This is a genomic window from Bradyrhizobium sp. GCM10028915 (genome assembly GCF_042666195.1).
Taxonomy (GTDB): domain Bacteria; phylum Pseudomonadota; class Alphaproteobacteria; order Rhizobiales; family Xanthobacteraceae; genus Bradyrhizobium; species Bradyrhizobium canariense_D.
The window spans coordinates 114,235-225,836 of the sequence record NZ_JBHTFN010000021.1 but is presented as its reverse complement, the minus strand read 5'-3'; the positions used below and the strand labels follow the sequence as shown (position 1 = coordinate 225,836).

The 111,602-nt window shown below is 64.5% G+C and carries 108 protein-coding genes and 1 other RNA gene (2 of these 109 only partly in view); 60 read left to right on the top strand and 49 right to left on the bottom strand.

From position 1 onward, the window contains the following. Positions 1–856 carry the end of an NAD-dependent DNA ligase LigA gene (gene ligA / locus ACFQX9_RS12915; protein ID WP_377788789.1) on the top strand. The gene continues 1,298 nt to the left of window position 1, outside the view, so only the last 856 of its 2,154 coding nucleotides appear in the window; its start codon lies off the left edge, out of view; it ends in the stop codon at positions 854–856. 174 nt (positions 857–1,030) lie between these two features. Here the strand turns inward: ligA and ACFQX9_RS12910 are convergent, their stop codons facing one another. Together ACFQX9_RS12910 and ACFQX9_RS12905 are read right to left on the bottom strand one after the other, a co-directional pair. Beyond that, positions 1,031–2,305, bottom strand: a complete 1,275-nt coding sequence (locus ACFQX9_RS12910; protein WP_377788787.1) for a multidrug effflux MFS transporter — start codon at positions 2,303–2,305, stop codon at positions 1,031–1,033. Positions 2,306–2,687: 382 nt separating this feature from the next. Beyond that, on the bottom strand, positions 2,688–4,517 hold the full coding sequence (locus tag ACFQX9_RS12905; RefSeq protein WP_377788785.1) for an aminopeptidase P family protein: 1,830 nt from the start codon (positions 4,515–4,517) through the stop codon (positions 2,688–2,690). A 188-nt stretch (positions 4,518–4,705) separates the two neighbouring features. Between ACFQX9_RS12905 and ACFQX9_RS12900 the strand changes: the two genes are divergently transcribed. Continuing rightward, a complete protein-coding gene (locus ACFQX9_RS12900; RefSeq protein ID WP_018454252.1) occupies positions 4,706–4,885 on the top strand; it encodes a hypothetical protein in 180 nt (59 codons plus the stop codon). Between the two features lie 24 nt (positions 4,886–4,909). Here ACFQX9_RS12900 and ACFQX9_RS12895 read toward each other — a convergent pair whose 3' ends face one another. Then, positions 4,910–5,797: a 50S ribosomal protein L11 methyltransferase gene (locus tag ACFQX9_RS12895; protein ID WP_377788783.1), complete on the bottom strand. Its 888-nt coding sequence runs from the start codon at positions 5,795–5,797 to the stop codon at positions 4,910–4,912. 162 nt (positions 5,798–5,959) lie between these two features. Between ACFQX9_RS12895 and ACFQX9_RS12890 the strand changes: the two genes are divergently transcribed. Further along, positions 5,960–6,115, top strand: coding sequence for a Flp family type IVb pilin (locus ACFQX9_RS12890; protein ID WP_085395715.1), 156 nt, complete (start codon positions 5,960–5,962; stop codon positions 6,113–6,115). Positions 6,116–6,391: 276 nt separating this feature from the next. Here ACFQX9_RS12890 and ACFQX9_RS12885 read toward each other — a convergent pair whose 3' ends face one another. Next, a complete protein-coding gene (locus tag ACFQX9_RS12885; RefSeq protein ID WP_377788781.1) occupies positions 6,392–8,029 on the bottom strand; it encodes a phytoene desaturase family protein in 1,638 nt (545 codons plus the stop codon). Positions 8,030–8,175: 146 nt separating this feature from the next. Here ACFQX9_RS12885 and ACFQX9_RS12880 point away from each other — a divergent pair, with 146 nt between their 5' ends. After that, on the top strand, positions 8,176–10,455 hold the full coding sequence (locus ACFQX9_RS12880) for a spermidine synthase (protein WP_085349075.1): 2,280 nt from the start codon (positions 8,176–8,178) through the stop codon (positions 10,453–10,455). 9 nt (positions 10,456–10,464) lie between these two features. Here ACFQX9_RS12880 and ACFQX9_RS12875 read toward each other — a convergent pair whose 3' ends face one another. Next, the gene (locus ACFQX9_RS12875) at positions 10,465–11,460 is read right to left on the bottom strand and encodes a glycerophosphodiester phosphodiesterase (protein ID WP_377788779.1); all 996 of its coding nucleotides are present in this window, start codon (positions 11,458–11,460) and stop codon (positions 10,465–10,467) included. Between the two features lie 159 nt (positions 11,461–11,619). Between ACFQX9_RS12875 and ACFQX9_RS12870 the strand changes: the two genes are divergently transcribed. Genes ACFQX9_RS12870 through ACFQX9_RS12860 form a run of 3 tightly spaced genes read left to right on the top strand, consistent with a single transcriptional unit; the run spans position 11,620 to position 14,994 of the window. Beyond that, entirely contained in the window at positions 11,620–12,579 is a 960-nt protein-coding gene (locus tag ACFQX9_RS12870; RefSeq protein WP_377788777.1) for an acyl-CoA desaturase, read from the top strand. 44 nt (positions 12,580–12,623) lie between these two features. Further along, the gene (locus ACFQX9_RS12865) at positions 12,624–14,006 is read left to right on the top strand and encodes an MBOAT family O-acyltransferase (RefSeq protein ID WP_377788776.1); all 1,383 of its coding nucleotides are present in this window, start codon (positions 12,624–12,626) and stop codon (positions 14,004–14,006) included. Between the two features lie 25 nt (positions 14,007–14,031). After that, a complete protein-coding gene (locus tag ACFQX9_RS12860) occupies positions 14,032–14,994 on the top strand; it encodes a hypothetical protein (RefSeq protein WP_377788774.1) in 963 nt (320 codons plus the stop codon). Between the two features lie 6 nt (positions 14,995–15,000). On the opposite strand, the gene ACFQX9_RS12855 is transcribed toward ACFQX9_RS12860, so the two are convergent. Genes ACFQX9_RS12855 through ACFQX9_RS12845 form a run of 3 tightly spaced genes read right to left on the bottom strand, consistent with a single transcriptional unit; the run spans position 15,001 to position 18,011 of the window. Then, positions 15,001–16,701: a fatty acyl-AMP ligase gene (locus ACFQX9_RS12855; protein WP_377788772.1), complete on the bottom strand. Its 1,701-nt coding sequence runs from the start codon at positions 16,699–16,701 to the stop codon at positions 15,001–15,003. 24 nt (positions 16,702–16,725) lie between these two features. Beyond that, positions 16,726–17,199: an acyl carrier protein gene (locus tag ACFQX9_RS12850; protein ID WP_377788770.1), complete on the bottom strand. Its 474-nt coding sequence runs from the start codon at positions 17,197–17,199 to the stop codon at positions 16,726–16,728. Between the two features lie 5 nt (positions 17,200–17,204). Then, positions 17,205–18,011, bottom strand: coding sequence for a L,D-transpeptidase (locus ACFQX9_RS12845; protein ID WP_377788768.1), 807 nt, complete (start codon positions 18,009–18,011; stop codon positions 17,205–17,207). 305 nt (positions 18,012–18,316) lie between these two features. Between ACFQX9_RS12845 and ACFQX9_RS12840 the strand changes: the two genes are divergently transcribed. Continuing rightward, a complete protein-coding gene (locus ACFQX9_RS12840) occupies positions 18,317–18,640 on the top strand; it encodes a hypothetical protein (protein WP_085349135.1) in 324 nt (107 codons plus the stop codon). Between the two features lie 48 nt (positions 18,641–18,688). Here the strand turns inward: ACFQX9_RS12840 and ACFQX9_RS12835 are convergent, their stop codons facing one another. Next, complete coding sequence (locus tag ACFQX9_RS12835) at positions 18,689–19,450, bottom strand: ABC transporter permease (protein WP_018454266.1); 762 nt, start codon at positions 19,448–19,450, stop codon at positions 18,689–18,691. Beyond that, on the bottom strand, positions 19,447–20,370 hold the full coding sequence (locus ACFQX9_RS12830; protein WP_018454267.1) for an ABC transporter ATP-binding protein: 924 nt from the start codon (positions 20,368–20,370) through the stop codon (positions 19,447–19,449). Before ACFQX9_RS12830 ends, ACFQX9_RS12835 begins: the two co-directional genes overlap by 4 nt. Positions 20,371–20,650: 280 nt before the next feature. Here ACFQX9_RS12830 and ACFQX9_RS12825 point away from each other — a divergent pair, with 280 nt between their 5' ends. Together ACFQX9_RS12825 and ACFQX9_RS12820 are read left to right on the top strand one after the other, a co-directional pair. Beyond that, entirely contained in the window at positions 20,651–21,364 is a 714-nt protein-coding gene (locus ACFQX9_RS12825) for a hypothetical protein (protein WP_018454268.1), read from the top strand. 302 nt (positions 21,365–21,666) lie between these two features. Beyond that, positions 21,667–22,767, top strand: a complete 1,101-nt coding sequence (locus ACFQX9_RS12820) for a putative zinc-binding metallopeptidase (protein WP_377788765.1) — start codon at positions 21,667–21,669, stop codon at positions 22,765–22,767. A 22-nt stretch (positions 22,768–22,789) separates the two neighbouring features. Here the strand turns inward: ACFQX9_RS12820 and ACFQX9_RS12815 are convergent, their stop codons facing one another. Then, positions 22,790–23,641, bottom strand: a complete 852-nt coding sequence (locus tag ACFQX9_RS12815) for an alpha/beta fold hydrolase (protein ID WP_026232703.1) — start codon at positions 23,639–23,641, stop codon at positions 22,790–22,792. 124 nt (positions 23,642–23,765) lie between these two features. Between ACFQX9_RS12815 and ACFQX9_RS12810 the strand changes: the two genes are divergently transcribed. After that, positions 23,766–24,383 (top strand): ABATE domain-containing protein, encoded by a 618-nt coding sequence (locus ACFQX9_RS12810; protein WP_247295147.1) that lies wholly within the window; start codon positions 23,766–23,768, stop codon positions 24,381–24,383. 128 nt (positions 24,384–24,511) lie between these two features. After that, positions 24,512–25,444 carry a LysM peptidoglycan-binding domain-containing protein gene (locus ACFQX9_RS12805; RefSeq protein WP_247294832.1) on the top strand — a complete coding sequence of 311 codons (933 nt, stop codon included), beginning with the start codon at positions 24,512–24,514 and terminating at the stop codon, positions 25,442–25,444. Positions 25,445–25,780: 336 nt separating this feature from the next. Here ACFQX9_RS12805 and ACFQX9_RS12800 read toward each other — a convergent pair whose 3' ends face one another. The 4 genes from ACFQX9_RS12800 to ACFQX9_RS12785 form a co-directional block, all read right to left on the bottom strand. Beyond that, entirely contained in the window at positions 25,781–26,020 is a 240-nt protein-coding gene (locus ACFQX9_RS12800) for a hypothetical protein (protein WP_018454273.1), read from the bottom strand. A gap of 26 nt (positions 26,021–26,046) precedes the next feature. Next, positions 26,047–26,364, bottom strand: a complete 318-nt coding sequence (locus ACFQX9_RS12795) for a hypothetical protein (RefSeq protein WP_018454274.1) — start codon at positions 26,362–26,364, stop codon at positions 26,047–26,049. Between the two features lie 117 nt (positions 26,365–26,481). Then, positions 26,482–26,937 carry an Hsp20 family protein gene (locus tag ACFQX9_RS12790; protein ID WP_247295145.1) on the bottom strand — a complete coding sequence of 152 codons (456 nt, stop codon included), beginning with the start codon at positions 26,935–26,937 and terminating at the stop codon, positions 26,482–26,484. A 199-nt stretch (positions 26,938–27,136) separates the two neighbouring features. Beyond that, positions 27,137–28,210, bottom strand: a complete 1,074-nt coding sequence (locus tag ACFQX9_RS12785; RefSeq protein ID WP_377788761.1) for a tartrate dehydrogenase — start codon at positions 28,208–28,210, stop codon at positions 27,137–27,139. Positions 28,211–28,335: 125 nt separating this feature from the next. Between ACFQX9_RS12785 and ACFQX9_RS12780 the strand changes: the two genes are divergently transcribed. Beyond that, entirely contained in the window at positions 28,336–29,253 is a 918-nt protein-coding gene (locus tag ACFQX9_RS12780) for a LysR substrate-binding domain-containing protein (protein WP_377788759.1), read from the top strand. A 37-nt stretch (positions 29,254–29,290) separates the two neighbouring features. Continuing rightward, entirely contained in the window at positions 29,291–30,115 is an 825-nt protein-coding gene (locus tag ACFQX9_RS12775; RefSeq protein ID WP_085360620.1) for an aspartate dehydrogenase, read from the top strand. A gap of 3 nt (positions 30,116–30,118) precedes the next feature. Here the strand turns inward: ACFQX9_RS12775 and ACFQX9_RS12770 are convergent, their stop codons facing one another. The 9 genes from ACFQX9_RS12770 to ACFQX9_RS12730 form a co-directional block, all read right to left on the bottom strand. Further along, positions 30,119–31,423: a sorbosone dehydrogenase family protein gene (locus ACFQX9_RS12770; protein WP_085360621.1), complete on the bottom strand. Its 1,305-nt coding sequence runs from the start codon at positions 31,421–31,423 to the stop codon at positions 30,119–30,121. A gap of 142 nt (positions 31,424–31,565) precedes the next feature. Then, entirely contained in the window at positions 31,566–31,775 is a 210-nt protein-coding gene (locus ACFQX9_RS12765; RefSeq protein ID WP_018454280.1) for a hypothetical protein, read from the bottom strand. Between the two features lie 124 nt (positions 31,776–31,899). Further along, on the bottom strand, positions 31,900–32,526 hold the full coding sequence (locus tag ACFQX9_RS12760) for an isoprenylcysteine carboxylmethyltransferase family protein (protein WP_007600907.1): 627 nt from the start codon (positions 32,524–32,526) through the stop codon (positions 31,900–31,902). Positions 32,527–32,556: 30 nt separating this feature from the next. Next, positions 32,557–33,588: an NAD-dependent epimerase/dehydratase family protein gene (locus ACFQX9_RS12755; RefSeq protein ID WP_018454281.1), complete on the bottom strand. Its 1,032-nt coding sequence runs from the start codon at positions 33,586–33,588 to the stop codon at positions 32,557–32,559. Between the two features lie 29 nt (positions 33,589–33,617). Further along, entirely contained in the window at positions 33,618–34,136 is a 519-nt protein-coding gene (locus ACFQX9_RS12750; protein WP_026232705.1) for a DUF962 domain-containing protein, read from the bottom strand. A gap of 171 nt (positions 34,137–34,307) precedes the next feature. Continuing rightward, positions 34,308–34,979 carry an OmpA family protein gene (locus ACFQX9_RS12745; protein ID WP_018454283.1) on the bottom strand — a complete coding sequence of 224 codons (672 nt, stop codon included), beginning with the start codon at positions 34,977–34,979 and terminating at the stop codon, positions 34,308–34,310. Next, a complete protein-coding gene (locus ACFQX9_RS12740) occupies positions 34,979–35,395 on the bottom strand; it encodes a hypothetical protein (protein ID WP_018454284.1) in 417 nt (138 codons plus the stop codon). Before ACFQX9_RS12740 ends, ACFQX9_RS12745 begins: the two co-directional genes overlap by 1 nt. An 88-nt stretch (positions 35,396–35,483) precedes the next feature. Further along, entirely contained in the window at positions 35,484–35,774 is a 291-nt protein-coding gene (locus ACFQX9_RS12735) for a type II toxin-antitoxin system HicB family antitoxin (RefSeq protein ID WP_018454285.1), read from the bottom strand. Between the two features lie 7 nt (positions 35,775–35,781). Beyond that, positions 35,782–38,421: an ATP-dependent helicase gene (locus tag ACFQX9_RS12730; protein ID WP_085385100.1), complete on the bottom strand. Its 2,640-nt coding sequence runs from the start codon at positions 38,419–38,421 to the stop codon at positions 35,782–35,784. Positions 38,422–38,662: 241 nt separating this feature from the next. Here ACFQX9_RS12730 and ACFQX9_RS12725 point away from each other — a divergent pair, with 241 nt between their 5' ends. Then, positions 38,663–38,836, top strand: a complete 174-nt coding sequence (locus tag ACFQX9_RS12725) for a DUF1328 domain-containing protein (protein WP_007600914.1) — start codon at positions 38,663–38,665, stop codon at positions 38,834–38,836. Positions 38,837–38,841: 5 nt separating this feature from the next. Here the strand turns inward: ACFQX9_RS12725 and ACFQX9_RS12720 are convergent, their stop codons facing one another. After that, positions 38,842–39,348 (bottom strand): thioesterase family protein, encoded by a 507-nt coding sequence (locus tag ACFQX9_RS12720; protein ID WP_085385101.1) that lies wholly within the window; start codon positions 39,346–39,348, stop codon positions 38,842–38,844. Between the two features lie 87 nt (positions 39,349–39,435). Here ACFQX9_RS12720 and ACFQX9_RS12715 point away from each other — a divergent pair, with 87 nt between their 5' ends. Together ACFQX9_RS12715 and ACFQX9_RS12710 are read left to right on the top strand one after the other, a co-directional pair. Then, positions 39,436–40,860: an FAD-binding oxidoreductase gene (locus tag ACFQX9_RS12715; RefSeq protein WP_085350292.1), complete on the top strand. Its 1,425-nt coding sequence runs from the start codon at positions 39,436–39,438 to the stop codon at positions 40,858–40,860. A 50-nt stretch (positions 40,861–40,910) separates the two neighbouring features. Beyond that, positions 40,911–41,273 carry a hypothetical protein gene (locus tag ACFQX9_RS12710; RefSeq protein WP_377788753.1) on the top strand — a complete coding sequence of 121 codons (363 nt, stop codon included), beginning with the start codon at positions 40,911–40,913 and terminating at the stop codon, positions 41,271–41,273. A gap of 6 nt (positions 41,274–41,279) precedes the next feature. On the opposite strand, the gene ACFQX9_RS12705 is transcribed toward ACFQX9_RS12710, so the two are convergent. The 4 genes from ACFQX9_RS12705 to ACFQX9_RS12690 all read right to left on the bottom strand — a co-directional run bounded on the left by ACFQX9_RS12705 (position 41,280) and on the right by ACFQX9_RS12690 (position 44,071). Next, complete coding sequence (locus tag ACFQX9_RS12705) at positions 41,280–42,947, bottom strand: SulP family inorganic anion transporter (RefSeq protein WP_018454290.1); 1,668 nt, start codon at positions 42,945–42,947, stop codon at positions 41,280–41,282. A 162-nt stretch (positions 42,948–43,109) separates the two neighbouring features. Beyond that, positions 43,110–43,376 carry a hypothetical protein gene (locus tag ACFQX9_RS12700; protein ID WP_018454291.1) on the bottom strand — a complete coding sequence of 89 codons (267 nt, stop codon included), beginning with the start codon at positions 43,374–43,376 and terminating at the stop codon, positions 43,110–43,112. Then, positions 43,370–43,651, bottom strand: coding sequence for a GCG_CRPN prefix-to-repeats domain-containing protein (locus tag ACFQX9_RS12695; protein ID WP_143273231.1), 282 nt, complete (start codon positions 43,649–43,651; stop codon positions 43,370–43,372). The genes ACFQX9_RS12700 and ACFQX9_RS12695 overlap by 7 nt, the downstream gene beginning before the upstream one ends. 90 nt (positions 43,652–43,741) lie before the next feature. Then, on the bottom strand, positions 43,742–44,071 hold the full coding sequence (locus ACFQX9_RS12690) for a hypothetical protein (protein ID WP_018454292.1): 330 nt from the start codon (positions 44,069–44,071) through the stop codon (positions 43,742–43,744). A 171-nt stretch (positions 44,072–44,242) separates the two neighbouring features. Between ACFQX9_RS12690 and ACFQX9_RS12685 the strand changes: the two genes are divergently transcribed. Both ACFQX9_RS12685 and ACFQX9_RS12680 read left to right on the top strand, forming a co-directional pair. Continuing rightward, the gene (locus tag ACFQX9_RS12685) at positions 44,243–44,953 is read left to right on the top strand and encodes a response regulator (RefSeq protein ID WP_018454293.1); all 711 of its coding nucleotides are present in this window, start codon (positions 44,243–44,245) and stop codon (positions 44,951–44,953) included. Between the two features lie 18 nt (positions 44,954–44,971). Continuing rightward, positions 44,972–46,318 (top strand): sensor histidine kinase, encoded by a 1,347-nt coding sequence (locus tag ACFQX9_RS12680; protein ID WP_377788750.1) that lies wholly within the window; start codon positions 44,972–44,974, stop codon positions 46,316–46,318. Here ACFQX9_RS12680 and ACFQX9_RS12675 read toward each other — a convergent pair. Both ACFQX9_RS12675 and ACFQX9_RS12670 read right to left on the bottom strand, forming a co-directional pair. After that, positions 46,312–47,808 carry a caspase family protein gene (locus ACFQX9_RS12675; protein ID WP_018454295.1) on the bottom strand — a complete coding sequence of 499 codons (1,497 nt, stop codon included), beginning with the start codon at positions 47,806–47,808 and terminating at the stop codon, positions 46,312–46,314. The genes ACFQX9_RS12680 and ACFQX9_RS12675 overlap by 7 nt on opposite strands. Before the next feature lie 43 nt (positions 47,809–47,851). Further along, on the bottom strand, positions 47,852–48,166 hold the full coding sequence (locus tag ACFQX9_RS12670) for a hypothetical protein (protein ID WP_026232707.1): 315 nt from the start codon (positions 48,164–48,166) through the stop codon (positions 47,852–47,854). Between the two features lie 68 nt (positions 48,167–48,234). Between ACFQX9_RS12670 and ACFQX9_RS12665 the strand changes: the two genes are divergently transcribed. From ACFQX9_RS12665 to ACFQX9_RS12655, 3 genes are read left to right on the top strand one after another with little or no spacing between them, the layout of a single operon-like run. Further along, entirely contained in the window at positions 48,235–49,266 is a 1,032-nt protein-coding gene (locus ACFQX9_RS12665) for a TRAP transporter substrate-binding protein (RefSeq protein WP_085350285.1), read from the top strand. Positions 49,267–49,273: 7 nt separating this feature from the next. Beyond that, positions 49,274–51,151 carry a TRAP transporter large permease subunit gene (locus tag ACFQX9_RS12660; protein ID WP_166520838.1) on the top strand — a complete coding sequence of 626 codons (1,878 nt, stop codon included), beginning with the start codon at positions 49,274–49,276 and terminating at the stop codon, positions 51,149–51,151. 12 nt (positions 51,152–51,163) lie between these two features. Further along, on the top strand, positions 51,164–52,141 hold the full coding sequence (locus ACFQX9_RS12655; RefSeq protein WP_377788746.1) for a hydroxyacid dehydrogenase: 978 nt from the start codon (positions 51,164–51,166) through the stop codon (positions 52,139–52,141). Positions 52,142–52,147: 6 nt separating this feature from the next. Here the strand turns inward: ACFQX9_RS12655 and ACFQX9_RS12650 are convergent, their stop codons facing one another. Continuing rightward, positions 52,148–53,314: an ABC transporter substrate-binding protein gene (locus ACFQX9_RS12650; RefSeq protein ID WP_377789031.1), complete on the bottom strand. Its 1,167-nt coding sequence runs from the start codon at positions 53,312–53,314 to the stop codon at positions 52,148–52,150. A gap of 316 nt (positions 53,315–53,630) precedes the next feature. On the opposite strand from ACFQX9_RS12650, the gene ACFQX9_RS12645 reads away from it, so the two are divergent. The 3 genes from ACFQX9_RS12645 (at position 53,631) to ACFQX9_RS12635 (ending at position 60,150) form a co-directional block, all read left to right on the top strand. After that, the gene (locus tag ACFQX9_RS12645; RefSeq protein WP_377788745.1) at positions 53,631–56,021 is read left to right on the top strand and encodes an EAL domain-containing protein; all 2,391 of its coding nucleotides are present in this window, start codon (positions 53,631–53,633) and stop codon (positions 56,019–56,021) included. Positions 56,022–56,121: 100 nt separating this feature from the next. Next, positions 56,122–57,414: an MFS transporter gene (locus ACFQX9_RS12640; RefSeq protein ID WP_204513988.1), complete on the top strand. Its 1,293-nt coding sequence runs from the start codon at positions 56,122–56,124 to the stop codon at positions 57,412–57,414. A 150-nt stretch (positions 57,415–57,564) separates the two neighbouring features. Continuing rightward, positions 57,565–60,150, top strand: a complete 2,586-nt coding sequence (locus tag ACFQX9_RS12635) for an EAL domain-containing protein (protein ID WP_377788743.1) — start codon at positions 57,565–57,567, stop codon at positions 60,148–60,150. Between the two features lie 65 nt (positions 60,151–60,215). Here the strand turns inward: ACFQX9_RS12635 and ACFQX9_RS12630 are convergent, their stop codons facing one another. Next, positions 60,216–60,500, bottom strand: coding sequence for a hypothetical protein (locus ACFQX9_RS12630; protein WP_143273233.1), 285 nt, complete (start codon positions 60,498–60,500; stop codon positions 60,216–60,218). Between the two features lie 417 nt (positions 60,501–60,917). On the opposite strand from ACFQX9_RS12630, the gene ACFQX9_RS12625 reads away from it, so the two are divergent. From ACFQX9_RS12625 to ACFQX9_RS12610, 4 genes are read left to right on the top strand one after another with little or no spacing between them, the layout of a single operon-like run. Beyond that, positions 60,918–61,109, top strand: coding sequence for a hypothetical protein (locus tag ACFQX9_RS12625; RefSeq protein ID WP_018454304.1), 192 nt, complete (start codon positions 60,918–60,920; stop codon positions 61,107–61,109). 24 nt (positions 61,110–61,133) lie between these two features. Beyond that, the gene (locus tag ACFQX9_RS12620) at positions 61,134–62,099 is read left to right on the top strand and encodes a class I mannose-6-phosphate isomerase (protein ID WP_377788741.1); all 966 of its coding nucleotides are present in this window, start codon (positions 61,134–61,136) and stop codon (positions 62,097–62,099) included. Further along, positions 62,087–64,363 (top strand): glycosyltransferase family 4 protein, encoded by a 2,277-nt coding sequence (locus tag ACFQX9_RS12615; RefSeq protein WP_377789028.1) that lies wholly within the window; start codon positions 62,087–62,089, stop codon positions 64,361–64,363. Before ACFQX9_RS12620 ends, ACFQX9_RS12615 begins: the two co-directional genes overlap by 13 nt. Positions 64,364–64,407: 44 nt before the next feature. After that, positions 64,408–65,712: a glycoside hydrolase family 130 protein gene (locus ACFQX9_RS12610; RefSeq protein ID WP_085350311.1), complete on the top strand. Its 1,305-nt coding sequence runs from the start codon at positions 64,408–64,410 to the stop codon at positions 65,710–65,712. A gap of 95 nt (positions 65,713–65,807) precedes the next feature. On the opposite strand, the gene ACFQX9_RS12605 is transcribed toward ACFQX9_RS12610, so the two are convergent. Both ACFQX9_RS12605 and ACFQX9_RS12600 read right to left on the bottom strand, forming a co-directional pair. Next, complete coding sequence (locus ACFQX9_RS12605) at positions 65,808–66,611, bottom strand: isocitrate lyase/phosphoenolpyruvate mutase family protein (RefSeq protein WP_018454308.1); 804 nt, start codon at positions 66,609–66,611, stop codon at positions 65,808–65,810. A 56-nt stretch (positions 66,612–66,667) separates the two neighbouring features. Continuing rightward, entirely contained in the window at positions 66,668–67,576 is a 909-nt protein-coding gene (locus tag ACFQX9_RS12600) for an alpha/beta fold hydrolase (protein WP_247820432.1), read from the bottom strand. Positions 67,577–67,695: 119 nt separating this feature from the next. Between ACFQX9_RS12600 and ACFQX9_RS12595 the strand changes: the two genes are divergently transcribed. Beyond that, on the top strand, positions 67,696–68,184 hold the full coding sequence (locus ACFQX9_RS12595) for a MarR family winged helix-turn-helix transcriptional regulator (RefSeq protein WP_240543379.1): 489 nt from the start codon (positions 67,696–67,698) through the stop codon (positions 68,182–68,184). Between the two features lie 114 nt (positions 68,185–68,298). Further along, positions 68,299–68,754, top strand: a complete 456-nt coding sequence (locus ACFQX9_RS12590; RefSeq protein ID WP_026232713.1) for a hypothetical protein — start codon at positions 68,299–68,301, stop codon at positions 68,752–68,754. Between the two features lie 76 nt (positions 68,755–68,830). Here ACFQX9_RS12590 and ACFQX9_RS12585 read toward each other — a convergent pair whose 3' ends face one another. From ACFQX9_RS12585 to ACFQX9_RS12570, 4 genes are all read right to left on the bottom strand, one after another. Further along, positions 68,831–69,253 carry a hypothetical protein gene (locus ACFQX9_RS12585; RefSeq protein ID WP_018454312.1) on the bottom strand — a complete coding sequence of 141 codons (423 nt, stop codon included), beginning with the start codon at positions 69,251–69,253 and terminating at the stop codon, positions 68,831–68,833. Positions 69,254–69,275: 22 nt separating this feature from the next. Continuing rightward, positions 69,276–69,629: a hypothetical protein gene (locus ACFQX9_RS12580; protein WP_026232714.1), complete on the bottom strand. Its 354-nt coding sequence runs from the start codon at positions 69,627–69,629 to the stop codon at positions 69,276–69,278. 59 nt (positions 69,630–69,688) lie between these two features. Beyond that, positions 69,689–70,225, bottom strand: a complete 537-nt coding sequence (locus ACFQX9_RS12575) for a hypothetical protein (RefSeq protein WP_018454314.1) — start codon at positions 70,223–70,225, stop codon at positions 69,689–69,691. Positions 70,226–70,412: 187 nt separating this feature from the next. Beyond that, the gene (locus ACFQX9_RS12570) at positions 70,413–71,024 is read right to left on the bottom strand and encodes a TetR/AcrR family transcriptional regulator (RefSeq protein ID WP_085385110.1); all 612 of its coding nucleotides are present in this window, start codon (positions 71,022–71,024) and stop codon (positions 70,413–70,415) included. Between the two features lie 127 nt (positions 71,025–71,151). Here ACFQX9_RS12570 and ACFQX9_RS12565 point away from each other — a divergent pair, with 127 nt between their 5' ends. The 5 genes from ACFQX9_RS12565 to ACFQX9_RS12545 all read left to right on the top strand — a co-directional run bounded on the left by ACFQX9_RS12565 (position 71,152) and on the right by ACFQX9_RS12545 (position 78,646). Next, positions 71,152–72,381: a cytochrome P450 gene (locus ACFQX9_RS12565; RefSeq protein ID WP_377788738.1), complete on the top strand. Its 1,230-nt coding sequence runs from the start codon at positions 71,152–71,154 to the stop codon at positions 72,379–72,381. Positions 72,382–72,520: 139 nt separating this feature from the next. Beyond that, positions 72,521–76,144 (top strand): AsmA-like C-terminal region-containing protein, encoded by a 3,624-nt coding sequence (locus tag ACFQX9_RS12560; protein ID WP_377788736.1) that lies wholly within the window; start codon positions 72,521–72,523, stop codon positions 76,142–76,144. A gap of 326 nt (positions 76,145–76,470) precedes the next feature. Next, positions 76,471–77,589, top strand: a complete 1,119-nt coding sequence (locus ACFQX9_RS12555; protein WP_377788735.1) for a DUF2336 domain-containing protein — start codon at positions 76,471–76,473, stop codon at positions 77,587–77,589. Positions 77,590–77,647: 58 nt separating this feature from the next. After that, positions 77,648–77,890, top strand: a complete 243-nt coding sequence (locus ACFQX9_RS12550; protein WP_018454319.1) for a hypothetical protein — start codon at positions 77,648–77,650, stop codon at positions 77,888–77,890. A 270-nt stretch (positions 77,891–78,160) separates the two neighbouring features. Beyond that, a complete protein-coding gene (locus tag ACFQX9_RS12545; RefSeq protein ID WP_377788733.1) occupies positions 78,161–78,646 on the top strand; it encodes a YkgB family protein in 486 nt (161 codons plus the stop codon). Positions 78,647–78,661: 15 nt separating this feature from the next. Here the strand turns inward: ACFQX9_RS12545 and ACFQX9_RS12540 are convergent, their stop codons facing one another. Next, the gene (locus ACFQX9_RS12540; RefSeq protein ID WP_018454321.1) at positions 78,662–79,159 is read right to left on the bottom strand and encodes a GNAT family N-acetyltransferase; all 498 of its coding nucleotides are present in this window, start codon (positions 79,157–79,159) and stop codon (positions 78,662–78,664) included. 143 nt (positions 79,160–79,302) lie between these two features. Between ACFQX9_RS12540 and ACFQX9_RS12535 the strand changes: the two genes are divergently transcribed. Further along, entirely contained in the window at positions 79,303–80,478 is a 1,176-nt protein-coding gene (locus ACFQX9_RS12535) for an ATP-binding protein (protein WP_377788731.1), read from the top strand. Between the two features lie 319 nt (positions 80,479–80,797). Further along, a complete protein-coding gene (locus tag ACFQX9_RS12530; RefSeq protein WP_018454323.1) occupies positions 80,798–82,459 on the top strand; it encodes a hypothetical protein in 1,662 nt (553 codons plus the stop codon). 169 nt (positions 82,460–82,628) lie between these two features. Here ACFQX9_RS12530 and ACFQX9_RS12525 read toward each other — a convergent pair whose 3' ends face one another. The 7 genes from ACFQX9_RS12525 to ssrA all read right to left on the bottom strand — a co-directional run bounded on the left by ACFQX9_RS12525 (position 82,629) and on the right by ssrA (position 88,202). Then, positions 82,629–84,500 carry a ferrous iron transporter B gene (locus ACFQX9_RS12525; RefSeq protein WP_018454324.1) on the bottom strand — a complete coding sequence of 624 codons (1,872 nt, stop codon included), beginning with the start codon at positions 84,498–84,500 and terminating at the stop codon, positions 82,629–82,631. Positions 84,501–84,520: 20 nt separating this feature from the next. After that, positions 84,521–84,796: a FeoA family protein gene (locus tag ACFQX9_RS12520; RefSeq protein WP_018454325.1), complete on the bottom strand. Its 276-nt coding sequence runs from the start codon at positions 84,794–84,796 to the stop codon at positions 84,521–84,523. 140 nt (positions 84,797–84,936) lie between these two features. Then, positions 84,937–85,191 carry a ribbon-helix-helix domain-containing protein gene (locus tag ACFQX9_RS12515; RefSeq protein ID WP_018454326.1) on the bottom strand — a complete coding sequence of 85 codons (255 nt, stop codon included), beginning with the start codon at positions 85,189–85,191 and terminating at the stop codon, positions 84,937–84,939. Continuing rightward, entirely contained in the window at positions 85,188–85,376 is a 189-nt protein-coding gene (locus ACFQX9_RS12510) for a DUF4169 family protein (protein ID WP_085350267.1), read from the bottom strand. The genes ACFQX9_RS12515 and ACFQX9_RS12510 overlap by 4 nt, the downstream gene beginning before the upstream one ends. Positions 85,377–85,652: 276 nt before the next feature. Further along, a complete protein-coding gene (gene fumC / locus ACFQX9_RS12505; RefSeq protein ID WP_240543990.1) occupies positions 85,653–87,098 on the bottom strand; it encodes a class II fumarate hydratase in 1,446 nt (481 codons plus the stop codon). Positions 87,099–87,206: 108 nt separating this feature from the next. Next, on the bottom strand, positions 87,207–87,722 hold the full coding sequence (locus tag ACFQX9_RS12500; RefSeq protein ID WP_018454329.1) for an SspB family protein: 516 nt from the start codon (positions 87,720–87,722) through the stop codon (positions 87,207–87,209). 113 nt (positions 87,723–87,835) lie between these two features. Further along, positions 87,836–88,202, bottom strand: a transfer-messenger RNA (tmRNA) gene (gene ssrA / locus ACFQX9_RS12495). Positions 88,203–88,285: 83 nt separating this feature from the next. Between ssrA and ACFQX9_RS12490 the strand changes: the two genes are divergently transcribed. The 11 genes from ACFQX9_RS12490 (at position 88,286) to ACFQX9_RS12440 (ending at position 97,984) form a co-directional block, all read left to right on the top strand. Continuing rightward, positions 88,286–88,903 carry a chromate transporter gene (locus ACFQX9_RS12490; protein ID WP_018454330.1) on the top strand — a complete coding sequence of 206 codons (618 nt, stop codon included), beginning with the start codon at positions 88,286–88,288 and terminating at the stop codon, positions 88,901–88,903. After that, positions 88,900–89,430 carry a chromate transporter gene (locus tag ACFQX9_RS12485; RefSeq protein WP_018454331.1) on the top strand — a complete coding sequence of 177 codons (531 nt, stop codon included), beginning with the start codon at positions 88,900–88,902 and terminating at the stop codon, positions 89,428–89,430. The genes ACFQX9_RS12490 and ACFQX9_RS12485 overlap by 4 nt, the downstream gene beginning before the upstream one ends. A 95-nt stretch (positions 89,431–89,525) precedes the next feature. After that, on the top strand, positions 89,526–90,287 hold the full coding sequence (locus ACFQX9_RS12480; RefSeq protein WP_018454332.1) for a tripartite tricarboxylate transporter TctB family protein: 762 nt from the start codon (positions 89,526–89,528) through the stop codon (positions 90,285–90,287). A gap of 7 nt (positions 90,288–90,294) precedes the next feature. After that, positions 90,295–91,860, top strand: coding sequence for a tripartite tricarboxylate transporter permease (locus ACFQX9_RS12475; protein ID WP_018454333.1), 1,566 nt, complete (start codon positions 90,295–90,297; stop codon positions 91,858–91,860). Positions 91,861–92,081: 221 nt separating this feature from the next. Then, a complete protein-coding gene (locus ACFQX9_RS12470) occupies positions 92,082–92,876 on the top strand; it encodes a thymidylate synthase (protein ID WP_007613362.1) in 795 nt (264 codons plus the stop codon). 5 nt (positions 92,877–92,881) lie between these two features. Further along, the gene (locus ACFQX9_RS12465; protein WP_018454334.1) at positions 92,882–93,367 is read left to right on the top strand and encodes a GNAT family N-acetyltransferase; all 486 of its coding nucleotides are present in this window, start codon (positions 92,882–92,884) and stop codon (positions 93,365–93,367) included. Continuing rightward, the gene (locus ACFQX9_RS12460) at positions 93,367–93,876 is read left to right on the top strand and encodes a dihydrofolate reductase (protein WP_018454335.1); all 510 of its coding nucleotides are present in this window, start codon (positions 93,367–93,369) and stop codon (positions 93,874–93,876) included. Before ACFQX9_RS12465 ends, ACFQX9_RS12460 begins: the two co-directional genes overlap by 1 nt. A 153-nt stretch (positions 93,877–94,029) precedes the next feature. After that, on the top strand, positions 94,030–95,166 hold the full coding sequence (hflK, locus tag ACFQX9_RS12455; RefSeq protein WP_007600977.1) for an FtsH protease activity modulator HflK: 1,137 nt from the start codon (positions 94,030–94,032) through the stop codon (positions 95,164–95,166). Further along, positions 95,163–96,059 (top strand): protease modulator HflC, encoded by an 897-nt coding sequence (gene hflC / locus ACFQX9_RS12450; protein ID WP_018454336.1) that lies wholly within the window; start codon positions 95,163–95,165, stop codon positions 96,057–96,059. The genes hflK and hflC overlap by 4 nt, the downstream gene beginning before the upstream one ends. A 71-nt stretch (positions 96,060–96,130) precedes the next feature. Next, positions 96,131–96,337 (top strand): DUF2065 domain-containing protein, encoded by a 207-nt coding sequence (locus ACFQX9_RS12445; protein WP_018454337.1) that lies wholly within the window; start codon positions 96,131–96,133, stop codon positions 96,335–96,337. 144 nt (positions 96,338–96,481) lie between these two features. Continuing rightward, a complete protein-coding gene (locus tag ACFQX9_RS12440; protein ID WP_018454338.1) occupies positions 96,482–97,984 on the top strand; it encodes a Do family serine endopeptidase in 1,503 nt (500 codons plus the stop codon). A gap of 122 nt (positions 97,985–98,106) precedes the next feature. Here the strand turns inward: ACFQX9_RS12440 and serB are convergent, their stop codons facing one another. Next, entirely contained in the window at positions 98,107–99,012 is a 906-nt protein-coding gene (gene serB, locus ACFQX9_RS12435; protein ID WP_377788723.1) for a phosphoserine phosphatase SerB, read from the bottom strand. 11 nt (positions 99,013–99,023) lie between these two features. On the opposite strand from serB, the gene miaA reads away from it, so the two are divergent. The 11 genes from miaA (at position 99,024) to ACFQX9_RS12380 (ending at position 110,678) form a co-directional block, all read left to right on the top strand. Continuing rightward, positions 99,024–99,980 (top strand): tRNA (adenosine(37)-N6)-dimethylallyltransferase MiaA, encoded by a 957-nt coding sequence (gene miaA, locus ACFQX9_RS12430; protein ID WP_018454340.1) that lies wholly within the window; start codon positions 99,024–99,026, stop codon positions 99,978–99,980. Positions 99,981–100,310: 330 nt separating this feature from the next. Continuing rightward, positions 100,311–102,086: an acetolactate synthase 3 large subunit gene (locus ACFQX9_RS12425; protein ID WP_018454341.1), complete on the top strand. Its 1,776-nt coding sequence runs from the start codon at positions 100,311–100,313 to the stop codon at positions 102,084–102,086. Between the two features lie 5 nt (positions 102,087–102,091). Further along, positions 102,092–103,075, top strand: a complete 984-nt coding sequence (locus ACFQX9_RS12420) for a threonine dehydratase (protein ID WP_377788721.1) — start codon at positions 102,092–102,094, stop codon at positions 103,073–103,075. Between the two features lie 23 nt (positions 103,076–103,098). Further along, the gene (gene ilvN, locus ACFQX9_RS12415) at positions 103,099–103,641 is read left to right on the top strand and encodes an acetolactate synthase small subunit (protein WP_007613340.1); all 543 of its coding nucleotides are present in this window, start codon (positions 103,099–103,101) and stop codon (positions 103,639–103,641) included. A 3-nt stretch (positions 103,642–103,644) separates the two neighbouring features. Further along, a complete protein-coding gene (locus ACFQX9_RS12410; protein WP_007613338.1) occupies positions 103,645–104,334 on the top strand; it encodes a class I SAM-dependent methyltransferase in 690 nt (229 codons plus the stop codon). Positions 104,335–104,403: 69 nt separating this feature from the next. Beyond that, complete coding sequence (locus ACFQX9_RS12405) at positions 104,404–105,279, top strand: EamA family transporter (protein WP_018454343.1); 876 nt, start codon at positions 104,404–104,406, stop codon at positions 105,277–105,279. Between the two features lie 7 nt (positions 105,280–105,286). Then, complete coding sequence (locus ACFQX9_RS12400) at positions 105,287–105,889, top strand: LysE family translocator (protein ID WP_377788718.1); 603 nt, start codon at positions 105,287–105,289, stop codon at positions 105,887–105,889. Positions 105,890–106,037: 148 nt separating this feature from the next. After that, on the top strand, positions 106,038–107,057 hold the full coding sequence (gene ilvC / locus ACFQX9_RS12395) for a ketol-acid reductoisomerase (protein WP_377788716.1): 1,020 nt from the start codon (positions 106,038–106,040) through the stop codon (positions 107,055–107,057). A gap of 471 nt (positions 107,058–107,528) precedes the next feature. Beyond that, positions 107,529–108,380 (top strand): SDR family oxidoreductase, encoded by an 852-nt coding sequence (locus tag ACFQX9_RS12390; RefSeq protein ID WP_018454345.1) that lies wholly within the window; start codon positions 107,529–107,531, stop codon positions 108,378–108,380. A gap of 62 nt (positions 108,381–108,442) precedes the next feature. Continuing rightward, on the top strand, positions 108,443–108,733 hold the full coding sequence (locus ACFQX9_RS12385) for a DUF1330 domain-containing protein (RefSeq protein WP_377788714.1): 291 nt from the start codon (positions 108,443–108,445) through the stop codon (positions 108,731–108,733). Between the two features lie 232 nt (positions 108,734–108,965). Continuing rightward, positions 108,966–110,678, top strand: a complete 1,713-nt coding sequence (locus ACFQX9_RS12380; RefSeq protein ID WP_377788712.1) for a sulfatase-like hydrolase/transferase — start codon at positions 108,966–108,968, stop codon at positions 110,676–110,678. Positions 110,679–110,734: 56 nt separating this feature from the next. Here the strand turns inward: ACFQX9_RS12380 and ACFQX9_RS12375 are convergent, their stop codons facing one another. Further along, a protein-coding gene (locus ACFQX9_RS12375; RefSeq protein ID WP_377788710.1) for a glycine betaine ABC transporter substrate-binding protein crosses the window boundary here: on the bottom strand, positions 110,735–111,602 show its 3' portion. The gene runs 692 nt beyond the window's last position; the window shows 868 of its 1,560 coding nt (coding positions 693–1,560); its start codon lies off the right edge, out of view; its stop codon occupies positions 110,735–110,737.

Below are 111,602 nucleotides of genomic sequence, written 5' to 3'. Positions count from 1 at the left end.
GTTTCCGAAGAAGTGCCCGTGCCCGTTGCACACCGACGTCACGCGCGAGGAGACGGCGGCGGGCGAAGAGGGCTCACGCGCTCGCTGCACCGGCGAGTTCGCCTGCCCCTACCAGAAGATCGAGCATCTGAAGCTGTTCGTGTCGCGGCGCGCCTTCGACATCGACGGTCTTGGCGAGAAGCAGCTCCAGTATTTCTTCGACGAGGGCTTTGTGAAGGAGCCAGCGGACATCTTCACGCTGGAAAAGCGCAATTCGAAACTCAAGCTCGAGGACATCGAGGGTTACGGGGCAACCTCGGTGCGCAATCTGTTCAGCGCGATCGAGAGCCGTCGGAAGATTGCACTGGAGCGCTTTATCTTCGCGCTCGGCATGCGCCATATCGGCGAGACCACGGCGCTGGCGCTGGCCCGCGGCTACGGCTCCTGGGACGCCTTCCACGATGCCAGCCTCAAGGTCGCCAAGGGCGACGAGGAGGCGATGGCCGAGATGGACGCGCTCGACCAGATCGGCGAGACCGTGATCAAGAGCATCGCCGATTATTTCGGCGAGAGCCACAATCGCGGCATCGTCGAGCGGCTTACCAGGGAGGTCGAGATCATCGACGCGGAGAAGCCGAAGAGTAACTCCGCCGTCGCCGGCAAGACCGTGGTGTTCACGGGCTCGCTGGAGAAGATGACGCGCGACGAGGCCAAGGCCACCGCTGAGCGGCTAGGCGCAAAAGTGTCCGGGTCGGTGTCCAAGAAAACCGATCTCGTCGTCGCAGGCCCCGGCGCAGGTTCGAAGCTCGCGGAGGCCAACAAGCGTGGCGTCAAGGTGCTGACCGAGGACGAGTGGCTGGCGCTGATCGGGGAGTGACTCTTCCCTTCTCCCCTTGTGGGAGAAGGGGGCGCGCAGCGCCGGATGAGGGGTTCTATCCTCGAATTCAAACTTTGAGAGGGGACCCGTGCGGAGAGAGACCCCTCATCCGGCGCGCTACGCGCGCCACCTTCTCCCACAAGGGGAGAAGGAAGAAGGCCTCACCGCGCCCGATCACATCATCCCGCTCTCTTCCTCTTCCGCCTGCTCGATCAGCGTCTCGCTCACCATGACCTCGCGGCGGGGGACGACGAAGGTCATCGTGCAGGCGCAGAGCAGGGAGATCGCCAGTACCGCGGCGGTGAGCGGCAGCGTGGTCGCGGAATGGCCGCCGAGATAGGCGCCGAATTGCGACATCAGCGCGCCGATGCCCTGCTGGAGAAAGCCCATCGCACCTGACGCGGTGCCGGCGGCCTCGGGACGGATGCTGATCGCGCCGGCGGCCGAGTTTGCCATCACGAAGGCATTGCCGACCATCACGATCATCTGCGTGCCGAACAGCCAGGCGGGCGCCTCGTTCCAGCCGGTGAAGCTCCAGAGCAGGTTCAACAGGCTGCCGCAAAGCTGAAGCGCGAGGCCGAACCAGATCAACTTCTCCAGCGAGTGCCTGGGCGCGAAGCGCACGCAGAGCAGATTGCCGACGAGATACGCAAAGCCCGTCGTCGCGAACCACGCGCCGTATTCGGCGCTGGTCCTGCCCATCTGCGTTACCACGATATAGGGGCCGCCGCCCGCGAAGGTGAAGATGATCTGCGAGGCCAGCACCTGGCACATCACGTAGCCGACGAAGGCGCGGTTGCGGATCAGGATGCCGACATCGCCGCGAAAGCCGCTGCCGGCGACGCGGTCTCGGCGGGTCTCGGGCAGCGCGAATGCGATTCCGACGGCGACAATGATCGCGGCGACGGTGATGGCGTAGAAGATCGCGCGCCAGCCGAACGCGGTTTCGATCAGGCCGCCGGTGAGCGGAGAGACCATCTGCCCGATCATCAGCGCCGCGACCACGAGGCTGATCATCGAGGCGACGCGGTCGCGCTCGTAGATGTCGCGGATGATGGCGCGGCTCACCACCATGCCCGCGGCGCCGCCCAACGCCTGGAAAAAGCGCGCGGCGATCAGCTGCGGCAGGGTTTCCGCGAAGATGCAGGCGGCGCTGGCGACCACCATCAGCGCCAGTCCTCCGAGCAGCACCGGTCGCCGCCCGAAACGGTCCGACAGCGGGCCCATGATGAGTTGCGACAGCGCGATGCCGACCATATACAGCGACACCGTCATCTGCGCGACCGAGATGTCGCTGCCAAAGGTCGTCGCCAGCACCGGCAGCGCCGGAACCAGCATGTAAAGCGAGATCGGCGCGATGCCGGTCATGACGACGAGCAGCAGCAACACCACGCGCGAGGTCGCGAGGTTCTTCGCCGTGTCCGGCGGCTTGCTGATCATGCCGTGCATGCGTGTCCGTCTCGTAGAAATTCGAATCGGACTGTAGCGCGCTCGCGCAAGACGCATATCGGCGTTTCGGAATGCGGCTATACGGATTCCGGGACGGTTATGATGAGGGCGCCATAGCGCCGATTGGGCGCGTTGCTCGCGTCAAAAAGTCGGTGTCATCGCCGGCTTGACCGGGCGATCCAGTACGCCGCGGCTTCTTCGCATGCGTTTCCTGTCTCTGGAATACTGGATTCCCCGCCTGCCGCCTTCGCTAAAGCTTCGGCGCCCCTAGACCTCACCCCGGCGAAGCCTTGGCGTAGCCGGGTCGCGGGGCATGACAGCTGTGGTGGAGAAGCAGCCTTGCGCAAAGCGCGTGGAGCCATGCGGCTTTGCGACGACGCGCTTACGCCTTCAACTCCGCCGTGGCCTGGTCCAGCCAGGCCTTGGTCGTCTCGTCCAGCGCCGGCCGCACCTCGGCCCTGACGCGCGCGTGGTAGGCGTTGAGCCAGTCGAGCTCGTCCTTGCTGAGCATGCCGACATCGATCAGCCGGCGGTCGATCGGCGCCAGGGTCAGCGTCTCGAACGCGTTCATCGATTTTTCCGCGCCCTTGATATCGGCTTCGACCACCAGTTCGAGGTTCTCGATGCGGATGCCGAAACAGTCTGTCTTGTAGTAGCCGGGCTCGTTGGACAGGATCATGCCGCGCTTCAGCGGCGTAGTGCCGAGCTTCGAGATTCGCGCCGGCCCCTCATGCACGCTCAGATAGCTGCCGACGCCGTGGCCGGTGCCATGCTCGAAATCGACGCCGGCGGCCCAGAGATATTGCCGTGCGAGTGTGTCGAGCTGCGCGCCGGTGGCGCCGTCGGGAAAGATCGCCCGCGCAATCGCGATGTGGCCGCGCAGCACACGCGTGAAGCGGTCGCGCATCTCGTCGGTCGGCTCGCCCACGGCCATGGTGCGGGTGACGTCGGTGGTGCCGTCTTCGTATTGTGCACCTGAATCGATCAGCAGCAGATCGCCGGGGACGATCCGCCGGTTGCTCTTGCGGGTGACGCGGTAGTGCACGATCGCGCCATTCGGGCCGGTGCCCGATATGGTCGGGAACGACACATCTTTGAGCGCGCCGGTGTCGCGGCGGAATGTCTCCAGCGCCTCGACCGCGTCGATCTCGGTGAGCTTGCCGCTTGCCGCCTCGCGGTCGATGAAGGCGAGGAAGCGTGCCAGCGCCACGGCGTCGCGCCGGTGCGCCGATTGCGTGCCCTTGATCTCGGTCGTGTTCTTGACCGCCTTGAGCAGCGCGATCGGATCGCTGCCGCGCACCGGCTTGCCGCCGGCGCCCGTGATCAGCCGGCTGAGGGCGTCGGCCGCGGTCGCATTGTCGAGCGCGATCGATCCACCGCTCTTGGCGAGCGCCATCAGCGTCGGCGCCATCGCATCGGGCTCGCGCACGTCGGCGGACTGCTCGAGATGGTCGCGGGTCAGATTTGAGAGCTTGCGGTGATCGATGAAGATGGTGGGACGGCCGTCCTTCGGCACCAGCGCATAGGACAGCGGCAGCGGCGTATGCGCGACGTCGGCGCCGCGGATGTTGAAGGTCCAGGCCACGGCATGGCTGTCGGACAGCACCAACGCATCGACGCCGAGCTTGCCGATCTCGCTCCTGATCTGCGTCAGCTTCTCGGCTTCAGTCACGCCGGCATGTTGCATTCCGTGCACCGTGACCGGCGCAATCGGCGGCTGTGGCCGGTCTTGCCAGATCGCATCGACCGGATTGCTGTCGACGGCGACCAGTTCGGCACCGGCCTTGGTGCAGGCGGCGGCCAAACGCTCGGCTGCTGCAAAAGTGTGCAGCCACGGATCAAATCCTAGGCGGTCGCCGGCCTTCAGGTGTGCCGACATCCAGCTTTCCGGCGGGGGATCGATCAGAGATTCCACGGCCCAGGCCCTTGAATCGACCTGCTTGGCCGCCTGGATCGTGTAGCGGCCGTCGACGAAGACCGCGGCCTCGTGCGTCAGCACCACCGCCAGTCCCGCCGAGCCCGTAAAACCGGTCAGCCAGGCGAGACGTTCTTCGGACGGCGGCACGTACTCATTCTGCTGCTGATCGGCGCGTGGAATCACGAAACCGGTCAGCTTGCGGCGGGCGAGTTCTTCACGGAGCGCGGCCAGCCGGGCTGTCAACGCGACGCCGGCCTCGGGCTCCTCGAATGTCTGGAAATGCGCTTCGAACATGGTGGATCACTTTAGGATCATGCGGATCAGTCCGCAATGTAGACGCATTTGAGGTCGCATCTGGCATGGACTGTGCTTGAACAAGTTCCATTCGAATTGAGTGGAGTACAGGATGCGGCAGTTGCGCTTCGTCCAGATGACAGGGAAATTCGAGCAAGTTGTTCATCTCAACGACGAGGGGACACTCGATGCCTGCGTTCACGTTTGAAAAGATTACGCCGCCGGTGCGCCGCGCCCCGGCTGCGGCAACACCGAAGAAACCGCGCGGCCTGATCAGCCAGATGATCGACCGTTTCGCCGAACGCCGCGCGAGGCGCGCCTCGCAGGCCGAGCGCGCGATGCGCCGGGACGAAGAGACGGCAAAGTAGCGGCATCTACGGCAGCGGCCGTACTCACCCCATCTTCCGCAGCAACAGGCTGCTCCATCCCTGGATTCGCATGTGCTTCAGAGGCACGAGGCCGCGCGCGCGGTAGGCGGCGATCACGGCGGGGACCTGGGGCGTCAACAGGCCGGAGAGGATGACGCGCCCGCCAGGGGCGAGGTGGCGCGTCATCGGGCCCGCCAATTGCCGTAACGGATTGGCAAGGATGTTGGCCAGCACCAGGTCGAACGGGCCGCATCTGCCGAAATCAGCTGCAGCGAAGCCGGTGGCGCGGATCACGCGCACATGGTGACCCACCTCGTTCAACAAGGCGTTCTCGGCTGCCACCTTGACCGAGGCCGGGTCGATGTCGGAGGCTAGCACCGCGCGATGCAGCGCCTTTGCCGCCGCAATTCCCAGTACGCCGGTTCCGGTGCCGAGGTCGAGCACGCGGCCGGGCCGGGTGCGTTTCAGGACATGGTCAAGCAGGAGTAAACAGCCGCGTGTGGTGCCGTGATGGCCAGTGCCGAAGGCGAGAGCCGCCTCGATCTCGATGGCGAGCTTGTTTGGCGCCACGCGGTCGCGGTCATGGTTGCCGTGGACGACGAAGCGCCCGGCCGGCACCGGGACGAGATCTTCCAGGCTCGACTTGACCCAGTCCCTGGCTTCGACGGTGTCGAAGGCCAGCGTGTCCGCGATCTCATTTCCTGCTGATGTTGCAACGAGTTCGCGCAGCCACGCCCGGTCCGGTGCGTGCGCGAAATGCAGCGCGACGTCCCACTGTCCGTTCGGCTGCTCGAAGGCGGCGACCGCCGCATCGTCTTCGAAGAAAACCTCGGTGAGGACGTCGACGATGCGCTTGGCAGCGATCTCGCTGCCGATCGAAAAACTGGCGCGATGGGTGGGGGCAGGCTGCATCTCAGGGTTCCGTCCGGTTCAATTTTTGGAACTTTTGTTCCCGATTTTTCTAATAACTTGCATTTATGAGGTTAACCCGACCGCAGGTTGTGCCACGTAGAATTGCGGGTGTTGGGCAACCCACACAGCTTGAAATGGAAAAGGAGGCGAGACTTGAAGCGCATGATTTTGAAATTCTGGACCGACGATTCAGGTGCAACCGCAATCGAGTACGGCCTGATCGCAGCCGGCATCGCGCTGGCGATCATCACCGTCGTGAACGGACTGGGCACCACCATGAACGACAAGTTCACTTCGATTAGCAGCTCCTTAAAGTAATTTCCGCCTCCCATTTCCCGGCGGGGCAATTCTCCATACGACTGCTTTCGAGCCGCGCCCGCCGGGGGAATTGCCCCCTGGCGGGCGAAGTCGTTTTGGGGAGAGGTTTTCACAGAATGCCCACAGGCTACCCGCTGGTTTGTCCGGACTTTGTCCACGGATTATCCCGCCGCTCATTCTCGGATTTTCCACCGATTTGTAGCAGGCTTTGAAGGGGCATAACCCACCGCCCTTTCACAGCTTTGCCAACAGTCTGTCCACAGCCCATCCACAGGCTTATCCACGGCTTCCGAACAACGACCGGTGATCCCTCAGGATTGCCTGGGCGGCGTTGTGGCCAGGCGCGCCGGTGACGCCGCCGCCGGGGTGGGCGCCGGAGCCGCAATGATAGAGGCCTCTCAGGGGCCCGCGATAATCGGCGTGACCCAGCATCGGCCGGGCCGAGAACAGCTGGTTCAGCGTCAGCGCGCCGTGGAAAATGTCGCCCCCCAACAGGCCGAACTGCCGTTCAAGGTCGAGCGGTGACAGGATCTGGCGGCCGAGCACGCTGGTCGCAAAACCCGGCGCGTATTTGTCCACCGTCGCGATCATGAGGTCGGCGACCTCGTCGCGATGGTCGTCCCACGACTTTCCATCGGGAAGCTCCGGCGCGACGTGCTGGCAGAACAGGCTCGCGACATGGTGTCCAGCGGGCGCGAGCGTGTCGTCGAGCGTCGAGGGAATCAGCATTTCCACGACGGGCTCCCGGCTCCAGCCGTGGGCCCGGGCGTCGAGAAAAGCGCGGTCCATGTAGCCGAGATCAGGGGCCAGGATGATGCCGGAGGTGAGATGATCGCCGTCGCCCGGCAGTGCCGTGAAGGAGGGCAGGCGGTCCAGCGCCACGTTCATGCGGAAGGTGCCGGAGCCGTTCTTCCAGTGTCGGATGCGGTCGAGGAAGTTTTGGGGAAGCGCATCGGCGGCGATCAGCCGCGTATAGAGCAGCTTCGGATTGACGTTGGCTGCGACATATTTCGCGCGGATGGCCGTGCCGTTCTCCAGCGCCACGCCGACGGCGCGGTCGCGCTCGACGATGACCTCGCGCACGCCCGCATCGGTGTCGATCACAACGCCGCGGTCGCGTGCGGCGCGCGCCATGGCTTGCGTGATCGCGCCCATGCCGCCGATGGCGTGACCCCAGACGCCCTTCTTGCCGTTTACCTCGCCGAAGGCGTGATGCAGCATCACATAGGCCGATCCCGCGGCGTAAGGGCTGGCATAATTGCCGACGATGGCATCGAAGCCGAACAGCGCCTTGACCAGATCATGCTCGAAACGTTCGTCCAGCATCTCGCCGGCCGAGCGGGTGAAGAGATCGAGCAGGCTGCGGCTCTGCTCCAGCGACAGCCCACGCAGGATGTTGGCGCTCTGGAATGCGTTCACGGCTTCGCGGATCGAAGCCGTGCCGAAACCATCGAGCAGGTTTGGCGGCGCGCGCAGCACGAATTGCCGGAGCACGTCGGCGATATCTTCCAGCTCGCGCGAAAACCCGTCGAGCGCGTTTGCGTCATGCGCGCTCAGCCGCGCGACGGACGCCTGTGTCCGCCCCTCGCCGGTGAGCAGATAGCTGCCGTCGGGGGCGGGCAGAAAATTCTGCGCGCGCCGTTCGACGATGCGCAGGCCCTGTTCGGCCAGCTTCAAGTCGCGGATCACCTGCGGATTAAGCAGGCTCACGGTGTAGGCCGCGACCGAATTGCGGAAGCCGGGATGAAATTCCTCCGTGACCGCGGCCCCGCCGACCACCTTGCGGCGCTCGACCACGCGCACGCGCAAGCCGGCCATCGCGAGATAGGCCGCGCAGGTGAGGCCGTTATGGCCAGCGCCGATGATGATGACGTCGGTTTCGATCATGAAGGCGTCAAGCTGTTCCACGCTCATTCCCGGATGGTCTGAACGACCGGGCTCGGAACATCTGTATATCAAGCATTCCCCGCTGCAACATCACGAGACCCTTTATTGCCCGTTCAGGCGCCTTGTGCTCCATTGCGCGCGCCCGGCGCCCGCCGGGATATGCTGGAGCTTCCATGGATTCGATCGTGCAACCCGCCGCCACGGAGCAGCCGTCATCGTCACGCAACCGGCTGCTGCTGACGGTCTACACCGCCGCGATCTTCGTCAGCGCGCTGTTGCTGTTCTCGGTGCAGCCGCTGTTCACGAAGATGGTCCTGCCGCGGCTCGGCGGCTCGCCGGCGGTGTGGTCGGTGGCGATGGTGTTCTTCCAGTCGCTGCTGCTGGCGGGCTACGCCTATGCGCATTTGTTGATGCAGGTGAGGAACCGCATCGTTCCGGTGGTGGTGCATCTCCTGCTGCTGATTACAGCGTTCGTCACGTTGCCGCTCGGCATCGCCTCGGCCTATGGCGATCCGCCCGCTTCGGGCTACGCGGTCTGGCTGCTCGGTCTGTTCGTGATCTCGATCGGGCTGCCGTTCTTCGCGCTTGCCGCCAACAATCCGTTGCTGCAGGCCTGGTTCGTCCGCACCGGGCATCCTGCCGGACACGATCCCTATTTCCTCTATGCGTCCTCCAACATCGGCAGCTTCCTAGCCCTGCTGTCCTATCCGTTCCTGCTGGAGCCGATGTTCACGCTGCACACGCAGAACCGGCTCTGGACCGGCGGTTACGGCATCCTGATCGTCCTAATCGCCGCCTGCGGCGTGCTGCTGTTGCGCTCGCCGAAACTGGCCATGGTCGATGCGCGAACCGAGGATTTGAATGCGCCGGCTCCCGGTTTGATGACTCGGCTGCGCTGGATATTCCTCGCCGGAGTGCCGTCCGGCCTGCTCATCGCCGTCACCGCGCACATCTCGACCGACGTTGCGGCAGCGCCGCTGCTGTGGGTGCTGCCGCTGTCGCTGTATCTCCTGACCTGGGTGGTGGTGTTCCAGTCGCGGCCGCTACTGCCGCACAAATGGATGCTGATGCTCCAGCCGGTCGCGATCGCGGGCGTCGTCTTCCTGCTGGCGTTCGGCGGCGAACAGAACCTGCTGCTGACGCTCGGCGGTCATCAATTGTGCTTCTTCGTCATCGCGATGGCTTGCCACGGCGAATTGGCGCGAACCCGGCCGGCCGCCAAATATCTCACCGGATTCTATGTCGCGCTATCGTTCGGCGGCATGGTCGGCGGCCTGTTCGCAGGGCTCCTTGCGCCGTTCACATTCTCCTGGATCGCCGAATATCCGATCCTGGTTGCGCTTGCCGCGCTGTGCCGGCCGCCCGCGAACGAGCGGCTGGCGGGCATCGTCAAATGGTACTGGCTGGCGCTTGCCGCGCTCGCCGTCGTGCTCGTTGTGCCGTCCACCACGACGGGCGGGCTATCGACCTGGTTCGAGGATCACCGGGTCTGGATAGCCGGCGGCGTCGGCGTGCTCGCCGCGCTGCTGGCGCTGGCGGTCAACGCCGGCCGCTGGAAGATATTCGCCACCGTCGCGCTCGCGCTGGCGTTGATCCGGGTTTATCCGGCGGACGAAGGCCGCGTCACCACGGTGCGCAGCTTCTTCGGTGTGCACAAGATCGTGGTGACGCCCGGCGGCTATTTCCACGTGCTGATGCACGGCACCACGATTCACGGCGCCGAGCGCTTCCTCAACAATGACGGCACGCCGGTCACCGGCCGGCCGGAGCCGATCACCTACTATCACAAGGACGGCGGCATCGGTCAGGCCGTGACCGCGATGCGCGAGCGCAAGGGCGCGCCGCTGAACGTCGCGGCGATCGGCGTCGGATCGGGCACGCTCGCCTGCGCCGCCGAGCCCGGCGAGAGCTGGACATTCTTCGAGATCGATCAGTCCATGGTCGACGCGGCAAGCGATCCGAAGAATTTCCGCTACATCTCGAGCTGCATGCCGGGCCTGAAGCCGGTGATCGGCGATGCCCGCCTCACCTTCGCGAAGGAGCCGGACGGTGCCTATGATCTCATCATCGTCGATGCCTATTCGTCGGATGCGATCCCGATCCATCTTGCGACCGAAGAGGCGATGAAGATCTACAAGGACAAGCTCGCTCCGCACGGCGCCGTGGTGATGCACGTCTCCAACCGCCACCTCGATCTCGAGACGGTCGTGGTCGGTATCGCCGATGCCAACGATCTCAAGAGCTGGGTCTACAACGAGGATTCCGGGCGCGATGGTGACTACATCTTCTCGACCGACGTCGTCATCTCCGCCCGCGAGGATGCCGACGTCGGCAGGCTCGCATCGTCGAAAACATGGGAGCAGACCGAAGCCGACGACCGGGTGCGGGTCTGGACCGACGATTACTCCAACATTTTGGGCGCGCTGTACCGGCGCTTGCGGGACGGGGAGTAGGGCCCGCTTCTACGGCTCCACCGGCGTCCCCGCGGGCAACGCGATTGCCTTCTCGCCCGCGACCTGCCGCAACAAATCGGGCCTGTCGGAGATGATCCCGTCGACGCCGATCTCGATCATGCGCGCCATGTCTTCGGGTTTGTTGACCGTCCAGACCACGACACGCAGCCCGAGCGCATGGGTCTCGGCGATCAGTGCCGCGGTCACATCGCCGAAATAGGGTGACCAGACCGCGCCGCCCGCAGCCTTGATGGTCCGCGGCAGCGACCCGCCGTGATCGGCCGGGCTGAAGCCCGCCGTCCAATTGGTCGCCTTGTCCAGCGCCACCGTCTGGCCCGAGCCGCGCTGGAGCGTCAGGTACACCGTCGGCATCTTTGGTGCCCGCTGCTGGACGAGCAGCAGGGTCCGCCAGTCGAACGACTGGATCATGACGCGGTCGGAGAATTTCTCGGCTTCGATCACGCCGAGCAGTTTGGTGACAAAAGATTGCGGATCGAGCGTCTCGTCCGGATGGTTCGGATCGATCTTGGTCTCGATGTTGAAGCGCACGCGCGTATTGCCGGATTTGCGCACCAGCGCGAACAGCTCGCTCAAGGTCGGAATGCGGGTCCCGGGCATGGCGCGCTGGTCGGGGAATTGCTTCGCGTAAGGGCTGTCTGGCCGGATCTGGCCGACGTCATAGGTCCTGACGTCGGCGAGCCGCAGTTTCACGAAGGGAGTGCCGGGAGGCGTGACGTAGGCGCCGTTCGCATCCCGCGTGATATCAGGATTGAGCCCGCGCTCATGCGAGACGACGACTTCGCCGTCGGCGGTGATGCCGACATCGAGCTCCAGCGTGTCCACGCCGATCGACAGCGCGTTGGCGAAGGCCGGAAGCGTGTTTTCCGGCAGCAGTGCCCGCCCGCCGCGATGGGCCTCGAGGTCGAAAGCCGAATCAAATGCCATGGCCGGTCCCGCAATGAGAAGTGACAGTACGGTCAAGATCGTCGCAGCACGTGACGGCATGGCGGCTCGTGGGGCAAGGGAAAGGGGCGATATTTCAACGCGTTTGGCGCGTCCGGCCGATTGTATAGGTTTTCGTGGCTGTTGAAACCTTGGGCGGCGGCTTGGGTTGCGGCCGCCGCGGGGGTATGTACTCATAGTCGGTGCCCTGGAATCCCGCCCGTGCAGCAGCAACGCGATCATCGAATTATCCGCAGCCGGCATTTTCGCCGGATGCAGCGCCGGCATTTCATGATCTTCGACGTTTTGCCCTTCGTCGGCACGCTGCTGGCGCTGGTCCTTCTGTTCTACCGCCCGATCGGCGCGATGGAGCTTGGCCTGTTCGTCGGCTTCTGGCTGGTCACCGGCCTCGGCCTTACCGTCGGCTATCACCGGCTCTTCACCCACCGCGCCTTCGCGACCTCCACGGCGATGAGTGCGATCCTGGTCGTGATGGGATCGATGGCCGGCCGCGGTCCCATGCTGTCCTGGGCGGCAATGCACCGCCGGCACCACGAATTGTCCGATCACGACGGCGATCTGCATTCGCCGCGGCTGCACGGCAAGGGCGCATTCGGCCGCCTGCGCGGCTTCCTGCACGCGCATTTGACCTGGATGATCGCGCACGATTATCCCAATGTTGCGCACTATGTTCCGGATCTGATGGCGGATCGCAGGCTGGTTGCCGTCAACAGCTACTATTACAGTTGGGTCGGTCTCGGCCTGGTGCTGCCGGCCGCGATCGGCGGCCTCGCCACGATGAGCCCGTGGGGCGCACTGACCGGCTTGCTCTGGGGCGGCGTGGTGCGCATGTTCGTGGTCGAGCAGACCATGTCGGCCATCAACTCCGTGATGCACAGCTTTGGCGCGCAGCCGTTCGTCACCCGCGACGACAACAGCCGCAATCTCGGCGTGGTGGCCTGGCTTGCCTGGGGCGAGGGCTGGCACAACAACCACCACGCCTTTCCCTATTCCGCGGCCTTCGGCTTGCGCTGGTTCGAGTTCGATCCGGGCTTTGTCTTCATCCGGGCGCTGGAAGCGCTGGGACTGGCCTGGGACGTCAAGGTGCCGAGCGAGGAGAAGATTGCGCGACGCATGCTGCGGCAGCCGGGTGACGCTGCGCCCGACCTCGAAACGGGCTGAGCATCATCGCCGGCTCACGCCGGCGATGGCGCGGCTGTGAACCGATGCTGTTCAACGACTATCCCTTTCTCCTGGTCTTCCTGCCCGCGGCGCTGCTGATCTATCGCTTGGCCGACCCCTATCCGGGCTTGCGCATCGGCGTGCAGGTCGCGCTGTCGCTCGCCTTCTATGCCTGGGGTAGTCCGTCCTTCATCCTGCTCCTGATCGGCTCGATCGCGATCAACTGGCTCGCCTCGGTTGCCTATGGGCGCGTGAAATGGCCGGTGCTGCTGACGCTGGTGATCGGGCTCGATCTCGCGGTGCTGGCGCTGTTCAAATACGCCAACTTCGTTCTCGCTAATCTGGGTCTCGTGCTCGGTGCGACGCTGCCGGTGCTCGACGTCGGGCTGCCGCTCGGCATCTCCTTCTTCACCTTCCATCACATCATGTATCTGGTCGACCTGAAGCGCGGCAGGGCGCCGCTCTATGCGTTCGACCGCTATGCGCTCTACATCGCCTTCTTCCCGCAGGCGATCGCCGGCCCCCTGGCGCGCTGGTCGGAGGTGATGCATCAGTTCGGCAGGCAGGTCTACGTTCCGGGCTGGCAGCGTCAGTTCTGCATCGCCACCTGCTTCATCGCGATCGGCCTGTTCGAGAAAATCGTGATCGCCGACGGCCTCGCGCATCTGCTCGATCCCATCTACGCGCAGGCCGCGAACGGGCCGCTCGCGGGCGGTGACGCCTGGCTCGCCTTCTGCTTCTCCTTCCAGATCCTGTTCGATTTCTCCGGCTATTCCGACATCGCGATCGGCCTCGGCCTGCTGTTCGGCGTGCAGCTGCCGTACAATTTCGATGCGCCGCTGCGCTCGACCAACATCCAGGATTTCTGGCAGCGCTGGCACATCACCCTGATGCTGTTCCTGCGCGATTACGTGTTTTATCCGCTGGTCAATCTGCGCCTGCTGCCGCGGCGCTGGCTGCCGGTGCAGTTTTTCGGCGCGATGATGATCACGATGGCGCTGTGTGGCCTCTGGCACGGCGCGAGCTGGACCTTCGTGCTGTGGGGCGTGCTGCACGGGCTTGCGCTGGTCGCCTGCACGCTGTGGCGTCGCTATGGCCCGGAGTTCCCGTCATGGCTCGGCTGGGCGCTTACCGTGCTGTTCGTGCTCGCGACCGGCGTGATCTTTCGTGCGGGATCGGTGGAGGCGGCCTGGCATGTCTTCGCCGGACTGGCTTCGCCGCTCCCGCTCGAGCGCGGAAAGCATTTGTGGCCGCTAATCGCAGCGCCGCTGTTCGCCTTCCTGCTGCCGGCGAGCCAGGACATCGTGGCGGTGCTCACGCGCCGTCCCAATCCGTGGCTCGCGGGTCTGCTCGGTCTTGGGCTATTCGCATTGCTGCTTCACATGGGTGGTCGGGATCTCCATGAGTTCGTCTACTTCAAGTTCTGAGACCGATCCCGGCTGGGGCCGGAGCTTGCTGGCGTGTCTGGGCACGCTGATCGGGGCTGCGCTGCTGGTGCTCGCACTGATGGTGGCGGTCGATCCCTATGACAGCGGCAAGCTCGGCCTGCTTGGCATCGACGGCGTCGATAATCGTCTGACCAAAATCACGGCCGCGAGCCGCGCGCGGGATCCGGATTTCAATGCCGCGATCCTGGGTAATTCGACGGCGCAGATGATCGAGCCGGCGGAATTGTCGCGCGCAACCGGCCTGCGATTCGTGCAGCTCTACATGACCGGTGCGTTCCCCCGCCAGGAACTCGCGGTGCTGGACTTCTTCCTGCGGAATCACCGGGAGGTCGGCGCACTGGTGATCGTGACTGACCCTGGCTGGTGCACGCATGCACGGGCGAAGGAGGAGGGCGGCGTCCCATTCCCCGACTGGCTCTATGACAGAACCGTCGTCACTCACGCTGCACGCCTGATCTCCTGGCAGGCCATCGAGCACGCCTTTCAACGCATCAGCATCGGCCTTGGCCGGCGACCAAGGATGAACCCCGACGGCTTTGTCAGCTACGAGGACATCTGGCCGCCGGGCCAATTCAAAGAAGTCGGCTGGCCCAGGGATCCGGCGCCGGCCTCGTCTGCCGAGATGCGGGCGACATTTCCCGAGATCGCTGCGCTGGCAGATATCGTCAGGGCATTGCCGGCCGATGTGCCCGTCGTCATCATCGTGCCGCCGACCTTGGCGACCACCGTGCCGAAGCCCGGTACGGAAGCCGCCTTGGAGCGCAGCGCCTGCGATGCCGCGCTGAAGAAAGTGGTCGCGGGCCGACCGCGCAGCAATTTCATCAGCTATCGCGTCGACAACGATCTCACGCGCGACCGCGCCAATTTTGCCGACTTCATCCATTATCGCCCAATTCTCGCGCGCAAGATCGAGCAGGGGATCGATGCGAGCCTGCGCGATGGGGAGAGCGCGAAGATCGATTTCTGAATCGTCTCAGCCGAGCTGTTCGAAATCGCCATCGAGCCAGAGCTTGCGTGCCAGCTTGCGCTGGATCTTGCCGCTGGTGGTCTTCGGCAGCGTGCCGGGCCGGATCAGCGCGATGTGACGCGCGGAGAGTTCGTGGTTGTCGGCGACGGCCTCGCGAATTCGGCCCTTGATCGCTTCGGTGTCGATCGAGTGGCGCGCGGTGCGCTCGATTTCCTGGACGATGACGAGCATTTCTTCGCCGGTCTCGTCCGGCACCGAGAACGCCGCGCCGCAGTTTTCGCGCAAAGCTCCATTGAGCGATTGCACCGTGCGCTCCACGTCCTGCGGATAATGGTTGATGCCACGGATGATGATGAGGTCCTTGATCCGTCCCGTGACGAACAATTCGCCTGTGACGTCGATGAAGCCGAGGTCGCCGGTGCGCAGCCACGCTCCGTCTTCGCCGGCAATCTGCGCATTGAGCCCCTCGCGCGTCGCCTCGTCGTTGCGCCAATAGGCGCGGGCAATATTGGCCCCACTCACCCATATCTCACCGACGCGGTCCGCGGGCAGCCGCGTGCGGTTGTCCGCGTCCACGATGGCGATCCGTTCGCCGGTGAGCGGGCGCCCGCAGCCGACGGCGACCTGTGTATCTTCGGCGTCGGAAGGCGCCTGCGCCGCATGCGCCTGCAGCGCCGTGCGGCTCACGCTGCGTGTGACATGACCGCCGCCACGGCGTCCGCCGGAAATCAGGAGCGTCGCTTCCGCCATTCCGTAGGCGGGATACATTGCGCGCGGATCGAAGCCGTGGGGCGCAAATGTCTGGATGAACCGCTCGATGGTTTCCGCATGCACCGGTTCTGCGCCGTTCAGTGCGATCCTGAGCGAGGACAGCTCGATGCCTTCCATCTGGTCGGCGCGATAGCGGCTGACGCAGAAATCGAAGCCGAAGTTCGGGCTGCATGCCACTTCCGCGCGATAACGCGCGATCGCGCGCAGCCAGCCGAGCGGCCGCTGCATGAACGCGTTCGGCGCCATCAGTACGCAGGTCGCGCCGACATAGAGCGCTTGCAGCGCGTTCAGGATCAGCCCCATGTCGTGATAGAGCGGCACCCAATTGACGTAAGTCGATTGCCGGCTGTTGCCGAGCGCGAGCCGGATCATCTCGAGATTGGCGAGCAGATTGGCGTGGCTCACCATTACGCCTTTGGGCGCGGACGTCGAGCCGGAGGTGTATTGCAGGAAGGCGATGTCGTCCGGCGCCGGCTCGGGTAATTCGATTGTCTCACCTTCGGCCGCGGCGAGATCGACCTCGATCCAGCGAATGTGCTCATGCGCGAAGCGTGCCCGCAAATCACCGCGGAGCGCGACGGCCGAATTGGTCAGCGCCACCGCCGGCGTGCAATTGGCGAGGATCGCGGCGCTGGCATCGCGCGCGCCGTTTCGCCGCGGCATCATCATCGGCACGGCGATGATGCCGGCCATCAGACAGCCGAAGAACGCCACCATGAATTCGATGCCGGGCGGAAACACCAGGATGGCGCGATCGCCGGGACGCGCGGCCACGGTCAGTCGCGACGCGAGCGCGCCCGCGGCATCGTGCAGCTGTCGAAAGCTGAGGACAGCGTCCTCCGTCCCGCGATCGGAGACGAAGACATAGGCGCGGTCGTCGGCCTGCTCCGCCGCACGCCGGGCCAGCAATGCCACGAGCGAGCGGAAGGTTTCCATGGGTTGCGCCGACTTCAACCGCCCTCAGGCGGCGGGGCGGATTGCGCGCTTGTCGGCGAGAAACCGCGACAACGCCTCAACGGTCGGATGGTCGTAGAAGTCGTCCGTCGACAGCTCGAGGTCGAGCTTCTCCTCGAGTTCCATCATCAGGTAGACCAGCATCGCCGAATCGAGGCCGAGGCGGCTGAATTTCGTGCCGATATCGACGCGGTCGCTCGAAATTCGCAGGATATTTGCCAGGGCGGTAACGCAGAAATCCGAAATCTGCTCGCGTGTCATGTCATGTCCCAGAAACAATGGGAACGACAATAGGGGCGCCCCCCTGGTTGTCAATTTGGTCGGAACGCCGCCGCGTTGAAGGTTGTGGACTGTTGCTTCCTTGCGTCGGCCGGTGCCCAATCCGTGCAGGGGCTGGCGCCATTTCCTGCGGTCGATTGCGGCAAGCGCCCGTCGCGGCAGCGGCTTCCTGATTCGCTGGCGCGGCAACGCCGCGTTCAAGTAGGTCAGTTCTGGTAGTAATAGCCACGCGGTTGGTAAACCTGCCGGGGCTGCGGCTGATAGTAGGTGCCCTGCTGGCCGTAGCCCTGATTGTAGTATTGCTGCGGCTGCGGCTGATAGACCTGTGCGTCATAGAGCGGGCGGCTGCCGCGCGGCGCGGGGTAGCGCGCGCCGGTGTCGCTGCCGTCGGCCGGATAGATGTAGTTGTCGTCTTGCGGCATGTAGCGGCGGGCAGGTGCGGCCTGAGGCGTCAGGTTCACGGGATCGCCTGATGTGGCGTACTGCTCTTCGGCGGGCTGCGGCGCGCGGGCCACTGCCGTGGGAGTGCGGCCACGCGGATTGCGGGCGAGCGCCACCTGCGCCGAGCCGGTCAGCGTTACCGTGGTGTTGAGCACGCCCTGCTGCTGCACTAGCGCGTAGAGCGTGGTGGCATTCTGGCGCGACAGCCGCACGCAGCCATGCGAGGCGGGCGTGCCGAGCCGGCCGACCGAGTCGGTGCCGTGGATGGCGTGCCCGACCTTGGTGAAGAAGATCGCGTGCGGCATCGGCGCGTCGTCGAATTCCTTGGAATAGTGATCCTCTTCCATGCGGAAGGCGCGGAACGCGCCGTTCGGCGTCTCCCGCGAGGGGATGCCTGTCGACACCGGCCAGTGGTAGCGCGCGACGCCGTCGACGGCGACGGTCATCTGCTGATTGTCCTTGTCGACGGTGATGTCGACCTTGGCCTGCGCGGCGCCCGCGCTCAAAAGCATCAGGGAGGTGAAAGCAATAAAAAACGAACGCATCTGACTCGTGGCCTCCGGCCTGTTCATACTAGGCGCCGCGGCTCTCCGTCCCCCGGCGTGCATTATGCCTGCAATCGCGCTTTCGTTCCAGCGGCCTGCAAAGCTAACCTTATTGCCATCGTTAACGGGACGCCCGGCGTAAGCAAGGCCGCTTTGTGCCGCAAAGCGAGCGGAAGCGCTGACATTTTCGCGAGCGGGAGATGCGTTCACAACGCCGACAATTCATCACAATGGTGCAACCATCCGGGGCGCAACCATTTGGCCGCATCGGCGTTGACGATCGCTGCCTCGACCGGCCGCTTCCGCGGCCGGTTTTACCTTTGGGAATGAAGATGAACAAAGTTTGCGTCGCCGCCGCTTCTCGGCCGGCTGGTCTGCCTTTCCGTGTGCTCTTCGCTGGCGCGGCCGTTCTGGCCGCGCTGTCCTGCGTCCCCCAGCCTGGCCATGCCCAAGGCATCGTTCGGGGCGCCCAGGAAGGTTCTTACGAAGGCAACCGGATCGCCGGCCCCGTCGGCGGCGTGGTTGGGGGCGCGGTCGGCGCCGGTGTCGGCGGTGCCGTCGGCGCGGTCGAGGGGGTGTTCGGCATTCCCCATCGCGGCCACCGTCGGTGTCGCGGCTATTACGACGGATACAACCGCTTCCACTGCTATCGGTAGAGCTTGCGATTCCGGGGCGCGCGCGTGCCCCCCGGAATGACGGCCGGATCAGTTCTTCAACCGATATCCCGTGCGGAAAATCCACCAGATCACGACCAGGCAGATCACCAGGAACGCCGTTGTCATGCCGATGCTGACGGCCATGCTGACGTCCGCGATCTCGTAGAAGCTCCAGCGGAAGCCGGAGATCAGATAGACGACCGGATTGAGCAGCGCCACCGTGCGCCAGGCGGGCGGCAGCATGTCGATGGAATAGAAGCTGCCGCCGAGGAAGGTCAACGGCGTCACCACCAGCATCGGGATCATCTGCAGCTTTTCGAATCCGTCGGCCCAGATGCCGATGATGAAGCCGAACAGGCTGAACGTCACCGCCGTCAGCACAAGGAAGGCCAGCATCCAGACCGGATGATGGATGTGCAGCGGCACGAACAGGCCAGCCGTGGCGAGGATGATCAGGCCGAGGATGATCGATTTGGTCGCGGCCGCGCCGACATAGCCGAGCACGATCTCGAAATAGGAGATCGGCGCCGACAGGATCTCGTAGATCGTGCCGGTGAATTTCGGGAAGTAGATGCCGAACGAGGCGTTGGCGATGCTCTGCGTCAGCACCGAGAGCATGATCAGGCCCGGCACGATGAAGGTGCCGTAGCTGACGCCCTCGACCTGGCTGATGCGCGAGCCGATCGCGGCGCCGAACACCACGAAATACAGCGAGGTCGAGACCACCGGCGAGACGATGCTTTGCAGCAGCGTGCGCCAGGTGCGCGCCATTTCGAACAGGTAGATGGCGCGGACAGCGCGGTAGTTCATGACGCCCTCACGAGATCGACGAAGATGTCCTCGAGCGACGATTGCGTCGTGTCGAGATCGTTGAAGCGGATGCCGGCTGTACGGAGATCGCCGAGCAGGCTGGTGATGCCGGTGCGCTCGCCCTTGGTGTCGTAGTCGTAGACCAGCGTCGCGCCGCCGTCGCAGAGGTCGAGCTCGTAATGCCTGAGGCTCTCCGGCAGCGCATCGAGCTTGCCTTGCAGATGCAGCGTCAGCCGCTTCTTGCCGAGCTTCTGCATCAAGGTGGCCTTGTCCTCGATCAGCACGATCTCGCCCTTGTTGATGACGCCGATGCGGTCGGCCATCTCCTCGGCTTCCTCGATGTAATGCGTGGTCAGGATGATGGTGACGCCGGATTGCTGGAGCGTGCGCACCACCTCCCACATGCCCTTGCGCAGTTCGACGTCGACCCCGGCGGTCGGCTCGTCCAGGAACAGGATCTGCGGCTCGTGCGACAGCGCTTTGGCGATCATCACGCGACGCTTCATGCCGCCGGAGAGCGTGATGATCTTGCTGTCCTTCTTGTCCCACAGCGAGAGGTCTTTCAGCACCTTCTCGATATGATCGGGGTTCTTCGGCTTGCCGAACAGCCCGCGGGAGAAGCTCACGGTCGCCCACACGCTCTCGAAGGCATCGGTGTGCAATTCCTGCGGCACCAGCCCGATCAGCGAGCGCGCCTTGCGATAGGAGGTCTGGATGTTCTCGCCGCCGACGAGGACCTTGCCTTCGCTCGGATTGGCAATGCCGCAGATGATCGAGATCAGCGTGGTCTTGCCGGCGCCGTTGGGGCCAAGCAAGGCGAAGATTTCGCCGCGCGTGATGTCGAGATTGACGTTCTTGAGCGCCTTGAAGCCGGACCCATAGGTCTTCGACAAATTGGCGACGGAAATGATGGAGGACATGATGGCCGCAAGTCTGAGGGGCTAAGGCTGGGGAGGGGAGGCTGGAACCTACCGGGAGGGGCGGGTCAGCGGAGCCCTGACATAGGAAGGCCCTTGCGCGGCTGCAATTAGCGGGAGAAAAATGGCCTCGAAACAGCTCCTTCCGTGGCAGGTTTCGGGCAAGTGTTGCGCGATGGTCACGGCTTGATGCTAAGATCGTCGTTCACGCGGCTCTTTGTTGCGTCTGCGAGCAGGCCATGGCTACGATTCCGGCCGAAGCATATTCCCAGGGAAAAGATCGATGAGACCGAACGGCCGTCACACCGCTGGCGTCAGCCAGTTGTCCGCCCTCCGTGCCTGGGCGATGGGCCTGCTCCTGCTGTCAGCTGTTGCCATCAGCCCGACCACCGCCAAGGCGGCGCCAAGCCAGGCTGCCGTCGCGACCACGCATGTCTACCTGCTCCGCGGCGTGCTCAACATCTTCTCGCTCGGGCTCGACACGATCGGCGCCCGGCTCCAGGCGCAGGGCATCCCGGTGACCGTGGCGAATTTCGTGTCCTGGTCCTCGCTCGCGGATGAGGCCGCGACCGCCTACAAGGCCGGCCGGCTCAAGACCATCGTACTGGTCGGGCACTCCTCCGGCGCGACTGCGCTGCCAGACATGATCGCCAAGCTCAACCGTCTCGGCGTGCCCGTGAAACTCGCGATCGGGCTCGACTCCGTGTTCAAGACCAAGCTGTCGACCGGCGCGGAGCGCTACATCAACATCTATATCGGCGACGGCCCCGGCGAGCCGGTGAAGCGCGCGGACGGTTTTCGCGGCAAGCTCGACAATGTCGACGTCCGCGGCTCCGGCGTCGGCCACATCTCGATCGACAAGAACGAAGCGATCCAGCGCCGCGTGATTGCCGAGATCGACGCCGCAATCATGCGCTCGCGCGCACCGGCTCCGGTTGCCGAACCCGGCGCGCCCAGGTCGGCGCGCTCGGCGGCGGCAACGGCTCCCCGGAATTAAGCCGTTCGCCGCAAGCAGGTGAATTGACAATGCCGCCGTCACGCCGACGGCGGCATTGTCGTATCTGCACAAGCCAAGCTCGATCACCTGCCGGTCGAGGAAGGGAACTCGGCGTACGATCTGGTGTTGTTACAGCATGACAAGCGGACGAAACGTCGGCCCCATGGCGGTTCAGCCCGAGCGGACGTGGGCCGGTCGGCCTGTTTCCGAAAATGTCCTTGAGAAAAAGCCGCAGCCTCAATCGAGCCAGTTGAGCGCGACGCGAGCCGGCTTGTTAAGACAGCACGCGCTGCGGACGCAGCGTGCGTTGCTCGCCGGCAACAGCGACGGTCGCAAGAGTTCCTCGAAGTGCAAGAGTTCCTCGAATTGACAGGCCGGCCTTCCGGTGTGCCGTCTGTCTGGGGCCAGTCCACGTGAAGATCTTTCAGTGCCCGTCATGCCGCCATCCTGTCTCGTTCGAGCACATCGCGTGCGCGATTTGCAGCACTGAGCTGGCGTTCGACTCCTCGCGCATCGAGATGACTAGGCTTGCATCCCATCAATCTTGCCGTAACCGCGAGATCATCGGCTGCAACTGGTGTGTCGAGGGCGCGGACTGGTATTGCGGCTCGTGCCGCCTCACGCGCACAATTCCAAACCTCGGCAGCACCAGAAACATCATGCTCTGGCGCCGTATGGAGGAAGCCAAGCGCCGTCTTCTCTATGATCTCAGTCGCCTCAAGCTTCCGCTCGCATCGCGCACCGGCGCAGAATTGGCTTTCGACATTCTTTCGGACGAGGTCGGTCCGATCGTCACGGGGCATCTCTCGGGCCTGATCACGCTCAACCTTGCGGAGGCCGACGATGTCGAACGAGAATCTCGCCGCGTGGCGTTCCGGGAGCCGTACCGCACGCTGCTCGGGCATTTCCGGCACGAGATCGGTCACTTCTATTGGGACCTGCTCGTCGACGGCACGACATTCCAGGCCCCGTTCAAGCTGATCTTCGGTGACCAGGCGCAGGACTATCAGGCCGCGATCAACTCCTATTACAGCCGCGCCGATCGTTCATACGACCGAAGCGGCTTCATCAGCGAGTACGCCACGTCCCACCCCTGGGAGGATTGGGCGGAAACGTTCGCGCATTTCCTGCATATCGTGTCGACGCTCGACTCGCTGGCAGGTTTGCCGTTGGCGCTGGACGAGCGCGCCCGGCAGACCCTGACGGATCCCTATCTCGAGAGCGACTTCGAGGCACTCTTGGCACTGTGGATGCCGCTTGCTCGCAGCATCAACGAACTCAACCGCTCGCTCGGGATGAGCGATGCATATCCCTTCGACATATCGCCGGCGGTCAAAGGCAAGCTGCATCTCGTCCATATGGCGATCAGCGCATTCCGCGCTCAGCAGAGCCTGGCGGCGTAACTTTCGCGGAGGACAGCCCCCGTTACGTCAGGAAGGTACGAATGCTGTCCGCGATTTCCTTCGCGTGCGTCTCCAGCGCGAAATGACCGGTGTCAAAGAACTGCACCACGGCGTTCGGATTATCGCGCTTGAACGCTTCGGCGCCGGGCGGAATAAAGAATGGGTCGTTCTTGCCCCAGACCGCGAGGAACGGCGGCGTGTGCTTGCGGAAATAGTCCTGGAAGGCCGGATAGAGCGCGACGTTGCTCTTGTAGTCGCCGAACAGGTCGAGCTGCACGTCGTCCGAGCCCGGGCGCGCAAGGTAGAAATTGTCGAGGTTCTGGCCGTCCGGTGACACGGTCATCGGATCGGGGACGCCATGCGTGTACTGCCAGCGCGTCGCTTCCGGCGTGAGGAGCGCGCGTAGCGCGTCGCGATTGGCCGGCGACGGATCCTGCCAATAGGTCTTGAGCGGAGTCCAGTCGTCGCTGAGCCCTTCCTCGTAGGCGTTGCCGTTCTGTGAGATGATTGCCGTGATCCGCTCGGGGTGACTGAGCGCAAGCCGGAAACCAGTCGGCGCGCCGTAATCGAAAACGTAGACCGCGAAACGGTCGAAGCCGATCATTTCGGTGAAGCGTTCGATCACGCGCGCGAAATTGTCGAACGTGTAACGGAAGCTTTCGCGCGAAGGCATGTCGGATTGGCCGAAGCCGGGAAGGTCGGGCGCCACGATATGAAACCTGTCCGCCAGCAGCGGAATGAGGTCACGAAACATGTGGCCTGCGCTGGGGAAGCCGTGCAGCAGCAGGAGTTTTGGCGCTCCGACACGACCGGCCTCGCGATAGAACACCTTGAAGCCCTCGACATCCGCGGTGCGGTACGCGATTGCGGCCATGACATTCTCCATCTTAGTAACCACTAAATTGCCTACTAAGAGGTTACGTCTCCTTACCGTAACTTGTCAACGCCGTTCTATCAGGTTATCTGAGTCCATGCTCCCGACCGGCCAAGGACCGCTCATGGACCGCCCGCCCGCCATGTTCATCGCCGACTCTCTCGGCCTCGACTTCCTCAACTCGGTGGCGACGCCGCTCGATACGCCGGTCGACTGGATCGATGATGGTCATGGCCTGATCGACTGGCTGGCGCAGGCGAAGCTGGTGCCCGCGGATGATCTGCACGCGCTGACGGCGCGCGCCACGCCGGACGAGCTGGACAAGGTTGCGGATCAGGCGCGCGCCTTGCGCGAATGGTTCAGGGGCTTCGTGCGCAAGCATGCAGGCCGACCGCTCACGACGGATGCATTGCGCGAGCTCGATCCGTTGAACAGCCTGCTGGAGCGCGACGAAGCGTTCAGCCGGATCGAGCCGGGCCATGCCGATGGCGGCGCTCTGGCATTGCGAATGAGGCGGCGCTGGCGATCGCCGGAGGCGCTATTGCTGCCGGTTGGCGAGGCCATGGCGAAGTTCGTTTGCGACGAGGATTTTTCGAACGTCAAGGCGTGCGAGGGGCACAACTGCACCATGCTGTTCGCTGACCACACGCGCAGACGCGCGCGACGATGGTGCATCATGGCGGTCTGCGGCAACCGCGCGAAACAGGCCGCACACCGCAGCAGGCTCAAGAGCATGCAGTGATTGGGGGGCGAGATGCTGGAATGAGCGCGGATCGAGCCCCGGTTCCGTGCCCCAAATTCCACCCAATCGACCGTCACTAAGCGCCTTTGGGGGAGGCTGCAGCCTCCCGGAGTGGGACTGCTGGACTGATGATCGATTTGAGGCGACTTCTCGCGCTGGCAGCCGTTGCGCTGCTCGCCTTGAGCACCGGGACGACCGCTGCCTCACCTGCCAAGACGAAGCCCGCCGCGGCCGCACCCGCCGCGCCGCCGCCCCCACCGTTCGAGCCATTGCCGCCGCCGAAGATCTACCTGTTCCGTGGCGCCATGGGGCCGTTCTTCTCCACCGGCATGGACCGGCTCGAAGAGAAGCTGACGCAGGCCGGCTTTTCGGCCAACGTCTATGAATTCACCATCTGCCGATGGATCGGCGATCGTGCGATCTCCAGCTACAAGGAAGCGCCGGCGCCGATCGTGCTGATGGGGCATTCGATGGGCGGGCTTTGCTCGATCGTCATCTCCGAGATGGCGGCCAAGGAGAACATCCCGATCAGCCTCGTCATCACCATCGATCCCGCGCATGCGACCGGCGACGTGCCGCTCAATGTCGAGCGCTTCATCAACATCTATCTCTCCGACAGCGTGCTTGGCGGCGGCAACGTGGTCGCGGTGCCGGGCTATCGCGGTCACTATGCGAGCTATGACCTGAAGGAGAACGCGCGGGTCAGCCACATCAACATCGAGAAGTCCGACGACATCCACCGTCAGATCGTGGACATGGTCACGCAGTTGCCGCGCATTCCGCCCCAGACGCAGGTGGATGCCGTGCCGCTGCGTTATCTCGTGCCGGCGAATACGCTGGTCGAATTGTGGGACAGTGGCGTGCGGCTACCGGTGCGCCGCGGCGACACCATGGAGAGCATCGCGGCAGCCAATCGCGTGCCGCTGTGGTCGCTGGCGCAGAGCAACTCGCTGCCGGAGAACGCGACGCTCACCCCCGGCCAGTCCATCATCGTTCCACGCCACCTGACGCCGCCGGAGCCGACAGCCGCTATGGCGAACCCGCCGCCGGGACGGCGGTAAGCAGTCAGCAACGGAGATGGTCGGGATGGGCTGATGCAGGCACCATCCCTCGCGGCACCTGTCATTCACGCATCTTGTGCCGCGGCAGCCATCTTGATGCGGGTGTCGCCAAGGAGGAGCGAGCCGTGGCGGAAGCCCGGCCCGCCGGGCGATAGGGCGCGGCGAGAAGCATCATAAACAAGGCCCTGTCAGCCGCATATTTGGCAGCGGGTCGGCCATTTTCGAAGCCGTGCATGACCAGGCGTCCTTCCGTCGTGCAGACACGCCATCGCCATGTCCTTCGACCGCACTTCTTCAGGAACACTTCGAATGTCGGGAGGTGTTCGGGCATGTCGATCACCCGTGCCGGCTTGCCGTCAGGCGCGTGGTGGCGTTCCCCATCGCCCGGCTCGGAGCCTGAAAGGTGAGCGGAAAGGCGGAGACGGCGAGCTTCTCGATCGCCGAGCGCTCCTCGGACACACGTCTCTCGATGAACCGCCGTTCGAACTCGGTCAGCTCGGTCTTGAGCAACCGCTGATAGCGGCTGATGTTGCTGCGGTGGCCGCGCAACAAGGCCAGCTCTTCATCAAGCATCATCGCAATCCCCGTTGAGCTGTCGTTGCCTAGGCTGCGAGGCCGGTTCGTTCGACGGATCGCGTGCGGACCGGCTTGCCGCCCGGAGGGCCCTTCGGATGGTGGTCGAGGCTCGCGAGCGCTTCCAGAATTTCGTCGATGGTGACGGCTTTGTCCGAGCCGGGCAGCTCCCGCAATGTCGGGCTCGAGGCGACACTGGCTGCGTCCGAAGCCCAGGACGCTAGGATCGCGCGCTTCTCGCCGATCGACAAAGTTGGATCGGCTATGACGTCGCGGGGATGATCATAGACGGAGCCAGGGTGCAATATCGCGTTCAGATCGATGATGTTGTCGGCATGATCGAGCATGAGAGGTCCTCCTCCTTTCTCTAAAACCTCTGACTTGCATTCGGGTACGCGATCGAAGGCCATGGCCCATCCCGCCCGACGATCGGGCGGGATCACCGGGCCTCCGACAGACCGAATTCAGGCGGCTTTGCCCTCGAGTTGATGCACGTTGCCGGACGGCGCGGCATTGATCGCAATCCGCCGCGGCTTCATGGCTTCAGGGATTTCCCGGACCAGTTCGATCTTGAGCAGGCCGTTTTCGAACGAGGCGCTGTGCACCTGAACATATTCGGCCAGGTTAAACTGCCGCTTGAACGGCCGCGCGGAAATGCCCCGGTAGAGATACTCGCGTTCAGTTCTGTCCGGCTTGTTTCCCTCGACGGTCACCGCGTTCTGCTCGGCCGTCACCGCGACCTCGTTGGGTGAGAAGCCCGCAATCGCAAGCGAAATCTGGTAGCGATCCTCGCCGAGACGTTCGATGTTGTAGGGAGGATAGTTGTCCTCACCGGCACGCTGTGCCGTTTCAACGAGGTCGAAAAGGCGGTCGAAACCAACGGTCGAACGCCACAAGGGAGAGAAGTCGTAAGCGCGCATAGCCAGATCCTCCAAGGAGCAAAATGGATACGAACGACACCGGACACGACCGGTGCCCGTCTCAGCTTCCCGACCCACCAGGCGTCGGGAACGCCACCTCTCGGCGGCAGCGGAAAAATAAAAAAAGCCCGTTTTGGTTTCAAGAGGGGGGCTCAAAATTTTTCGGAAACCCTGGCGCCTCCCGCTGACGTAGCTCGGATTACACGTTCGATCCGTGGATCGCTTCGATCACGGCATCGGTCACGTCCTTCGTCGTCGCCTTGCCGCCGACATCGGGCGTCAGCACGCCGGCCGCGCAGACGCGCTCCACCGCGGCCATCAACCGCACCGCCGCGTCCTTCTCGCCCAGATGCTCCAGCATCTGTGCGCCGGTCCAGAACGTCGCGACCGGATTGGCGATGCCCTTGCCGGTGATGTCGAAGGCCGAGCCGTGGATCGGCTCGAACATCGAGGGGAAGCGGCGCTGCGGGTCGATATTGGCGGTTGGCGCGACGCCGAGGCTGCCCGCCAGCGCCCCGGCGAGGTCGGAGAGGACGTCGGCGTGCAAATTGGTCGCGACAATGGTGTCGAGGCTCTTCGGATGCAGCGTCATGCGCACCGTCATGGCGTCGACCAGCATCTTGTCCCAGGTCACATCGGGGAATTCGGCCGCGACTTCGGCTGCGATCTCGTCCCACATCACCATGCCATGGCGCTGCGCGTTCGACTTGGTCACCACGGTCAGGAACTTGCGCGGGCGCGACCGCGCCAGCTCGAATGCATAGCGCATGATCCGCGTCACGCCGACGCGGGTGAACACCGCGACCTCGGTGCCGACCTCTTCGGGGAGACCCCTGTGGGCGCGGCCGCCCATGCCGGCATATTCGCCCTCGGAATTCTCGCGCACGATCACCCAGTCGAGGTCGCCGACGCCGACATTGCGCAGCGGCGAGGCGACGCCCGGCAAGATCTTGGTCGGCCGCACATTGGCGTATTGGTCAAAGCCCTGGCAGATCGGCAGCCGCAGGCCCCACAGCGTGATGTGATCGGGCACGTCGGGCGCACCGACCGCGCCGAAATAGATCGCGTCGAATTTCTTGAGCTCCGCGAGACCGTCGGCCGGCATCATCACGCCGTGCTTCTTGTAATAGTCCGAACCCCAGTCGAAGGTCTTGATGTTGAAGGCGAGGTCACCGCTGCGGTTGGCCAGCGCCTCCAGCACGCGGACGCCGGCGGAGATGACCTCGGGGCCGATGCCGTCCGCGGGGATCGCTGCAATCGAATGGGTGCGCATGAAGGGCTCCGTCCAGATGTCGGTGGGGTTGCGTAACGCTAGCGAACCTAGGGGCCGGGACTCAATCGGCGCTGGTTTATACAAAAAAATGATATAATCCCGTCACAGGATCAGAGGACCGGTGGATGGAATTGCATCAGTTGCGATGCTTCGTGGCGGCGGCCGAGCAGTTGCATTTCGGCCACGCGGCGCAGCATCTCCAGATGCTGCCCTCCGCGCTGGGCCGCCAGATCAAGCTGCTGGAGCAGGATCTGGACACGCGACTGTTTGCACGGACGACGCGTGCGGTGTCGCTGACGGAAGATGGCGCGACGCTGCTGCGTGATGCCCGTGCCATCCTCGCCCGCGTCGAGGCGGTCGAGACCAACCTGCGCAATCGCGCGCGCGCGGGGGCTGCTCGAAAACTCCGGGTCGGCGCCATCGACAGTGCCGCGGCGGGGCTGTTACCGGCGCTGCTGCGCGATTTTCGCGCAAAGCATCCCGATATCGCAGTGCAGCTCCTGGAAGAGAAGACCGTCCGGCTGCTGCCAAAGATCCTGACCGGCGCGCTCGATCTTGCCTTCGTGCGTCCACCGGCTCAGCGGGACAAGCGGCTCGAATTCCGCGATCTGCTGCAGGAAACAGCCATCGTGGCCTTCCCGCAGCGCCACGCGCTGGCCAAACGCAAGTCGATCACGCTGGCGGAGATCGCCGAGGAGGCGATGCTGGTGCCGGATCGTCGCTCGCGGCCGCACAGCCACGACCTCACGATAAGACTATTCGAGCAGGCAGACCTCACGCCGCGCGTCGTGCAGGTCGCCGACGAGAAGCAGACCATCATCAATCTCGTCGCAACCAGGCTCGGGGTCGCGATCGTGCCGCGCTGGACCATGCGGATGGCGGTGTCAGGCGTGCGCTTCGTGCCGCTGCGGCCAAAGCAGATCGGGCCCGTCGGCCGGCTGCCGCTCGCTGCCGCATGGCTGCGCGGCTCGCGCGACCCCGCCCGCGACGCAATGCTCTCCGTGCTCGAGACGCGCCTGCGCAGCTATGCGCGCGACGCCTGAGGCGCTATGACATCGACTTGGCGAGAGGGGTGATGCGATGGCTGAACGGACAGCTTCGAACGAATTGCGGGTTGCCGTCGCGGGGCTCGGCTCGATCGGCACCAAGATCGCCGCCGCGCTCGATCAGGGCATCGAGGGATTGACGCTCTCCGCCGTGGCGGTGCGCGATCCCGCAAAGCATCAGAAATTGCTCGGCAGCCTGCGTCGTCCGCCATCCGTATTACCGCTCGACCAGCTTGGCGACGCCGCCGACATCGTCGTCGAATGCGCCCCGAGCAGCCAACTCCGCGCGATCGTCGAGCCCGCGGTGAAACGCGGCAGGGCCGCGGTCGTTGTCAGCGTCGGTGGGCTGCTCGACAATTTTGATCTCGTCGATCTCGCCCGGGCCAATGGCGGCCGCATCCTCGTGCCGACCGGCGCGCTGATCGGGCTCGACGCCGTCAACGCCGCCGCGATCGGCACAATTCACTCGGTGAAGATGGTGACGCGCAAGCCGATCGACGGCTTGAAGGGCGCGCCGTTCATCGTCCAGAACAACATCGATATCGACAATCTGCGCGAGCCGCTCAAGCTGTTCGAGGGGACCGCGCGAGAGGCAGCGAAAGGCTTTCCGGCCAATCTCAACGTCGCGGTCGCGCTGTCGCTCGCGGGCGTCGGGCCGGATCGCACCCAGGTGCAAATCTGGGCCGACCCGACCGTGACGCGCAATGTTCATCGCATCGAGGTCGAGTCGGATTCCGCGCGCTTCTCGATGTCAATCGAGAACGTCCCCTCCGAGAATCCCAAGACCGGGTTGATCACGGCACTGTCGGTGATCGCGCTGCTCCGCAAGCAGCGCACCACGCTTAGCGTTGGAACATAACCTTCAAGCGCCCGTCACGCGCCAGATCACGTTGCCGACGTCGTCGGCCATCAGCAGCGATTTCTTGTCGGGACCGATCACGACGCCGACCGGACGGCCGTAGGATTCTTTCTCGTCCGGCGCGAGGAAGCCGGACAGGATGTCGCGTGCTGGACCCGAAGGCTTTCCGTTCTCGAACGGGATGAACACCAGCTTGTAGCCGGACAGCGTGCTGCGATTCCACGAGCCGTGCTGGCCGATCGCCATGCCGTCGGGGAAGCCCGGCAGCGTGCCCGCGGGCATCCAGCACAGGCCGAGCGAGGCGGTGTGACCGCCGAGCGCGTAGTCAGGCGTGAGTGCCTTGGCGACCATCGCCGGATCCTGCGGCACGCGGTCATCCACCGTCTTGCCCCAGTAGCAATAGGGCCAGCCGTAGAAACCGCCATCGCGCACCGAGGTCAGATAGTCCGGCGGCGTTTCGTCGCCGAGGCCATCGCGCTCGTTGACGACGGTCCAGAGCACGTTGGTGCTCGGCTCCCAGGCGAGACCAACCGGGTTGCGCAGGCCGGCGGCGAAGATGCGGTGCGTACCGGCGACGAGGTCGAGCTCGTAGACAGCGGCGCGGCCTTCCTCGACCTCCATGCCCATCTCGCCGATGTTGCTGAGCGAGCCGACGCCGGCATAGAGTTTCTTGCCGTCGGGGCTTGCGAGCAGGCTGCGGGTCCAGTGGCCGCTCGGCTTGAAAGTGGTGAGGCGCTTGCCCGGCGCGGTGATGCGATCGGCATTCGCCACGTACGGGAAGGCCATCACGCCGTCGGTGTTGCCGACATAGAAGGTGTCGCCGACCAGCGCCATGCCGAACGGCTGGCTGAGGTTTTCCATGAACGCGCCGCGATACTCCGCGACGCCGTCGCCATCCTTGTCGCGCAGCAGCGTGATGCGGTTGGCGCTGACGCCGAGCGCGGCGGCGCGCCGCATCGTCGCTTGCATTGCGTAGTGAAACACGGACCGCGGCGCCCCCGCGATCTGCGTCGCCTCCGCGATCAGCACGTCGCCATTGGGCAGCACCTCGATCCAGCGCGGATGGTCGAGGCCGGTCGCGAACGCATTGACCTTGAGCCCGGGTGCGACCGTCGGCTTCTGTCCTTCGCTCCAGCCCCGCGCCGTCGGCATCTTCAGTGTCGGAATGGCGCCTTGCGGTTTTGCTTCGGGAATCGCGGGCGACTGGCCCCAGGCCGGCGCAGGCACGGTGCCTGACAGCTTCCGCCATTGCAGCGCGATGCCGCCGAGAAGCGCAACGAACTGCGCAAAGATGCTGGAAAACGTCATGAGAAGCCCCTGTTTGCGGGCGCATCCAACGGGCTGGCGGGGCAGACGTCAACCTGTGCGATGGGCCGCGGGGCTCTATTCCCGTGGAATGGCAGCCGTTCGAATTTGCATGGGACGAATGCCGGCAAGCGGGGCCCGGAGATCAGTGGCCGATCTGCCGCTCTGCCCGGCGCGCCGCGCGAAAATCATCCAGATGATGGATGTTCGGCGCGAGCGCGGCCTCCCTGGACAGGAGATGATAGACACGCGCCACGGTGCGCTGCTTCTGCTTCGGCCGCCCCGGCGGCAGCGCCCGCGCCTTGCGGACGGCGGCGATCGCGTGCTCGCGAAAATAATCGTAGGCGTCGGACATGGCTCGATGCTCTGCGGTCAGTGGCAGGTATCGAGAGGCTAACGGGCTGGAGGGAAGGCAGTTCCTCTCGCTGTCGTCCGGCGAAGGCCGGGACGACAGCGAATGTGGGGCGCGTCCGCCGCTCTCAGCGCGGCGACAGGAACGGGATGATCATCGGCACGCGGCGGCAATAGGCGCCGTAGGCGTCTTCGCCGAGCTCCTTGGACAGGAACACTTCTTCCATCCGGCCCTTCTGCCACATGCCGAGCGAGATCAGGATCGCGCCGAGCATCGCGGTCACCGTGCCGACCGCGATGCCGGTCACCAGCATGCCGAGGATCAGGCCGGTGTAGATCGGATGGCGTACGATGCCGTACGGGCCGGTGTCGATGACGCGGTGGTCTTGCTTGTGGGTGATGGTGTTGGACCAGAATTGTCCGAGATGCAGCCGTCCCCACCAGGTGAAGGAGATGCCGGCCAGCACGATCAGCGCCACCACGTAGACAGCTGTATTGCTGAACACCCAGAGCGGCTTCTCGCCGAGCACTTCCGCGGTCCATGGCGTGAACAGGATGCCGCCGACCAGGATCGGGATGCGATAGCGGCCGGACTCCAGCGTCATTACCTGCTTCTGGGTGCGGCCCTGCCAGAACGAGGCGCCGACCCAGCTTGCGAGCCAGGCGAGCCAGATCAGGGCGAGCAGTTGCGTCGGCCAAGTCGTGGTCCAACCACCCCAGGCGACAGAGAGAAGCTTGCTGAAATCGAAGGACATGCGGAAAGGTTCTTTGGGTTGGGCGGCAGCTCAGCTGGCGCGCGAGGAGAGCGCGTGATGCTCGATGGCGCCGGAGGCAAGCGCGCCGCCGCGGGCGAGAAGATGGGTGATGGTTTCGCGCAGGACCGGCTCGATCGGGCGCGGCGCGTAGCCGAGTTCGGTGCGCGCCTTGCTGATCGAGAGGTCGCTCGCGGCGAGCGCAATGCGCACGCCCTCGGCGGTGCCGTTGGGCGGCCTGCGCGTGATGCGGTCAGAGAGATATTCAAGCATGATGCCGGACAGCTCGGCCATCTTGCCGGGAACGACGACCGGGAATTGCCGGCGGCCGCTCATCGCGGACATCATCCGCAGAATCTGGCCGAGCCTGACGCAGTCGCCGCCGAGGATGTAGCGCTGGCCGTTACGCCCGCGTTCCATGGTCAGCACGAGGCCCATGGCAACGTCGCGAACGTCGACGAGATTGACCGGGAAGTCGAGATGCGGCTGCACTTTCTTCTGCAGGAAGTACCACAGCATCGCAGTCGGCGGCGTCAGATTGTGGTCGGCAGCACCGATCGGCATGGTCGGGGTGCCGATCACCAGCGGAAAACCTTCAGCTGCGGCCTTCGCGGCGCAATGCTCGGCCAGCGATTTCGACCGCGTGTAGGCGCCCGGCATCGCATCGGCCGGCTGCAGCGCCTCTTCGGCGGGAACACCGTTGAGGTCGGAATAGGGGAATAGGATCGATTCCGTCGAGCAGTGCAGAAAGCGCGAGACCCCGCGCTTCATCGCGGCCGCGAGCACGATCTCGGTGCCGCGGCAATTGACGTCGTGAAAGGCCTGCTTGTCGGCGACCCACATGCCGGGCAGGCCCGCGAGGTGATAGACCTGATCGACCCCAGCAATCGCGGCATCGACCGCGGCACCGTCGAGCACCGAGCCTTGGGCATATTCAACGTCGGCATACGGCGCGGCAGGCGCACGGACGTCGAGAACACGCACCCGCTGCCCACGGGCGCGGAGCGCTTCTACAAGATGATGTCCGATGAAGCCGCTGCCACCGGTAACCAGTACGAGAGCCATGCAGTAGGTTTGCTGTTTCGCGTCTAGAACTATCGGGTTGAAAGGGAATTGGTCGGAGCAGGCGCCAGAATCGCGGCAAGGTCGCGACGGAAGCCCAATGCAATGAATAATTTTGCCATGACAAACATCGGTCCAAGCAGAAAATGCGTGGGGTGGTCGACCATCGACGGCTGCCGCTCCTCGAAAACCTTGTGACCGACGATTTGCGACGCGACGCCGAGCCCGATCAGCACCACAAAAATCGACCACATCATGACGATCGAGACCTGATTGCCAATCGCGGTTGCGACCGAAAGCAGCACGATCATCGAGGCGAGGATGCCGAGCCCGATCCCGGCGTCCAGCATCAGCCAGTAGGCCAGCACCGGCAGGGCAAGAACCATGGCCAGGCTGACCTCGATCCCGAACACCGGGAAATGGACCAGCGTCAGCGGCAGCACGGCGCCGGTGAAGAGCAGGAGGATGCCGACCACGTGCATCGCGCAGTTCCAGGGATCGCGATGATATTCGACGTAGTCGGCCAGCTGACGTTGAAAATAACTGGCCATCTCGGTCTCGTGCGCATGGGGTCGGGCAGGGCGAAAAAAGCCTATAGCACCTGATAGGGCGGTGCACAAACCGGCGTAATTGTCGCGCGAAACCGCGCTGTTGCGCTGTGAGACAGGTCACAAAAGAAACGTGACTTCAAAGGGTTGCGTCAGACGCCGTGGCGCGTCCGCTCAGCGCTTCTTGGCGGGTTTTTTCGCCGCAGGCGCAGGTGTCGCAGCCGGATGCGCAGGCGCTTCCTCCGGTACCTTGGCGTAGGTCAGGATTTGCAACTGGGCGTTGGCGGCTGAGGTCGGCCTGGCCCGGTCGAGAAACTGCTCCTCGCCGAGGCCGATCGGATGCAGCCGCTTGGTCGAGATCTTGAACGTGTTCACCAGCACGTCGCGTATCGCGTCCGCCCGGCGCTGGCTCAGGATCGCGTTGGCCTCGCGCGTCTTCGCGTTGGATTCGACATGGCCGACGATCAGGAACGTGTAGGGCAGCAGCGAGGCATGGACCAGCGCATCGGCGAGGCGGCCGACGGTCTGGTAGGACGCCGGCTGGATGATCGGCGTGTCGGCGTCGAACTGGATCTGCGCAGTGAAGGTCGGCAGATTGACCAGATCAGGCGCGATCAGCGGCCGGTTCACCGGACCGGGATCGTTCTTGATCCTGGCCTTGGCCCGCTCCATCACCTGCAGCTTCAGCGCGGGGAGATCGATCTCGGCGGCTTGTTCGAAATGGTTGAGCTTGCCGACGATGTCGTCGCGGGTTGGCGGCGCCGTCTGCGCTTCCGCTGTGCCCGCGAGCAAAGCGAGGCCGAGCGCGATGCATATTCCGGCGGTGGAAAGCCTCGTCGCTGGCATCACCGATACCCCGCGTCGTCAACGGCCTTCAGGCAATTGTTGCTGATGCCCTTGGGCGTCGAGACCAGGCAGGGGACCGCCTTGCTGGTCTCCTTGGTCGAGCCGCCGCAGACCTTGACGATCTCGCGCTGGCAGACGTTCGCCACGGTGACACGGGCTGCGACGCGCTTCTGGATGGCGTCGAAGGCACCGAGATAATCGCTCTGGCACTGCTGCGAGAGCACGTCGCGGTTGCGCGAGAGGCACTCCTTCAGGCGGGTCGAATCCGGGTTGACGCCGCGGCAATTGGCGACGATTTCCGCGCCGCAACTTTTCGCCAGCAGCCCGATCGCATCGCCAAAGCTCATGGTCTCCGCCGCCGCAAGCGACGGCATACCCAATGCCAGCAAGATCAGTGTGATGGAGCCCCGGACCATGGCCGCATCTGATACGGGGAAGTTCACGGTGGTCAAGGGCTGTTCGGACCTGAACTGTCGAGAGTCCGACCAGTGCGGCGAACAGTCCTCACTCCGTGGCCTCAGTGAGGGGTGGCCATTCGATCAGGGCGACCGTGTGCTTCCCGAGCTCGTCGGCGACATCAGGGTCGGCCTTGAGCTCGTCCAATGTCCGCGGCGGGGGAAGCTGGCGGCCGTCCGCGGTCAGTTCCTGTGCATAGAACGCGAGTGCCTCGGGCGCATTCTCCAGGGCCTCATCGACGTCGTCGCCGCCGGAAATGCAGCCGGGCAGGTCCGGAAACCACACGCCGACGGCTTCGTCCGGGCCGGCGTCCTCGATGATGGCGATGTAGTGCGGCATGCAGGCCTCACGCCCGCTGCACAAAACTGTCCACGACCTTCTTCTCCCCCGCCTTGTCGAAGGCGATGGTGAGCTTGTTGCCGTCGATCTTGGTGACGCGGCCATAGCCGAATTTCTGGTGGAAGACGCGGTCGGAGAGGGAGAATTCCGAGGTCGTGCCGGTGGATTTGGCCACCAGCTCGCCCTCGATCGTCAGCGGCCCGCGGCGGCGCGAGGAGAAGCTGCCGAAATCGGGCGAGGACGACTGGGACGAAAACGACGAGGCCTGTTCCTCGAAACTGCCGCGGCCGCCATTGCCGCCGCCACCGCCGCCGCGATTGCGATTGGCCTGGGCGCGCTGCCAGCCCGGGGTCGAATAGGTGGAGCCGAACGCTTCCATGTCGTCGAAGCGGGAGGCGCCGTAGCCGCCGGTGCCGCCCCAGGCCGAGCCGCCCTTGGATTCCGTGATCTCGACATTGGCCGCGGGCAGTTCGTCGAGAAAGCGCGAGGGGATCGTGGTCGACCAGGTGCCGTGGATCCGGCGGTTGGTGGCAAAATAGATTTTGGCGCGGCGGCGGGCCCGGGTCAGGCCGACATGACCGAGCCGGCGCTCTTCCTCGAGGCCGGCGCGGCCCTGTTCGTCCAACGTGCGCTGGCTCGGAAACAGGCCTTCCTCCCAGCCGGGCAGGAACACGTTGTCGAATTCCAGCCCCTTGGCCGAATGCAGCGTCATCAGCGACACCGCGTCCTCGTCGGCGCCGCTGTCGCGGTCCATCACCAGTGAGATGTGCTCCAAAAACCCTTGCAGGTTCTCGAACTCCTCCATCGAGCGCACCAGCTCCTTGAGGTTTTCGAGCCGACCCGCGGCGTCCGCCGAACGGTCCTTCTGCCACATCTCGGTGTAGCCGCTCTCGTCGAGCACGATCTCGGCGAGCTCGGTGTGCGAGGTGACCTCGCGCTGGGCGCGCCAGCGGTCGAACTGGGCGACGACGTCGCGCAAGGAGCCGCGCGCCTTCGGCTTCAGCTCATCGGTCTCGACCACCGCGCGCGCCGCCTCGAACAGCGGGATGCGGCGCTTGCGGGCGTGATCGTGCAGCATCTGCACGGTGGCATCGCCCAGGCCGCGCTTGGGCGTGTTGACGATGCGCTCGAAGGCGAGATCGTCGGCCGGTGAATTGATGACGCGGAGATAAGCCAGCGCATCGCGGATCTCGGCGCGCTCGTAGAAGCGCGGGCCGCCGATGACGCGATAGGGCAGGCCGAGCGTGACGAAGCGGTCCTCGAACTCGCGCATCTGGTAGGAGGCGCGCACCAGAATCGCGATCTCGTTGAGCTTGTCGCCCTGGCGCTGGATCTGCTCGATCTCCTCGCCGATGCCGCGGGCTTCCTCTTCCGAATCCCAAGAGCCTGTTACCGTGACCTTCTCGCCGTCCTGGTCCTCGGTGCGCAGCGTCTTGCCGAGCCGGCCCTCGTTGTGGGCGATCAGGTGCGAGGCGGCGGCGAGGATGTGGCCCGTCGAGCGGTAGTTGCGCTCGAGGCGGATGACCTTGGCGCCGGGGAAATCATGGTCGAAGCGCAGGATGTTGTCGACCTCCGCGCCGCGCCAGCCATAGATCGACTGGTCGTCGTCGCCGACGCAGCAGATGTTTTTGACGTGGCGCGTCTGCTCCTTCTCCCCGCTTGCGGGGTCGCGACGAGCTTCGCTCACGCTGAGAAGGTCAGGATGAGGGGCTGCCTCCACGAGCTCAGCTTGCTGAGAGTCCCCCTCACCCGGATCGCTCGGGCGCGCAATTGCGCTGCCGGGCGATCCGACCTCTCCCCGCACGCGGGGAGAGGCAAAAGAAGTCGGCGCTTGGGACAGCAGCCGCAGCCACAGATATTGAGCGACGTTGGTGTCTTGATACTCATCGACCAGGATGAATTTGAAGCGCTGCTGGTACTGCCGCAGGATATCCGGGTGCTCGCGGAAGATGCGGATGTCCTCGAGCAGCAGATCGCCGAAATCGGCGGCGTTCAGGATCTTCAGCCGCTCCTGGTAGCTCGCATAGAGCTTGCCGCCCTTGCCGTTGGCGAACACGGCGGCTTCGCCCGACGGCACCTGCGACGGCGTCAGGCCGCGGTTCTTCCAGCCGTCGATCAGCCCGGCCAGCATGCGCGCCGGCCAGCGCTTGTCGTCGATATTGTCGGCTTGCAGAAGCTGCTTGAGCAGTCGGACCTGATCGTCGACGTCGAGCACGGTGAAGTTCGACTTGAGCTGCGCCAGCTCGGCGTGGGTGCGCAGGATGCGCCCGCCGATGGAGTGGAAGGTGCCGAGCCACGGCATGCCTTCGACGGCATGGCCGAGCATCTGACCGAGCCGATGTTTCATTTCGCGCGCGGCCTTGTTGGTGAAGGTCACCGACAGGATTTCGGATGGGCGGGCGCGGCCCTGGCTCAGGATGTGGGCGATGCGCGTGGTCAGCACGCGGGTCTTGCCGGTGCCGGCGCCGGCCAGCACCAGAACCGGCCCGTCCAGCGTCTCCACAGCCTCGCGCTGCTCCGGATTGAGCCCGGACAGGTATTGCGGGCCTACCGAGGCGCGCGCACGCGCGGCGATGCCGCCGGCTGCGGGCTGGTGGTCGGGGACGCTCTGGGACGTGATCTTGCTCGGCTCGGTCATGCGAATCATTTGCCCCACGTTGGCACCGCGGGGTGGTGAAAGGGGAGCCTTCTTAACAGGGATTGGTCCCTATATGGGGCCGCGGACAGGGGTTTTCCACGTGCGCCGAAAGCCAATTTGTTCCTGTCGGTCAGGCGAATTTCCGGCTTCAGCGGCCCGGAACCATTGTTCCGAGTTGGCGATTGGTTCTGCAAGTGAGGCGCGTCAGCCGCGCCGATCGCAGACAGACATCGAAACAGAGGTTCGGATCATGCTTAGCTGGGTAGTTACGTTTCTGGTTATCGCCCTGATCGCCGGTATCCTGGGCTTTGGCGGCCTCGCCGGCGCGTCGATCGAAATCGCCAAGATCATCTTCTTCATCGCAGTCGTGTTGTTCCTGGTCTCGGCCGTTGTCGGACTGGCACGGGGTCGTAACAGGGTTTAGCGCGCTTACCGCTTCGAGGGCATCGCCACGTTCCGGCCGATGCCCTCGGGCCGCGGGACGGCGCTGTGGGCCTTGACCACCGCTGCGATGCGCTCACGGATGTCTGGGGGAAAAGCCGCCACCTTTCGTGAGCCCATGTCGATGTGAAGCGACATGTTTTCCGATGTGGCGGACAGCCATCCTTCGGTCGCGTGCCGCAGCTCCTGGAAGGTGTGCAGCCGCTTGTCGTCGGCTTCCAGCAGCCAGACCGAGACCTGCACGAGATCGTCGAGGTGGATTTCGCGCAAATACCGCACGTGGCATTCGGCGGTGAAGGTCGAGCCGCCGCGCTCCTTCATGTAGCCCGGTCCGATCCCGAGCGTCAGCCACATCTGGTCGATCGCGCGGTCGAACATCACGTTGTAATAGGCCATGTTGAGGTGGCCGTTGTAGTCGATCCATTGCGGCTCGATCTGCATGATTGACGAGCGGAACGGCACGCCCTCGATCGTTGTGGCAGCAGTCTCCGGCATGTGTCCTTCCCCAGCTATGCGTCCGGTCGCTTGACTTGACCGGTGAGATGTCCTTTGCCACGGTTCGTCTCGTCGGGAGGAACGTCCGTGGGTACGACCATCACCAATAATCCGCCGCGGCCGGCGCCGAAAGCCCTCGCGAGCGCGCTGGAGCAACTTGCCGCGCGGTTCGGCAACCGCCTCATCACCTCGCAAGCCGTCCGCGAGCAGCACGGCCATACCACCACATGGATCGTGAACCAGCCGCCGGACGGCGTGGTGATGGCGCAGGAGACTGCCGACATCCAGGACGTGGTGCGGATCTGCGCGAAAAACGGCGTGCCTGTCATCGCCTTCGGCACCGGCACCTCGCTCGAGGGCCAGGTCAACGCACCCGCCGGCGGAATTTGCATCGACCTGCGCGACATGAACAAGGTGCTCGCGGTGCATGCCGAGGACCTCGACTGCGTGATCCAGCCCGGGGTGACCCGCAAGGCGCTCAACGAGCATCTGCGCGACCAGGGCCTGTTCTTCCCGATCGACCCCGGCGCGGACGCTTCCCTCGGTGGCATGGCCTCGACCCGCGCTTCCGGCACCAATGCGGTGCGCTACGGCACCATGCGCGACAGTGTGCTGGCGCTGAAAGTGGTCCGCGGCGACGGCGAGATCATCACGACCGGCACGCGTGCGAAGAAATCATCCGCCGGCTACGACCTGACGCATCTGTTCGTCGGCGCCGAGGGCACGCTCGGCATCATCTCGGAGCTGACCATCCGCCTGCGCGGCATCCCCGATACGATCGCGGCCGGAGCGGTGTCGTTCGAGACCGTGCACGGGGCGTGTCAGGCCGTGATCCTGGCGATCCAGACCGGCATTCCCGTGGCGCGCATCGAGCTGCTCAACGCCGCGCAGGTGCGGGCCTGCAACGCCTATTCGAAGTTGACCCTGCCCGAAACGCCGCTGCTGCTGATGGAATTCCACGGCAGCGAGATCGAGGTCGCCGAACAGTCCAAGGCCTTCGGCGAGATCGCCAGGGATTGCGGCGGCGGCGACTTCTCCTGGACCACCAAGCCGGAGGATCGCACAAAGCTGTGGCAGGCGCGGCACGACGCCTATTGGTCGGTGAAAGCGCTGCGGCCCGGCGACAGCATCGGGGTGGTCGCGACCGACGTCTGCGTGCCGATCTCGCGGCTTGCCGAATGCGTCGGCGAGACCGAGGAAGATCTCAAGCGCCTCAACCTGTTGTCGCCGATCGTCGGCCATGTCGGCGACGGCAATTTCCACTGCTCGCTGGTCTGCGACACCAACGATGCCGACGAGATGGCGCGCGGCGAGGAGTTCATGCATCGGCTGGTCGAGCGCGCGCAGGCGATGGACGGCACCTGCACCGGCGAGCACGGCATCGGTCAGGGCAAGCAGAAATACCTCAAGGCGGAGCTCGGCCCCGAGGCGATCGACGCGATGCGGGCGCTGAAAAAGGCGCTCGATCCGCAGAACATCTTCAATCCCGGGAAGATCGTACCGGAGGCGTAGCGCGCGGCGTGGCCGCCGTTTATGCTCGCTCCCTCACCACGGAGCAGGCAATGCAGTGGTTCGCGCGCAAGACGCGTCAGGACGTCTGGGACGAAGCGATCGAACGGCCGCTCGGCGACATCGAGGCCGCCGAGCGCATCCGTGCGATCTGTGACGCCGCTGCGGCGAGCGCGGCAGGTAGCGCGCGCAGCGACAAGCGCGACAGCGAGCGCTACGAGCGCGCGGCGAAAGTCGCGATGGAAATCGCGATAAAGATCTCGGATGGACTGATGCGCGACGACGCAGTCCGTCGCATCGTCGATCTCTGCATGAAGGCGAACGACCTCAAGACGGCGCAAATCCTGTTTCGCGCGATCCATGCCAGCTGGATCCGCGAAACGATCCAGCGCGATCACCCGCCATTGGCGCAGTGAGCCCAGTTATCGCGCCAACTTCCGCACGGCCTCGTCGACGCTGTGGAAGACACGCTCTCTCGGCAGGGCGTCGAACAATCTAAACCGCTCGAACGCGTCCTGCGCGCGCACTGATTCCAGCCGGGCCAGCGCGACGGTGACGCCCTGTTCGCTGCACGCCCTGAACACGTCCAGCAGGATCTGCGCGGCGGTGAAGTCGATCTCGACCATGCCGCTCGCCTCCAGCACCAGCAGCTGTGGCGGCATCGTGCCGAGCACCTTGATCACGTCGCTGCGAAAGCCGGGCGCGTTGAGGAAGGACAGCGGCGCCTGCAGCCCGAGCACGGCGACGCCGGCGATGCGCTCGCCGGCGATGTGCGGATGTGCCGGCCACCAGATCGTGGTGCCCGGCACGCGCTCGAACTCGACCAGCCGCGCGCGCGTCGTGCTCCAGATGCCGTGCAGCAGCGACAGCACGATGCCGAGGAACGCGCCTTGCTGGATCGGCAGCACGATGATCAGCGCGGCGGTGGCGGCGATCAGCAGGAATTCGCTGGGGGATTGGCGATAGATCGTGACGATCTGCTTCACGCGGATGATGCGCAGCGCGACGAACAGCAGGATGCCGCCGAGGGCTGCGTCTGGAACGTGCTGCAGCAATCCCGTTCCAAACGCGAGCAGCGCCAGCACGATCGCAGCGGCGGCGAGACCCGCGAGCTGCGATTGTCCGCCGGTCTCGGCGACAATGCCCGTCCGCGGCGGGCTGGCGTTGACCGGAAACGCGCCGAACAGGCCCGACAGTACGCAGCCTACGCCCGCGCCGAGAAAATCGCGATCGACATCGGCCGGCTTGTCGGGATCGGACGGGAATGAGCGCGTCGTCGCCGCGGTCTGCACCATCACCACGACCGTGATGACAAAGGCGAGCGGCACGAGGCGGACCCATTGCTCCGGTGCAAGCTCGGGGAAGGTCGGCCGCGGCAGCGTCCCCGGCACGAGGCCTACGACATTGACGCCCTTGCTCTCGAGGCCGAGCGCGATCGTGGCCAGGGTCGCGGCGACGAGCCCGATCAGCGCGCCCGGAATTTTTGCGCTGATCTTCTCGGCGACGAAGACCACGGCCAGCACACCGAAGCCGATGCATAGCGTGAAGGGATTGGTGCGGCCGAGCTCGCTTGCGAGCACACCGATGCGATCGAGCGTCGGCCCGTTCGGCGAGTCCAGGCCCAGCACGCCCGGTAATTGCGACACGATGATGTGGACGGAGATGCCGGCGAGGAAACCGACCATGACGGGCACGGACAAGAGATTGGCGATGCCGCCGAGGCGGAAGGCGCCGCCGGCCAGCATCATTGCGCCGACCATCAGTGCCAGCGCGATCGCGAGGCCCTGATACTCAGGCGAGCCGGCGGCGGCCAGCGCCGCCAGCCCGCCGGCGAAGATCGGCGTGATCGTGGAATCGGCGCCGCAGGACAGGAAGCGGTTTCCGCCGAGCATCGCAAAGCCGAGCGATCCCGCCATGAAGGCGAAGAAGCCGATCTGCGGCGCGAAGCCGCCGAGCCGCGCCGTGGCCATCTGCTCTGGGATCGCGATTGCCGCGAGCGTCAGGCCGGCCATCAAATCGCCCGGCAGCGAATAGGACGCGAGTGAGCGAAACAGCGGCCATGATGTTGCGGTGTGAGCGTCCTGCGCCATCAGCAGCGAATCCCCGAAGTGTTCCGTTGGTCGACCAGACCACAGCTGCCGGTCGTCGGCAAACATGGGGTTGCCGGCCTCGCCTGTATATCGTGCGACACCGCAGGGCTCGCGGCACTTATCGCGTCTGCGAGCCCCACGCGCACTCCCGCGAGGCACGCCCTATGGCTTCGACGCCTGCGCCTGCTTCAGCGCGCTCTTGCAGCCATCCGACAGCTGGTTGAAATGCTCGATCATGCACTGCTTGACGCGGCCGCCTCCCGGCATGATGCCGGAGCACAGCGCGCGCATGTCCGCGGTGCACGCTTGGCGTATCTCCTGTCGCGGTTGCTGGGCGGACGCGGCGCCCGCGGACGATATCGCGACCAACGCGGCGATGATGGCCGCGATCGCGCGTCGCAGCTCCCGTAGCTGTACAGGTCTCACCATGCGCAGACCCTCCGCACGCCGAATGGCGTGCTGGTCCACCAACAGGCCCCAGGATAGGGAGGCGCCGCATAGGCATAGGGTGGATGGGCGTAGGGCACGATGGTCCGCCGGCACAGGCCGTTGGCCGTCAGGTGCCAGCCGGGTCCGCAGCCGCCGCTGACTTCGGTGAGGCCGTCGGACATGCCGGGGTGAGGGCTGGGGGTGAAGGCTAGCGCGGTCGAACCTGCGGCCAGTGCGGCTGCCGCGGCCGACGCCAAGATCGTCAATCGTCGCATTCGAGATATCCATGCTTGCAAGTTGGAGGAAGGCAGTCCGCGGCCAGTGTTCTGACCCCGGCCGGAATTCACGGTCGTGCGGCGCGAGGGTCAGTACCGGTATCCGTAATAGGGATGAGTCCCGACCGTGCCGCTGCGCGTCACGCTGTTGCCGTTCGGACCCGTCGTGGTGCGCGTGTAGTCGAATGCATGCGGAGCGACGCGCGTGATGCTGCCGCTGCGTGCGATCGTGCCGCCATAAGGTCCCGTCACCGAAGCCGAACGCGAGCAGGTTCCGCCGGCGCATCCGCCGCTGGCGCTGCCGTAGTAGGTACCTCGCCAAGTCGTGACGCCGCCGCTGCGAACCCAGGCGTTTGCACCGGAGGCTCCCGTGAGGGCCAGCACCGTTGCGAGTGATAGCGAAGCCAGAATGGGTTTCATCGGATACTCCTGTTTGTGAGGACGCGCCGGAACGAGACCGGTCGCCGCATGGGGCCAATCTCGCCTCGATCTTTTGCCGTGATATTGCCGGCGAGGCCGGAAGTGTAACGTTTTGTAACGAGTGACGGGGTCGCCACATTCCTGCCAGCGGGCTGCTCGATAGAGGCCGCGATGGACACTCGGACGATCATGATCGTGGAGGACGACCGCGAGATCCGCGCGCTCTTGGCGGACCTGCTGACGCGGGAGGGCTATGCGCCGGTTTGCGTCGAGAACGGCGCGGCGATGGACCGGGCGCTGATGCAGGCATGCCCGGATCTCATCGTGCTTGACATCATGCTGCCGGGCGAGGACGGACTGTCGATCTGCCAGCGCCTGCGCAGCAAGAGCCGCACGCCGATCCTGATGCTGACGGCCAAGGCCGACGATGTCGACCGCATCATCGGCCTGGAGCTCGGCGCCGACGATTATCTGCCGAAGCCTTTCAATCCTCGGGAATTGCTGGCGCGCATCAAGGCCGTCTTGCGGCGTGTGGACGGCCCGCTGCAGATGCCGCCGCCGCGGCGAATTGCTTTCGGCAGGCTGGTGGCCGATCTCGACGGGCGCAGCCTGACCAACGACCAGAACCGTGTCGTCGAGTTGACGGCAGCGGAGTTTGATCTGCTGGCATGTTTCCTCGAACGGCCCAAGCGGGTGCTGTCCCGCGACCAGTTGCTCGACTGGACACGCGGCCGGACCGCGGATCCGTTCGACCGCGTCATTGACGTGTCGGTTAGCCGGCTGCGCCGCAAGCTCGTCGCCGCGGATCCCAAGGCTGCGTTCTCGATCAGGACCGTGCGCAATGGCGGCTATCTCTTCAGTGCTGACGTTCGCCCGCTCTGAGCACGGAGCCTGTGCGGAATGAGCAGGCTTCACATCGCCGCCCGCCTCGGCCTTATCGTCGTCGGCGCCATCATTCTCGTGCAGTTGCTGTCGGTCGCCATCTATTTGGTGGAGCAGCGCGGCCGCGGCGAGCCGTCCGGATTTGCCGCTTTGCTCGCGCAGGTCGCCGCCTTGGCGGAGGCGATCGACAGGGTCCCGCGCTACGATCGCGACCTGGTGCTGCGCGCGGCCACGACGGCGCGATTTAAGCCGGTCGTGCGTCAGGACGTGCCGCCCAACCCGTTGCATGGCCGTTTCCTGGGCAGCGCGGAGCAACGGTTGCGCGCGCTGAGCGGTGTGCCAGCGGAGCGGCTGGTCGCACTGTCCTTCGTCAACGTCAGGGACGGCCAACAGGTGGCCCGCTTGCGTGATCTCGTCACCTCGCGCCTGCAAGCTGTCATTGAACTTGCTGGCGGCGGCTATCTGGTGATCGAGACCGCAGGTGAGCTCAGCCTTCGCCTGCTCGGCATTCCTGTCGGCCTGCTGGCCGGAATTCTCGGCTTCGTCGTCGCTTTGGCGGCCTTGCTCGCGGTCCGCCACGAGACCAGGCCGCTGTCCGAGTTGACCGTCGCCATCGAGCGCTTCGGCGCTGCCATGGAGACCATGCCGGTCAGCGAGCGGGGTGCTCCCGACGTCCGGGCGCTGATCCGCGCCGTCAACGCCATGCAGGCGAACATCGCCGAACTGCTGCGCAGCCGCACCCTCGTGCTCGGCGCGATCAGCCATGATCTGCGCACTTATGTCACGCGGCTGCGGCTACGTCTCGAGCTGCTGCCCGAAAGCGTGCAGCGGGACAAGGCAACCGTCGATCTCGACGACATGCAATCGCTGATGGATGATGCGCTCGCCTTTGTCCGCGCCTCGTTCGCAGGCCCGTCGGCGGAAACCGTCGATCTTGCCCGCGTCGCGCGGACCGAGTACGAAGCGCGCAAGGGCGCCTGCGCAGCGCTGACGCTCACCTGCGAAGATCCGGCTCTCCTCATCCGCGGCTCGGCTGCGGGCATGGCTCGGGTCGTTGCCAATCTCGTCAACAACGCGATCCTCTATGGTGGCGCCGCGGACATCTCGTTGTACGCCGAGACCGATGTGATCGAACTCCTGGTCGAGGACCGCGGGCCGGGAATCCCGGTTGACGAACGCACCCGCGTATTCGATCCATTCTACCGGCTGGAGACCTCGCGCAGCCGCGAGAGCGGCGGCGCAGGATTGGGACTCACAATCGTGAGGCAAGTTGTCGAAAGCAACGGCGGCACGGTCGCCATTGAGGATCGTCCCGGTGGCGGCACCCGTGTCCGCGTCCGGCTGCCGCGCGAGCGGTCTCAGTAACGGCTGCGGTAGCCATCGCCGTGTCCCGGGCCGCCGTAGTTGCCGCCTCGACCGCCCATGCCCATGCCAATTCCGATGCCTATTCCGACACCTAAGGCTTCTGGCGGCGGGCCGCGATCCGGTGGCGGCGCGCGCTCGTAGATCACCTCATCAGGCGGCGGCCGGCGCGGCCTGGGCGGCGTGTCGACCACCTTGCGCTTCGGCGGTGTGTCGTCGACGCGCTTCTTGATCACAGGCGCGATCGTCGGGTTGATCGGCGAAGCCGGTGGTGTGGGCGTCGAGCACGGGCAGGTCGGGGCCATCGCGACGGCGACCGGGGCAGGAGCGGCCGCGACCGCGGCAGGCAAGACGTAGTTGCGGTTCTGCACGCGGAGCAGCAGCCGGCGTGCGGTCGCGGCCAGATCGCTGTTGTCCCAGTTCGCCAGATACGCCTCGAACGAGGCGCGGGTGTTGATCGCGGTGGCGCGCTCCCACGCCAGCATCTGGCGCCGGCGCTCCACAATCGTGCGCAGCCGCGGCGTACGGGTATCCTGAGCGTACAACTCGATATAGGCCTGATACGCCGGCACGGTGTCGTCGGTGATCACTATCTCATAGGCGACCATGGCCGGCTTGCCCTGCAAATCCTTGCGCCAGTCCTCGAGGCTGCGCGTGCCGCTCGCAAGTGCCATGGAGGATGCGCCAGGAAGCGCAGTCTGACTGCCGCTGCTGTCGCCGCCGAAGAACTTGAAGTCAGTCGTCAGCGACGAGCTTTCCCAGGGGATCTGGCGTCCGTCGGTCGATTGCGCCACGGCGACGCGAATGCGCTTGAACACTTCCTCGATCGGCAGATTGGGCTGCTTGGCGACGGTCAGCGCCGCGGTGGTATAGGGGCTGTCGATGCCGGAGCCATCCTCGGCTTCGGAGCCCGGCGAGGTCGAATAGGAAATGAAGGAGCCCGGCGCGCCGGCCTTGGTGTCGACGATCGCAAGCCCGTGTCCGGCGCCGCTGAGCGCAGGGAAGGGATTGTTGCGGCAGGCATCGAGCATGAAGATGCGCGCCCGCGTCGGCAGTGCGCCGAGCGTGTTGAGCAAATCGTTCAGTCGCACACCCTGCAGCGGAATGTCGGCTTCGCGCTTGGGGTCGAGATCGACGGGAACGAGATAGTTCTCGCCGTCGATCTGGAGGCCGTGGCCGGCATAGAACACCAGCGCGACGGTGTCGGCGCCGCTGGCGCTGACCTTGCCGGCGAAATCCGAGATCGCCTGACGCATATCGTTTTGCGCCAGATTGGATGCCGTGGTGACGGTGAAGCCGGCATTGCCGAGCAGCTCCGTCATGCCCTTGGCGTCGTTGGCTGCGTTGGGGAGTTCCGGCACGGTGCGATAGGCCGATTGGCCGATCACCAGTGCGAGCCGCGCTTCGGCCGCGGCCCCCGTCGGCATCGTCAATTGCGTGAGCGCGAGAAGAGCGGATGCAAGAAACAAATTGCGAAAGACTGGACGGCGCATGGTGTCACCTCCATCGGCAATGCGCGCGATGATGTCACCTTTTCTAGGTGGCCGCCATGCGTCTGTCTGTGCACTGGATCACGTTGAGCTGCGGCAAAATGGGGCAGAAGGTCTGCCAGAGCTGGTGCGGCATCGTTCTGGCGCCATCCATGTGAATTGCGCATTGATCCATGCGCCAATTGGATCGATGCCCAACGCTGCGCGAAAGCATCTTCTCGCGCATCGGCCCCATGCCGATCTGATCGAGAATCCCGCAAAAACATGGCTGTTTTGCCGCGCGCTGATGCCGTTGATCCTCGCGACACGCCGCTTTGCAACGGCCGGCCGCAAGCCTTGCCTGCGCCGTCGCTTTGGCCATACAGTCCGCGCAACGGGCTGCGGCAACGACCGTTGCTCGAAAAACAATAATTGGGGAGAAACCGCATTATGTCCATCGTGCCCGTGAACCGTCGCGCGTTCATCAAGTCGTCGACGGGACTTGCCGCCGGCCTCGTGCTTTCCCCCGCACTCATCGGCCGCGCCGAAGCCGCGACGCTGAAGCTGAAATGCTCCTCGTCGCTGCCGAACGATCCCAAATTCGCCAACGGCCGGGTCTACTACGACAATCTGGTGAAGAACCTGAAGGCGAACGGCCTCGGTGAGCAGGTCGAGGTCGCGTTCTTTCCCGACAACCAATTGGGTCAGGAAATCGACGTCATCAACTCAGTGAAGCTCGGCGTCATCGACCTCATGGTGTCGGGCTCCTCGATCTCGGCGAATCTGGTGCCGCTGGTCGGCACCTACGACCTCGGCTTTCTGTTCTCGAGCTTTCCGCAGCAGACCAAGGCGTTCGACGCTGGCGCGGCCAAGCCGATCGAGGACGCGCTGCTCAAGGGCAGCAACATCCGCATCATCGCCTGGGCCTATAATTTCGGTTCACGCAGCGTACTTGCGAGGAAGCCGGTGAAGACGCCGGAAGATCTCGCCGGTCTCAAGATCCGCACGCTGCCAAATCCCGTCATCACGGAATGCCTGCGCCTGATGGGAGCCGCCGCGACGCCGCTGGCGTTCGGCGAAATCTACACGGCATTGCAGGCCGGCGTGCTGGACGGGCTAGAGCACGACCCGCCGACCATCCTGGCCAGCAAGTTCTTCGAAACGGCGAAATTCTATGCATTGACGCAGCACAATTTCTCGCCGCTCGCGATCTATTTCAGCGACACGACCTACAATCGCATGGATCCGAAGCTGCGCGAGGGATTTCTCGATGCCGCGAAGAAGGCTGCGGCCGACACGCGGACCCACGGGCTCGCCGTCGAGAAGGAAGCGCTGTCGGCCTTGACCGAAAAGGGCGTGACGGTGGCCGAATGCGACCGCGAGGCGTTCAAAAAGCGCGTCGCGCCGCAGATCGAGAACTTCATGAAGGCGCGGCCGGAATCCAAGGCCGTGATCGACATCATCCGCGCCACGCAGGCCTGACGTGGCAATGACAGCTGCCGTACCTCTCTCGGGCGGCCGCCACGGGAGCATCGCCCTGCTGCTTCGCTTCAGCGACGCGATCGCGGCCATCCTGCTGGCCACGGATCTCGTCGTCGTCTGCGGTTCCGTGCTGCTGCGCTTCTGCTTCAACGCGCCGGTGGAGTGGTCCGACGACGTCGCGCGCGGACTGATGGTCGGATCGGCCTTCTTCGGCGCGGCGAGCGCGCTCGCGCGCGGCGAGAATGTCGGCGTCTCTTTCTTCCGCGATCTGGCTCCGGTACGGCTGCGCGCGCTGGTCGACGCCGCGAGCGCGCTGCTGGTGGTGCTGATTTCGGGCTACGTCGCCTACAACGCCATCAAGCTCGGCTCGCTGACGGCGGGCCAGACCACCGGATCCGGCCTGCCGCTGGAGCTGACCTTCTACCCGATGGGCGCCGGCGCGCTGTTCATGACGGTGTTTGCGATCGACCAGCTCTGCGCCAGGCCGCTCCCTGACATCGTCAGAGGCCTCGTCGCGATTGCCGTCGTGACCGGCCTTTATCTCGCCTGGGATTATCTGTCGCCCGCCACGGTGCCGTCGGCGGGCACGCTGATGCTGATCGGTTTCTTTGCGACGTTGGTCGGTGGCTTGCCGATCGGCTTTGCACTGGCGCTGGCCGCGCTGATCTTCATCTGGGTCGAGGGCGCGCTGCCCGGCGTGATCTTCGCCCAGCAGATGGCGCGCGGCATCGACAATTTCGTGCTGCTCGCGATTCCGTTCTTCATTCTCGTCGGCTACCTCATGGAAGCCAACGGCATGTCGGTGCGGCTGATCGAGCTGTTGCAGCGCGGGGTCGGCCGCATGCGCGGCGGTTTGAACGTCGTGATGGTGGCCTCGATGGTGCTGTTCTCCGGCATTTCCGGCTCGAAGATGGCCGACGTCGCCGCGGTCGGCTCCGTGCTGATTCCGGCCGCGCGCCGCTCCAAGCAGAATCCGGGCGGCGCCGTGGCGCTGCTCGCAGCCTCCGCGGTGATGGCGGAGACTATTCCGCCCTGCATCAACCTGATCATCCTGGGCTTCGTCGCGAACCTGTCGATCGGTGGTCTGTTCGTCGCAGGGCTGTTGCCCGCGGCGCTGATGGCGCTGGCCTTGATCGCCGTCTCCATCATCTTCGGCAAGACTCCAATTGAGACTCCAACTGAGTCTCCAGCTGATGCCGAGGTCATCGCGCCGCAGATGCCGGTGTCGGGCCTGTGGAGCGGTGCGATCGCCTCGTTCGGCCTGATCTTCATGATCTTCTTCGGCTTCAAGAGCGGCTTTGCCACCGCCACGGAAATCTCGGCCTTCGCCGTGGCTTATGCACTCGTCGTCGGCAGCGTGGTGTTCCGCGAACTCAGCTTCACATCGGCTGCGCACAGCTTCGTCCAGGGCGCGACGCGCGCGGGGCTCGTGCTGTTCATCGTTGCCGCAGCGCAATCGCTGGCGTTCACGCTGACCCTGCAGCAGGTGCCGCACGCGGTCGGCGATTTCATGCTGGGATTGTCCAAGACCAGCGGCACCTGGCTGTTCATCCTGCTCGCAATCGCCGTGCTGATCGTGATGGGCTCGGTGCTCGAAGGCGCGGCGGCGCTGATTATTTTCGGGCCGTTGCTGTTGCCGGTGGCCGTGCAGCTCGGCATCGATCCCCTGCATTTCGGCGTCGTGCTTGTGATCGCGATGGGCATCGGCCTGTTCGCGCCGCCGCTCGGGCTCGGGCTTTACGGCGCTTGCCTGATCGGCAATGTGCCGATCGAGCAGACGGTGAAGCCGATCATGGGCTATCTCGGCCTGTTGTTCCTTTGCCTGCTCGTGATCGCGTTTGTGCCATGGCTCAGCACGGCATTGCCGCGCGCGTTCGGCTATTGAGGGAGTATCGCCGTGAAAGTCCTGCTGGCCCACACGCCGGAGATGCGCCGCAATTACTACGGCGATCGCAGCCTGAACGGCTTGCGCGCGACCGCCGAGGTGATCCTGCACGAGAGCGATGAGACGCTGGTCTCAGCCAGCCTCGTGCGCGCTGCGCAAGATGTCGACATCATCGTGGCCGATCGCATGACCGAGGGACGCGGCGAGATCTTTGCGCAACTGCCGCGCCTGCGCGCCTTCGTCCGCTGCGCCGTCGACATCCGCAACGTCGATGTCGAGGCGGCCTCGAACGCCGGCGTGCTCGTGACCCGCGCCGGGCCTGGCTTCGTGCAAGCGGTTGCCGAGCTCGCGGTTGGCTTCATGGTCGATCTCTCCCGCGGCGTATCGCGAGCGACGGCCGATTATCACGCCGGCCGCAAGCCGGAAGCGCGGATGGGACGGCAGCTCGCCGGCAGCAAGATCGGCATCATTGGCTATGGCAGCATCGGGCGCTATCTCGGGGAAATCGCCAAGGTGATGCGCATGGAGGTGCTGGTCGCAGACCCCTTTGCGACCGTGACCGACGGTGCCATCCGGCAGGTCAGCCTCGACGAGCTCCTCGCCGCGTCCGACTATGTCGTCTGCCTTGCCATCGCCAACGAGCAGACCGAAAATCTGATCGGCGAGGCGGCGCTGGCGCGGATGCAGAAGCATGCCGTCTTCGTCAATCTCTCGCGCGGCAACCTCGTCGATGAAGCGGCGCTGGCGAAGGCGTTGCTTGAGAATCGAATCGCGGGTGCCGCGATGGATGTGGGCCGCGCGCCCGACCAGATGCCAAGCCCGGAGCTTGCGAAGCTTCCCAACGTCATCGCCACGCCCCATGTCGGCGGCCTGACGCCGCAGGCGATCGAATATCAGTCGCTGGAAACCGTGCGCCAGGTCGAAGCGATCGTCAAAGGCGAGATCCCGCAAGGCGCCGTCAACGCCGACCGCTGGACGCGGCGGCCGTGATCCGCTCTATAGCCGGTCCACCGCTTTGAACGTCCCGTCCTTCTGGATCACCGTCAAAAACACCTTCGGCGGCGCGTCGAGCATGCGCATGCCGACGGTGATGGTGCTGCCGCTGATGTCGAAGCGGCCGACATCGTTGATGGTGCGCAGCAGGCTCGCGCGCGTCGGTTGCGGTCCGGCTTGTTCCAGCGCCGCGGCCGCGAGACGGCCGGCGATATAGCCTTCGAGCGCCACGAAATTCGGTGTCAGCGCCGGGTCGAACGCCGTCTGCGCCGCCTGGTAGTCGGCGACCAGCTTAAGCGAGCGGTCCCAGGGAAACGGCACGACCTGCGTGACGACGACGCCTTCGCCCTCGGGGCCGAGCTCCTTGGCGAGCGCAACGGCGCCGACAAAGGAGATGTTGACGAAGGTCGGACTGGCGCCGCTGCGGTGCGCGAGCTTGATGAACTCGGCGCAGGGACCGTAGGTCCCGACCATGACGATCGCCTCGGGTTCGACGCGCTTGATCGTGCGCCAGGCCGACGCGACGGCGCGGGTGTTGCGCTCGAAGGTGCCTTCGGCGGCGAGCTCGAGGCCGCGCCTGGCAAGCGCGCGCTTCACGCCGGAAAGACCATCGCGCCCGAACGAGTCGTCCTGGTAGAAAATGGCGATGCGGGTGAAATGGCGATCCTCGGTGAGATGCTTGACCCACGCCTCGGCCTCGGCGCCATAGCTTGCACGGATGTTGACCACGTTCGCAAGCTCGAGGTCGCGCAAGAATTCAGCGCCGCTGAAGGGACCGATGAAGGGCACGTTCCTGGCGCTGGTGATCGGTATCGTCGCCACCGCGGTCGGCGTGCCCACCGCGCCGATCAGCGCGAACACCTTGTCGTCCTCGATCAGCCGCAGCGTCTGCGCCAGCGAGCGGTCGGGGTCGTAGCCGTCGTCACGGCTGATGAGCTGGAGCTTGCGGCCGTGGACGCCGCCTTTGGCGTTGATCTCGGTGAAGGCTGCGACGATGCCCTGCCGCATGCGCTGTCCGAGTGTGGAGGAGGGACCCTCGAGCGCTGCGGCTTGGCCGAACAGGATCGCATCCTCGCTGACGCCGATCTCGTCGGCTTTCGCCGGCAGCATGATTGCTGCCAGGACGGCGACGGTCATGACGATGCATGTCGCAGATCGAGATCGATACATCAGAAAAGTCTTGCCGGGTGCGGTGAGTAGCTTCGTGAAAGCTATCGCCACGGGATGAATCGGCGATGTATCGACGGCTCCGTACTACTCCGGGGAAAACCGGCAACTTGCTTCGACAGAGCCCGCATCATCCTGCACTTCATTAACTAAACCGGGTAATGCGGAAAAGCCGGGTTCCGAAATTGTGCAGTTCTTAACCGCGGTCCTGTTCCGATAGTGGCTCCGGCGGCTCAACCAGAGGTTCGGTTGAGCGGGACAGGGGACGGCGGTTTTTGGAATGGGCGGTCGGGATCAGAACGATCAGGATCGGGGGCGTATGACCGGATGGTGGCGTGCCGCGCCGCTGCTCGGGCTCTATCGCCCTGCGCTCGTCGCAGTCGGCGTCGGTCTTCTGTTTTCGGTCGTGGCTGCAGCCGCCGTGGCGCGATGGGAAGGCCGCGTCAACAAGATCGAGTTCGAGAACGCGGCCGAGACCGAAGTGATCGTCATGCAGAACGGCATGAGCGAGTACATCTCCAGGCTCGTCGCGCTGCGCACGCTGTTCGAATCGACCAATCAGGAGATCACCCGCAGCGAATTCGAGACCTTCAGCGCCCGCCTGTTCGAGCGCCATCCCGGCATGCTGCGCATCTCCTGGGTGCCGCGGGTGAACCGCAAGGAGCGCGCCGAATACGAGGCCGCGGCGATCACGGACGGCGTGTCCGGCTATCGCATCAAGTCGCTCCAGGGCGATGCGTTCGCGACCGCGCCGCAGAGCGACGAATATTTTCCGGTGTTCTACTCGACCCAGCCGAAGACGTCTCCAGTCTACGGAATGGACTACGCGACCGTTCCGGAGCGCCGCGCGGTTCTCGAGCGCGCGCGCGACACCGACCGGATAGGGGCCATTCGCACCCGCCTCTACGAGCCGAAGGAGGGCGGCCGGTTGCCCGACGTCCTCGTCGCCATTCCCGTCTACGCCAAGGGAACGTCGCGCGACGCGGTCGTGGACCGGCGCCGCAATCTCGTCGGCTTCGTCGTCGGCGTCTTCGACCTGCCGCTGCTGATCCAGTCCATTCGCGTGACCACCGGGGCAAGCCCCGCGGTCAGCGTCAACGTCTATCCGCCGTTCGCGGGTCAGATCGTCGGCCTGGAGCAAATGCTGCCGGATTACTCGTCGGCCGCGACGGCGCCGCAGACGATGCGGGACGTCGCGCGGACCCTGCACTGGTCGGGCAATCTCAAGATCGGCGACACCGATTGGCAGGTGCGGGCGGTTCCGGCTGCCGGCGGTCCGCTGGAGACGACTTACGATCGCGCGGGTGCGGTGCTGATCGTCGGCATGCTGCTGACGCTGTCGCTTTCGACCTATCTCATGCTCGCAAGCCGCAATTCGCAGCGGCTGTCACTGGCGAACCGGCGGGTGCTCGAACTCGCCCAGACCGACATCCTGACCGGATTGCCGAACCGCGCTTTCTTCCTGGCCCGGCTCGACGAGCTCAAGGGCCGTTTGAAGGACGCCGGTCCGACCTTCTCGATCCTGATGCTCGACCTCGACCGCTTCAAGAACGTCAACGACTCGCTCGGTCACGGTGCCGGCGATGCGCTGCTGCGTCAGGTCGCACAGCGGCTGAAATCCGCTTTGCGCACCAGCGACGTGCTGGCCCGGCTCGGCGGCGACGAATTCGCCATCATCCAGGAAGCTTGCGAGGATCAGCGCGTCTGCTCGACCGAACTGGCGGGGCGGATCGCCAAGCTCGTGGCCGAGCCGTTCCTTCTTCCCGGACACCGCGTCGAGATCGGTACCAGCATCGGCATTGCGATCGCGCCCGATCATGGCAGCGATCAGGAGCAGCTGCTGAAGAAGGCGGACCTGGCGCTCTACCGCTCGAAATCGTCGGGCCGCAACTGCTTCACCATCTACGACAAGGCGATGTCGGCCGAGCTCGAGGCGCGCAGCACGCTGGAAGGCGATCTGCGCGACGCCATCGCGCGGTGCCAGCTCGAGGTGCACTATCAGCCGTTCGTCGACGCCCTCAGCGGCACGCGGCGCGGCTTCGAGGCGTTGGTGCGCTGGCGGCATCCGACGCGCGGCTTGATTGCGCCGGACCAGTTTATCCCGCTTGCGGAGGAGACCGGGCTGATCGTGCCGCTCGGCGAGTTTGTGCTGCGGCGCGCCTGCGCGGACGCGGCCGGCTGGCCGTCCGATCTTGCGGTCGCCGTCAACCTGTCGCCGATCCAGTTCAAGGAGGCCGAGCTGTTCGAGATGATCAGCGCGGCGCTCGCCGATTCCGGATTGCCGCCGCAGCGGCTGGAGATCGAGATCACGGAATCCGTGCTGCTGGAGCGTGGCGTCGAGAACCACGCCTTCATGGAGCGGCTGAAGAGCATCGGCATCGCGCTCGCACTCGACGATTTCGGCACCGGCTATTCGTCGCTCAGCTATCTGACCGCTTTCCCGTTCGACAAGATCAAGATCGACAAATCGTTCATCCGGAACCTCACGCATCAGCCGCGCAGCTCCGCCATCATCTCCTCGATCGTGACGTTGGCGCGCGGGCTGGACATGTCGGTCACCGCCGAGGGCGTCGAGACCCGCGAGGAGTACGAGCGGCTGAAGGCGCTCGGCGTCAATTTCGCGCAAGGCTATCTGTTCGGCCGCCCGCAGCCGATCGAACGGATCCTGTTCGACGCGCCCGCCAAATCGTCGCAACGCGACGCGGCCTGAGGGCGGCCGCCCAAGGATCGCTCAATGAGGCATGCGCGAAAAGCGCTTGACCCGGGCGGTCCCGGATGGTCGGAAGGACCGTCCAGGGATGAAACACACAATGCGGCTTCCGTTCTTCTACGGCTGGGTCGTGGTCGCGGTGACCTTCGTCACCATGGCCATCGGCGTCAACGCGCGCACCGCCTTCTCGCTGTTCTTTCCTCCCATCATCTCCGAATTCGGCTGGGAGCGCGGCGTCACCGCGGGCGCCTTCTCCTTCGGCTTCGTCGTTTCGGGCATGGTCAGCCCGCTGATCGGCCGGCTGATGGACCGCGCCGGCCCGCGCGCGGTGATGGAGCTCGGCGTGGTTCTGATGGGCGGCGGATTGCTGCTCGCGCCGCTCACGAGCCAGCCCTGGCATCTCTACGTCACCATCGGCGTCATGGTCGGTGCCGGCTCGGTGTGTCTCGGCTATTCCGGACAGTCGTTGTTCCTGCCGAACTGGTTTATCCGCACGCGCGGCCTCGCCATCGGCATCGCCTTCGCCGGGGTCGGCATCGGCTCGGTGACGCTGCTGCCATGGGTGCAGCACATGATCGAAGGGACCGGCTGGCGCACCGCCTGCACGGCGATGGGCCTGATGATCCTGATCGTGCTGGCGCCGATCAATCTGTTCCTGCATCGACGTCCGGAGGATATCGGCCTGCGGCCTGACGGCGATGCGGCCCCGGCCGCAGGCGCCGCAAAACCCGTCTCCAACATCGTCGATCCCGTCTGGGCCGGGACCGAATGGACACTCCGGAAAGCGGTCGCCACGACACGGTTCTGGTGGATCGCGCTCGGCTATTTCTGCGGCCTCTACATCTGGTACGCGGTGCAGGTGCACCAGACCAAATTCCTGCTCGACATCGGCTTTAGCCCGGGTGTCGCGGTGTGGGCACTCGGCATCGTCAGCCTGCTCGGCATTCCCGGCCAGATCCTGCTCGGCCATGTCTCCGACCGGATCGGGCGGGAATGGGTGTGGGCGATCAGCTGCGCGGGCTTTGCGATCTCTTTCGCGGCGCTGATGGCCCTGAAATTCCAGCCGTCATTGTGGCTGGTCTACCTCATGGTGTTCACGCAAGGCGCGCTCGGTTACGGCCTGACCTCGATCATGGGCGCAGTGGTGTTCGAGATTTTTCAGGGCAAGCACCAGGGCAGCATTTTCGGCACGATCATGCTGGCGGCATTGGCCGGCGGCGCTGCCGGTCCCTGGGTCACCGGCTTGCTTTACGATCGGGTCGGCGACTACACGCTGGCCTTTGGCGTCGCCATCATCGTGAGCGGATTGTCGGCGCTCTCGATCTGGCAAGCTGCGCCCCGCAAGGTGCGCGCCGTTGCCGGCAAGCTTCAGGTGGAAACCGGCGCCGAATAGGTTCCGTGCGCGCCCAATTACCTTCGTTTCTTTCGCGGAATGTTAATCATGTCGCATCTTGGCGCGGTGCGAGGGGACTGCAAAAACGACTTGGACACCATGGTGGCGCTAGCGTCGGTTGCATATTTCCCGATGCCTCCGGGTCTAGCGATGTCCGCCTCCGATTGTGCCATGACAGAAACTCCGGAAGTGCTGTTGGCCGCGCTCGAACGCGCCGACGAGGGCATCGTCATCGTCGACAGCGCGCATCGCATCACGCATTTCAATGCCGGTGCGGAGCGGATTTGGAAACTCGCACGCGCTGATGTGCTCGGTCACGACGCCGAAATTCTCACCCTCAAATGCCTTCAGGCCGATCCGGTTGCAGAATTCCGTGACGAGATCAGCCTCATGCGAAACGACGGGAGCCGCATCCGGGCGGCCATCTCGCTTTCAGCCATTGCAAGTGAAGGCATTACCTATCGTATCGTGTTCGCGCGCGACGTCACCGCGGATGCCGAACGCCGCGCCAGGATCGGGCTTCTCCACGCCGTCTCCGACCAGACCAACCGCGCGGTGCTCATCACCGACACCGACCAGGACATCGTCTACGTCAATGCCGCCTTCACGACGCTGTTCGGCTACACCAGCGAGGAAGCCGAGGGCCGCCGTGCCAGGGGCCTGCTCGCCGGCCGCCACACCGATCGCAAGGCCGTTGCGAAGCTCGTCAAGCGCCTGATGGAGGGTGGCCACCGCGGCGAGGTCGAGATGCTCGCCTATGACAAGGACGGCGAGGAGATCTGGGTCTGCGCTCGCATCGATGCCTTCCGCGACAGGAAGGGCCAGGTCAAGCACATCTTCGCGCTGCTCGAGGATATCACCGAGACCAAGCAGCTGCGCTCGCTGCAGCAGCTCATCATGGGCGCGCTCGCCGACGAGGTTCCGATCGGCGAGATCGCCGACCGGCTGTGCCGCCGTGTCGAGCAGATCGCGCCCGACGTCGTCTGTTCGCTGCTTCATATCGATGCCGCGGGCCTGATCCATCCGCTCGGCGGCCCAAGCCTGCCCGAGGACTATTCCCGCGCACTGGACGGCGTTGCCATCGGCCCCAATGTAGGGTCGTGCGGAACCGCGGCCTTCTACGGCGAGCCGGTGCTGGCGACGGATCTGGAGACCGATCCGCGCTGGCGGCCGTACAAGGCGATGCCGCTCGCGATTGGCCTGCGCGCATGCTGGTCGACGCCGGTCAAGGCCAAGGACGGACGGGTCATCGCCACCTTCGCCTTCTACTACCGGGAGCCGCGCGCGCCGAGCAATTGGCATCGGCGCATCGTCGAGGCCTGCGTCAATCTCGGCGCTTTCGCGATCGAGCGCAAGGAAGCGCGCGCCGAGATCGCGCGGCTCGCCTATCACGATATCCTCACGGGCCTGCCGAACCGCGCGCAATTGCGGCGCCTGATCACCACCGCCATCGATGCCTGCCCGACCGGCAGCCACGTCGCGCTGGCCTTCCTCGACGTCGATCATTTCAAGGACGTCAACGACACACTCGGTCATGCCGCCGGCGACGAGCTCCTGATCCAGCTCGCGCAGCGCCTGCGCGAGCAGATCGGGCCCGAGGACATGCTGGGGCGACTCGGCGGCGACGAGTTCGTGATCCTGCTGCCGCAGCGCAACGCCGAGGGTGCCGAGCGCGTCGCGGCCGGAATCACCGAAGCGCTGGCCGCGCCGCTGCGGCTCGGCTCCAGGCAACTGCAGATGTCGGCGAGCATCGGCGTCAGCCTCTATCCCGATCACGCCACCGACATCGACACCCTGATGCAGCAGGCGGACGCGGCCATGTACATGGCCAAGCAGGCCGGCCGCTCGACCCATCGCCTGTTCAGCGCCGAGATGAACGGGCTCACCGAGCAGCGGCTGGCCTTGATTGCGGCGCTGCGCCGCGCCATCGCCGAGGGCACGCTGACCCTCCGCTATCAGCCGCAGATCCGCAGCTGCGACGGCGCGATCCATGGCGTCGAGGCGCTGGCGCGCTGGCACGATGCCGAGCTTGGCGACGTCTCGCCGGCAAAATTCATCCCACTCGCCGAAGAGTGCGGCCTGATCGAGCAGATCGGCCTGTGGTCCGTGCGCGAGGCCTGCCGGCAGATGGCGAGCTGGCGCCGCGCTGGGCTGAACATTCCATCCGTGTCGGTGAACCTGTCGCCGATCAATTTCCGCAACGTCACGCTGGCCGCGCGGCTCAAGGATATCCTCGCCGAATACGATCTGGCGGCGGATGCGCTGATGCTCGAGATCACCGAGGGCGCATTCATGCAGGACAGCGTCGCCGCGCTCGAGACGATGAACGCGATCCGGGAGCTCGGCGTCGGGCTTTCCGTGGACGATTTCGGCACCGGCTATTCCAGCCTCAGCCGGCTCGCCCATCTGCCGATCCGCGAGCTCAAGATCGACCGCAGCTTCATGCGCGACATCGAGCGTGACGCTGGCGCGCTCGCGATCGCCACCGCTGTGGTGCGCGTCGGGCAGGGCCTCGGCATGACTGTCGTCGGGGAAGGAGTTGAGACCGAGGCGCAGCGCAAGGTGCTGGCCGAGCTCGGCTGCGACGTCGTGCAAGGCTTCCTCTACGCGCCCGCGCTCGCGCCCCTAGCGTTCGAGCGCTGGCTGATCGAGCACTGCGCCGAGCAGGCGCGGGCGATGCTCGCTCGTCTCGACATTGCACCGGCCGGCGCGACCGCGGTGAAGCGGTCGGCGTAGGGCGTCTACTCTCGGAGCCGCCACGGCAGCAACGACCGGCTAGTCATCGAAATCAACGAAACGCGTTACTTCGATCGTGTCTGGTTTGATTTTGCTCGGCATTGACGCGGCAATGCATAGTGAACGGTCAGCAGGCTTTCGTTCCTGTCATCGAAAATCAAATGATCGGTCAAGGCCATTTCCGCGCGCATCGCGTTGCAGCAGAAGATCATCCATCGATTGAACGTGGGCAGCTGGCTCATGGAGCGGTAAAGCTCGCCACACTCGATGGTCAGGTTCGGCCGGCCTTGCGCGTTCGCCAATTCGAGCCGGGATCGAATCTCTTGCCGGAAACGATCCGTTGAAACCATGCGACATCCGATTGCCGAAAACCCTTCTGAGAGGGGGATCAGCCGGCCAATAATGAAATCGAGCGAGGAACCCCGTCAACTCAGACGCCAGGCCGCGTGACCATAGAGCAATGCCAACACAAAGATACAGCTAATAAAGCCGATCGGATTGATGCGCTCGTCTCGCTATTGGGTGACGGCGTTCCTATATGCTCGAGATCACCGCCCGCCCTTGGCAGTTATCGGTGACTGAGAGCATTTCGCTCCCGCCTCAACCACGCAGGCGGTCGCATGTCCGATATCCCAAAATACAAATCTCCTGGACCGATTGGTATCTCGGGTGCCGGTGCGGGTCGCTGCGTCGGCCTGCATGCAGCGGAATCCATTTTCAATTGATCTGCGGCAGCGATCTCGCACGCAGATCGTCAGGAGGTTTACGTGGCAAACACAGCAACGATCCGAAATTCGAACGGACTTCCGGCCACATTCACGGGATCGAAGACCGGGCAGGACGACGCTCCGTTTGTCTTCGTCAAGGTCGGCGATGAAGAGCGCCGCATGCGAAGGGCCGAATGGGATGCGCTTCCGCCCTGGACCGGTCCGCGCCCGGCACGAACAGCCAACGACTGATCGCACAGCCTTGGGGAGGCCCGCTTGACGGTCGAACATGCCATCGTGCGAACCAAGCCGAAGCCCTGGGGCAGTCTCGATCTGCGGCCCTGGAGTGAGACGTCGACGAGCGACGGGCCGATCGGGGAATTGTGGTTCGAGCGCCCGGGTCTTGCTGCGCCCAAGACGACGTTGCTGCTCAAAATGCTCTTCACCACCGAGCCGCTGTCGATTCAAGTTCATCCGGATGATGCGTTCGCGCGCTCGATCGGGCTTGCCAATGGCAAGACCGAAGCCTGGTATATCGTCTCCGCGATCCCCGGCGCCCGGGTCGCGGTGGGATTGAACCATTTGCGCTCCGCCGCGGAGTTGCGAACCGCGATCACTGATGGCTCGATCGCCGATATCGTGGATTGGCAGCCGGTTCATCCAGGCGACGTCATTTTCATTCCTGCTGGAACGATCCACGCGATCGGCGCCGGCATCGTGCTCGTGGAAATCCAGCAGCACAGCGACGCCACCTTCAGGCTGTTCGACTATGGACGAGCGCGCGAACTGCACATCGACAATGCCGTCGCGGTGGCAACGGCAGGCCCACGCCAGATCCAATCGCCGTCCGAACGCCTGAGCGGCGCGCGAACCGTCCTCACGGTCAATTCCTATTTTGCGCTGGAGCAGACGGACCTCGCTCCAGGCTCCGTTTGGATGCTCGACGCACCGAAAGAAACCTGGCTGCTGGCGATCGAAGGCCACGCCCAACTCGGCTCGACGAGGCTGGCGCCGGGGGAGGCGTTCTTCCTGGAAGCCGACCACGCGGAAATCGAGGTCGGTGCGAGCGGCTTGAAAGCGCTGCTGGCCTATCCCGGCCCGAAGATAAACCCTGCTGCGCTAACAGAGCGCAGCGCCGCGAGCGCCAGTCGCGCACCGCACGCCTTTCCCGGCACCTTGGTCCCGTCTCCCGTCGAGACCGCCACGCTCAAACAATCGGAGACGCCAAATTGGCTGCCGTAAATCGTATCGCATTCATCGGCAATTCGCTTCCCCGCCGCTGCGGCATCGCGACCTTCACCACCGACTTGCAGAGCGCCGTTGCGGCGTCCCGGAGTGATCTGGAGACGGTCATCGTCGCGATGACCGATCACGGCCAGGTCTACGATTATCCTGCCACCGTGGGCCTGGAGATCAACGACGACAGGCAAGATGATTATGTCCGTGCGGCTGCCTATCTGAATAGCGGCGGCTTCGAGGCCGTTTCGCTGCAACACGAATTCGGCATTTTCGGCGGCGAAGCCGGATGCCAGATCATGGCGCTTCTGTCGCGCCTGACCATACCGATCGTGACAACCCTGCATACGGTCTTGTCCGAGCCGACCGAGGCTCAGCGCGACGTCATCACGCGCATCGTCGAGTGCTCGTCCAAGATCGTCGTGATGGCTGAAAAAGGCCGGGAGTTGTTGCGCTCCGTCTATCACGTGGCTGACGAGAAGATCGAGATCATCCCGCACGGCATCCCGGAATTTGCGTTCGTCGAACCCGACGCGGCCAAGGCTGCGCTCGGATTCAGCAACAAGTCGGTCATCCTGACCTTCGGATTGCTGTCGCCGAACAAGGGCATCGAAGTCATGATCGATGCGATGCCTTCCATTCTGAAGACCCGACCCGACGCCGTTTACGTCGTCCTCGGTGCGACGCATCCCAACCTCGTGCGCGATCGTGGCGAAGCCTATCGTGAGTCCCTGATCGCGCACGCGCGCCAGGCTGGCGTCGAGGATCACGTCGTGTTCCTCGATCAGTTCGTCGACAAGAAGACGCTGCTCGATTTCATCTCGATGTCCGACGTCTACGTGACGCCGTACCTCAGTGAGGCCCAGATGACCTCGGGCACGCTGGCCTATAGTTTCGGCCTCGGTAAGGCCGTGGTGTCCACCCCGTATTGGCATGCCCGTGAACTATTGGCCGATGGCCGCGGTATCCTGGTTCCGTTTGGCGATGCGGCAGCGCTTGGCGTCGAAATCGCCAAGTTGCTCACCAACGACGTGCTTCGGCAGGCGATGCGCAAGCGCGCCTATTCGAGCAGCCGCGCGATGACATGGGAAAGAACCGCCGAGCGCTATATGTCGGTCTTCGAGAACGCCGGCCGCCGGCATCGGCTCAAGACCATCGCGCGTATGGATACTGGCACGCTGCTGCGCGACAGCCGCGCCCCGCCGGAAATGCAGCTCGGCCATTTCCTGTCGATGTGCGACGACACGGGACTGTTTCAGCATGCCGTTCATAGCGTGCCGGATCGTGCCCACGGCTATTGCGTCGACGACAACGCCCGGGCGCTGCTCGTGGCCTGTGCGCTCAACAATCCGGGTGAAGAGCGGCTGCCGGAAGCGCTGACGGCGCGATTTGCCGCTTTCGTCCAGCACGCCTGGAATCCGGATACACGACGATTTCGCAATTTCATGGGCTTCAACCGCTGCTGGTTGGAGGACAAGGGATCGGAGGACAGTCACGGACGTACGCTCTGGGCCTTGGGCGTGTGCGCGTTGACCGACGCCAGCTCGTCGCGGCGCTCATGGGCCGCGGCCTTGTTTTCTGAAGCAATGGTGACAGTGGAAGATTTTCGTTCGCCCCGTGCGTGGGCGTTCGTATTGCTGGGCCTCGATGCTTACTGCTCGGCTGTCCCGGGCGATGTCCAGGCGACTCGCCTGCGGGCCGTGCTTGCCGATCGGTTGATCTTGATCTTCGACACCGTGGCAACTGGCGATTGGGTCTGGTTCGAGGACGGGTTGGCCTATGATAACGCGCGCTTGCCCCAGGCGCTGATCATGACCGGTCTTGCCAGCAAGACATCGCGCTATGTCAATATCGGGCTGGAGTCGTTGCGCTGGCTTGTGAAGCGGCAAACCTCAGCGAAAGGCCAATTCCGCCCGATCGGCACGGCGGGGTTTGGCGATCGACGCCAACCGTCGCAAGCCTTCGACCAGCAGCCGCTGGAGGCCGCGGCGACCATCGCGGCATGCCTCGCCGCGTGGCGGGCCGATCACGATGTCGAGTGGAAAGCCGAAGCCGCGCGGGTCTTCGCGTGGTTTCTGGGCAGCAACGACCTGTCGGCCTCGCTGGTCGATTTGGAGACCGGAAGCTGCCGGGATGGCCTGCACCCCGATCGTCCCAATGAGAACCGGGGAGGGGAATCGGTGGTGTCCTATTTGCTTGGGCTTTCCGAGATTCGGCAAATTGCCCGCCTGAGCGAAAGCCGGGCCAAGCCTGCTCCTCTCGTCGCTTGACGGAGCAGGATTACGATTTCCTCCTTCAACCCATCGAGGCCGTCTTGTCGCAATCTCCCTTCCTCAAACGCCAAGCCCTTCAGCTGCGGCCTGATCCGACCCGTGTCATCGTTCGGCCTTTCAAGCCGGCAACAGAGCCGCGCGACCTCAATCCGACGGACAAGACCCGCGCCAACCATATCGTCGAACGGGTCCTCGCGCTCGATGCCGAGACGGCCGACCGGCAATTGGCCGACGTTCTGGAGAATTTCCTCGGTCGTCACCGCAACCTGTTGCAGATCTTCGAGGCCCGCGCCGCGGAGATGGAAGAGGCGCTGGCCGACCATGCTGTATTCACGCAGGTGCAGCGCCAACTCGCGGGCGCCTATTTTCTCAACGAATATTCGTTCGAGGCCTCGGCATTGTTCAATCCGAGTATCGTGCCGCATCCCGATCAATCCGGAACGCCGGAAGGCAGCCTTCGCTTCATCCTGAGTCTTCGTGCCGTCGGCGAGGGTCACGTGTCGTCCCTGACATTTCGCTCGGGGCTTATTGCGGCAGACGGGACCGTGACCATCGACCCGACCGCGCGCCTTGCATCCAGCCCCGATCTCGTCAGGCTGACATCGGGCGCTGGCGGCGACGAGATTGATGTTACATTCGCGGCCGGCCAGGATCTGAGCGAGCGGGTGATTTTCCCGGTCACCGAAGCGCAGTCGAACGGGATCGAGGACGCCCGCTTTGTGCATTTCAGCAACGCCGGCGAGACGATCTACTACGCGACCTACACCGCCTATAGCGGACGGGCAATCCGGTCGGAGCTGATCGAGACGTCCGACTTTGTATCGTTCCGGCTATCGACCCTGAAGGGCAGTGCCGCGCGCAACAAGGGCATGGCGTTATTCCCGCGCAAGATCGGGGGCAGATATGCAATGATCGCGCGCCAGGATAACGAGAACCTCTATCTGATCTTTTCCGACGATCTCCAGACGTGGGATGGCGGCCAGCCGATTCTGAAGCCGCGATACCCCTGGGAATTCGTGCAGATCGGCAATTGCGGATCACCCATCGAGCTCGACGTCGGGTGGCTGCTGCTGACGCACGGCGTCGGACCTTTGCGAAAATATTCGATCGGGGCCGCGCTGCTGGACAAGAACGACCCTTCGAAGGTGCTCGGCCGCCTGCGCGAGCCACTATTGCGCCCGGACCCTTCCGAACGCGAAGGATATGTTCCAAACGTCGTCTACACTTGCGGCGCGATGCGCCACCACGACAAGATCATCTTCCCCTACGCGGTCTCCGACAGCTACTGCAATGTCGCGACAATCGAGATCGGATCCTTGATCGCGGCCATGGACAGGAGCGCATAGGAACTGCGCTGACCGTTCTCGACATCCATCCGGTGGATTGGAAAAGCGTGAAGCGGTCGGCGCAGAACACTGCGTCGAGCTGGTGATATCCGGGCTCAGGCATCCGGTTGCAGGAACGTGCCGTACTGCTTGGTCGCGGCGACCGCGGCCGCGGCCTGTCCGATCATCCGCATCGCGGCCATCATCGGCCACGGCCCGAGGCTGACCCGCCGAACGCCGACGCGAGCCAGATCCGGAAGTGCGGGAACGCCTTGTGTCACCATGATGTTGACCGGCAGAGGCGTGAGCTGAACCAACTTTTCAATGAGAGCGAGATCGGTGAGGCCGGGGACGAAAATTCCGTCGGCGCCGGCCTCGGCATAGACCTTCGCCCGCCTTGCCGCTTCGTTCATGCACTCGTCCGGCGATCCGAATTTCAGCAGGAACGGATCTGTTCTCGCATTGATGAACAGCTGAACTCCAAGATCTTTCGCGGCGTCGCGCACGGCCTTGATCTTGGCGGCATGGAGTTCGGGATTGACCAGTTGCCGCTTTCCCCCCGATAGCCCGTCCTCGATATTGATGCCGACGGCGCCGGCTTTCAAAATCTCGGTCGCCGATCTGGCGGCGGCCTCCGGGGTGTCGCCATATCCTGCCTCCAGATCGATTGAGACTGGAACTGACACGGCCGCAGTCATCCGCGATACGAGGCCGGTCACCATGTCGAACGGGACATTTTCTCCGTCGGCGTATCCAAGTGCGGAGGCGACCGCGCCGCTGCTGGTCGCGATGGCCGGAGCGGTCTTCGCGATGGCTTTGGCGGTGGCGGCGTCCCAGGCGTTGAACAGGACGAGCGGATCGCCCTTCCTGTGAAGGGCATGAAAGGTCTCGGCATATTGATGTTGTGTCTTGGCGTCCATTGCGCGCACTCCAGATTAGAAAATCGAAGGATGTTGTGGGCCACCGCCCTCTGCGTTCAGTCAGGCGCGTGCGTCTTGAACCAGTCCATGATCAGGCCGGTGACTTCTTCCTCACGCTCGAGGTGCGGGAAGTGCCCGACATCGGGCAGGACAATCCGCTTGTGCGGCCCCTTGAACAGCGGCTCCTCCTTGACCGAGTACCTCGCTGTCGGATCGTTGCTGCCATAGATCGTCAGCGTCGGCGTGTGCATGTCATTGATCGGCAGCCGGCCCGTGAGCCCCGCATCGGTCAGGCCTCCGTAATATTTCAGCGCCGCGGCCATCGTGCCGGGCGAGCTGAGTGTCTCCTTGATCGAACGGATGTGCTCGGCATTGTTGAATGTCGGTGACCACAGCTTCCAGAGATAGTCGACAAAGGGGAGGCCCTCGGTATTGACCGCGGATTCGGCGCCGGGCAGCTGGAAAAAATAGACGTGGAAGACGGCTCGAACGAGCTCCGGATCCCGTCTGATGCTCGAAATTGTAATCGGGTGCGCGGTGTTCATGACCACGGCGGCCTTGATTGCCGATGGCGCCGTGGCCAGCGCCTGAAAGGTCGAGGTGCCGCCCCAATCCATGCCGACGACGCGTGCCTGTCCGTCGTCGCTCAGCGCCGCGATGAGGGCTTCGAGATCCTTGCCCAGTGCGATCGGATCGAAAATGCCGTCCGCCGGAATCTCGGTCGGCGCATAGCCACGCAGGAACGGCGCGACGGCACGATACCCGGCATCCGCGAAGACCTTCAGCTGCTTTCGATACGACCAGGCATTGTCGGGAAAGCCGTGCAGGAGCATGACCAGGGGGCCATCGCCCTGTTCGAGATAGGCGAAGCGCACGCCGTTGGCCTGCACGTATTTCAAGGCGGGTTCGGTGCCCCTGGTATCCGCTTGGGCATTCGCTTGTCGTGCCGCGCTCCGAGTATTCATCGTCATTCTCCATGTGATCGAGCCTGCGATCCAAATTATGTGCGGAGTGCACATATCGTCAAGTTGTTTTTTGTGCGCTCCGCACATATTGTCGGCGTATGGAAACTGGAATCGCAAATTTGCTGGGGGCGCTTTCGCTCGCCGTCATGGATCGGATTGAGCAGGGCGCGCGCGAGGTCATAGGCCGCGGTGGCGAGACCCCTGCGGCACTGGTCGTCATCGGCTATGGCCAGGGCATGACCAACGACAAGCTGCGGCGGATCCTTGGCCTGTCGCATTCAGGAACGGTCCGGCTGGTGGACCGTCTGGTGTCGGATCGGCTGGTCGAACGTCGGCCCGGACAGGACGGCCGCGAGGTTGCCTTGCACCTGACGGCGAAGGGCGCCGCAATCCGCAACGATTTGATGACTTCGCGGATTTCGGCCGTCGCGTCGCTTCTGGATGTACTGTCGCCGGCCGAAACGAAGCGCCTTGAAACGCTGCTCCATGAGTTGTTGGCTCGGCAGGATACCTCCGAGATGGATCGCTTCACGATCTGCCGCATGTGCGACGACAGCGCTTGTACGAATTGCCCCTTGCCCACGGACAAGGGCAAACGCGCTCGCTAGCGGGCGCGCTCGAGACTATCATCCGGCTTGGGCGCAACGCGCGTTCACATCGCGGAAAGGAACGTCCGGCGTTTCCCCACGTTGTCGGCCCACCAGCACAAGCCGGGCCATACGATGAAGAAGATCGCCACCATCCTTGTCATGCTCTGTGCCTTTCCGGCTGCCGCCCGCGCGGACAGCTGGAGTGGCTATCGCATTCCCGAGACCGGGACCAGCGTCGATATCCCTTCGTCCATCTTCACCGAGCAAGCCGGCCGGCCCGACGGCTATGGCATGCAGTACCGGACCAGCGACGGCCGTGCGGATTTGACGGTGCAGGCCGTTCCCAATGACGGCAGCTCACCGGCCGCTTTCCTGGCGCGGAAGAATCCGCCGCCCGGCATCACCTACAAGCGCATCACGCCGCGCTTCTTCGTGGTCTCCAGCACCCGGGGCGGCAAGATCTGGTACGACCGCTGCAACTTTGGCCGCCGCTACGTGCATTGCGTGCTGATCAACTATCCGGCCGCCGAGAAGCGGCAGTGGGATGCACTCGTGACCCGCGTCAGCCGCACGCTGAGCGGCGGTTGATCCGTTCACCAACGAAAAACCTGCTCACAAAGAAAAACTGCCCGCAGGTTGCGGGCAGCAGTCTGGTGAGGATGGTTCAGCGCACGTTGGTCGATGTCGTCGACATGGTCGGCTTGGAGCCCGGCACGTGCGACATGGTCTTGGTGGTCGACCCGACCTCCTCGCCCGCCTTGACTTTCGTGCGGGTGTGGGAGCGGCTGAACGTACCACCCTCATGCGCCTGCGCGCGCGCATTGGAATTGAGCACCGGACCGTTGCCCTTGTTCATGCTGGTGCCGGACTGCGCCTTGCCGTTGGCAGACGCGGCGCTGCCGCCCGCTGCAATCGACGAGCCGGTCTGTCCGGAGCCCGACGTCGACGTGCCGCCGGTGCCGAGCGTGCTGGCCGAGGTGCCGCCGGCCGCGGCCGAGCCCCCGGTGCCGCCGGTCATGCTGGTTTGCGCCGACAACGGTGAGGCGGCGGCGAGCAGAAGTGCGACCGACGAGGTCGCGATCAACATTCTCATCTGTGAAATCCTTTTGCTAGGGCGACGATGTCGAGATGGTGCAGCCGTTGACCGTGACGGTGCTCGCGCTGGTCGAACCCGGCCCGCCGGCCGTCGAGGACGAACTCGACACGTTGCCGCCACCGGCCTGGACGTGCACCGACGATCCGCCGGCCGAGCTAGAGCTCGACAGCGAGCCGCTCGATGAGGTCGAGCCGGTGGTGCCCGAACCCGATGACCCCAGCGCGGTAATGCTGCCGTCGGGATGTTTTTCCACCGTGACCCGGCAGGTCTCGCCGGAGGCGGTCTTGCCGGTTTTCTGCATGGTTTCCCCCGCAGCGGCGCTGCTCATCAAAGTCAAAACTGCGATCGCAACGATTGGTCTGTTCATGCCAGTCCTCCTCAGGAAGGACGAAGGAGCGGCATTGCTGCCGCTCCGCCGGCCGGATGTCAGTCCTTGTCCTTCTTCATCTCGTCCTTGTGGTGGCCTTTGCCCTTTTCCATGCCCATGTCGCTGGCATGTCCCGCGGAGGACCCGGCCGCTCCCACGGTCGAGCCGCTCTTGCCGCCGCCGGCCGACGAGCCGCCCGTGCCGACTGTCGATGCCGAGTTGGAGCCGGAGCCTGCCGCAGAGCCGCCGGTGCCGACGCTGGACGAACTCTTGCCGCCACCCGCCGACGAACCACCGGTGCCGAGCGTCGAGGCCGAGCCTGAGCCGCTGCCGGAGCCCGCGGCAGAGCCGCCGGTGCCGATCGACGAACTGCTGGTGCCGCCGCCCGCCGACGAGCCGCCGGTGCCAAGCGTCGAGGCCGAGCCCGATCCGCTGCCCGAACCCGCCGATGAACCGCCCGTGCCTACGGTCGAGTTGCTGGTGCCACCGCCGGCTGACGACCCGCCAGTGCCGACCGTCGAGCTCGACTGCGCCACGGCGAGCGCGGTACCGGCCAGCAGCGCAGCTGCGGCCGCAGACAATTTCAGAATCCTCATCGCTGTCTCCTCGAATGATCAAATTGCCAAAACAGGCACGGGATAAAGTGGCAAGCTGCAGAAACGTTCCTTGGATCGGTATGAGGATGTGGAAAATGCGCGCGAGAATTGCGACGAGGTTCCAGCGGCGCGGCGCGCCGATGCCGAGCGGGAACAGCGAAGCGCGACGATCTGAAGAAAACAAACGCTACTTCAACGACAATCCCGTCCTGCGCCGCAGATCCGTGATCGCGCGCAGAAAACTGTCGGCCGGCGTCGTCTCCGGATCAATCAGGCGGTGCAGGCGAAAGCCGTCTTCCAATGCCAGCACGACGGAGGCCATCCAGGGGGGATTGAGCGTGTCGCCCTTCGCGTTGCTCTTCAGCGTGGCCTCGATGATGTCGGCGACCAGCTTGCGCCGCGCGCGCAGGCGTTTCGCAAGCTCCGGTCGGCGCTTCTCGGCGCGGGCGACAAACAGGATCATCTCCATGTGGAGCAGCGGCGAGCGGCCGAGCGGATCCTGCCTTGTGCGATCCATCGCCTTCAGCGCCGCGATGAAGTCGTCGAGATTGTCGTGCTGCGCGAGGATGTCCATGTTGCGCCGGATCGACTGCGCGACATGGTCCTCGAGCATGGCGATAATCAGCTCGTCCTTGCTCTTGAAGTTGGAATAGAACGCGCCGCGGCTAAATCCGGCCGCCGCCGCGATCGCCTCGATGCTGGCGCCGCCGATGCCGTCCTGCTCGAACACGCGCGCCGCCGCCTCGAACAGCCTGTCGCGCGTGTCGTCCCTGGTCGGCCTAGTTCTCACCCTTGACATCGGGGCAGTTTAGGGCAAAATGCAACTCGATACAACAATGTATCGAGTTGATAATTCCGGGATGGTTACGCTGCGCAAGAGGGGCTGCGGCGTATGCGATTCATGCGGCAACCGATATGAGGTCACCATGAACGAGCACGTGCAGGGCACCGGCGGTCCGCTGTTCAACCCGCTGTCGCCGGACTTCATCCGCGATCCCTATCCGCATTATGACCGGCTCCGCGCGATCTACCCGATTCACGTGACGCCGTTCGGCCAGTTCGTCGCCAGCCGCCATGCCGATGTCAGCCTCGTGATGCGCGACAAGCGTTTTGGCAAGGATTTCGTCGAGCGCTCCAGGCGCCGCTATAGCGAAAAGATCATGGAGGAGCCGGTCTTCCGCAGCATGAGCCACTGGATGCTGCAGGCCGATCCGCCCGACCACACCCGCCTGCGCGGCCTCGTCGTGAAGGCCTTCACCGCCCGCCGCGTCGAGGACATGCGGCCACGCATCCAGGAGATCGTCGACCAGACCATCGATGCCGTGATCGACCGCCGCCACATGGACCTGATCGAAGACTTCGCCTTCCGCCTGCCTGTCACCATCATCTGCGACATGCTCGGCATCCCCGAGGACCATCGCGAGACTTTCTATAACAGCTCGCGCGATGGCGGACGGCTGCTCGATCCCGTGCCGCTCTCGCCGGAGGAGATCGCCAAGGGCAACGCCGGCAACATGATGGCGCAGATGTATTTCCAGCAGCTGTTCGAGCTTCGTCGCAAAAATCCCGGCCACGATCTCATCACCAAGCTGGTGCAGGCCGAGGAAGACGGCAACAAGCTCACCAACGAGGAACTGACCGCCAACATCATCCTGTTGTTCGGCGCCGGCCACGAGACCACGGTCAATCTGATCGGCAACGGCCTGCTGGCGCTGCATCGCAATCCGGACCAGCTCGCGCTTTTGAAGGCGCGGCCGGACCTGATGGTGGGCGCGATCGAGGAGTTTCTGCGCTACGATTCCTCGGTGCAGATGACCGGGCGGGTCGCGCTGGAGGATATCGACGATCTCGGCGGCGCCAAGATCCCCAAGGGCGAGACCGTGCTCTGCCTGCTGGGCTCGGCCAACCGCGACCCGGCGGTCTATCCTGACCGCCCCGACCGGCTCGACGTCACCCGCCAGAATGTGAGGCCGCTGTCGTTCGGCGGTGGCATCCATTTCTGCCTGGGGGCCCAATTGGCCCGCCTCGAGGCCGAGATCGCCATCGCCACGCTGTTGCGTCGGCTGCCCGACCTGCGCATCGACGACGTCGAAAACCCCGAATGGCGGCCGACCTTCGTGCTGCGCGGCCTGAAGCGGCTGCCTGCGAGCTGGTGATGGCTGCCGGCGTTAACCTCCGCGCGCAACAGTCGCTGTGACTTCGCCACACTTCCCCCTATATAAGGGGCTGTTCCGGTACGTCTGAGGCCCTGCGGCTCAGGCAAGGCCCGCATCCGGTTTGGCCGAGGGGAGACCCGTGCAGACGACGCTGCTCGGATTGGCGATTGCCTTTATCTTAGCGCTGCTGGCCGCTCTGATCGGACCGTACTTCGTCGACTGGAACCAGTTCAGGCCCCAGTTCGAAGCAGAGGCCGGCAGGATCATCGGCGTGCCGGTGCGGGTGGCGGGCGAGCTCGACGCGCGGCTGTTGCCGGCGCCGACGCTGCGGCTGCGCGCGGTCACCTTCGGCGGCAACAACGATCTCGGCCGCCTGCGCGCCGACAAGCTCGATGTCGAATTCAGCCTGAGCTCGCTGATGCGCGGCGAATGGCGCGCCACCGAGCTTTCGGTCAATGGCATGGCGGTCGATCTCGGCCTCGACGCGCGCGGGCGGGTCGATCTGCCGTCCACCGCGAGCGGGAGCTTCAATCTGGCATCGCTGGCGATCGAGCGGCTGAATCTCACCGGTCGCATCGCCCTGCATGATGCCGCCAGCCATTCGACACTGGAGCTCAACGACATCGCTTTCTCCGGCGATGTGCGCTCGCTGGCCGGCTCGGTCCGGGGCGACGGCAGTTTTGCCCTCAGCGGCGTGCGCTATCCGTTCCGCGTCTCCTCCGGCCCGAGCGCCGACGGCAATGCCACCCGCCTCCACCTCAACATCGATCCCGGCGAGCGCGCGATCCTCGCCGATCTCGAAGGCGTGCTCGCCTTCGACAACCGCCTGCCGAAATTCGAGGGCGCGCTGACGTTCGCCGTGCCGGCGCCGAAGAAGCCGGGCGAGGCGGGGCCGATGCCCTGGAAGCTCACGACGAAACTCAAGGCTGATCCGGCCGGCGCCAAGTTCGAGCAGGTCGACGCCAGCTTCGGGTCCGAAGACTCCGCGCTGAAGCTCGGCGGCGTCGGCGATATCAGGTTCGGGGCTTCGCCGCTGCTGCGTGCGGTGCTGTCGGCGCGCCAGGTCGATGCCGACAAGCTGACCGGCAAGGACGAGCCGCAGCGCATCCTTCCGGCGCTCCGCGCAGGCCTCGCCGCAATCCCGCAGGCGCCGATCCCGGCACAGATCGAGTTCAACTCCGACCAGATCATGCTCGGCGCACGGCCGCTCCAGAACATCACGGCCGAGCTTGCGACCGACGGACGATCCTGGACCTTCCAGCGGCTCGAGCTGCGCGCGCCGGGACAGACGCAGCTCTCGCTCAACGGCGCGACGCCCGGCGCCGACAGCTTCAGCGGCCGTCTCAGCGTCGATTCCTCCGATCCCGATACGCTAGTGGCCTGGCTCCAGGGCCGCAGCGAGGTCAACCGCCGCAGCACGCGGCCGCTGCGCCTTGCCGGTGACGTGACCATCGCCGCCAACCATTTCGCCATCGACAGGCTGAAGGCCGAGATCGACGGCGGCGCGGTCGAAGGCCGCATCGCTTTCGTCCAGACCGGCGCGAGCAAGGGCTCGCGGATCGACGCGGAGCTCAAGGCCGACCGCCTTGACCTCGATGCGGCCGCAAGTTTTGTGCGCGCGCTTTCGGGACCGCAGGGCGAATGGCCGGAGGAAGCGAAGCTGTCGCTCGATATCGGCCGCGCGATCTCGGCCGGGCAGGAGCTGCGGCCGTTCACCGCGAAACTCGGCTACGGCCCCGCATCGCTCTCGCTGGAGCAGTTGCGGTTCGGCCAGGCCAGTGGCGTGACCACGGAAGCAAGTGGCAGCTTCGACCGCGCCAAGGCCACGGGCAAGCTCGCGCTGAAATCCTCCGCCAATTCGCTGCGCGATCTCACTGCACTGCTCGAGCCGCTTGCGCCATCGGTGCGCGCGCGCTTCGACGCCATCCCGTCGCTGCCGGGTGCGACCCGCCTGAAGCTCGACCTCAGCCTCGACAAGAACGCCGAGCACGCCGATCGCAACGACGCGCGCGCTGTCCTCGAACTCGACGCGCCGCAGCTCAAGGCCACCGCGACGCTGGCTGCGCAGACGCCGGTGGCCGCCGTCAACGGCATCGACGTCGACCGCTTGCGCAACAGCGACTTCACGCTGGACTCGAAAGTCGCGACACCGCAAGCCAGTGCACTGCTGGCGTTGCTCGGGCTCGATCGCGTGGTGGCCGCAGGCGAGGGCGCTTCGCAGTTCGAAGGCCGCTTGAGCGGCGCGTGGCGCCATCAGCTGCAATTGAATGCCAAGCTTAGCGGCGGCGGGCTGGATGCGGACGCACAAGGCAACGTCGAATTGTCGGAGCCGAAAGGCAGCGTAAATTTGCGCGTGCGCAACGCCAATCTGGGGCCGCTGTTCGGGACCAGCCCGGCCGATAAATCGGTGCAGAGCGTCAATCTGTCCTCGCGCGTCGGCCTCTCCGGCAACCGTCTGACCTTCAACGATCTCGAGAGCACCCTGGCCGGCTCGCATTTGCGCGGTCATCTGGCGGTGACGCTCGATCAGGAGAAGACCGTCGACGGCGAAGTCGGCGTCGATACGCTCGACCTCGTGCCCGCGCTCGCGATGGCCATCGGCGCGGCCGGACACGATGCCAATGCGCCGCTGAGTGCCGGGCTTCTCGGCGGCTGGCGCGGCCGCGTCGCCTTCCAGGCGTTGCACGGCACGTTGCCCGGCGGCATCGAGCTGCGCCCCTTCGGCGGTACGGTCCGGAGCGACGGTCAGTCGCTCGCGCTCGACGCAATGAAGGGCGGCGTCGGCGGCGGCGAGATGTCGGCGAGCCTTGATGCGCGCAATGGCGCCAATGGTCTGACGCTCAACGCGCGCATCGAGCTCGGCAATGTCGACGCGGCGGCGCTGCGCTACCGCGACCTCGCGCTGCCGAAGGGACGAGCCTCGGCGCAGATGGCGCTGACCAGCCAGGGCCGTAGCGTCGCGGCGCTCACCGGTGCGCTCGCCGGCAACGGTACGGTGACGCTCGAATCCGCTGAAATCTCCGGCCTCAATCCACGCGCCTTCGAAATCGCCATCCGCGCCAGCGACGGCGGCCAAATTGCCGACGACAATCGATTGCGGCAGCTGGTCGAGCCCGCACTGTCGGCGGGTCCGATTGCAGTGGCCTCGGCGCAGATCCCGTTCACGATCCGGGACGGGCGCCTGCGCGTCGGCGCAACGTCGCTAGAGGCGAAGAACGCGCGTGCCATCGTCTCCGGCGGCTACGACATCCCCGCCGACCAGGCCGACATCCGCGCCAACCTGACGCCGATCATGACCGGGCTCTCCGGCGCGCCGCCGGAAATCCAGCTGTTCGCGGCCGGTCCCCCCGACAGGCTCAATCGCACCGTCGATCTCGGGCCGCTGTCGTCGTGGCTCGCGGTACGCACGATCGATCGCGAGACGCGCCGGCTGGACGCCATCGAGCGCGGCGAACCGCCGCCGGCCACCGCCGCGTTGCCGACCCTGGTGTCCCCAGACCCGGAGCCGGAGCCGTCGCTCACGGATGTGCCGATGCCCGGCCGCGATCCGCGCCGTGCGCCGCCGCCGAAGCCCAAGTCCGATATCAGGGTTGCGCCGACGCCAAAGGCGCCGCAGGCCGCTCCCGCGGCACCAAGCCCGCCGCTTGCAAGCACGCAGATCGCGCCGTTGCCTCCGCCGATCGACGTGAGGCCGGCCCCGGGCCCGCCGCCCGCAAAGCCCAAGCCAAAGCCGCCGCTGGTGCTGACGCCGTCAAATCCGTAGGCGATAGTCCGTCATGCCCGGGCTTGTCCCGGGCATCCACGTTCTCCGTCCCAGGCGGTGAGACGTGGATGGCCGGGACAAGCCCGGCCATGGCGCCGGAGAGACACCCTCACCCCAACCCTCTCCCGCAAGCGGGAGAGGGGGCGCAGCTTCCTCGTGACGTACCGGTAACCTCATTCCCTCGCTTTTTATCGAATTTTCCCCGGCAAAACTGATCTGCCGACTTTACCGGATTCTCGCGTTTGTTCCCTAGCCTCTGTTCCCAGAGGAACTCGGCGTCCTGCCGGCACAAGCAGGATGGCCAGCCAAGAACTGGGGTCATAGGGATGAACGGCGCGACAACACTTCTGCAGGATCTGGACGACGCAATCGCACGCGGCACCGACGAAAGCCGGACCAAGGCGTTGTGGCACGCGACCGACATTCTGATCACCGGTCGCTACAGCGACGACGAGATCAGCACGTTCGGCGAAGTCATCGGCCGGCTCGCCGACGAGATCGAGGTCGCCGCACGGGTGCAGCTCTCCGAGGTGATGGCAGCCTGCGATCACGCTCCGCTCAATGTCGTTGCGCAACTCGCGATCGCCGACGAAATCGAGGTCGCCGGTCCCGTGCTGCGCGATTCCAATCGTATCGACGAGAAGCTGCTGGTCGAGAGCGCCATGACCAAGAGCCAGTCGCATCTGCTCGCGATCGCCCAGCGCAAGTCGATCGGCGAGGCCGTCACCGACGTTCTGGTCAAGCGCGGCGACCAGGAGGTCGTGGCGTCGGTTGCCCGGAACGAGGGCGCGCGCTTTTCAGGTTCGGGCCTGCTCCACATGGTCCGCCGCGCCGAGGGTGACTCGATTCTCGCCGAGCAGCTTGGCCTGCGCAAGGACGTGCCGCGTCACATCTTCCAGCAGCTGATCTCGAAGGCGTCGGAGGACGTCCGCCGCCGGCTCGAGCACGAGCGCCCGGAAATGATGGCGCAGATCCAGAGCTCGGTAAGCGACGTCACCGGCGACCTGCAGTCCAAGTTCGGCCCGTCCTCGCGCAGCTATTTCGTCGCCAAGCGCGTGGTGACGACGCAGTACCGGCAGGGCAACCTCAACCAGGACTCGATCTCGAACTATGCGCGCCAGCACCGCTTCGACGAGGTGCAGATCGGCCTGTCGCTGTTGTCGTCGCTGCCGGTCGACGTGATCGAGCGTGCGATGATGGACCGCAATCGCGAGATGATCCTGGTGCTGTGCAAGGCGCTCGACTTCTCCTGGGACACCACCATGTCGCTGCTGTTCCTCGGCGCCAAGGATCATCTGATCACGGCGCGCGAGCTCCACGACAACGAGCGCGATTTCGGCAAGCTCAAGATCGAGACCTCGCGCAGCGTCTTGAAGTTCTACCAATCGCGCAAGACCGGCACCGATCCCGTCACGGGTCGTCAGCCCGAGCTGCAGGTGCACTGAGCGGTACACCGAACAGGTACACCGAGCATCATCCGGGAATTGGCAGGGAGTATTTTCAATGTTGCCTCAATTCGGCACCGCAGTTCGCAAGAAGAACCTCAACAACGCCGCAGCCGGCGAGATCGGCGGCGGAGCAGCGGACCAGGCCTCGGTCGATGCGGCATGGCTCGTGCTGGAAGCCGCCAACGACCTCGGCGACCATGCCGCGATCGAGGCTTGCCGCCGCGTCATCGACGCCGAGCTGAACGGCACGGCGGCCGGCAGCGCGGATGTCGATCTCGTGCTCGGGTATTTCAGGTAAGACTCCGCGGGCGTCCGCTCCATCCGCGCGATAGCGGCTGTTTCCACACCGTCATTGCGAGCGCAGGGCACCGCCGTCGCTCCTTCAACGGCACATTAACGCGCCGACAGCCCCAGACCGGGCGGCCATCCCGCGAACACGCGCATCGCACGCAGCTGTGATCTCCGGAACCGGCCGACGCGGGTAACGACCGAAGCTCCCCTTCGTACAGCCTTCAGCGAGCGTAGTCTCGCAGAGCTGATGGATGTGAAACCGGGGAGACATGGTCGGATGAAAGAGTTCAACGTCGCTGAGGTCGGGGGCGGTTCCTATCGTCCTCTTGCCATTCTGCGCTGGGTCATGGTGATCATCTTCGTATCGTTTGGCATGCAGAAATTCACGCCGCAATCTGCGCAGGGCATCGCGCAGTTCATCAGCAACAGCCCGTTCATCTCCTGGCTGTCGGTGTTCGGCCTGAGGGGAGAGGCCTATGTCCTCGGTGTCGCTGAATTCGTGATTGCGGCGCTGCTCGCGGCAGGCAGCTTCAGCCCGGTTTCGTCCGCCCTCGGTTCATTCATGGGCATGGTGACCTTTGCGATCAGCTGGTCGTTCTTCTTCACGACGCCCGGTGTGGTCAAATGGAGCCTTTCATCCGATCCGATGGCGTGGAATCTGACCGGCGAATTTCTGTTCAAGGACATCGTCCTGCTGTGCGTTTGCGCGGTGTTGTTTCTGGCCTCCCTGCCGCAATCGGTTGTCCGGCTGCGCACCGGGTGATCGTCAGGCCGTCTCTCACCGCCGGATCCGGTAGAGGACGCCGTTCTCGCCGTGACGGAACGTGGTTCGCTCGAGGAGATAGTTGGACTTCTCCAGAACTCGGCGCGATGCGCCATTGCCGACATAGACCAGGCCAATGAGGGACGGCAGCTCATGGTGTAACAGTCCAATATCGGTGAGTGCGGTCGCGGTCTCGCTTGCAAGGCCACGGCCCCAGAATTCGCGCTTGAACGCGTAGGCAATCTCGATCTCGTCGACATCGTCCACGAGGATATGCCTGATGCCCGCTCGCCCGGCGAATGCCCCGTCTTTCGTTCGCAGCACCCACAGACCGAAGCCATGCTGATCCCAATGCGCCATATTGGCGTCGAGATAGGTCTTCGTCTTCTCCGCCGAACGGACGCCGCCGAGATAGCGCGAAACCTCGGCATCGAGATGCAACGCGACGAGGTCGGCGAGATGATTTTCACGAAGCCTTTCGGCGCTGAGCCTCGCCGTTCTGAAATGTTCCATTGGGAACAGATAGCCGCTTCCGAGGTGGGGCGTCGAGTAACATTGACGCGGAATGACTTGGCTGGCAGTGCTTTTCACCGTTGCAAGGACGCGCTTTCAGTTGGGCGGCCGGCCCGGGGCGAATGTTCCCAAGCGGAGTGGCAATGGATTTCGAGCGCGACATAGCCAAGATCAGCGGGATCGCTGCGGTCTCGACCATCCTCGACGTGGTCAGCCGGACCACCGGCATGGGGGTTACGGCCGTTGCCCGCGTCACCGAGGACAGGTGGATCACATGTGCCTCGCGTGACGAACTTGCGTTCGGGCTGAAACCCGGTGACGAGCTCAAGGTCGAGACCACGATCTGCCATGAGATCCGGCAGAGCCGCGAGGCGGTCGTCATCGAGAATGTCAGCAAAGACGCCGGCTACTGCAAGCATCACACGCCTGCACAATATGGCTTCCAAAGCTACATCTCCGTGCCGATCATTCTGCCCGACGGTTCATTCTTCGGAACTCTTTGTGCGATCGATCCGAAGCCGCGCAAGCTTCGGACTCCCGAAGTCATCGGCATGTTCAAGCTTTTTGCCGAGCTGATCGCGTCTCATCTCGACGCGGCCGAGCGCGTCGAACTGATCGAGAACAGGCTCGCGCTGGAACAACGCAATGCGGAACTGCGCGAGCAGTTCATCGCCGTGCTCGGTCACGACCTCCGAAACCCTCTTGCCTCGATCCAGGGCGGCCTGCGGCTTCTGAACAAGAAGGTCGATGACGAGGGGAAGAACTGGATCAACCTCCTGCAGGGAAGCGTGGGCCGGATGGCGGGCCTGATCGACAATGTCATGGACTTCGCCCGCGCGCGGCTCGGCGCCGGGATGCAGCTCAAGTTGAAAGAACAGCCACTCGAGCCTGTCATCAGGCAAATCGTCGCGGAGTTCGAGAACGTGCACCCGGATCGCGTCATCGAAACGGTCGTCAACGTTCCGGGACCTGTGAGAATCGACGCCGACCGCATAGGTCAGATGCTGTCCAATCTTCTCGGCAACGCGATTTCCTATGGCGCCGCCGACAAGCCGATCAGGGTGCTGGCGCAGACGACCGGCGCTGGCTTTGATCTCAGCGTTGCCAACAAAGGCGCGCCAATTCCGGCTGATGCGATCCCGCGCCTTTTCACTGCGTTCGATCGCGGTGACGTTCTGCCGAACCAGAAAGGGCTTGGGCTCGGACTGTACATTGCCCAAGAGATCGCGCGCGCCCATGGCGGGTTGATCGTCGCGTCGTCGATGCGAGATGAAACGGTGTTCACCGCGACGTTTCCGGCGAGCCCGGCCCGCGGCTGAGAAGGCGTGCTACGCCGGCCTAGCTTGCCGTCACGAAGCGTCGCGCCAATTCTCCGACAATACCATCATGCGCCTGTTTTGCGCGACGGTGCAACCGGCGAACAGCTGATAGCGCTGATTGTGCGAGGCTCTTTCCGGATGCGGTCCGGCGATTTTCTTGCGGGCAAGGCATTGTGCCTCTTCAGAGAGAGAGCTGCACGAAAACGTCCAGAGGATGTGAATTGGTTCACACACACGTGGTCGCTCCGGATTTACGGTACGCCTAATTCCGCGTAGAGCGGCCCGTTCGAACTATCTCGCTCAAGAGGGAGTTCAGGCTATGGCTAGCATCGTGTTGGGAATTGTCATTTCCATTTTACTATCGACACAAGCCTCCGCAGATCAGGTCCGTGACGCCGCGTCCGACCTGGTTCCTTCGCTGGTGCGCTGGTCCATCACGTTGTTGGGCCTGGTGGTGGCAGGCCGGTTGGCCTGGCAGGCTTTTGGCCGCGCGGTCAACATTGCCGAAGTCCCGACTTTCCCGCGATACATGACGACCCGGCAGCAGTATCGATTGGGCGGGTTCATCTTTGTCGTATTCTCATGCGGCTTCTTCCTTCTTCTCATCCATGAGAACCGCGACGTCATTGCCCTGGCGCCGCTGGTTCCTGCATTTCCAGTAGCCTTCATAGAGGCTGCGAAAAGTCAGTCTGCTCCGTACCTGACCGTCGTCGCCGCAATGGGGATCGTGTATCTGTTCCTCCTGACGAAGGAGGCTCAATGGAACGTCCTGCTGATGGTGCGCGATGTGATCCAGAGCTGGATCAGCGTGCCTCAGCTCGCGAAGCAGATCATGGCGCAAATCCGCTTTTCGCTGCGTGTGCCGCAGGAGGTGCTCTCGAAAGTCATCGCGAATTCTCCAGATGTCGTCGATCAGGACTTCCGCAAGGATCCGAACACCCCGGATCGGATGTGGGCGGAAATCTGTTACATGAAATGGTGGCTGACGCAGGGACGCGACACCGGAGATGACGCCACCTTCTTCACCGAGGACAGCTTTGGTTTCGACAAGCTGATGGCAGACTTCCAGCAGGGGGCGCCGACGATGAGCCAGTGGAAGGCTGGGACGTTGACGGGCCTTGCTGCGCCCCAGGCCACGCAACTGATCAAGGACCTCTACAACCGATTTGCCCGGCTTGTCGCGTGTTACCTGATCTATCGCAACGGCTCCCGCATCGACCTGCGCAACGAGGCCAGCAAATTCGGCATCGAAATCGATGCGCCCATTCACGACAATCCGCTACGGTACTGGATCGTCTATATCATTGCCTTGATCTGCTCCGTTTATCTGGGCGTGACCATTTCGGCCGTGATTTATGACGTGCTGCAAGGCAGAGGCGTCGTCTGGGCGCAGGACCCCAATCGCTCCATTGCATGGGTCATGTATTCGCTTTGCAATTATGGATTGGCAATCGTCGTCGTTCTCTTGCTTCGATTTGCGATGTCGTCTCTGGGAAGCGATTCAGATCAGTCCCACCTCACCACTTATTGCTGGAGCTTCCTGGTCGCGCTCGCCGTAGGGCCCGCTGGTCTGACGTTGGCCGTGCATAACTTTGGCGAGGGCAATTTGCGGGAAATGTCCCTTGCCAGCCTTTACTTTGCGATGTTGCGGTGGGGCCTCGGGCCGGCGCTCGTGACAGTCTATATTTCGTACTATCTCGACAGGCAGAGCTGCTCCGATCTGCCGGACATCGACAATTCGATGCGAACGGTCGCGTGGCGACTGTTCAATTGCTTCGGCTTTGCGGCAACCAATGTGTTCTTGCTTCTGCCCCAACTGCTGTCGCTGATGGCACAGGAGGGGGCCATCTGGGAAACCAATAAGCTGCGCTTCATTGCGGCTGGGACGACGTTCTGTCTGGCATTCGGCCTCGCATTGGCCGCGCAGTTCGCGCTCAAGAAGGAGCGGATTGGAACGGTGCTGGCGCATAAACCGGCTTGACGCCAGATATGGTCGGTCGTGGCGATGATGGCATCATGCTCCTGTTTTGCCCGACGGAGCAACTGGCGCGGCCCTGCGGCCGGACGATTTTCGCACAACTGTAAGTCATTGATTTCACAACACCCGTCTACTGTGCATGGGGTTGTTTTCGCAGTTTTTTGTTTGGGGCCTACCCCGCCCCGAACGCGACCGCGACATTGTAGGTCAGAAGGCTCGCGGCATAGGCCAGCACCAGCATGTAGAAGAAGGTGACGGCCATCCAGGTCCAGCTTCCGGTCTCGCGCCGGATCACGGCCAGCGTCGATGCGCATTGCGGGGCAAAGATGTACCAGGCAAGCATCGACAGCGCGGTCGCGAGCGACCATTTCGTCGCCAGCACCTGGCCGATCTGCTCGGCCGCTTCCTTGCCGCCTTCGATCGCATAGACGGTGCCGAGCGCCGCGACCGCGACCTCGCGCGCCGCCATGCCGGGGATCAGCGCGACCGCGATCTGCCAATTGAAGCCGACCGGCGCCAGCAGCGGCTCGAGTGCCTTCCCGATGATCGCAGCGAGGCTGAAATCGATCGCCGGTTCGGTTGCGCCTGCGGGCGGCTGCGGGAACGAGGCCAGGAACCAGATCAGCACCATCATCGAGAAGATCGTGGTGCCGGCGCGGTGCAGGAACATCTTGGCCCGCGTGTAGACGCCGATCGCGATCGATTTCAGCCGCGGCATCTTGTAGTCCGGCAGCTCCAGCATGAACGGCGCCGGCGCATAGTCGCGCAGCATGAAGAATTTGATGAGAAACGAGACCAGCAGCGCGCTGATGATGCCGGCAGCGTAGAGGCCGAACATCACGAGGCCCTGGAGGTTGATGAAGCCCCAGACGTCTTTGGCCGGAATGAAGGCGGAGATGATCAGCGTGTAGACGGGAATGCGCGCCGAGCAGGTCATCAGCGGCGCGATCAGGATCGTGGTCAGCCGGTCGCGCTTGTTGTCGATCACGCGCGTCGCCATGATGCCGGGGATGGCGCAGGCGAAGCTCGACAGCAGCGGAATGAAGGCGCGGCCGTGCAGGCCGGCGCCGCCCATGATGCGGTCCATCAGGAACGCGGCGCGCGCCATGTAGCCGAAATCTTCCAGCAGCAGGATAAACAGGAAGATGATGATGATCTGCGGCAGGAACACGATGACGCTGCCGACGCCTGAGATCACGCCGTTCTGAAGGAAGCTCTGCAGCAGGCCTGCGGGTAAGGTCGCGTGCACGAACTCGCCGAGGGAGTCGAAGCCGGAATTGAGCAACTCCATCAGCGGCTGCGCCCAGGCGAACACCGCCTGGAACATCACGAACAGGATCGCCGCGAGCACGATCAGCCCCCCGACGGGATGCAGCACGACCGCGTCGATCCGCGCCGTCCAGGTGTCGGGCCGGCTGGGCAGGCTGACGCAGTCGGCGATGATGCGGTCGGCTTCGCGCTGGGTGGCGCGCAAGTCGGCCACGCTGAGCGCCCGCCAATTGTTCTCTCCCGGCTCGGCGGCGAGCTTTGCCGAAATCTCGTCGGTCAGCGACAGCAGGTCGGCCGTGCCGCCCTTGCGCACCGCGATCGAGGTGACCACGGGCACGCCGAGCTCCTTGGCGAGCCGCTCGACGTCGACAGTGATGCCGCGGCGGGTCGCGATGTCGAACATGTTGAGCACGAGGATCATCGGCCGGCCGGTGCGCTTGAGCTCCAGCAGCAGGCGGATGGTCAGGCGCAGATTGGTCGAGTCCGCCACGCACAGCACGAGGTCGGGCACGATCTCGCCGGTGGCCTTGCCGAGCACGAAGTCCCGGGTGATCTCCTCGTCCGGGCTCCGTCCGCGCAGCGAATAGGTGCCCGGCAGGTCGACCACGGAGACCTGGCGCCCCAAGGGCGTGACGAAGAAGCCTTCCTTGCGCTCGACGGTGACGCCGGGATAGTTCGCGACCTTCTGCCGGCTGCCGGTCAGCGCATTGAACAGCGAGGTCTTGCCGCTGTTTGGCGTGCCGACCAGGGCGAGATGCAGCAGGGGTGCTTCCATGGAATTGGGGTCCGGTCGCTTCAGGCGACGATAATGGCCATGGCTTCGCGACGGCGGACCGCGATGGTGATGCTGTCGACCCGCACGGCGATCGGGTCGCGGCCGACCAACCCCTCGTGCAGGATCTCGACCCGCGCGCCCTCGACGAAGCCGAGCTCGATCAGCCGACTCTCGAGTTCGATGTCCGAGAGTGCCGAGCCTGCGTCCTTGGGGGAAAGGTGCTGGATGACGCCGGTATAGCCGCGCTGGGCCAGGCCCAACGGCATCTGCGGACGCGTATCATGGATGTCGGTCATGCCCTGTATTTTCAACGCAGGGCATCGAGGTCAAGCGCGCTCGGTGGCTGGAACTGCACCTTAGAGTGATTTTAAAGTACCAGCTTCGTGACAGAGGCGATCGGCGCCAGGATCGGCGCCAAGGACCGGCGCAAAGACGGCTACTGGGCCGGGACCTTTTCCGCCTGGATAGCGGCCATGGCGCGGCTCTTGAAGTAGTCGAGCACGAACAGGCGGATCGCCGAGGACAGATTGCCCTGCTGGCGGTTGCTGTCGATCTCGCCGACCAGCTCGGACAGCGTCATGTTGCGCAGGCCCGAGATCTCCTTCATGCCGTTCCAGAACGCCTCTTCCAGGCTGACACTGGTCTTGTGGCCGGCGACGACGATCGACCGTTTCACGACGGGCGACTTCATGGCTGCTCCTCGCGATCGATCCGGTGCTGGTCCAGGTGCGTCTTCGCCTGATCCGCGCGCGTCTCCTCCGCCGACCGCTCCGCCTTCGTGCGGCCGAACTTCGTTCGGTTGGCGTCCGCCTGCTTCGCCGTGGCTTCCCGCTCGGCGCGCTTCCGGAAACGATTCAGGTTGATGACGTTCGCCATGTCGCGTCTCCATCATCCGATCCTCCGTGGGCAGGATGAAACATTCAGAAACTGTGCGCCGAATTGCGCCCGATGAGACTTGATCGCCATTCGCTTGTCCTCGTCAATCGACCCTTGGGCCATCAAACGATGAATTCCGCCCCGTGGGGGCGGAGGGGCTGCGTAACACGCGATCCCGCCGCGACATTGACGGTAATCAAATCCCGTCCTTTAAGCCCTACATTTAATGGAGCTAGGGGCTCCGTATCATTACGGATGGCTATCGGAATTCGGAATTTATCCCGGGCTGGTCATCTTCTCGGGGCGCACCAGGCGGTCGAATTCCTCGCTTGAGACGAAGCCAAGCCGCAGCGCCTCTTCCTTCAGGGTGGTGCCGTTGGCATGCGCCGTCTTGGCCACCTTGGCCGCGTTGTCGTAGCCGATCTTGGGGGCGAGCGCCGTCACCAGCATCAGCGAGCGCTGCATCAGTTCCTTGATGCGCTTCTCGTCGGCGCGGATGCCGCTGACGCAATGCTCGGTGAAGGAGCGCGCGGCGTCCGCCATCAGCCGGATCGAGTGCAGCATGTTGTAGGCCAGTACGGGCTTATAGACGTTGAGCTCGAAATGGCCCTGGCTGCCGGCGACCGTGATCGCGGTGTGATTGCCGAACACCTGGCAGCACACCATCGTCATCGCCTCGCACTGCGTCGGATTGACCTTGCCCGGCATGATCGAGGAGCCCGGCTCGTTCTCCGGCAGCATGAGTTCGCCGAGGCCCGAACGCGGACCCGATCCGAGCAGGCGGATGTCGTTGGCGATCTTGAACAGGCCTGTCGCGACCGAATTGATGGCGCCGTGCGCCGATACATAGGCGTCGTTCGAAGCCAGCGCCTCGAATTTGTTGGCCGCGCTGGTGAAGGGTAGCTTCGTAATCCCGGCAACGTGCTTTGCGAACAGTTTTGCAAAGCGCGGCTTCGAATTGAGGCCGGTGCCGACGGCGGTGCCGCCTTGCGCCAGCGGATAGAGCTCCCTCACCGCGACCTTGAGCCGGGCGATGCCGCTTTCGACCTGCGCGGCATAGCCGGAAAATTCCTGACCGAGCGTCAGCGGCGTCGCGTCCTGGGTGTGGGTGCGGCCGATCTTGACGATCTTTGCGAACTCCTTCTCCTTCTTGCGCAGTGCACGCAGCAATTCGCCAAGGGCAGGGACCAGATCGGCGGTAATGCGGCTTGCCGCCGCGATATGCATCGCGGTCGGGAACGAGTCGTTCGACGACTGGCTCATGTTGACGTGATCGTTGGGATGCACCGGCTTCTTGGCGCCAAGCTCGCCGCCCAGGATCTCATTGGCGCGGTTGGCGATGACCTCGTTGAGATTCATGTTGCTCTGGGTGCCCGAGCCGGTCTGCCACACCACCAGCGGAAAATGATCGTCCAGCTTGCCCTCGATCACCTCGCGCGCAGCGCGGATGATGGCGTTGGCGCGGCGCTGGTCGAGCAAACCGAGCTCCTGGTTGGACTGCGCTGCGGCGAGCTTGACGATGCCGAGCGCATGCACGAGCGAGATCGGCATGCGATCGATGCCGATGCGAAAATTCTGGCGCGAGCGTTCGGTCTGCGCGCCCCAATAACGATCGGCGAGGACCTCGATCGGGCCGAAGCTGTCGGTCTCGGTGCGGGTCGCCGGGCGCGAGGAGCCGTCGGTCTTCGAGGGGGAAGTCTTCGAGAGGGAAGTTTTGGCCATGAGCACATCCATTCCGCCGCGCGAAATGCCGCGCGGCCTCATCATGTGCCTCTATATAGGGAATATAGGGAGTTTGGCCGCCTGCGACGGGCGCCGACCCGATCTAGATCATTTCTTGCGGAAACGATCCAATCGCACGACTTCGGCGCCGCCCTGGTTCGGAGCCGCCGGCTCCTCAGTGCCTTCCGCAGGGTCAGTGGCAGGGGCCACCGCGACCGCGGACGGGGCGGGAGCGGCCGGCAAGGTCTCGGCCGAGACGTCGGCGACATCGGAGGTGTCGAACTGGAGGCCGAATTTCACGGACGGATCAAGGAAGCTCTTGATGGCGCTGAACGGCACGATCAGCCGCTCCGGAATGCCGCCGAAAGACAGGCCGACCTCGAAGCGGTCCTCGAGCACGGTCAAATCCCAGAACTGATGCTGCAGGATGATCGTCATTTCTTCTGGATATTGGGCCAGCAGCCGGGACGACAGCTTCACGCCCTCGGCCTTCGAGACGAAGGTGATGAAGAAATGATGCTCGCCGGGTAGTCCCTGGGACGCGGCGTCGGTCAGCACCTTGCGCAACACGCCGCGCAGCGCGTCGCGGGCCAGCACATCGTATCGGATATGATCGGTCGCCATGGTGGTCCTGTTGCATTCCAGGAGCTGGGCCCTGCCGGCCCGACTCGCCAAGCCGCAATAGTACCGCGCCTGACGGGTCAGCAGGAGTCCCCGCGGGTAGGAAATAAGAGGTAAGTGGAGGCTTCTGTTGCCAGGTGCCTCCGAACCCCGCCTAACGGAGCTTAACCCGTTAGGACTTCAGAATGGTCTTTCAAACTGCGTTACGCAGCCTGAGCAACCGGAGCAAAGTTGTCGTTGGCAACTATTGCATAGCCCGATAACGGCGGAACAATACCGGGAAAAAGAACGCCCTTTACGCCCTCGTCGATCCTATTTCGCCCCCGCCAAAGCCCGCTTTCAGGGCCAGCCCGCTGGTGGGCTTTGGTGGAGGCGCCGGGTACCGCCCCCGGGTCCGAATGGTTTATTGCGACGACCGTTTATTTCCATAGCCGGCGAACCGGCACTCCCAATATAGGGGCAAACGTTTCAAAGAACAGGTGTTTCGAGCGATCATTCCGAGGTTCCCTCTGGATAGGTTCCCGGCAGGCTTGGCCGCCTGCCGACCGGCGTTCTAAGCTCCTGACATGTCCGAGGATTCCGCACCGGTCGCCCAACAACCAGTTCAAGAGCCGGACGGTCCAGCCACCAGCGCCGTTCCGCCGGGCTTGCTCGCGCTGTTCCTCGCCTTCGCCAGGATGTCGCTGGCGGGCTTCGGAGGGGTTTTGGTATTCGCCCGGCAGGCCATCGTCGAGCAGCACCGCTGGATGACGGCGGACGAGTTCAACGAGACTTTTGCGCTCTGCCATTTCCTGCCCGGGCCCAACATCGTCAATCTCTCGATGGTGTTCGGCGCGCGGCTGCGCGGGATCGCCGGCGGCATTGCCGCCTTTGCAGGGCTGTTGCTGCCGCCCACGCTGATCATGACGGTGCTCGCGATCATCTACGCCCGGTTCGGCGATGTGGACGTGCTGCGCCGCATCCTCGCGGGCATTTCCTGTGCGGCCGTCGGCCTCTTGATCGCGGTGGTCTTCCGGATGATGACGCCGCTGCTCAAGCGGCTGGACGCCTTGGCGCTCATCCTGATGCTGGGCGTGTTCCTCGCCATCGGCGTCCTTCGCCTGCCGCTCCAGGCCGTGCTTTTGGTCGCGATCCCCGTCAGCGTCGGCGCCACTTTCCTGATGCGGCGGAAGGTAGCAGCATGAACGCGGAGAACCCGATCTGGGGGCTGATCTCGACCTTCGGTCTGATGTCGCTGTTCGCGGTCGGCGGTGCCGCGGCGGCGGTGCCCGAGATGCACCGCATCGCGGTCGATGTGCATCACTGGATGACCGACAAGCAGTTCGCCGATGCCTATGCGATCGCGCAGCTCTCACCAGGTCCGAATGTGCTTATCGTCACGTTGATCGGCTATGCTGTCGCCGGCATCCCCGGCGCCCTGGCGGCGACTTTGGCCATGTGCCTGCCCACCGCGTTGCTTGCCTATTATGTCAGCCGGCTCCTCAACCGGCCGAACCAATCGCGCTGGCCCGGGCTGATCCAGGCTGCACTGGTTCCGCTCTCGATCGGCCTGATGGCGGCGAGCGCCCTGATCCTCGCCGAGTCGACCGATCGTACGCTTGCTGCGCTGCTTCTGACCGCGACGGTTGCAGTGGTCGCATCCGTCTCGCGCATCAATCCACTATGGATTTTGCTCGTCGGGGGCTTGTTGGGTTTTGCTGGCATTGTGTAATGAAAATGGCTAGGCAGGGATCCGGGCGGGGGCATCGATTTCCAGCCGATTAGAACAACAGTGCTCGTGGCTTACGGGTCGCGGAGGAGACATGCATGGCCGATACGATGGGCCACTCGGCGACAGCCAACCGAAACACCTCGGTGGTGATCAGCTTTTGTCTGCTGGCCATAGCGCCGCAGATTTTCGAATTCATCTGGTCGTTCGGGACGATCTTTGGCTGGGGCGCTGGACGCGGGCCGGCCGCCGTCGTCATCAGCCACGCGACTGCGCTGCTCGCGGGGGCGCCCGGCGCGTTGCTCGGGGCGGTCGGCGGTGACACCAAGAAGGCGTCATCCGATGTGCTGCTGGCGCTGATCTATTCCTATCCGATCTTTGCGGTGGCGATTCTCACGTTCTTCATGACGATCAGGTCCGCGCAGGACTATGTCGGCGGAATCGTGCTGATGGCGCTCGCCTTGTTCGCACTGTGGGCCTCTAGCGATTTGCAGGGGATGCGGGGCTTCTCCTTTGGCGCCGGCACGGCGCCGCGGATGTTTGGCGGGCTCCTCGTCGCACTTGGCGCCGGCATCGCGTTGACGGGGCTGCTGACCGACGGGCCCAGCATGGCGCACTATGCCTGGCGTGGGCCGCTCTTCGTGATGTTCTCGATCGTCTTCTTCGCGCTGGCGATTCGTCCGCTTGGGGTGGTGGTAACGGCGTTCGCAAGCTTCATGATCGCGGCGATGGGTACGCATGAGACACGCTGGGTCGAAGCGCTCATTGTCGGCGCCTGCCTGACGCTCGGCTGCGCGCTGCTCTTCCCCTACGTGCTAGGCCTGCCGATGCCGATGTTCCCGCGCTTCCTGGTTCAGTGAGGGTGTGATGTTCGATCTCTTCCACAATCTGGGCCTTGGTTTCGGTGTGGTGTTTCAGATCTCCTGGTGGTCACCCTGGTGGCTCTACGGTCTGTCGCTCCCGATCTCGATCAATATTCTCATGTGCCTGATTGGCGCATTGGTTGGCACACTGGTCGGCGTGCTGCCCGGTATCGGCACCGTCGCAACCGTGGCGATGCTCCTGCCGATCACGTTCGGATTGCCGCCGGTCGGCGCGCTGATCATGCTCGCCGGCATCTATTATGGTGCCCAGTACGGCGGCTCCACCACCTCGATCCTGGTCAATATTCCCGGTGAGGCGACGTCGGTCGTTACCGCCATCGACGGTCACCAGATGGCGAAGCAAGGCCGTGCCGGCCCGGCGCTGGCGATCGCGGCGATCGGCTCGTTCTTCGCCGGATGCGTTGCGACCGTGCTCATCGCCGTGCTCGGTGCGCCGCTGACCAAGCTCGCTCTGGCGTTCGGCCCGGCGGAATATTTCTCGCTGATGGTGCTCGGCCTGATCTTTGCGGTGGTGCTGGCCAAGGGCTCGGTCCTGAAAGCGATCGCGATGATCGTGTTCGGCCTGATGCTGTCGATGGTCGGCTCCGACATCGAGACCGGCGCCTCGCGCATGGCGTTCAACATTCCGGAGCTTGCCGACGGTCTCGGCTTTGCGACGGTGGCGATGGGCGTGTTCGGCTTCGCCGAGATCATCCGCAACCTCGACGCCGGCGCCGAGATGAACCGCGACCTCGTGCAGCAGAAGATCACCGGCCTGATGCCGACCAGGAAAGACCTGATCGACTCGGCGCCTGCGATCCTGCGCGGCACCGTGCTCGGATCGATCCTCGGTATCCTGCCGGGCGGCGGCGCGGTCATCGCGTCCTTTGCGTCCTACACGCTCGAGAAGAAGATCGCCAAGAACCCGTCGCGGTTCGGCCGCGGTGCGATCGAAGGCGTGGCGGCGCCGGAAAGCGCCAACAATGCCGCGGCGCAGACCTCCTTCATCCCGCTGCTGACACTCGGCATCCCGCCCAATGCCGTGATGGCGCTGATGGTGGGCGCGATGACCATCCACGGCATCGTGCCCGGTCCGCAGGTGATGCAGAAGCAGCCGGAGCTGGTTTGGGGCATGATCGCCTCGATGTGGATTGGCAATCTGATGCTGATCATCATCAACCTGCCGCTGGTCGGAATCTGGGTGCGGCTGTTGCGCGTCCCTTACCGGCTGATGTTCCCCTCGATCGTGATCTTCTGCGCGATCGGCATCTACTCGGTGAACAACGCGCCGGTCGACGTCATCCTGGCAGGCGTGTTCGGTCTGGTCGGCTACTGGCTGATCAAGCACGATTTCGAGCCGGCGCCGCTGCTGCTCGGCATGGTGCTCGGACCGCTGATGGAAGAGAACCTGCGCCGCGCGCTGCTGATCTCGCGCGGCGACTGGAGCGTGTTCCTGACGCGTCCGCTGTCGGCCGTGCTGCTCGGCATCGCCGCTTTCCTCCTGGTGCTCACGGTGCTGCCGGCGTTGCGTGCCAAGCGCGACGAGGTGTTCACCGAATCCGAAAACTAGGGGCGCCGCCAGCGTCGGCGCGCCGTGACCCGAACCCAAGCCGGCAAGTTGGCCAGCAGGATCAATCTGATAGACAAGGGGCGGGACGCTGAGTTCCGCCCCTTGTCGTTTGCACCGGGAGCGCTCACTTTTCCGGGTATAATGCGCATGGATGGCGAATCGCCGCTGTCGCAGCGCGGGGGCGGCCGCTAAGTTCGCCGCCTCCCCAAAGGCTCACGCACATGCACCAGTATCAGGACCTGCTCGAGCGGATTCTTTCAGACGGCGCCGAAAAGACCGACCGGACCGGCACCGGCACGCTGTCGGTGTTCGGCCATCAGATGCGCTTCAACCTGTCCGCCGGTTTTCCGATGCTGACGACAAAGCGCCTGCCGCTGAAGGCGATCGTGCACGAACTGTTGTGGTTCCTGAAAGGCGATACCAACATCAAATATCTGCGCGACAACGGCGTCACCATCTGGGACGAGTGGGCCGACGCCAACGGCGATCTTGGCCCCGTCTACGGCCACCAGTGGCGCTCCTGGCCCGCGCCGGACGGACGCAGCATCGATCAGATCGCGAATGTGATCGACATGATCAAGCGCAACCCGGACTCGCGCCGCCTGATCGTCTCGGCCTGGAATCCGGCCGAGGTCGACAAGATGGCGTTGCCGCCGTGCCACTGCCTGTTCCAGTTCTATGTCGCCAACGGCAAGCTGTCGTGCCAGCTCTATCAGCGTTCGGCCGACGTGTTCCTCGGCGTCCCCTTCAACATCGCCTCCTACGCACTGCTCACCATGATGGTGGCGCAGGTCACGGGCTTGAAGCCCGGCGACTTCGTGCATTCGTTCGGTGACACCCATCTCTATTCCAACCATCTGGAGCAGGCGAAGCTCCAGCTCACGCGCGCACCGCGCGCGCTGCCGGTGATGCGGATCAACCCCGACGTGAAGGACATCTTCTCCTTCCGTTACGAGGACTTCGAGCTCGTCGGCTACGATCCGCATCCGCACATCAAGGCCGCGGTCGCGGTCTGAAGTCGATGCAGCTCAACATCCGCCGTGTGCGTCCCGGTGAGGCCGGGCTGGTTCTCGCTTTCATCCGCGAGCTCGCCGAGTACGAAAAACTTTCGCACGAGGTCGAGGCGACCGAGGCTGACATCGCCGACGCACTGTTCGGCGAACGACCGCAACTCCATTGCGCTCTCGCCGAGTGGAACGGCGAGCCGGTCGGCTTCGCGGTGTGGTTTGCGAATTTTTCGACGTTCAGCGGCCGCCACGGCATCTATCTCGAAGATTTGTATGTGCGGCCATCGCATCGGGGCAGGGGCCTCGGCAAGGCTCTGCTCGTGCACCTCGCCAGGGAATGCGTCGAGAACGGCTGGTCGCGGCTGCAATGGGCGGTGCTTGACTGGAACGCGCCGTCGATCGCGTTCTACAAATCGCTCGGTGCCATCATGCTGGAGGACTGGACGCTGTGCCGCGTCACCGGTCCGGCGCTGACGCGGCTTGCCGGGAGCGCGACCTGATGGAGATCGTCTTCGTCGTCGCGATCGCGGAGAACGGCGTCATCGGGGCCGGCAACGCAATGCCGTGGCGAATGAAATCCGACATGGCGCGCTTCAAGGCGCTCACGATCGGCAAGCCCGTGATCATGGGCCGCAGGACCTTCGAATCCCTGCCCCGGCCGCTTCCCGGCCGCACCAACATCGTCGTCACGCGCGATGCGGATTATCGCGCCGCCGGCGCCATCGTGACGACATCGACTGCCGCCGCAGACGCCATCGCGCGCGGCGATGCCCTGCGGCGTTCGGTCGCCGAGATCGCCGTGATTGGCGGCGCCGAAATCTTTCGGCAATGGCTCGATCGCGCCGATCGCCTCGAGATCACCGAAGTGCATGCCCGGCCCGAAGGCGACACGCATTTCGACATCGACAGGGCAGAGTGGGATGAGGTTGAACGCATCCGTCATCCTGCCGGACCCCACGACAGCGCCGACTACTCCTATGTGACATATCGTCGGCGGGCAGGCCATTAACCGCATTTGCCAATGTTAACATTGACTTTTCTGCCCCCAAGCTTAGCTCGGAGGGCGGCGAGGGCTGCGTTGTAAGGGACCTGCCTGTCCCCTATAAAGCCGGACCGGACAAAGCGGGCGGGGGCAATTTCACCCTGCCGAGGAGAGCGTCGAATGCCGTGGAAGAATCAGGGCGGTGGCCCATGGGGCTCGGGTCCGAAGGGACCATGGGGCAACGGCCCGCAACCGGTCGGGCCAAGGCCGCCGGATCTGGAAGATCTTCTGCGGCGCGGCCAGGATCGCCTCCAGCAGATCATGCCGGGTGGCTATTTCTCCGGCATCGGCATCACGCTGATCGTGCTGCTCATCGTCGCGTTCTGGCTGCTGTCGGGCTTCTTCCGGGTGCAGTCCGAAGAGCTCGGCGTCGTGCTGCGCTTCGGCAAGCATGTCCGCACCGTGGAGCCCGGCCTGAACTACCATCTGCCCTATCCAATCGAGACCGTGCTGCTGCCAAAGGCCTTGCGCGTTTCCACCATCTCCATCGGCATGACGCTGATCGACGACCCGGCGCGGCGCGGCCGCTCCATTCGTGACGTGCCGGAAGAGAGCCTGATGCTGACCGGCGACGAGAACATCGTCGACGTCGACTTCACCGTGCTCTGGCGCATCAAGCCCAACGGCGTCGGCGATTTCCTCTTCAACATCCAGAATCCCGAAGGCACCGTGAAGGCGGTCGCCGAGAGCGCGATGCGCGAGGTGATCGGCCGCTCGCAGATCCAGCCGATCCTGACCGGCGCGCGCAACGTTACCGAACAAGGCGTGCAGGAACTAATCCAGAAGACCCTGGACAGCTACGGCGCCGGCATTCAGATCAGCCAGGTGCAGATGCAGAAGGTCGACCCGCCGGCGCAGGTGATCGACGCCTTCCGCGACGTCCAGGCGGCGCGCGCCAATCTCGAGCAGCTGCAGAACGAGGCGCAGACGTATGCCAACCAGGTCGTGCCGCAGGCACGCGGGCGTGCGGCGCAGATCATGCAGGCCGCCGAAGGCTACAGGGAGCAGACCGTCGCCGAGGCCAAGGGCCAGAGCTCGCGCTTCCTGAAGGTTTACGAGGAATACAAGAAGGCGCCCGACGTGACGCGTGAACGGATTTATCTGGAGACGATGGAGCGCGTGCTCGGCGGTTCGGAAAAGCTCATTTATGACGGCGGCCAGTCGGGCCAGGGCGTCGTGCCTTATCTGCCGCTCAGCGAGTTGACGGCCAAGCGGCCGCCTGCAACCGGCCAGCAGACGACCGGAGGCAACCGATGAGATCTCCGGTCACAGGTATCGTCACGCTGCTCGGCCTCCTGCTCGTCGTGATCGTGGGCTACATGTCCCTGTTCACGGTGGCGCAGACCGAGCAGACCATCGTGCTGCAGTTCGGCAAGCCCGTCGATGTCGTTACCGCTCCCGGCCTGCACTTCAAGGCGCCGTGGAATTCGGTGATCAACATCGACAAGCGCATCCTCGATCTGGAGAACCCGTCGCAGGAAGCGATCGCGTCCGACCAGAAGCGGCTCGTGGTCGACGCCTTCGCGCGTTACCGCATCAAGGACGCGCTCCGCTTCTATCAGAGCATCGGCTCGATCCAGGCCGCCAACATCCAGCTCACCACGCTCTTGAACGCTGCGCTGCGCCGCGTGCTCGGCGAGGTCACCTTCATCAACGTGGTCCGCGACGACCGCGAGAAGCTGATGCAGCGCATCCGCGATCAGCTCGACCACGAGGCCGACGGCTACGGCATCCAGGTCGTCGACGTCCGGATCCGCCGCGCCGATCTGCCGGAGCAGAACAGCCAGGCGGTCTATCAGCGCATGAAGACGGAACGCGAGCGCGAAGCCGCCGAGTTCCGCGCGCAGGGCGGCCAGAAGGCCCAGGAGATCCGCTCCAAGGCCGACCGCGAGGCGACCGTGATCGAGGCGGATGCAAGGTCGCTGGCCGAGCAGACGCGCGGCGTCGGCGATGCCGAGCGCAACCGTCTGTTCGCCGAAGCCTACGGCCAGGACGCGGATTTCTTCGCCTTCTACCGTTCGATGGCGGCCTATGAGACCGGGCTGCGCGCGAACGACACCCGCTTCCTGCTGCGCCCGGACTCGGATTTCTTCCGGTTCTTTGGTAACCCGTCCGGCAAGACGGCGACCACGACGCCAGCGAAGCCGTAAGTGAGACAAGGGCGGCAAGTCTGGCCGCCCTTCGTCCAGACAAGAACAGCACAACGGGAGGTTCCAATCCGATGAGGTCCATTGCGTTCGCCGACTTCCTCATCGGTTTGGGCATCCTGTTCGTGCTGGAAGGCTTGATGTTCGCGGCAAGTCCGGCCTGGATGCGCAAGGCCATGAAAAGCGCGATGGCCACGCCGGATAACGTCCTGCGGGCGGTCGGCATTGGTTCGGCCGTGGCCGGCCTGGTCCTGATCTGGGTTATGCGACGTCCAATTTAGCCGTCGCACCAACGCCAAAGTGAAGGCGAGGGACCGGTTTTCGCCTTATTATCCGGGTCTTGAGGCCCGTTAAGGTCCGCGCTTGCGCCGTCCCCCCGTTCGAGCGCAGTCTTGACGTCGAATCCTTGTTTCCTGGAGATCACAATGACCGCTGCCACCATTGCCCCGACCCGTTTGCGCTTAGGGCTGGCCGCGCTCGCCGTTGGCGCTTTCAGCGCACTCGGCACACCGGCCTATGCGCGCGGACCGGATGGCATCGCCGACGTCGCCGAGAAGGTGATTGACGCGGTCGTCAACATCTCGACCTCGCAGACCGTCGAAGCCAAGGGCGGGGGCGGCGGCAGCAATGCCATGCCGCAACTGCCGCCCGGTTCGCCCTTCGAGGAGTTCTTCGACGACTTCTTCAAGAACCGCAAGGGTCCCGGCGGCGGCAGCAAGGGCGGCGAGAACAGCCCGGCGCCGCGCAAGACCAACTCGCTCGGAAGTGGCTTCATCATCGACACGTCAGGCGTCGTCGTCACCAACAACCATGTCATCGCGGACGCCGATGAGATTAACGTCATTCTCAACGACGGGACCAAGATCAAGGCCGAACTGGTCGGAGTCGACAAGAAGACCGACCTTGCCGTGCTCAAGTTCAAGCCGTCGAAGCCGCTGGTGTCGGTGAAGTTCGGTGATTCCGACAAGCTGCGCCTCGGCGACTGGGTCGTCGCGATCGGCAATCCTTTCAGCCTCGGCGGCACCGTGACGGCCGGTATCGTTTCGGCGAAGAACCGTGACATCTCCTCAGGTCCCTACGACAGCTACATTCAGACCGACGCCTCCATCAACCGCGGAAATTCCGGCGGTCCGCTGTTCAACCTCGATGGCGACGTCATCGGCGTCAACACGCTGATCATCTCGCCGTCCGGCGGCTCGATCGGCATCGGCTTCGCCGTACCGTCGAAGACGGTGGCGGGTGTCGTCGACCAGCTCCGCCAGTTCGGCGAATTGCGCCGCGGCTGGCTTGGCGTGCGCATCCAGAGCGTCACCGACGAGATCGCCGAGAGCCTCAACATCAAGCCGCCGCGCGGCGCGCTGGTTGCCGGTGTCGACGACAAGGGCCCGGCCAAACCGGCCGGCATCGAGCCCGGCGACGTCGTCGTCAAGTTCGACGGCAAGGACGTCAAGGACCCGAAGGATCTGTCTCGCGTGGTCGCCGACACGGCGGTCGGCAAGGAGGTCGACGTCGTCATCATCCGCAAGAGCCAGGAGGAAACCAAGAAGGTCACGCTCGGCCGGTTGCAGGATGCCGACAAGGTGCAGGCCGCGGTGAAGACCGACGAGCCTCCGCCTGAAAAGACCGTGACACAGAAGGCGCTCGGCCTCGATCTCGCCGCGCTGAGCAAGGACCTGCGTGCGCGCTACAAGATCAAGGACAGCGTCAAGGGCGTGGTCGTCACCAATGTCGACGCCAATTCGGATGCCGCCGAGAAGCGCCTCTCGGCCGGCGACGTCATTGTCGAGGTGGCGCAGGAGGCCGTCTCCAGCGGCGCCGACATCCAGAAACGGGTCGACCAGCTCAAGAAGGACGGCAAGAAATCGGTGCTGCTGCTGGTGTCGAACGCCGACGGCGAGCTGCGTTTTGTCGCGCTGAGCGTGCAGTAAGAGCGCTCGCTTTCACCTCTCGTCATGGCCGGGCTTGACCCGGCCGTCCACGCCTTGCCATGCGGACGAGCGTAACGTGGATGCCCGGGACAAGCCCGGGCATGACGGCGGAGAGGAGGAGGCTACGCCTCCACGAACTCCTCGCGCCGATACCCCTGCGCGTACAGCAGCGCGGTGAGATCGCCATGATCGATCCGCGCCGCCGCAGCGGCGGCCACCGCGGGCTTGGCGTGATACGCCACGCCCAGCCCCGCCGCCTGGATCATCCCGAGATCATTGGCGCCGTCGCCGACCGCCAGCGAGTCGATGTCGTCGAGATCGAACGATTCCATCAGATCCACCAGCGTCGCGAGCTTTGCCGCGCGCCCCAAAATCGGCTCCTTCACCTCGCCAGTGAACTTGCCGTCGCGGACGACGAGCTCGTTGGCGCGGTTCTCCTGGAAACCGATCCTGGTGGCGACCGCGCTGGTGAAAAGCGTGAAGCCGCCGGAGACGAGGCAGGCATAGGCGCCATGGGCGCGCATGGTCGCGACCAGTTCGCGGCCACCCGGCGTCAGCGTAATGCGCTTGGCCAGCACCTCGTCGACGGCACTGGCGGGAAGGTCCTTGAGCAGCGCGACGCGCTCGCGCAGCGCCGGCTCGAACTCGATCTCGCCGCGCATCGCGCGCTCGGTGATGGCGGCCACATGGGCCTTCACCCCGACGAAATCGGCGAGCTCGTCGATGCATTCCTGACCGATCATGGTGGAATCCATGTCGGCGAGAAAAAGCTTCTTGCGCCGGAAGCCGACTGGCTGCACCACGATGTCGATGGGCAGGTCGCCGCGAAGCTCGCGGAGCCGCTGCTCGATGGCGTGACGGTCGCCTTCGAGGTTACTGTCGGCGCCGAATGGGATGTCGACTGCAACCCCGTCGAACAGCCAGTGCGCGGGAGCTGCCTGAGGCAGCACGGCGCGGGCGCCGTCGACGATGGTCGAGTCGAGCGCGGGATTATTCGGGTTGCAGATCAGCGTGGCAACGAGGGACATTTGAGGTTTTCGTGAGCGAGGGGCAAGTCGGCAGAAGGCATGTTGGCAAGGCGGTGCTTATCGCAGGCCCGACCGCCAGCGGCAAGTCGGCGCTGGCGCTCGAGCTTGCGCTCGCTGCGGGCGGGGTCGTGATCAATGCCGATTCCATGCAGGTCTACCGTGACCTCCGCATCATCACCGCGCGCCCCACCCTTGGCGACGAGGCGCAGGTGCCTCATCGCCTGTACGGCCATGTCGATGCGGCCGTGAATTTTTCAGCCGGTGCCTGGGTGGGCGACGCGGCCAAGGCGCTCGAAGCGGCGAAAGCCGAAGGGCGCCTGCCGATCTTCATCGGCGGCACCGGGCTCTATTTCAAGGCGCTCACGGCGGGCCTTTCCGTGGTGCCACCGATCCCTCTCGAGGTGCGCGAGGACGTCCGGGCGCGGCTGGAGCGGAACGGCGTCGAAGCGCTGCACGACGAACTCGCAGCCTCCGATCCGCGGGCGGCCGAGCGCTTGAACCGTCGCGATCGCACGCGCATTGCGCGCGCGCTCGAAGTGGTCGAAGCCACCGGCCGTTCGCTGCTGGACTGGCATCATGAGGGCCAGCCGCCGCTCTTGCCCAAGGACAGTTTTCGGGCGGTGTTCCTCGCGCCCGAGCGCGACGAGCTCTATGCGCGCATCGACGCCCGCTTCGACGCCATGTTGGGTGCCGGCGCGCTAGAGGAGGCGGTGCGTCTCGCCGCCCGAAACCTCGATCCGCTGCTGCCGGCGATGAAGGCTCATGGCGTGCCGGCGCTAATCCGGCATCTGCGCGGTGAGCTCAGCCTGGAGCAGGCGGCGACCATCGGCCGCGCCGACACCCGCCACTACGCCAAGCGGCAGTTCACCTGGTTCCGGCACCAATTGCCCGAATTCGAGTGGGTGAAGCCGGGGGAGATTCGGGGCTGGCTGGCGGCGATCGTGAACGCGGCGCGGGACCAAGGCTGACACGCTTTTGTGCCTCGGCTCCCGAATTTACCTCTCGCCCAACCCCGGGAACACCGCTACACTGCCAAAATCGCGCGGGAACGGCCGCATTGCCTTGACATCGGGGCGCTGGCCGCTATGTTTCGCGCAACCTTTGGGAAGCCGGGCACCTGCCATGCGTAACATTATTACCAAACTCCTTATCGCCGTCGTACCCAGGGACACCGCCGGGGGTGGCTAGCTGCCATCCACATGACAGGCGGTGTGCATGGGCCCTCTTCGGGGCCTTTTTTATTTCCGAAAACCCGACACGAACGAAGCCGCTGACAACAGCGCATCCGGAGCAAGCCAATGAGCGACAAGAGCCACGATCCGAACCAGATGACCGGCGCCGCGATGATCGTCCGCGCGCTCATCGATCATGGCGTGACCGACATTTTCGGCTACCCCGGCGGCGCGGTGCTCCCGATCTACGACGAGATCTTCCAGCAAAGCGAGGTCCAGCACATCCTGGTTCGGCATGAGCAGGGCGCGGGCCACGCCGCCGAGGGCTATGCGCGTTCGACCGGCAGGCCGGGCGTTGCACTGGTGACCTCCGGCCCCGGCGCCACCAACATGGTGACGCCGCTCACCGACGCGCTGATGGACTCGATCCCGCTGGTCTGCATCTCCGGCCAGGTGCCGACGCACCTGATCGGCAACGACGCGTTCCAGGAATGCGACACCGTCGGCATCACGCGCCCCTGCACCAAGCACAACTGGCTGGTGCGCGACGTCAACGATCTCGCAAAGGTGCTGCACGAGGCGTTTTACGTTGCGACCACGGGTCGGCCGGGCCCGGTGCTCGTCGACGTGCCCAAGGACGTGCAGTTCGCGACCGGCACCTATCATCCGCCGCGCAAATCCGACGTGCATCGCTCCTACGCGCCGCGCGTGAAGGGCGATGCGACGCAAATCCGCAAGGCCGTCGCGCTGCTCGCAGGCGCCAAGCGCCCCGTGATCTATAGCGGCGGCGGCGTGATCAATTCCGGTCCCGAGGCGACCAGGCTGCTGCGCGAGCTGGTCGAGGTCACCGGCTTTCCGATCACCTCCACCCTGATGGGCCTCGGCGCATATCCCGCCTCGGGCAAGAGCTGGCTCGGCATGCTCGGCATGCACGGCACCTATGAAGCCAACATGACCATGCATGATTGCGACGTCATGCTGTGCGTCGGCGCGCGCTTCGACGACCGCATCACCGGCCGCGTCGATGCGTTCTCGCCGGGGTCGAAGAAGATCCACATCGACATCGACCCGTCTTCGATCAACAAGAACATCCGCGTCGACGTGCCGATCATCGGCGACTGCGGCAACATCCTCGGCGACATTCTCCAGGTGTTCAAGGCGGAGGCGAAGAAGCCCGACATCAAGGCCTGGTGGCAGCAGATCGCGCAGTGGCGCGCCCGCAACTCGCTCTATTTCAGGAAGAGCAACGACGTCATCCTGCCGCAGCATGCGATCCAGAGCCTGTTCGAGGCGACGCGTGGCAAGGACACCTACATCACCACCGAGGTTGGCCAGCATCAGATGTGGGCCGCGCAGTTCTACGGCTTCGAGGAGCCGCATCGCTGGATGACCTCGGGCGGTCTCGGCACCATGGGCTACGGCCTGCCGGCCGCGGTTGGCGTGCAGGTTGCCCATCCCGACAGCCTCGTCATCGACATCGCGGGTGATGCCTCGGTGCAGATGACGATGCAGGAGATGTCGACGGCTGTGCAGTACGAGCTGCCGATCAAGATCTTCATCCTGAACAACCAGTACATGGGCATGGTGCGGCAGTGGCAGCAGCTGCTCCATGGCAACCGCCTGTCGCATTCCTATTCGGAGGCGATGCCGGACTTCGTCAAGCTCGCGGAAGCCTACGGCGGCGTCGGCCTCCAGGTGCACAAGCCCGGTGATCTCGACGGAGCCATCCAGGAGATGATCTCGGTCAAGCGCCCGGTGCTGTTCGACTGCCGCGTCGCGTCGCTGGAAAACTGTTTCCCGATGATCCCCTCCGGCAAGGCGCACAACGAGATGCTGTTGCCGGAGCAGGCCAACGACGAAGCCACGGCGAAGGCGTTCGCCGGCGGTAAGGCGCTGGTGTGAGCGTGATGTTCGACCTGAACGAGCTCGAACGCGCACATGCGATCGTGGGGCAGGCGGTGCCGGCAACGCCGGCGCACGCCTGGCCGCTGCTCGCCGAGCGGCTCGGCACGCAGGTCGTGGTCAAGCACGAGAATCACACGCCGACGGGCGCCTTCAAGGTGCGCGGCGGGTTGGTCTATCTCGATCGGCTGAAGCGCGAACGGCCGAACATTCCGGGCATCATCTCGGCGACGCGCGGCAATCATGGCCAGAGCCTCGCCTTTGCGGCGAGCCGCCATGGCGTAACTGCCGTGATCTATGTGCCGCGCGGCAATTCGGTCGAGAAGAACCGCGCGATGAAGGCGTTCGGCGCCGAACTCGTTGAGCACGGCGAGGACTTTCAGGCCGCACGCGAGGAAGCCGGACGCCACGCGCAGTTCGCCGGGCTGCACATGGTGCCGTCGTTCCATACGGACCTGGTGCTGGGCGTGGCGACCTATGCGCTCGAATTGTTCCGGGCCGCGCCCGATCTCGACATCCTCTATGTGCCGATCGGGCAAGGCTCGGGGATCTGCGGCTGTATCATGGCGCGCGATCTGCTCGGCCTGAAGACCGAGATCGTGGGCGTGCAGTCAACCGAGGCGCCGTCCTACGCGCTGTCGTTCGCGGCGGGTCAGGTGGTGACCACCGAGACCAGCAACACGCTCGCGGACGGCATGGCGACGCGGATTCCCGATCCGGAAGCGCTCGCGGTCATCCTCAAGGGCGCCTCGCGTATCGTCCAGGTGACGGACGATGAAATCGCGCTCGCGATCCATGCGCTCTGGACCGACACGCACAATCTCGCCGAAGGCGCCGGCGCCGCCGCGCTCGCCGCGGCGCTTCAGGACAAGACAGGATTGTCGGGCAAGCGCGTCGGTCTCGTGCTGACCGGCGGCAATATCGATTTCGATCTGTTCCGCGGTTGGGTCGGGACGGATGCGCCGGTCGCTCATCGGGCGACGGCGTGACGACGAGAATAAAGGGGACGACAATGAACCAGCCCGCATCCGCCTATTTCATCGAGGAACGCCACGACCCGAACGAGACGCACACGCTTTCGGTGCTCGTGCAGAACGAGCCCGGCGTGCTCGCGCGTGTCATCGGCCTGTTCTCGGGGCGCGGCTACAACATCGAGAGCCTCACGGTCTCGGAGACCGAGAGCCAGAAGCATCTCTCGCGCATCACCATCGTCACCACGGGTACGCCCATGGTGATCGAGCAGATCAAGCATCAGCTCGACCGCATGATCCCGGTCTATCGCGTCGTCGACATGACGCTGACCAAGCGCTCGATCGAGCGCGAGCTGGCGATGGTCAAGGTGCGCGGGCAGGGCGAGCATCGCGTCGAGGCGCTGCGGCTGGCGGACGCGTTCCGCGCCCGCGTGATCGACGCCACCACCGAGAGCTTCGTGTTCGAGATCACAGGCAATACAGACAAGATCAATCAGTTTATCGACCTGATGCGTCCGCTTGGCCTCGTCGAAGTGTCGCGCACCGGTGTTGCCGCGATTGGCCGCGGGCCTGAAGGAATGTGAGCCATGCTGGCGCGCGACTGGTATTACAACGAGCGGAACCGGATGGGGATCGGGCCTGCAGTGGCCTCGATCTACGACAGTCATGACGATGCCGATCTACGCGCGCGCGCAGCGCTGAAAATGCTCGGCGTCCAGCGCGGCTGGCGCATTGCCGATATCGGTTGCGGCAACGGCGTGCTCGCGACCGAGGCGGCGCTGATGGGCGCCGAGGTCGATGCCATCGACATCTCGCCCGCGATGCTGGCGCTCGCCGAGATCTACGCGCGCGACCGCAAGGCGCCCGTGCGCACGCAGTCCGCCGGCCTGCTCAGCTTCGCCTACCGGCCGGAATCCTATGACCTGATCGTCAGCGAGTTCACGCTGCACCATCTGCCGGATTTCTGGAAGGCGGTAGCCATGTCGCGGATCTATCGCGCGCTCAAGCCCGGTGCCACTTTCTATTTGCGCGACATCGTCTACGCCTCGATGCCCGATGCCGTCGAGCGCGACGTTGACCAATGGGCCGACTTTGAGATCAAGAACCATGATGTCCCGCGTGAAAGTGTCGTCACCCACATGCGCGACGAGTATTCCACTTTTGGCTGGGTCATGGAGCGGATGCTGACCGACGTCGGCTTCACGCTGGTCTCGGCCGATTACCACGCCCCGATGCACGGCACCTATCTGCTGCGGAAACCCAATTCCTCCACGTAACGGCCGGCGAGCAAGGCTCGACCAGAACAACAAACAGGGCTGCACGACAGGGCAGAACCGGGAACGACAATGAAGCCGGCCGACATCCTCATCGCCATCCTGGTGGCGGTCATCTGGGGGCTTGCCTTCGTGGCGAGCCGGATCGCGCTCGACGAATTTTCGCCGGAGCTGATGACGGCGATGCGCTTCACCATTGCCGCGGTGCCGTGCCTATTCATCCGCAAGCCCAAAGTCGCCTGGTCGCTCCTGATCGCGATCAGCTTCACGCTCTTTCTCGGCCAATTTCTGAGCCAGGCCTATGGCATCGCCCATGGCGTGCCGGTGGGGCTGACCAGCGTCGTCGTGCAGAGCCAGGCGCTGTTCACGATCGGCTTTGCCGCGATCGCATTCGGTGAGCGGCCGACGCCGGTGCAGACGCTGGGCATCGTCATCGCAGCCATCGGCCTTTTGATGATCTGCGGCACGGTCGGCTATGATTTCAGCGTCGGTGCCTTCGCCGTGCTGATGATCGCGCCGGTCAGCTTTGCGGTCGGCAATGTCCTGCTGCGCGGCGCCCGCGGCGTGCCGATGTTCGATCTGTTCGCCTGGTTGTGCCTCGCCACCGCGGTGCCGCTGTTCGCGCTCACGCTGGTCGTCAACGGACCGACGCCGACCTGGCAGTCGCTGATCCACATGTCGCTCACCGGCCTCATTTGCCTGCTGTTGATCGGCGGCATCTCCACCAGCATCGCCTATTGGCTGTGGGGCCGGCTGCTGCGTGACTATCCCCCTGCGCAAGTGGTGCCGTTCGCGCTGCTGGTGCCGTTCGTCGGCTCGGCTGCGTCCAGCATCGTGTTCGGCGAGCGGTTCGGCCCGCTGCGTCTCGCCGGCATGCTCACCGTGATCGGCGGTATCGCGGTGATGGTGCTGGCGAAGCGTCCGCAAGTCCTGCCGAAGACCGCGTGAGGTGACTATGGCCTATTCGCTCTTCTATGCCTTCCTCGCCTTTATGGTCGTGATGTATTTCACGCCCGGGCCGAACAACATCATGCTGCTGACCTCGGGCCTGACCTACGGCTTTCGGCGCACCATCCCCCACGTCGCCGGTATCGTCATCGGCTTTGCTTTCATGATCGCCGCCGTGGGTCTCGGGCTCGGCACAGTGTTTCTGGCCTATCCGATCCTTCAGACCATCCTGAAATACGCCGGCGCGGTCTATCTGATTTACCTTGCCGCCGTGATTGCTTTGTCCGGCCCGACCACGCCGGACGGCGAGACCGGCCGCGGCCCGATGACCTTCTGGGGCGCGGCGATGTTCCAGTGGATCAACGCCAAGGGCTGGGTGATCGTGATCGGCACAATCACCGCCTACGCGGCGATTGCCCGATTCCCCATCAATATCGCGATCCAGACCCTGGTCAGCCTACTCGTCGGCGCGGTCTCGACCGTGGTCTGGGTCCTGTTCGGCACTGCACTACGGCCGGTGCTGACCTCCGAGCGGCTGGTCCGCGCCTTCAACATCCTGATGGCGATCCTGCTGCTGGCGTCTCTCTACCCCGTCGTTATGGATGCATGATGCCTCAGCTTTCCATGCAGAAACGGGTTTCCCAGGGGGCCGAAAATGCTCTAGACAGCCCCCGAAATCCGCAAATTTCACCGTCCGAGACCTGACCGACAAGACCTGACCAAACGGCCGATTCCGGCCCCTGAACGAGGAAACGACCATGCGTGTTTATTACGATCGCGACGCCGACCTGAACCTGATCAAGGGCAAGAAGGTCGTCATCGTCGGCTATGGCAGCCAGGGCCACGCCCATGCCCTGAACCTGAAGGATTCCGGCGTCAAGGACGTGGCGATTGCGCTCCGCAAGGGTTCGGCCTCGGCCAAGAAGGCGGAAGCTGCCGGCTTCAAGGTGATGGAAGTCGCCGAGGCCGCCAAATGGGCCGATCTGGTCATGATGCTGACCCCGGACGAGCTCCAGGGCGACATTTACCGCGAGCACCTGCACGACAACATGAAGAAGGGCGCCGCCCTCGTCTTCGCGCACGGTCTCAACGTCCACTTCAACCTGCTCGACCCGCGCGCCGATCTCGACGTTCTGATGATCGCGCCGAAGGGCCCCGGCCACACGGTGCGTTCGGAATACCAGCGTGGCGGCGGCGTGCCCTGCCTGATCGCGATCGCCAAGGACGTCTCGGGTAACGCCCACGACCTCGGCCTGTCCTACGCCTGCGCCGTCGGCGGCGGCCGTGCCGGCATCATCGAGACCACTTTCAAGGAAGAATGCGAGACCGACCTGTTCGGCGAGCAGGTCGTGCTCTGCGGCGGCCTGGTCGAGCTGATCAAGGGCGGCTACGAGACGCTGGTCGAAGCCGGCTACGCCCCGGAGATGGCCTATTTCGAGTGCCTGCACGAAGTGAAGCTGATCGTCGACCTGATCTATGAAGGCGGCATCGCCAACATGAACTACTCGATCTCCAACACCGCGGAGTACGGTGAGTACGTCACCGGCCCGCGCATCGTCACCGACGAGACCAAGAAGGAGATGAAGCGGGTTCTGAACGACATCCAGTCCGGCAAGTTCGCCCGCGACTGGATGCTCGAGAACAAGGTCAACCAGACCTCGTTCAAGGCGACCCGCGCCAAGCTCGCCGAGCACCCGATCGAGGAAGTCGGCGCCAAGCTGCGCGACATGATGCCCTGGATCAAGAAGGGCGCGCTGGTCGACAAGTCGAAGAACTAAGCGGCCGTTCGGATGCGGCGTATCGGTTGCGCCGCATCCGGACACGCGAGCGAAAACACAAGCTTCGCTCGCCAAACCAATTCTTAAATCTTCGCGATTATATTCGAGCGAGATCGCAACCAGCGGTCTCGCTCTTTTCGTCTCGCGCGAAGCATTGCTGCTTCATTCAAATTCTTCGCGAGCTGAAGTGCTCCCTGAGCATGAAGAACTGACGCTTAAACCACATTCTTGGTCTCGCGTTGTTTTCGGAATTTCTCAGAAGCTCCCGATCCTCAAAAGCCCAGCGTCTTCAGGGTCAAGGATTCGGCTCTTCATCCATACCTTCAGGATGCAATCAATCGCACGTCGCGAGGTTCGCACCTCGCTTCAACTTAAGAACTGACACCCGCGGCGTCTCCTTGAGCGGTGGACGGCATTGCGCCCCGGCACCTTTCGCCTGCATGATCGCGGGAGCTCTTGGGGAGGAAGATCATGCGATCCGTCGTCGTCACCGGCGCGTCCACTGGCATCGGCTGGGCCATTGCGAAGTTTCTGATCGGGCGCGGCTATCGTGTTTTCGGTAGTGTCCGCAAGCAGGCCGATGCGGATCGGCTCATGGGTGAATTCGGTACGAACTTCACGGCGCTGCTGTTCGACGTCACCGACGAGGCGGCGGTCCTCGCGGCTGCGCGAAAAGTCCGCGAGGCGCTGGGCGGCGAGACGCTGGCCGGTCTCGTCAACAACGCCGGCGTCGCGGTCGCCGGTCCCGTGCTCGAATTGTCGGTCGACGACTTTCGCCGGCAGATGGAGATCAACGTCATCGGCCCGGTCATCGCGACGCAGGCCTTTGGGCCGCTGCTGGGCGCCGACCCGTCGCTGGAGGGACCGAAGGGCCGGATCGTGATGATCAGCTCGGTCGCGGGCAAGAACGGCAATCCGTTGTCGGCGCCTTACTGCACGTCCAAGCATGCCATCGAAGGTCTGTCGGAGAGCTTGCGCCGCGAATTGATGCTGTTTGGCATCGACGTCATTATCGTCGCACCCGGCGCCGTCAAGACGCCGATCTGGAGCAAGGCCGAGCAGATCGATCTTTCGGTCTACCAGAACTCGCCTTATCTGCCGGCGCTGAACAAGGTCATGGCGTTCATGATGAAGCTCGGCGAGACCGGGCTGCCGGCCGAGCGGATTGCCGAGGTCGTTTTCGAGGCGCTCACCGCCGAGAGGCCCAAGGTTCGCTACCAGATCACGCCGGACCGGATGCGGCATTTGATGACGGCCACGCTGCCCAAGCGTGTGGTCGACCGCATCATCGCCAAGCGGCTCGGGCTGCTGCCGCAGGGCTGAGCCTCCGAGGTGAGACCATTGCCGGACAGGTGATCAATTTCCGATCGTGGGAGCGTCTTGAGATGCCGGCTTATGTGATTTTCGACGTCGAGATCAGGAATTTGCAGCAGTACCAAAGCTTCATGTTGGGCGTGAAGCCCGCCCTGGAGGCCGCTGGAGCTCGATATCTGGCGCGAGGGGGCGCCCACAAGGTCTACGAGGGAGACTGGCAGCCCCGCAGGATCGTTCTGCTGGAATTCCCATCCGTCGCAGCCTGGGAGGCATTTTACACAGGCGCGACCTACCAGGGACTCAAAGCGGTCCGGGACGCTTGCAGTTCTGCCCGCCTGGTCAGCGTCGAAGGCCTCGACTAGACGGCAAGTCGGTTCTGCACTGCGGGATTTGCCCTAGGGACGAATTGGGCCCGGAGACCGATCGGCTTCCGCTAACATTAAGCGAAGGTCGGACCGCGACACGCGTTGCTTGTCCGTGACCGTTCAATTACAGTTTTATGACACGGTGCAGGCCTTCCGGCTGCGCCGAACGCCGCAGGCCCGGTCAGCCGGCTCGGCATCACCGTGCCGGACCAGCAGTTGCGTGTCGTCGATGGCGTCCGCGCCCAATCCAGGTCCTTCTGCCACGACCGCCGTGCTGGCAAGCGTCGCCGCGCTCGGCATCTGGCGGCTGCTCGCGGTTGCAGCGCCGCATCTCGCGGCGCTCGTCCTGATGTACGAGTCCGAGACGGATTTCGGCGCACGGCTCTCCTTCGTGCTGGCCTGGGGCATCCTCAACTTCTTCTGGATCGCGCTGCTGCGGCGGCCGGCGCTCTCGGGTGCGCTGTCGCTGACTATGGTCGTGGTGCTGGTGCTGCTGTCACGGCTGAAGCACGACGTCGTGCAGATGACGGCCAACTTCATCGACCTGATGATGATCGACCGCGACACGGTGGCGTTCCTGTTCACGATCTTCCCGAATTTGCGCTGGTCGGTGATCGGGGCCGGCCTGGTCACGCTGCCGCTGATGTATGCGCTGTGGTGGCTCGACCCATTCCGCATCCGTAGGCTACCGGCGCTCGCCTCGATGCTCGCCTGCCTCGCCGCGCTGGTCGGCTATTCGCTCTACCATCCGGACGAGGCTTGGCGCGGCTATTACGACGACGGCTATCTCTCGAAGTTCTTCCGCTCCGGCGTCAGCGCGGTCTCCGACTTCGTGCAATACGGCTTCATGGAGTCGGCCGCTTCGACCAACGAACGGCTCAACATGCCGCTGGTCGATGCCTGCCATCCTGCCGGCCGGCGGCCGAACATCATCATGGTCCATGATGAATCGAGCTTCGACATCCGCGCCGCGCAGGGCATCAAGGTGCCGGCCGGCTACGGCAGCCATTTTAAATCCTGGGACGGCAAGGAGCGCGCGTTCCTGGCCGAGAGCAATGGCGGGCCGAGCTGGTTCACCGAATACAACGTGCTCGCGGGGTTGTCGTCGCGCTCGTTCGGCCGCTTCGCCTATTTCGTGACGCGCATTGCAACAGGCCGTGTCGAGCGCGGCCTGCCGCTGGCGCTGCGCCGCTGCGGCTACGACACGATGTCGCTCTACCCCGCCTATGGCGGCTTCATGGCCGCGCGCAGCTTTCAGGTGACGACCGGCATCGAACGCTTCCTCGACTCCAAGGATCTCGGCGCCAAGGATGTCGAGCCGGATAGCTTCTTCTACGACAAGGCGCTCCGGCTGATGGGCGAGCGGACGCCGAACAAGCCGCTGTTCACCTTCATCTATCTCGGCGCCAATCATTTCCCCTGGGAGACGCGCTTCCGCCCGGATCTGCTGCCGAACTGGCGCGCACCGGGCAATGTGCCGTCCATCGACGAGTACCTGCGGCGGCAGGCGATGAGCGCCGAGCAGTACAACGCTTTCCTCGCGGGCTTGAAGAAGAAATTTCCCGGCGAACCCTTCCTGATCGTGCGCTACGGCGATCATCAGCCGGAATTCGCGCCCGGTATCCTCGAGCCCGGGCTCGACGAGGGCGCTCTCGGCAAGAAGCTCGACGCCTACGACCCACGTCTCTACGCGACTTACTACGCGATCGACGCCGTCAATTTCGAGCCGGTGAAAAGCGAGGCCGTGATGGACACGGTCGACGGCCCGTATCTGCCGCTGGTCATCCAGGAAGCCGCCGGCATCCCGCTCGATCCGTCCTTCGCCGAGCAGAAGGAGATCATGCTCCGCTGCAAGGGCATCTTCTACGGCTGCAAGGACGGGGCCGAAGCGCGCCGGCTGAACCGGCTGCTGATCGATGCGGGGATGATCAGGGGGCTGTAGCGTCTCTCCAACGTCGTCCTGGCGAAGGCCAGGACGACGTTGAACGAATGGCGCGGCTACCGCCCACCCACCTTCTCCCATAGCCATTTCGCCACTGCATCCGGCGACGAATTCGCGTCATTGCCGGCGGCGCGCAAATTAGCTTCGCGCATGGTCGCGATGTCGATCTTGCCGAGCAGCGGCTTCACCGCGGCCCGCAGCCGTTCGTCGCCGGCGCGCCTTGGGGCCAGCAACAGGATCGCATCGTAGGGCGGGATCGCGTGGCTGGGATCGTCGAGCGTAACGAGATCGTATTTTGCGATCAACCCGTCGCTGGTGTAGCCGGCGATGACATCGACCTCGCCGCTGGCGACGGCCGCATACATGAAGTCCGGCTGCATCTGGCGCTGGGCGCGGAACGAGAGGCCATAGGCTTTTTGCAGCGCCGCCCATTCGGGTCGCGAGAAAAACTCATAGTCGCCGGCGATCGACAGGGTCGAAGCATGCGCGGCGAGATCGGCGATGGTGCGGATGCCAAGCGCCTCGGCGCGCTTCTTCGGGATCACCAGCGCATAGGCGTTCTCGAAACCGAGCTCGCCGAGCAGGGTGATGTTCTCCTTCGCAAGCGTTGTCTGCAGCTCCGCCAACAGCTCCGCGCGCGGCTTGATGTCCGTGCGGTGAAGCTGATTGGCCCAGAGCGTGCCGGAATAATCGACGTAGAGATCGATATCGCCGGCTTTCAACGCCTCGAAGATCACGCTTGAGCCGAGACCGGATCGTGCGACGGCGGAGAGACCGGCGGCCTGAAGCCGGTCCCGCATCAGCGCCGACAGCACATACTGCTCGGCGAACGTCTTGGCGCCGACGACATAGTTCTGTGACGAGCGCCCCATCGTCGGCACCAATGTTGCGGCGACCAGTGCCGCGATCCCGGCCGCGCCAAGC

What these genes read in the sequence shown, in the direction of transcription:
- ACFQX9_RS12645 (WP_377788745.1), top strand. Translation starts at nt 53,631, where the DNA reads ATGACCGGATGGTGGCGTGCCGCGCCGCTGCTCGGGCTCTATCGCCCT.
- ACFQX9_RS12825 (WP_018454268.1), top strand. Translation starts at nt 20,651, where the DNA reads ATGAGACCGAACGGCCGTCACACCGCTGGCGTCAGCCAGTTGTCCGCC.
- ACFQX9_RS12865 (WP_377788776.1), top strand. Translation starts at nt 12,624, where the DNA reads ATGCTGTTCAACGACTATCCCTTTCTCCTGGTCTTCCTGCCCGCGGCG.
- ACFQX9_RS12650 (WP_377789031.1), bottom strand. Translation starts at nt 53,314, where the DNA reads ATGTATCGATCTCGATCTGCGACATGCATCGTCATGACCGTCGCCGTC.
- ACFQX9_RS12830 (WP_018454267.1), bottom strand. Translation starts at nt 20,370, where the DNA reads ATGTCCTCCATCATTTCCGTCGCCAATTTGTCGAAGACCTATGGGTCC.
- ACFQX9_RS12410 (WP_007613338.1), top strand. Translation starts at nt 103,645, where the DNA reads ATGCTGGCGCGCGACTGGTATTACAACGAGCGGAACCGGATGGGGATC.
- ACFQX9_RS12885 (WP_377788781.1), bottom strand. Translation starts at nt 8,029, where the DNA reads ATGAGCGTGGAACAGCTTGACGCCTTCATGATCGAAACCGACGTCATC.
- ACFQX9_RS12780 (WP_377788759.1), top strand. Translation starts at nt 28,336, where the DNA reads ATGGAATTGCATCAGTTGCGATGCTTCGTGGCGGCGGCCGAGCAGTTG.
- ACFQX9_RS12565 (WP_377788738.1), top strand. Translation starts at nt 71,152, where the DNA reads ATGAACGAGCACGTGCAGGGCACCGGCGGTCCGCTGTTCAACCCGCTG.
- ACFQX9_RS12640 (WP_204513988.1), top strand. Translation starts at nt 56,122, where the DNA reads ATGCGGCTTCCGTTCTTCTACGGCTGGGTCGTGGTCGCGGTGACCTTC.
- ACFQX9_RS12385 (WP_377788714.1), top strand. Translation starts at nt 108,443, where the DNA reads ATGCCGGCTTATGTGATTTTCGACGTCGAGATCAGGAATTTGCAGCAG.
- ACFQX9_RS12805 (WP_247294832.1), top strand. Translation starts at nt 24,512, where the DNA reads ATGATCGATTTGAGGCGACTTCTCGCGCTGGCAGCCGTTGCGCTGCTC.
- ACFQX9_RS12570 (WP_085385110.1), bottom strand. Translation starts at nt 71,024, where the DNA reads ATGTCAAGGGTGAGAACTAGGCCGACCAGGGACGACACGCGCGACAGG.
- ACFQX9_RS12635 (WP_377788743.1), top strand. Translation starts at nt 57,565, where the DNA reads ATGTCCGCCTCCGATTGTGCCATGACAGAAACTCCGGAAGTGCTGTTG.
- ACFQX9_RS12480 (WP_018454332.1), top strand. Translation starts at nt 89,526, where the DNA reads ATGGCCGATACGATGGGCCACTCGGCGACAGCCAACCGAAACACCTCG.
- ACFQX9_RS12490 (WP_018454330.1), top strand. Translation starts at nt 88,286, where the DNA reads ATGTCCGAGGATTCCGCACCGGTCGCCCAACAACCAGTTCAAGAGCCG.
- ACFQX9_RS12740 (WP_018454284.1), bottom strand. Translation starts at nt 35,395, where the DNA reads ATGGTCCGGGGCTCCATCACACTGATCTTGCTGGCATTGGGTATGCCG.
- ACFQX9_RS12670 (WP_026232707.1), bottom strand. Translation starts at nt 48,166, where the DNA reads ATGGCCAAAGCGACGGCGCAGGCAAGGCTTGCGGCCGGCCGTTGCAAA.
- ACFQX9_RS12895 (WP_377788783.1), bottom strand. Translation starts at nt 5,797, where the DNA reads ATGCAGCCTGCCCCCACCCATCGCGCCAGTTTTTCGATCGGCAGCGAG.
- ACFQX9_RS12520 (WP_018454325.1), bottom strand. Translation starts at nt 84,796, where the DNA reads ATGACCGACATCCATGATACGCGTCCGCAGATGCCGTTGGGCCTGGCC.
- ACFQX9_RS12440 (WP_018454338.1), top strand. Translation starts at nt 96,482, where the DNA reads ATGACCGCTGCCACCATTGCCCCGACCCGTTTGCGCTTAGGGCTGGCC.
- ACFQX9_RS12485 (WP_018454331.1), top strand. Translation starts at nt 88,900, where the DNA reads ATGAACGCGGAGAACCCGATCTGGGGGCTGATCTCGACCTTCGGTCTG.
- ACFQX9_RS12465 (WP_018454334.1), top strand. Translation starts at nt 92,882, where the DNA reads ATGCAGCTCAACATCCGCCGTGTGCGTCCCGGTGAGGCCGGGCTGGTT.
- ACFQX9_RS12600 (WP_247820432.1), bottom strand. Translation starts at nt 67,576, where the DNA reads ATGAATACTCGGAGCGCGGCACGACAAGCGAATGCCCAAGCGGATACC.
- ACFQX9_RS12875 (WP_377788779.1), bottom strand. Translation starts at nt 11,460, where the DNA reads ATGCCGTCACGTGCTGCGACGATCTTGACCGTACTGTCACTTCTCATT.
- ACFQX9_RS12675 (WP_018454295.1), bottom strand. Translation starts at nt 47,808, where the DNA reads ATGCGCCGTCCAGTCTTTCGCAATTTGTTTCTTGCATCCGCTCTTCTC.
- ACFQX9_RS12420 (WP_377788721.1), top strand. Translation starts at nt 102,092, where the DNA reads ATGTTCGACCTGAACGAGCTCGAACGCGCACATGCGATCGTGGGGCAG.
- ACFQX9_RS12445 (WP_018454337.1), top strand. Translation starts at nt 96,131, where the DNA reads ATGAGGTCCATTGCGTTCGCCGACTTCCTCATCGGTTTGGGCATCCTG.
- ACFQX9_RS12575 (WP_018454314.1), bottom strand. Translation starts at nt 70,225, where the DNA reads ATGAGGATTCTGAAATTGTCTGCGGCCGCAGCTGCGCTGCTGGCCGGT.
- ACFQX9_RS12525 (WP_018454324.1), bottom strand. Translation starts at nt 84,500, where the DNA reads ATGGAAGCACCCCTGCTGCATCTCGCCCTGGTCGGCACGCCAAACAGC.
- ACFQX9_RS12530 (WP_018454323.1), top strand. Translation starts at nt 80,798, where the DNA reads ATGGCTAGCATCGTGTTGGGAATTGTCATTTCCATTTTACTATCGACA.
- ACFQX9_RS12590 (WP_026232713.1), top strand. Translation starts at nt 68,299, where the DNA reads ATGAAGAAGATCGCCACCATCCTTGTCATGCTCTGTGCCTTTCCGGCT.
- ACFQX9_RS12500 (WP_018454329.1), bottom strand. Translation starts at nt 87,722, where the DNA reads ATGGCGACCGATCATATCCGATACGATGTGCTGGCCCGCGACGCGCTG.
- ACFQX9_RS12745 (WP_018454283.1), bottom strand. Translation starts at nt 34,979, where the DNA reads ATGCCAGCGACGAGGCTTTCCACCGCCGGAATATGCATCGCGCTCGGC.
- ACFQX9_RS12785 (WP_377788761.1), bottom strand. Translation starts at nt 28,210, where the DNA reads ATGCGCACCCATTCGATTGCAGCGATCCCCGCGGACGGCATCGGCCCC.
- ACFQX9_RS12775 (WP_085360620.1), top strand. Translation starts at nt 29,291, where the DNA reads ATGGCTGAACGGACAGCTTCGAACGAATTGCGGGTTGCCGTCGCGGGG.
- ACFQX9_RS12760 (WP_007600907.1), bottom strand. Translation starts at nt 32,526, where the DNA reads ATGTCCTTCGATTTCAGCAAGCTTCTCTCTGTCGCCTGGGGTGGTTGG.
- ACFQX9_RS12755 (WP_018454281.1), bottom strand. Translation starts at nt 33,588, where the DNA reads ATGGCTCTCGTACTGGTTACCGGTGGCAGCGGCTTCATCGGACATCAT.
- ACFQX9_RS12770 (WP_085360621.1), bottom strand. Translation starts at nt 31,423, where the DNA reads ATGACGTTTTCCAGCATCTTTGCGCAGTTCGTTGCGCTTCTCGGCGGC.
- ACFQX9_RS12515 (WP_018454326.1), bottom strand. Translation starts at nt 85,191, where the DNA reads ATGAAGTCGCCCGTCGTGAAACGGTCGATCGTCGTCGCCGGCCACAAG.
- ACFQX9_RS12390 (WP_018454345.1), top strand. Translation starts at nt 107,529, where the DNA reads ATGCGATCCGTCGTCGTCACCGGCGCGTCCACTGGCATCGGCTGGGCC.
- ACFQX9_RS12845 (WP_377788768.1), bottom strand. Translation starts at nt 18,011, where the DNA reads ATGAACAGGCCGGAGGCCACGAGTCAGATGCGTTCGTTTTTTATTGCT.
- ACFQX9_RS12555 (WP_377788735.1), top strand. Translation starts at nt 76,471, where the DNA reads ATGAACGGCGCGACAACACTTCTGCAGGATCTGGACGACGCAATCGCA.
- ACFQX9_RS12405 (WP_018454343.1), top strand. Translation starts at nt 104,404, where the DNA reads ATGAAGCCGGCCGACATCCTCATCGCCATCCTGGTGGCGGTCATCTGG.
- ACFQX9_RS12855 (WP_377788772.1), bottom strand. Translation starts at nt 16,701, where the DNA reads ATGGAAACCTTCCGCTCGCTCGTGGCATTGCTGGCCCGGCGTGCGGCG.
- ACFQX9_RS12540 (WP_018454321.1), bottom strand. Translation starts at nt 79,159, where the DNA reads ATGGAACATTTCAGAACGGCGAGGCTCAGCGCCGAAAGGCTTCGTGAA.
- ACFQX9_RS12795 (WP_018454274.1), bottom strand. Translation starts at nt 26,364, where the DNA reads ATGCTCGATCATGCCGACAACATCATCGATCTGAACGCGATATTGCAC.
- ACFQX9_RS12720 (WP_085385101.1), bottom strand. Translation starts at nt 39,348, where the DNA reads ATGCCGGAGACTGCTGCCACAACGATCGAGGGCGTGCCGTTCCGCTCG.
- ilvC (WP_377788716.1), top strand. Translation starts at nt 106,038, where the DNA reads ATGCGTGTTTATTACGATCGCGACGCCGACCTGAACCTGATCAAGGGC.
- ACFQX9_RS12705 (WP_018454290.1), bottom strand. Translation starts at nt 42,947, where the DNA reads ATGGCGCAGGACGCTCACACCGCAACATCATGGCCGCTGTTTCGCTCA.
- ACFQX9_RS12510 (WP_085350267.1), bottom strand. Translation starts at nt 85,376, where the DNA reads ATGGCGAACGTCATCAACCTGAATCGTTTCCGGAAGCGCGCCGAGCGG.
- ACFQX9_RS12900 (WP_018454252.1), top strand. Translation starts at nt 4,706, where the DNA reads ATGCCTGCGTTCACGTTTGAAAAGATTACGCCGCCGGTGCGCCGCGCC.
- ACFQX9_RS12765 (WP_018454280.1), bottom strand. Translation starts at nt 31,775, where the DNA reads ATGTCCGACGCCTACGATTATTTTCGCGAGCACGCGATCGCCGCCGTC.
- ACFQX9_RS12535 (WP_377788731.1), top strand. Translation starts at nt 79,303, where the DNA reads ATGGATTTCGAGCGCGACATAGCCAAGATCAGCGGGATCGCTGCGGTC.
- ACFQX9_RS12890 (WP_085395715.1), top strand. Translation starts at nt 5,960, where the DNA reads ATGATTTTGAAATTCTGGACCGACGATTCAGGTGCAACCGCAATCGAG.
- ACFQX9_RS12815 (WP_026232703.1), bottom strand. Translation starts at nt 23,641, where the DNA reads ATGGCCGCAATCGCGTACCGCACCGCGGATGTCGAGGGCTTCAAGGTG.
- hflC (WP_018454336.1), top strand. Translation starts at nt 95,163, where the DNA reads ATGAGATCTCCGGTCACAGGTATCGTCACGCTGCTCGGCCTCCTGCTC.
- ACFQX9_RS12700 (WP_018454291.1), bottom strand. Translation starts at nt 43,376, where the DNA reads ATGGTGAGACCTGTACAGCTACGGGAGCTGCGACGCGCGATCGCGGCC.
- ACFQX9_RS12585 (WP_018454312.1), bottom strand. Translation starts at nt 69,253, where the DNA reads ATGTTGATCGCGACCTCGTCGGTCGCACTTCTGCTCGCCGCCGCCTCA.
- ACFQX9_RS12380 (WP_377788712.1), top strand. Translation starts at nt 108,966, where the DNA reads ATGGCGTCCGCGCCCAATCCAGGTCCTTCTGCCACGACCGCCGTGCTG.
- ACFQX9_RS12665 (WP_085350285.1), top strand. Translation starts at nt 48,235, where the DNA reads ATGTCCATCGTGCCCGTGAACCGTCGCGCGTTCATCAAGTCGTCGACG.
- ACFQX9_RS12810 (WP_247295147.1), top strand. Translation starts at nt 23,766, where the DNA reads ATGGACCGCCCGCCCGCCATGTTCATCGCCGACTCTCTCGGCCTCGAC.
- ACFQX9_RS12685 (WP_018454293.1), top strand. Translation starts at nt 44,243, where the DNA reads ATGGACACTCGGACGATCATGATCGTGGAGGACGACCGCGAGATCCGC.
- ACFQX9_RS12840 (WP_085349135.1), top strand. Translation starts at nt 18,317, where the DNA reads ATGAACAAAGTTTGCGTCGCCGCCGCTTCTCGGCCGGCTGGTCTGCCT.
- ACFQX9_RS12730 (WP_085385100.1), bottom strand. Translation starts at nt 38,421, where the DNA reads ATGATTCGCATGACCGAGCCGAGCAAGATCACGTCCCAGAGCGTCCCC.
- ACFQX9_RS12630 (WP_143273233.1), bottom strand. Translation starts at nt 60,500, where the DNA reads ATGGTTTCAACGGATCGTTTCCGGCAAGAGATTCGATCCCGGCTCGAA.
- ACFQX9_RS12460 (WP_018454335.1), top strand. Translation starts at nt 93,367, where the DNA reads ATGGAGATCGTCTTCGTCGTCGCGATCGCGGAGAACGGCGTCATCGGG.
- ACFQX9_RS12550 (WP_018454319.1), top strand. Translation starts at nt 77,648, where the DNA reads ATGTTGCCTCAATTCGGCACCGCAGTTCGCAAGAAGAACCTCAACAAC.
- ACFQX9_RS12545 (WP_377788733.1), top strand. Translation starts at nt 78,161, where the DNA reads ATGAAAGAGTTCAACGTCGCTGAGGTCGGGGGCGGTTCCTATCGTCCT.
- ACFQX9_RS12750 (WP_026232705.1), bottom strand. Translation starts at nt 34,136, where the DNA reads ATGGCCAGTTATTTTCAACGTCAGCTGGCCGACTACGTCGAATATCAT.
- ACFQX9_RS12800 (WP_018454273.1), bottom strand. Translation starts at nt 26,020, where the DNA reads ATGATGCTTGATGAAGAGCTGGCCTTGTTGCGCGGCCACCGCAGCAAC.
- ACFQX9_RS12910 (WP_377788787.1), bottom strand. Translation starts at nt 2,305, where the DNA reads ATGCACGGCATGATCAGCAAGCCGCCGGACACGGCGAAGAACCTCGCG.
- ACFQX9_RS12725 (WP_007600914.1), top strand. Translation starts at nt 38,663, where the DNA reads ATGCTTAGCTGGGTAGTTACGTTTCTGGTTATCGCCCTGATCGCCGGT.
- ACFQX9_RS12735 (WP_018454285.1), bottom strand. Translation starts at nt 35,774, where the DNA reads ATGCCGCACTACATCGCCATCATCGAGGACGCCGGCCCGGACGAAGCC.
- fumC (WP_240543990.1), bottom strand. Translation starts at nt 87,098, where the DNA reads ATGGCCAAAACTTCCCTCTCGAAGACTTCCCCCTCGAAGACCGACGGC.
- ACFQX9_RS12880 (WP_085349075.1), top strand. Translation starts at nt 8,176, where the DNA reads ATGGATTCGATCGTGCAACCCGCCGCCACGGAGCAGCCGTCATCGTCA.
- ACFQX9_RS12690 (WP_018454292.1), bottom strand. Translation starts at nt 44,071, where the DNA reads ATGAAACCCATTCTGGCTTCGCTATCACTCGCAACGGTGCTGGCCCTC.
- ACFQX9_RS12695 (WP_143273231.1), bottom strand. Translation starts at nt 43,651, where the DNA reads ATGCGACGATTGACGATCTTGGCGTCGGCCGCGGCAGCCGCACTGGCC.
- ACFQX9_RS12680 (WP_377788750.1), top strand. Translation starts at nt 44,972, where the DNA reads ATGAGCAGGCTTCACATCGCCGCCCGCCTCGGCCTTATCGTCGTCGGC.
- ACFQX9_RS12425 (WP_018454341.1), top strand. Translation starts at nt 100,311, where the DNA reads ATGAGCGACAAGAGCCACGATCCGAACCAGATGACCGGCGCCGCGATG.
- ACFQX9_RS12905 (WP_377788785.1), bottom strand. Translation starts at nt 4,517, where the DNA reads ATGTTCGAAGCGCATTTCCAGACATTCGAGGAGCCCGAGGCCGGCGTC.
- ACFQX9_RS12605 (WP_018454308.1), bottom strand. Translation starts at nt 66,611, where the DNA reads ATGGACGCCAAGACACAACATCAATATGCCGAGACCTTTCATGCCCTT.
- ACFQX9_RS12470 (WP_007613362.1), top strand. Translation starts at nt 92,082, where the DNA reads ATGCACCAGTATCAGGACCTGCTCGAGCGGATTCTTTCAGACGGCGCC.
- serB (WP_377788723.1), bottom strand. Translation starts at nt 99,012, where the DNA reads ATGTCCCTCGTTGCCACGCTGATCTGCAACCCGAATAATCCCGCGCTC.
- ACFQX9_RS12580 (WP_026232714.1), bottom strand. Translation starts at nt 69,629, where the DNA reads ATGAACAGACCAATCGTTGCGATCGCAGTTTTGACTTTGATGAGCAGC.
- ACFQX9_RS12710 (WP_377788753.1), top strand. Translation starts at nt 40,911, where the DNA reads ATGCAGTGGTTCGCGCGCAAGACGCGTCAGGACGTCTGGGACGAAGCG.
- ACFQX9_RS12790 (WP_247295145.1), bottom strand. Translation starts at nt 26,937, where the DNA reads ATGCGCGCTTACGACTTCTCTCCCTTGTGGCGTTCGACCGTTGGTTTC.
- ACFQX9_RS12400 (WP_377788718.1), top strand. Translation starts at nt 105,287, where the DNA reads ATGGCCTATTCGCTCTTCTATGCCTTCCTCGCCTTTATGGTCGTGATG.
- ACFQX9_RS12475 (WP_018454333.1), top strand. Translation starts at nt 90,295, where the DNA reads ATGTTCGATCTCTTCCACAATCTGGGCCTTGGTTTCGGTGTGGTGTTT.
- ACFQX9_RS12835 (WP_018454266.1), bottom strand. Translation starts at nt 19,450, where the DNA reads ATGAACTACCGCGCTGTCCGCGCCATCTACCTGTTCGAAATGGCGCGC.
- hflK (WP_007600977.1), top strand. Translation starts at nt 94,030, where the DNA reads ATGCCGTGGAAGAATCAGGGCGGTGGCCCATGGGGCTCGGGTCCGAAG.
- ACFQX9_RS12660 (WP_166520838.1), top strand. Translation starts at nt 49,274, where the DNA reads ATGACAGCTGCCGTACCTCTCTCGGGCGGCCGCCACGGGAGCATCGCC.
- ilvN (WP_007613340.1), top strand. Translation starts at nt 103,099, where the DNA reads ATGAACCAGCCCGCATCCGCCTATTTCATCGAGGAACGCCACGACCCG.